General features: G+C 35.5%; 119 protein-coding genes, 5 pseudogenes and 1 riboswitch (1 of these 125 cut by a window edge). Of the genes and pseudogenes, 45 read left to right on the forward strand and 79 right to left on the reverse strand.

What is annotated here, in order from left to right; translation table 11 throughout:
- Nucleotides 1–228: the 5' portion of an ATP synthase subunit I gene (locus DN393_RS16370; RefSeq protein WP_000624934.1), read on the reverse strand. It extends 156 nt beyond the left edge of the window; the window shows 228 of its 384 coding nt (coding positions 1–228); the start codon lies at nt 226–228; its stop codon lies beyond the left edge, outside the window.
- Nucleotides 229–519: 291 nt separating this feature from the next.
- Here DN393_RS16370 and DN393_RS16375 point away from each other — a divergent pair, with 291 nt between their 5' ends.
- The gene (locus DN393_RS16375; protein ID WP_000639042.1) at nt 520–741 is read left to right on the forward strand and encodes a hypothetical protein; all 222 of its coding nucleotides are present in this window, start codon (nt 520–522) and stop codon (nt 739–741) included.
- A 28-nt stretch (nt 742–769) separates the two neighbouring features.
- On the opposite strand, the gene DN393_RS16380 is transcribed toward DN393_RS16375, so the two are convergent.
- Nucleotides 770–1,675 (reverse strand): DMT family transporter, encoded by a 906-nt coding sequence (locus tag DN393_RS16380; protein ID WP_098101752.1) that lies wholly within the window; start codon nt 1,673–1,675, stop codon nt 770–772.
- A 197-nt stretch (nt 1,676–1,872) separates the two neighbouring features.
- Nucleotides 1,873–2,196, reverse strand: coding sequence for an iron-sulfur cluster biosynthesis family protein (locus DN393_RS16385; RefSeq protein ID WP_064474500.1), 324 nt, complete (start codon nt 2,194–2,196; stop codon nt 1,873–1,875).
- Nucleotides 2,197–2,313: 117 nt separating this feature from the next.
- On the opposite strand from DN393_RS16385, the gene DN393_RS31595 reads away from it, so the two are divergent.
- Nucleotides 2,314–2,478 (forward strand): hypothetical protein, encoded by a 165-nt coding sequence (locus DN393_RS31595; protein ID WP_081257154.1) that lies wholly within the window; start codon nt 2,314–2,316, stop codon nt 2,476–2,478.
- Between the two features lie 210 nt (nt 2,479–2,688).
- Nucleotides 2,689–3,570 carry a collagen-like domain-containing protein gene (locus DN393_RS16390; protein ID WP_149173685.1) on the forward strand — a complete coding sequence of 294 codons (882 nt, stop codon included), beginning with the start codon at nt 2,689–2,691 and terminating at the stop codon, nt 3,568–3,570.
- 217 nt (nt 3,571–3,787) lie between these two features.
- Here the strand turns inward: DN393_RS16390 and DN393_RS16395 are convergent, their stop codons facing one another.
- Together DN393_RS16395 and DN393_RS16400 are read right to left on the reverse strand one after the other, a co-directional pair.
- Complete coding sequence (locus tag DN393_RS16395) at nt 3,788–5,008, reverse strand: ATP-binding protein (RefSeq protein WP_064474498.1); 1,221 nt, start codon at nt 5,006–5,008, stop codon at nt 3,788–3,790.
- Complete coding sequence (locus DN393_RS16400; RefSeq protein ID WP_064474497.1) at nt 5,005–6,258, reverse strand: ATP-binding protein; 1,254 nt, start codon at nt 6,256–6,258, stop codon at nt 5,005–5,007. Before DN393_RS16400 ends, DN393_RS16395 begins: the two co-directional genes overlap by 4 nt.
- 184 nt (nt 6,259–6,442) lie before the next feature.
- Between DN393_RS16400 and DN393_RS16405 the strand changes: the two genes are divergently transcribed.
- On the forward strand, nt 6,443–8,473 hold the full coding sequence (locus tag DN393_RS16405) for a catalase (protein WP_064474496.1): 2,031 nt from the start codon (nt 6,443–6,445) through the stop codon (nt 8,471–8,473).
- Between the two features lie 16 nt (nt 8,474–8,489).
- On the forward strand, nt 8,490–9,299 hold the full coding sequence (locus DN393_RS16410) for an alpha/beta fold hydrolase (protein ID WP_149173686.1): 810 nt from the start codon (nt 8,490–8,492) through the stop codon (nt 9,297–9,299).
- Nucleotides 9,300–9,506: 207 nt separating this feature from the next.
- Here the strand turns inward: DN393_RS16410 and DN393_RS16415 are convergent, their stop codons facing one another.
- From DN393_RS16415 to DN393_RS16425, 3 genes are all read right to left on the reverse strand, one after another.
- The gene (locus DN393_RS16415) at nt 9,507–11,651 is read right to left on the reverse strand and encodes an LTA synthase family protein (protein ID WP_149173702.1); all 2,145 of its coding nucleotides are present in this window, start codon (nt 11,649–11,651) and stop codon (nt 9,507–9,509) included.
- Between the two features lie 272 nt (nt 11,652–11,923).
- Nucleotides 11,924–12,154: a hypothetical protein gene (locus DN393_RS16420; RefSeq protein WP_064474494.1), complete on the reverse strand. Its 231-nt coding sequence runs from the start codon at nt 12,152–12,154 to the stop codon at nt 11,924–11,926.
- An 11-nt stretch (nt 12,155–12,165) separates the two neighbouring features.
- Nucleotides 12,166–12,462, reverse strand: a complete 297-nt coding sequence (locus DN393_RS16425) for a DUF3986 family protein (RefSeq protein ID WP_064474493.1) — start codon at nt 12,460–12,462, stop codon at nt 12,166–12,168.
- Between the two features lie 120 nt (nt 12,463–12,582).
- On the opposite strand from DN393_RS16425, the gene DN393_RS16430 reads away from it, so the two are divergent.
- The 3 genes from DN393_RS16430 to DN393_RS16440 are packed head-to-tail and all read left to right on the forward strand — an operon-like array spanning nt 12,583 to nt 15,165.
- Nucleotides 12,583–13,590: an ABC transporter substrate-binding protein gene (locus tag DN393_RS16430; protein ID WP_064474492.1), complete on the forward strand. Its 1,008-nt coding sequence runs from the start codon at nt 12,583–12,585 to the stop codon at nt 13,588–13,590.
- Between the two features lie 11 nt (nt 13,591–13,601).
- The gene (locus DN393_RS16435; protein ID WP_088047671.1) at nt 13,602–14,366 is read left to right on the forward strand and encodes an ABC transporter ATP-binding protein; all 765 of its coding nucleotides are present in this window, start codon (nt 13,602–13,604) and stop codon (nt 14,364–14,366) included.
- Nucleotides 14,359–15,165 carry an ABC transporter permease gene (locus DN393_RS16440; RefSeq protein WP_064474490.1) on the forward strand — a complete coding sequence of 269 codons (807 nt, stop codon included), beginning with the start codon at nt 14,359–14,361 and terminating at the stop codon, nt 15,163–15,165. The genes DN393_RS16435 and DN393_RS16440 overlap by 8 nt, the downstream gene beginning before the upstream one ends.
- Before the next feature lie 33 nt (nt 15,166–15,198).
- Here the strand turns inward: DN393_RS16440 and DN393_RS16445 are convergent, their stop codons facing one another.
- Nucleotides 15,199–15,426, reverse strand: coding sequence for a hypothetical protein (locus tag DN393_RS16445; RefSeq protein ID WP_000849118.1), 228 nt, complete (start codon nt 15,424–15,426; stop codon nt 15,199–15,201).
- A gap of 236 nt (nt 15,427–15,662) precedes the next feature.
- The gene (locus tag DN393_RS16450) at nt 15,663–16,760 is read right to left on the reverse strand and encodes a recombinase family protein (protein WP_149173687.1); all 1,098 of its coding nucleotides are present in this window, start codon (nt 16,758–16,760) and stop codon (nt 15,663–15,665) included.
- A 90-nt stretch (nt 16,761–16,850) separates the two neighbouring features.
- Here DN393_RS16450 and DN393_RS16455 point away from each other — a divergent pair.
- A pseudogene (locus DN393_RS16455) lies at nt 16,851–16,937 on the forward strand (HAD family hydrolase); the annotation flags it as partial.
- 71 nt (nt 16,938–17,008) lie between these two features.
- On the opposite strand, the gene DN393_RS16460 reads toward DN393_RS16455, so the two are convergent.
- From DN393_RS16460 to DN393_RS16470, 3 genes are all read right to left on the reverse strand, one after another.
- Nucleotides 17,009–17,545: a DUF3267 domain-containing protein gene (locus DN393_RS16460; protein WP_149173688.1), complete on the reverse strand. Its 537-nt coding sequence runs from the start codon at nt 17,543–17,545 to the stop codon at nt 17,009–17,011.
- Nucleotides 17,546–17,657: 112 nt separating this feature from the next.
- On the reverse strand, nt 17,658–18,137 hold the full coding sequence (mutTA, locus tag DN393_RS16465; RefSeq protein ID WP_000276386.1) for an antimutator 8-oxo-(dGTP/GTP)ase: 480 nt from the start codon (nt 18,135–18,137) through the stop codon (nt 17,658–17,660).
- Between the two features lie 84 nt (nt 18,138–18,221).
- The gene (locus DN393_RS16470) at nt 18,222–18,539 is read right to left on the reverse strand and encodes a hydrolase (protein ID WP_149173689.1); all 318 of its coding nucleotides are present in this window, start codon (nt 18,537–18,539) and stop codon (nt 18,222–18,224) included.
- A gap of 83 nt (nt 18,540–18,622) precedes the next feature.
- On the opposite strand from DN393_RS16470, the gene ytzI reads away from it, so the two are divergent.
- From ytzI to DN393_RS16500, 5 genes and pseudogenes are all read left to right on the forward strand, one after another.
- A complete protein-coding gene (gene ytzI, locus DN393_RS16475) occupies nt 18,623–18,772 on the forward strand; it encodes a YtzI protein (RefSeq protein WP_000472802.1) in 150 nt (49 codons plus the stop codon).
- A gap of 195 nt (nt 18,773–18,967) precedes the next feature.
- Nucleotides 18,968–19,198, forward strand: a complete 231-nt coding sequence (locus DN393_RS16485) for a YczI family protein (RefSeq protein ID WP_064474486.1) — start codon at nt 18,968–18,970, stop codon at nt 19,196–19,198.
- A gap of 29 nt (nt 19,199–19,227) precedes the next feature.
- Nucleotides 19,228–19,460 (forward strand): annotated as a pseudogene (locus DN393_RS16490) (DUF3953 domain-containing protein).
- 24 nt (nt 19,461–19,484) lie between these two features.
- The gene (locus DN393_RS16495) at nt 19,485–19,724 is read left to right on the forward strand and encodes a hypothetical protein (protein WP_064474485.1); all 240 of its coding nucleotides are present in this window, start codon (nt 19,485–19,487) and stop codon (nt 19,722–19,724) included.
- An 11-nt stretch (nt 19,725–19,735) separates the two neighbouring features.
- Nucleotides 19,736–19,966 carry a YczI family protein gene (locus DN393_RS16500; protein ID WP_064474484.1) on the forward strand — a complete coding sequence of 77 codons (231 nt, stop codon included), beginning with the start codon at nt 19,736–19,738 and terminating at the stop codon, nt 19,964–19,966.
- Nucleotides 19,967–19,992: 26 nt separating this feature from the next.
- Here the strand turns inward: DN393_RS16500 and DN393_RS16505 are convergent, their stop codons facing one another.
- From DN393_RS16505 to luxS, 4 genes are all read right to left on the reverse strand, one after another.
- Complete coding sequence (locus DN393_RS16505; protein ID WP_000312450.1) at nt 19,993–20,307, reverse strand: DMT family transporter; 315 nt, start codon at nt 20,305–20,307, stop codon at nt 19,993–19,995.
- 1 nt (nt 20,308) lies between these two features.
- Complete coding sequence (locus tag DN393_RS32295) at nt 20,309–21,004, reverse strand: DMT family transporter (RefSeq protein WP_081257152.1); 696 nt, start codon at nt 21,002–21,004, stop codon at nt 20,309–20,311.
- Nucleotides 21,001–21,765, reverse strand: coding sequence for a MerR family transcriptional regulator (locus tag DN393_RS16515; RefSeq protein ID WP_064474482.1), 765 nt, complete (start codon nt 21,763–21,765; stop codon nt 21,001–21,003). The genes DN393_RS32295 and DN393_RS16515 overlap by 4 nt, the downstream gene beginning before the upstream one ends.
- 128 nt (nt 21,766–21,893) lie before the next feature.
- On the reverse strand, nt 21,894–22,367 hold the full coding sequence (gene luxS / locus DN393_RS16520; protein ID WP_001141371.1) for an S-ribosylhomocysteine lyase LuxS: 474 nt from the start codon (nt 22,365–22,367) through the stop codon (nt 21,894–21,896).
- A 128-nt stretch (nt 22,368–22,495) separates the two neighbouring features.
- On the opposite strand from luxS, the gene yidD reads away from it, so the two are divergent.
- Complete coding sequence (gene yidD, locus DN393_RS16525; RefSeq protein WP_016085830.1) at nt 22,496–22,732, forward strand: membrane protein insertion efficiency factor YidD; 237 nt, start codon at nt 22,496–22,498, stop codon at nt 22,730–22,732.
- On the opposite strand, the gene DN393_RS16530 is transcribed toward yidD, so the two are convergent.
- Nucleotides 22,729–23,292, reverse strand: a complete 564-nt coding sequence (locus DN393_RS16530; RefSeq protein ID WP_000838167.1) for a beta-class carbonic anhydrase — start codon at nt 23,290–23,292, stop codon at nt 22,729–22,731. The two genes, yidD and DN393_RS16530, sit on opposite strands and share 4 nt — an antisense overlap.
- A 224-nt stretch (nt 23,293–23,516) precedes the next feature.
- Between DN393_RS16530 and cydA the strand changes: the two genes are divergently transcribed.
- Together cydA and cydB are read left to right on the forward strand one after the other, a co-directional pair.
- Nucleotides 23,517–24,866: a cytochrome ubiquinol oxidase subunit I gene (cydA, locus tag DN393_RS16535; protein WP_046956116.1), complete on the forward strand. Its 1,350-nt coding sequence runs from the start codon at nt 23,517–23,519 to the stop codon at nt 24,864–24,866.
- Complete coding sequence (gene cydB, locus DN393_RS16540) at nt 24,856–25,884, forward strand: cytochrome d ubiquinol oxidase subunit II (protein ID WP_098110794.1); 1,029 nt, start codon at nt 24,856–24,858, stop codon at nt 25,882–25,884. Before cydA ends, cydB begins: the two co-directional genes overlap by 11 nt.
- A gap of 165 nt (nt 25,885–26,049) precedes the next feature.
- On the opposite strand, the gene DN393_RS16545 is transcribed toward cydB, so the two are convergent.
- Entirely contained in the window at nt 26,050–26,283 is a 234-nt protein-coding gene (locus tag DN393_RS16545) for a spore germination protein (protein WP_033657613.1), read from the reverse strand.
- 82 nt (nt 26,284–26,365) lie between these two features.
- Nucleotides 26,366–27,172, reverse strand: a complete 807-nt coding sequence (locus DN393_RS16550; protein WP_064474479.1) for an S-layer homology domain-containing protein — start codon at nt 27,170–27,172, stop codon at nt 26,366–26,368.
- Between the two features lie 710 nt (nt 27,173–27,882).
- On the opposite strand from DN393_RS16550, the gene DN393_RS16555 reads away from it, so the two are divergent.
- Both DN393_RS16555 and DN393_RS16560 read left to right on the forward strand, forming a co-directional pair.
- On the forward strand, nt 27,883–28,917 hold the full coding sequence (locus DN393_RS16555; protein ID WP_000273522.1) for a YdcF family protein: 1,035 nt from the start codon (nt 27,883–27,885) through the stop codon (nt 28,915–28,917).
- Between the two features lie 188 nt (nt 28,918–29,105).
- Nucleotides 29,106–29,978: a YitT family protein gene (locus DN393_RS16560; RefSeq protein WP_000411242.1), complete on the forward strand. Its 873-nt coding sequence runs from the start codon at nt 29,106–29,108 to the stop codon at nt 29,976–29,978.
- A 95-nt stretch (nt 29,979–30,073) separates the two neighbouring features.
- Here the strand turns inward: DN393_RS16560 and DN393_RS16565 are convergent, their stop codons facing one another.
- The 5 genes from DN393_RS16565 to DN393_RS16585 form a co-directional block, all read right to left on the reverse strand.
- Nucleotides 30,074–30,262, reverse strand: coding sequence for a hypothetical protein (locus tag DN393_RS16565; RefSeq protein ID WP_064475077.1), 189 nt, complete (start codon nt 30,260–30,262; stop codon nt 30,074–30,076).
- Between the two features lie 126 nt (nt 30,263–30,388).
- On the reverse strand, nt 30,389–31,204 hold the full coding sequence (locus DN393_RS16570) for a DUF4247 domain-containing protein (protein WP_000071177.1): 816 nt from the start codon (nt 31,202–31,204) through the stop codon (nt 30,389–30,391).
- Nucleotides 31,205–31,216: 12 nt separating this feature from the next.
- Entirely contained in the window at nt 31,217–31,723 is a 507-nt protein-coding gene (locus tag DN393_RS16575) for a DUF4178 domain-containing protein (protein WP_000051753.1), read from the reverse strand.
- Between the two features lie 21 nt (nt 31,724–31,744).
- Nucleotides 31,745–32,149, reverse strand: a complete 405-nt coding sequence (locus DN393_RS16580; RefSeq protein WP_000220323.1) for a DUF350 domain-containing protein — start codon at nt 32,147–32,149, stop codon at nt 31,745–31,747.
- 79 nt (nt 32,150–32,228) lie between these two features.
- Nucleotides 32,229–32,894 (reverse strand): PspA/IM30 family protein, encoded by a 666-nt coding sequence (locus DN393_RS16585; protein ID WP_000110287.1) that lies wholly within the window; start codon nt 32,892–32,894, stop codon nt 32,229–32,231.
- 402 nt (nt 32,895–33,296) lie between these two features.
- Here DN393_RS16585 and DN393_RS16590 point away from each other — a divergent pair, with 402 nt between their 5' ends.
- Nucleotides 33,297–33,875 carry a lipoprotein BA_5634 family protein gene (locus DN393_RS16590; protein WP_064474478.1) on the forward strand — a complete coding sequence of 193 codons (579 nt, stop codon included), beginning with the start codon at nt 33,297–33,299 and terminating at the stop codon, nt 33,873–33,875.
- Between the two features lie 38 nt (nt 33,876–33,913).
- On the opposite strand, the gene DN393_RS16595 is transcribed toward DN393_RS16590, so the two are convergent.
- Genes DN393_RS16595 through DN393_RS16605 form a run of 3 tightly spaced genes read right to left on the reverse strand, consistent with a single transcriptional unit; the run spans nt 33,914 to nt 36,310 of the window.
- Nucleotides 33,914–34,081 (reverse strand): FeoB-associated Cys-rich membrane protein, encoded by a 168-nt coding sequence (locus DN393_RS16595; protein WP_000989597.1) that lies wholly within the window; start codon nt 34,079–34,081, stop codon nt 33,914–33,916.
- 16 nt (nt 34,082–34,097) lie between these two features.
- Nucleotides 34,098–36,086: a ferrous iron transport protein B gene (feoB, locus tag DN393_RS16600; protein ID WP_149173690.1), complete on the reverse strand. Its 1,989-nt coding sequence runs from the start codon at nt 36,084–36,086 to the stop codon at nt 34,098–34,100.
- A complete protein-coding gene (locus tag DN393_RS16605; protein ID WP_064474476.1) occupies nt 36,083–36,310 on the reverse strand; it encodes a FeoA family protein in 228 nt (75 codons plus the stop codon). The genes feoB and DN393_RS16605 overlap by 4 nt, the downstream gene beginning before the upstream one ends.
- 194 nt (nt 36,311–36,504) lie before the next feature.
- A riboswitch (TPP riboswitch) is annotated at nt 36,505–36,606 on the forward strand.
- Between the two features lie 86 nt (nt 36,607–36,692).
- On the opposite strand from DN393_RS16605, the gene DN393_RS16610 reads away from it, so the two are divergent.
- Nucleotides 36,693–37,364, forward strand: a complete 672-nt coding sequence (locus DN393_RS16610) for an energy-coupled thiamine transporter ThiT (RefSeq protein WP_088047679.1) — start codon at nt 36,693–36,695, stop codon at nt 37,362–37,364.
- A 208-nt stretch (nt 37,365–37,572) separates the two neighbouring features.
- Here the strand turns inward: DN393_RS16610 and DN393_RS16615 are convergent, their stop codons facing one another.
- From DN393_RS16615 to DN393_RS16640, 6 genes are all read right to left on the reverse strand, one after another.
- Complete coding sequence (locus DN393_RS16615; protein ID WP_001225372.1) at nt 37,573–39,426, reverse strand: sensor histidine kinase; 1,854 nt, start codon at nt 39,424–39,426, stop codon at nt 37,573–37,575.
- Nucleotides 39,423–40,112: a response regulator transcription factor gene (locus tag DN393_RS16620; protein ID WP_064474474.1), complete on the reverse strand. Its 690-nt coding sequence runs from the start codon at nt 40,110–40,112 to the stop codon at nt 39,423–39,425. The genes DN393_RS16615 and DN393_RS16620 overlap by 4 nt, the downstream gene beginning before the upstream one ends.
- A 39-nt stretch (nt 40,113–40,151) precedes the next feature.
- Nucleotides 40,152–40,772 (reverse strand): class D sortase, encoded by a 621-nt coding sequence (locus tag DN393_RS16625; protein ID WP_064474473.1) that lies wholly within the window; start codon nt 40,770–40,772, stop codon nt 40,152–40,154.
- 88 nt (nt 40,773–40,860) lie between these two features.
- Complete coding sequence (locus DN393_RS16630; RefSeq protein WP_064474472.1) at nt 40,861–41,262, reverse strand: LPXTG cell wall anchor domain-containing protein; 402 nt, start codon at nt 41,260–41,262, stop codon at nt 40,861–40,863.
- Nucleotides 41,263–41,439: 177 nt separating this feature from the next.
- Nucleotides 41,440–41,772, reverse strand: a complete 333-nt coding sequence (locus tag DN393_RS16635) for a hypothetical protein (protein WP_000415592.1) — start codon at nt 41,770–41,772, stop codon at nt 41,440–41,442.
- Between the two features lie 183 nt (nt 41,773–41,955).
- A complete protein-coding gene (locus DN393_RS16640) occupies nt 41,956–42,171 on the reverse strand; it encodes a hypothetical protein (protein WP_061673076.1) in 216 nt (71 codons plus the stop codon).
- Nucleotides 42,172–42,331: 160 nt separating this feature from the next.
- Between DN393_RS16640 and hpt the strand changes: the two genes are divergently transcribed.
- Together hpt and DN393_RS16650 are read left to right on the forward strand one after the other, a co-directional pair.
- Nucleotides 42,332–42,859, forward strand: coding sequence for a hypoxanthine phosphoribosyltransferase (hpt, locus tag DN393_RS16645; protein ID WP_064469199.1), 528 nt, complete (start codon nt 42,332–42,334; stop codon nt 42,857–42,859).
- Between the two features lie 83 nt (nt 42,860–42,942).
- Entirely contained in the window at nt 42,943–43,845 is a 903-nt protein-coding gene (locus DN393_RS16650; RefSeq protein ID WP_064474471.1) for a diacylglycerol/lipid kinase family protein, read from the forward strand.
- 78 nt (nt 43,846–43,923) lie between these two features.
- Here DN393_RS16650 and DN393_RS31600 read toward each other — a convergent pair whose 3' ends face one another.
- Nucleotides 43,924–44,070, reverse strand: a complete 147-nt coding sequence (locus DN393_RS31600) for a DUF7003 family protein (protein ID WP_218923805.1) — start codon at nt 44,068–44,070, stop codon at nt 43,924–43,926.
- A 123-nt stretch (nt 44,071–44,193) separates the two neighbouring features.
- Here DN393_RS31600 and DN393_RS16655 point away from each other — a divergent pair.
- Both DN393_RS16655 and DN393_RS16660 read left to right on the forward strand, forming a co-directional pair.
- Nucleotides 44,194–44,478 (forward strand): annotated as a pseudogene (locus tag DN393_RS16655) (Rpn family recombination-promoting nuclease/putative transposase); the annotation flags it as partial.
- Between the two features lie 107 nt (nt 44,479–44,585).
- Nucleotides 44,586–45,104: pseudogene (locus tag DN393_RS16660) on the forward strand (Rpn family recombination-promoting nuclease/putative transposase); the annotation flags it as partial.
- A gap of 16 nt (nt 45,105–45,120) precedes the next feature.
- Here DN393_RS16660 and DN393_RS16665 read toward each other — a convergent pair.
- The 3 genes from DN393_RS16665 to DN393_RS16675 all read right to left on the reverse strand — a co-directional run bounded on the left by DN393_RS16665 (nt 45,121) and on the right by DN393_RS16675 (nt 45,987).
- Nucleotides 45,121–45,342 (reverse strand): hypothetical protein, encoded by a 222-nt coding sequence (locus tag DN393_RS16665; protein WP_098101804.1) that lies wholly within the window; start codon nt 45,340–45,342, stop codon nt 45,121–45,123.
- A 43-nt stretch (nt 45,343–45,385) separates the two neighbouring features.
- Nucleotides 45,386–45,565: a hypothetical protein gene (locus tag DN393_RS16670; protein ID WP_000924667.1), complete on the reverse strand. Its 180-nt coding sequence runs from the start codon at nt 45,563–45,565 to the stop codon at nt 45,386–45,388.
- Between the two features lie 74 nt (nt 45,566–45,639).
- Nucleotides 45,640–45,987 (reverse strand): YxeA family protein, encoded by a 348-nt coding sequence (locus DN393_RS16675; RefSeq protein WP_149173691.1) that lies wholly within the window; start codon nt 45,985–45,987, stop codon nt 45,640–45,642.
- A gap of 217 nt (nt 45,988–46,204) precedes the next feature.
- Here DN393_RS16675 and DN393_RS16680 point away from each other — a divergent pair, with 217 nt between their 5' ends.
- The 3 genes and pseudogenes from DN393_RS16680 (at nt 46,205) to DN393_RS16690 (ending at nt 47,331) form a co-directional block, all read left to right on the forward strand.
- Nucleotides 46,205–46,663 carry a helix-turn-helix transcriptional regulator gene (locus DN393_RS16680; RefSeq protein WP_000360678.1) on the forward strand — a complete coding sequence of 153 codons (459 nt, stop codon included), beginning with the start codon at nt 46,205–46,207 and terminating at the stop codon, nt 46,661–46,663.
- Nucleotides 46,664–46,736: 73 nt separating this feature from the next.
- Nucleotides 46,737–46,922 (forward strand): annotated as a pseudogene (locus tag DN393_RS16685) (Rpn family recombination-promoting nuclease/putative transposase); the annotation flags it as partial.
- A 229-nt stretch (nt 46,923–47,151) separates the two neighbouring features.
- Nucleotides 47,152–47,331 carry a cold-inducible protein YdjO-related protein gene (locus tag DN393_RS16690; RefSeq protein ID WP_064474467.1) on the forward strand — a complete coding sequence of 60 codons (180 nt, stop codon included), beginning with the start codon at nt 47,152–47,154 and terminating at the stop codon, nt 47,329–47,331.
- Nucleotides 47,332–47,798: 467 nt separating this feature from the next.
- On the opposite strand, the gene DN393_RS16695 is transcribed toward DN393_RS16690, so the two are convergent.
- The 13 genes from DN393_RS16695 to DN393_RS16755 all read right to left on the reverse strand — a co-directional run bounded on the left by DN393_RS16695 (nt 47,799) and on the right by DN393_RS16755 (nt 60,580).
- Nucleotides 47,799–49,640 carry an FtsX-like permease family protein gene (locus DN393_RS16695; RefSeq protein ID WP_149173692.1) on the reverse strand — a complete coding sequence of 614 codons (1,842 nt, stop codon included), beginning with the start codon at nt 49,638–49,640 and terminating at the stop codon, nt 47,799–47,801.
- A gap of 15 nt (nt 49,641–49,655) precedes the next feature.
- Complete coding sequence (locus DN393_RS16700; protein ID WP_149173693.1) at nt 49,656–50,417, reverse strand: ABC transporter ATP-binding protein; 762 nt, start codon at nt 50,415–50,417, stop codon at nt 49,656–49,658.
- A 92-nt stretch (nt 50,418–50,509) separates the two neighbouring features.
- Nucleotides 50,510–50,845, reverse strand: a complete 336-nt coding sequence (locus tag DN393_RS32430) for an ATP-binding protein (RefSeq protein WP_002099385.1) — start codon at nt 50,843–50,845, stop codon at nt 50,510–50,512.
- A 32-nt stretch (nt 50,846–50,877) separates the two neighbouring features.
- Nucleotides 50,878–51,327 (reverse strand): LPXTG cell wall anchor domain-containing protein, encoded by a 450-nt coding sequence (locus DN393_RS16710; RefSeq protein WP_064474464.1) that lies wholly within the window; start codon nt 51,325–51,327, stop codon nt 50,878–50,880.
- Nucleotides 51,328–51,653: 326 nt separating this feature from the next.
- Nucleotides 51,654–52,310 (reverse strand): YkyA family protein, encoded by a 657-nt coding sequence (locus DN393_RS16715; RefSeq protein WP_064474463.1) that lies wholly within the window; start codon nt 52,308–52,310, stop codon nt 51,654–51,656.
- A gap of 17 nt (nt 52,311–52,327) precedes the next feature.
- Nucleotides 52,328–53,149, reverse strand: a complete 822-nt coding sequence (locus tag DN393_RS16720) for a peptidoglycan-N-acetylglucosamine deacetylase (RefSeq protein ID WP_088047684.1) — start codon at nt 53,147–53,149, stop codon at nt 52,328–52,330.
- Between the two features lie 83 nt (nt 53,150–53,232).
- Nucleotides 53,233–55,095, reverse strand: coding sequence for an FtsX-like permease family protein (locus DN393_RS16725; protein WP_064474461.1), 1,863 nt, complete (start codon nt 55,093–55,095; stop codon nt 53,233–53,235).
- Between the two features lie 630 nt (nt 55,096–55,725).
- Entirely contained in the window at nt 55,726–56,487 is a 762-nt protein-coding gene (gene mreC, locus DN393_RS16730; RefSeq protein ID WP_154131507.1) for a rod shape-determining protein MreC, read from the reverse strand.
- Between the two features lie 200 nt (nt 56,488–56,687).
- Nucleotides 56,688–57,053, reverse strand: a complete 366-nt coding sequence (locus DN393_RS16735; RefSeq protein WP_064474459.1) for a YxeA family protein — start codon at nt 57,051–57,053, stop codon at nt 56,688–56,690.
- Between the two features lie 112 nt (nt 57,054–57,165).
- Entirely contained in the window at nt 57,166–58,674 is a 1,509-nt protein-coding gene (locus DN393_RS16740) for a sensor histidine kinase (protein WP_064474458.1), read from the reverse strand.
- A complete protein-coding gene (locus DN393_RS16745) occupies nt 58,658–59,359 on the reverse strand; it encodes a response regulator transcription factor (RefSeq protein WP_000033681.1) in 702 nt (233 codons plus the stop codon). Before DN393_RS16745 ends, DN393_RS16740 begins: the two co-directional genes overlap by 17 nt.
- Before the next feature lie 28 nt (nt 59,360–59,387).
- Entirely contained in the window at nt 59,388–60,002 is a 615-nt protein-coding gene (locus DN393_RS16750) for a DedA family protein (RefSeq protein ID WP_000418951.1), read from the reverse strand.
- Nucleotides 60,002–60,580 (reverse strand): class I SAM-dependent methyltransferase, encoded by a 579-nt coding sequence (locus DN393_RS16755; protein ID WP_001176096.1) that lies wholly within the window; start codon nt 60,578–60,580, stop codon nt 60,002–60,004. The genes DN393_RS16750 and DN393_RS16755 overlap by 1 nt, the downstream gene beginning before the upstream one ends.
- Nucleotides 60,581–60,888: 308 nt before the next feature.
- Between DN393_RS16755 and DN393_RS16760 the strand changes: the two genes are divergently transcribed.
- Nucleotides 60,889–61,347 (forward strand): hypothetical protein, encoded by a 459-nt coding sequence (locus tag DN393_RS16760; protein ID WP_001064712.1) that lies wholly within the window; start codon nt 60,889–60,891, stop codon nt 61,345–61,347.
- A 67-nt stretch (nt 61,348–61,414) separates the two neighbouring features.
- On the opposite strand, the gene DN393_RS16765 is transcribed toward DN393_RS16760, so the two are convergent.
- Together DN393_RS16765 and DN393_RS16770 are read right to left on the reverse strand one after the other, a co-directional pair.
- The gene (locus DN393_RS16765; RefSeq protein WP_149173694.1) at nt 61,415–63,364 is read right to left on the reverse strand and encodes an ABC transporter permease; all 1,950 of its coding nucleotides are present in this window, start codon (nt 63,362–63,364) and stop codon (nt 61,415–61,417) included.
- Entirely contained in the window at nt 63,351–64,121 is a 771-nt protein-coding gene (locus DN393_RS16770) for an ABC transporter ATP-binding protein (protein WP_000859659.1), read from the reverse strand. The genes DN393_RS16765 and DN393_RS16770 overlap by 14 nt, the downstream gene beginning before the upstream one ends.
- A 306-nt stretch (nt 64,122–64,427) precedes the next feature.
- On the opposite strand from DN393_RS16770, the gene DN393_RS16775 reads away from it, so the two are divergent.
- On the forward strand, nt 64,428–65,300 hold the full coding sequence (locus DN393_RS16775) for an AraC family transcriptional regulator (protein ID WP_064474457.1): 873 nt from the start codon (nt 64,428–64,430) through the stop codon (nt 65,298–65,300).
- Between the two features lie 42 nt (nt 65,301–65,342).
- Here the strand turns inward: DN393_RS16775 and DN393_RS16780 are convergent, their stop codons facing one another.
- Nucleotides 65,343–65,981, reverse strand: coding sequence for an SdpI family protein (locus DN393_RS16780; protein WP_064474456.1), 639 nt, complete (start codon nt 65,979–65,981; stop codon nt 65,343–65,345).
- Nucleotides 65,978–66,250, reverse strand: a complete 273-nt coding sequence (locus tag DN393_RS16785) for an autorepressor SdpR family transcription factor (protein WP_001070536.1) — start codon at nt 66,248–66,250, stop codon at nt 65,978–65,980. Before DN393_RS16785 ends, DN393_RS16780 begins: the two co-directional genes overlap by 4 nt.
- A gap of 209 nt (nt 66,251–66,459) precedes the next feature.
- On the opposite strand from DN393_RS16785, the gene DN393_RS16790 reads away from it, so the two are divergent.
- The 6 genes from DN393_RS16790 (at nt 66,460) to DN393_RS16815 (ending at nt 75,021) form a co-directional block, all read left to right on the forward strand.
- The gene (locus DN393_RS16790; protein WP_000276736.1) at nt 66,460–67,155 is read left to right on the forward strand and encodes a response regulator transcription factor; all 696 of its coding nucleotides are present in this window, start codon (nt 66,460–66,462) and stop codon (nt 67,153–67,155) included.
- 2 nt (nt 67,156–67,157) lie between these two features.
- Nucleotides 67,158–68,180 (forward strand): sensor histidine kinase, encoded by a 1,023-nt coding sequence (locus DN393_RS16795; RefSeq protein ID WP_000765337.1) that lies wholly within the window; start codon nt 67,158–67,160, stop codon nt 68,178–68,180.
- 94 nt (nt 68,181–68,274) lie between these two features.
- Entirely contained in the window at nt 68,275–70,254 is a 1,980-nt protein-coding gene (locus tag DN393_RS16800) for an FtsX-like permease family protein (protein WP_149173695.1), read from the forward strand.
- 68 nt (nt 70,255–70,322) lie between these two features.
- Nucleotides 70,323–72,278, forward strand: coding sequence for an ABC transporter permease (locus DN393_RS16805; protein ID WP_064474454.1), 1,956 nt, complete (start codon nt 70,323–70,325; stop codon nt 72,276–72,278).
- 20 nt (nt 72,279–72,298) lie between these two features.
- On the forward strand, nt 72,299–73,051 hold the full coding sequence (locus DN393_RS16810; RefSeq protein WP_000393250.1) for an ABC transporter ATP-binding protein: 753 nt from the start codon (nt 72,299–72,301) through the stop codon (nt 73,049–73,051).
- Nucleotides 73,048–75,021 (forward strand): FtsX-like permease family protein, encoded by a 1,974-nt coding sequence (locus tag DN393_RS16815; protein WP_000144957.1) that lies wholly within the window; start codon nt 73,048–73,050, stop codon nt 75,019–75,021. The genes DN393_RS16810 and DN393_RS16815 overlap by 4 nt, the downstream gene beginning before the upstream one ends.
- A 54-nt stretch (nt 75,022–75,075) precedes the next feature.
- Here DN393_RS16815 and DN393_RS16820 read toward each other — a convergent pair whose 3' ends face one another.
- The 7 genes from DN393_RS16820 to DN393_RS16850 all read right to left on the reverse strand — a co-directional run bounded on the left by DN393_RS16820 (nt 75,076) and on the right by DN393_RS16850 (nt 81,553).
- Complete coding sequence (locus DN393_RS16820) at nt 75,076–75,273, reverse strand: YjcZ family sporulation protein (protein WP_064474452.1); 198 nt, start codon at nt 75,271–75,273, stop codon at nt 75,076–75,078.
- A 168-nt stretch (nt 75,274–75,441) separates the two neighbouring features.
- Nucleotides 75,442–76,767, reverse strand: coding sequence for a gluconate permease GntP (gntP, locus tag DN393_RS16825; protein WP_088047692.1), 1,326 nt, complete (start codon nt 76,765–76,767; stop codon nt 75,442–75,444).
- Between the two features lie 113 nt (nt 76,768–76,880).
- A complete protein-coding gene (locus DN393_RS16830) occupies nt 76,881–77,606 on the reverse strand; it encodes a GntR family transcriptional regulator (RefSeq protein ID WP_149173696.1) in 726 nt (241 codons plus the stop codon).
- Nucleotides 77,606–78,622: a sugar kinase gene (locus DN393_RS16835; protein ID WP_098275300.1), complete on the reverse strand. Its 1,017-nt coding sequence runs from the start codon at nt 78,620–78,622 to the stop codon at nt 77,606–77,608. The genes DN393_RS16830 and DN393_RS16835 overlap by 1 nt, the downstream gene beginning before the upstream one ends.
- Nucleotides 78,615–79,370: a 2-dehydro-3-deoxy-phosphogluconate aldolase gene (dagF, locus tag DN393_RS16840; protein WP_098850457.1), complete on the reverse strand. Its 756-nt coding sequence runs from the start codon at nt 79,368–79,370 to the stop codon at nt 78,615–78,617. The genes DN393_RS16835 and dagF overlap by 8 nt, the downstream gene beginning before the upstream one ends.
- Nucleotide 79,371: 1 nt before the next feature.
- Nucleotides 79,372–80,475 (reverse strand): DgaE family pyridoxal phosphate-dependent ammonia lyase, encoded by a 1,104-nt coding sequence (locus DN393_RS16845; RefSeq protein ID WP_098110804.1) that lies wholly within the window; start codon nt 80,473–80,475, stop codon nt 79,372–79,374.
- Nucleotides 80,453–81,553, reverse strand: a complete 1,101-nt coding sequence (locus DN393_RS16850; protein ID WP_149173697.1) for an amidohydrolase/deacetylase family metallohydrolase — start codon at nt 81,551–81,553, stop codon at nt 80,453–80,455. The genes DN393_RS16845 and DN393_RS16850 overlap by 23 nt, the downstream gene beginning before the upstream one ends.
- A 192-nt stretch (nt 81,554–81,745) precedes the next feature.
- Here DN393_RS16850 and DN393_RS16855 point away from each other — a divergent pair, with 192 nt between their 5' ends.
- Nucleotides 81,746–82,975, forward strand: a complete 1,230-nt coding sequence (locus tag DN393_RS16855) for a translocation protein TolB (RefSeq protein WP_149173698.1) — start codon at nt 81,746–81,748, stop codon at nt 82,973–82,975.
- Nucleotides 82,976–83,061: 86 nt separating this feature from the next.
- Here the strand turns inward: DN393_RS16855 and DN393_RS16860 are convergent, their stop codons facing one another.
- The 9 genes from DN393_RS16860 to DN393_RS16900 all read right to left on the reverse strand — a co-directional run bounded on the left by DN393_RS16860 (nt 83,062) and on the right by DN393_RS16900 (nt 93,559).
- Nucleotides 83,062–83,922: a M15 family metallopeptidase gene (locus DN393_RS16860; protein ID WP_064474444.1), complete on the reverse strand. Its 861-nt coding sequence runs from the start codon at nt 83,920–83,922 to the stop codon at nt 83,062–83,064.
- A 91-nt stretch (nt 83,923–84,013) separates the two neighbouring features.
- Nucleotides 84,014–85,111: a HAMP domain-containing sensor histidine kinase gene (locus DN393_RS16865; RefSeq protein WP_064474443.1), complete on the reverse strand. Its 1,098-nt coding sequence runs from the start codon at nt 85,109–85,111 to the stop codon at nt 84,014–84,016.
- Nucleotides 85,104–85,802, reverse strand: coding sequence for a response regulator transcription factor (locus DN393_RS16870; RefSeq protein ID WP_000790344.1), 699 nt, complete (start codon nt 85,800–85,802; stop codon nt 85,104–85,106). The genes DN393_RS16865 and DN393_RS16870 overlap by 8 nt, the downstream gene beginning before the upstream one ends.
- A gap of 160 nt (nt 85,803–85,962) precedes the next feature.
- On the reverse strand, nt 85,963–87,069 hold the full coding sequence (menC, locus tag DN393_RS16875; protein WP_098110807.1) for an o-succinylbenzoate synthase: 1,107 nt from the start codon (nt 87,067–87,069) through the stop codon (nt 85,963–85,965).
- The gene (locus DN393_RS16880; protein WP_179958519.1) at nt 87,070–88,515 is read right to left on the reverse strand and encodes an o-succinylbenzoate--CoA ligase; all 1,446 of its coding nucleotides are present in this window, start codon (nt 88,513–88,515) and stop codon (nt 87,070–87,072) included.
- A gap of 202 nt (nt 88,516–88,717) precedes the next feature.
- The gene (gene menB, locus DN393_RS16885; RefSeq protein WP_000963888.1) at nt 88,718–89,536 is read right to left on the reverse strand and encodes a 1,4-dihydroxy-2-naphthoyl-CoA synthase; all 819 of its coding nucleotides are present in this window, start codon (nt 89,534–89,536) and stop codon (nt 88,718–88,720) included.
- 68 nt (nt 89,537–89,604) lie between these two features.
- Nucleotides 89,605–90,417 (reverse strand): 2-succinyl-6-hydroxy-2,4-cyclohexadiene-1-carboxylate synthase, encoded by an 813-nt coding sequence (gene menH, locus DN393_RS16890; RefSeq protein WP_064474440.1) that lies wholly within the window; start codon nt 90,415–90,417, stop codon nt 89,605–89,607.
- On the reverse strand, nt 90,414–92,168 hold the full coding sequence (gene menD / locus DN393_RS16895) for a 2-succinyl-5-enolpyruvyl-6-hydroxy-3-cyclohexene-1-carboxylic-acid synthase (protein WP_098101788.1): 1,755 nt from the start codon (nt 92,166–92,168) through the stop codon (nt 90,414–90,416). Before menD ends, menH begins: the two co-directional genes overlap by 4 nt.
- The gene (locus DN393_RS16900; protein WP_098101790.1) at nt 92,165–93,559 is read right to left on the reverse strand and encodes an isochorismate synthase; all 1,395 of its coding nucleotides are present in this window, start codon (nt 93,557–93,559) and stop codon (nt 92,165–92,167) included. The genes menD and DN393_RS16900 overlap by 4 nt, the downstream gene beginning before the upstream one ends.
- A 194-nt stretch (nt 93,560–93,753) precedes the next feature.
- Between DN393_RS16900 and DN393_RS16905 the strand changes: the two genes are divergently transcribed.
- Nucleotides 93,754–94,707: a 1,4-dihydroxy-2-naphthoate polyprenyltransferase gene (locus tag DN393_RS16905; RefSeq protein WP_000425755.1), complete on the forward strand. Its 954-nt coding sequence runs from the start codon at nt 93,754–93,756 to the stop codon at nt 94,705–94,707.
- A gap of 121 nt (nt 94,708–94,828) precedes the next feature.
- Nucleotides 94,829–95,560, forward strand: a complete 732-nt coding sequence (locus DN393_RS16910; RefSeq protein WP_064474437.1) for a yteA family sporulation protein — start codon at nt 94,829–94,831, stop codon at nt 95,558–95,560.
- 43 nt (nt 95,561–95,603) lie between these two features.
- On the opposite strand, the gene cspD is transcribed toward DN393_RS16910, so the two are convergent.
- Nucleotides 95,604–95,804, reverse strand: coding sequence for a cold-shock protein CspD (cspD, locus tag DN393_RS16915; protein ID WP_001193052.1), 201 nt, complete (start codon nt 95,802–95,804; stop codon nt 95,604–95,606).
- Nucleotides 95,805–96,125: 321 nt separating this feature from the next.
- On the opposite strand from cspD, the gene DN393_RS16920 reads away from it, so the two are divergent.
- From DN393_RS16920 to DN393_RS32030, 3 genes are all read left to right on the forward strand, one after another.
- On the forward strand, nt 96,126–96,908 hold the full coding sequence (locus DN393_RS16920; protein WP_001147830.1) for a TIGR00266 family protein: 783 nt from the start codon (nt 96,126–96,128) through the stop codon (nt 96,906–96,908).
- Between the two features lie 219 nt (nt 96,909–97,127).
- Nucleotides 97,128–97,850, forward strand: coding sequence for a lipase family protein (locus DN393_RS16925; RefSeq protein ID WP_001260119.1), 723 nt, complete (start codon nt 97,128–97,130; stop codon nt 97,848–97,850).
- 76 nt (nt 97,851–97,926) lie between these two features.
- A complete protein-coding gene (locus tag DN393_RS32030; protein ID WP_081257150.1) occupies nt 97,927–98,061 on the forward strand; it encodes a hypothetical protein in 135 nt (44 codons plus the stop codon).
- 157 nt (nt 98,062–98,218) lie between these two features.
- On the opposite strand, the gene glgP is transcribed toward DN393_RS32030, so the two are convergent.
- The 5 genes from glgP to glgB form a co-directional block, all read right to left on the reverse strand.
- Nucleotides 98,219–100,627 (reverse strand): glycogen phosphorylase, encoded by a 2,409-nt coding sequence (gene glgP / locus DN393_RS16935; protein ID WP_087984936.1) that lies wholly within the window; start codon nt 100,625–100,627, stop codon nt 98,219–98,221.
- Nucleotides 100,628–100,645: 18 nt separating this feature from the next.
- Nucleotides 100,646–102,076 carry a glycogen synthase GlgA gene (glgA, locus tag DN393_RS16940; RefSeq protein ID WP_149173700.1) on the reverse strand — a complete coding sequence of 477 codons (1,431 nt, stop codon included), beginning with the start codon at nt 102,074–102,076 and terminating at the stop codon, nt 100,646–100,648.
- 113 nt (nt 102,077–102,189) lie between these two features.
- Nucleotides 102,190–103,224 (reverse strand): glucose-1-phosphate adenylyltransferase subunit GlgD, encoded by a 1,035-nt coding sequence (gene glgD / locus DN393_RS16945; protein WP_098101795.1) that lies wholly within the window; start codon nt 103,222–103,224, stop codon nt 102,190–102,192.
- A gap of 18 nt (nt 103,225–103,242) precedes the next feature.
- Complete coding sequence (gene glgC / locus DN393_RS16950) at nt 103,243–104,373, reverse strand: glucose-1-phosphate adenylyltransferase (protein ID WP_000057613.1); 1,131 nt, start codon at nt 104,371–104,373, stop codon at nt 103,243–103,245.
- Nucleotides 104,321–106,258 carry a 1,4-alpha-glucan branching protein GlgB gene (gene glgB / locus DN393_RS16955; protein ID WP_098110811.1) on the reverse strand — a complete coding sequence of 646 codons (1,938 nt, stop codon included), beginning with the start codon at nt 106,256–106,258 and terminating at the stop codon, nt 104,321–104,323. Before glgB ends, glgC begins: the two co-directional genes overlap by 53 nt.
- A 472-nt stretch (nt 106,259–106,730) precedes the next feature.
- Here glgB and DN393_RS16960 point away from each other — a divergent pair, with 472 nt between their 5' ends.
- Nucleotides 106,731–107,336, forward strand: a complete 606-nt coding sequence (locus DN393_RS16960; RefSeq protein WP_064474432.1) for a CalY family protein — start codon at nt 106,731–106,733, stop codon at nt 107,334–107,336.
- A 32-nt stretch (nt 107,337–107,368) separates the two neighbouring features.
- Nucleotides 107,369–111,592 carry a S8 family serine peptidase gene (locus tag DN393_RS16965; protein WP_149173701.1) on the forward strand — a complete coding sequence of 1,408 codons (4,224 nt, stop codon included), beginning with the start codon at nt 107,369–107,371 and terminating at the stop codon, nt 111,590–111,592.
- A 171-nt stretch (nt 111,593–111,763) separates the two neighbouring features.
- Here DN393_RS16965 and DN393_RS16975 read toward each other — a convergent pair whose 3' ends face one another.
- Both DN393_RS16975 and DN393_RS16980 read right to left on the reverse strand, forming a co-directional pair.
- A complete protein-coding gene (locus DN393_RS16975) occupies nt 111,764–112,708 on the reverse strand; it encodes an L-lactate dehydrogenase (RefSeq protein ID WP_000715344.1) in 945 nt (314 codons plus the stop codon).
- 400 nt (nt 112,709–113,108) lie between these two features.
- Nucleotides 113,109–113,708, reverse strand: coding sequence for a TetR/AcrR family transcriptional regulator (locus tag DN393_RS16980; RefSeq protein WP_064474430.1), 600 nt, complete (start codon nt 113,706–113,708; stop codon nt 113,109–113,111).
- A gap of 324 nt (nt 113,709–114,032) precedes the next feature.
- Here DN393_RS16980 and DN393_RS16985 point away from each other — a divergent pair, with 324 nt between their 5' ends.
- Nucleotides 114,033–115,256 (forward strand): MFS transporter, encoded by a 1,224-nt coding sequence (locus DN393_RS16985; protein ID WP_098101801.1) that lies wholly within the window; start codon nt 114,033–114,035, stop codon nt 115,254–115,256.
- Nucleotides 115,257–115,343 lie beyond the last annotated feature (87 nt).

The raw sequence follows: 115,343 nt of genomic DNA on the forward strand, positions 1-115,343 counted from the left end.
AAAACGATTAAACATACCGAGCGTCGGTGCTTTCGTTTTCTTTACGATACTATCTCCAAGCTTCTCAATTCTTCTCCCTAAAAGCCAAACACAATACATACTTACAATCAGTCCAATTCCAGCACCTAGAAAATGAGCTGAAAATGGCGTTAACATCCATCCTAGTAAAAGAAAACCTAGTAAATAATACGATTGAATTTTAAACGATCTTAATGACATACTAATCATGCTGTTCTCCTCTTCAGTAATTTTTATCTATCCAACAAAAGCTGTATAACTCATTTCTTTCGAGTTCATACTACTTAAAATTCATTTCACTCAAATTAAAAACAACATAAACAGTGTGTTTATGTTGTTCAAATGTTTTCAGGAAATAATATTATACAAGATTTCAAACATCATATTCTCATAATTTGTGACGTTTTTCCAAACAATTTTCGTCCATTTATGAAAAAAGTGATATCAATCTATGAACATACGGATATGATGTAATAAGTACACAAATAAAGGGGGCGTCTAATGATTTATTTTCTAATGGCTCTCATTCACCTCATTATCCCTGCACTTATTGGACTTTCATTGTATTGGTACACGAAAAATCATAGTATTTTCTACGCTGTCCTCGGTGTTCTTCTTCCAGGTATTATTCTTATCACACTCTTCCGTATTCCATTTTTAAACTTAATTCCACTTATTACTGCTATCTTATTTCTCATCTTCTTACCAAAAATAAAAAAATAGGAAAGCAGATCATAGGTGATCTGTTTTCCTATTTTGATATAGATTCCCTCGCAGTAGAATGAATTTTTACTTTCTCTGATTTCACAAACCATAGACCGAAGAAAATAATAATTCCACCGATTATTTGTTGAAATGATACATATTCATTTGCCCATACAGCTGCAAATAAAACAGCTACAAGTGGCGTTATATACATATATACCATCGTATGTGATGCGCCAATTTTTTGAATACCAACATACCACATCACTAAACCAAATACTGTCACAAAGAAAATGGAATATAGTAAAGCGAATAGTGTCATTCCGTGTGTAATGTGAAATGGCATTATAAATACATGTGGTCCACTTAACAATAAAAGCGGAATCGCGCCAACTAATGCTGACCATGCGGTAACACGTAGTGCTGAATATTTTTTAATTAATGGACCTGCTAAAACAGGATAAAGCCCCCAGCATATTGATGTAATAAGTCCAATTCCGTTACCATAAAAAGAACTAGCAAGCGAATGCCCTGCTACTAAAACTAATACAGCACCACCAAAGGCAATTATAGAACCGATGAGCTTTCGCGAAGAATACTTTTCTTGTTTCAAAAAAATAGCAAATACAGTTGTAAAAATAGGTGAAATAGAAATGAGTAAAGAGGCATTTGTAGCGGATGTATATTGGACAGTTTCCATAAATAATGTTTGATACAGTACAATACCTACAACGCTAACGATGATTAATCTAGGTATATCCTTTCGTTCCATATAAACCGACTTTTCAATAAAAAATGTAAGGAGTAACATAAGCGGTGCCGCTGATATCATCCGAAGTGCAGTAAACTCAATTGCTGTAAATTCTAAAAGTCCATATTTCGCAATCGTAAAATTAATCCCCCAAATAATAACCACACTTAAAATTAATAACTCCATCCCCCATTTTCTCATGCGTATCCCCTCCGCAAATAAGATTATACAGAAAATTCAATCACATGTACATTTCATTATGTGAAAAAATCTTTGTATTGTATGGAGAGGTTTGCTTTGTTTGATACATGAAATTATATCGGCGATTTTTTAAATATAGCGACTTATACAATAAAAAAAGGTGGCTCCAAAAATATTTTGGAATCACCTTTTCTTTCTTACACTCGAACGTGTAACTTCATATTCGGATTATAAAATTGACTCGGGCTCTTCAGCTGAAAAGTTCCTCCACTTTCATGCCAATCAACTGTTAACTTATCATCCATAAATACAAGCTTTGTGCGATCTGCGATAAAGTTCATTACGCTAGATTCGATATCTACATCGCGCTCATCTTTTTCTGCTACAGCGACTAAATCGATAATTCCGCTCATTACACAACCGCAACCTTCATTATCGTAAAATAACTTTATATATTTCGCTTCATTTGGAATCGTATCCATAATCTTTTTATATGCTGCTTCTGTTACAGTAACGTACATACGTTAATCTTCATCCTCTCTTCTCGTATCCTTCCTATATTGTACCACTATTTTTCTAAAAGGTAGTATACTGAAAATTAAGACTAATCTATGTGATAAAGGAGGTTTTGTATCACTATGTTCAACTTACTGCGATACCCCATCTTCTTAGGTCTACTCGGTAGCTTTTTTATTTCTAGCGGAATGGTATTACAATATATACTTCCTTATTCTCCTTCTATTGGCTGGATTTCAGGTTTTATTTGTTTCCTATCCGCTTCCTATCTTGATGTGAAAAAATAAAAATCACTTTAAGATTTATTTGCAGTGTAATTTTGACTTAGGTGTTACTTTCGGCCCAAAAGAGAAACGTTGTAACGATTCCACTCTCCTCTCTATTTTTGAAATCTATACACAATACGATCGAACACACAAAAATATAGAATTCATAATATGTATATAGTAGTTCTATTTTTAAAACGAATTTTCCAAAATATAGAAAGGAGAACATACATGTACCCACGTAATTGTTTTAGTTGCGACGGCAGACGCAACAGTGGCTCTAACGGAAACACTGGTCCCACTGGTAGCACTGGACCTGCCGGGAACACCGGACCCACTGGTAGTACTGGACCTACTGGCTCTGCCGGGCCTTCCGGAGCTGGTTTCCAAAGTACTACGGCCTTTAGTCTAGCAGCCGCTCCCACCTATAAAAAAGGACAAGTTGTCACTTATACGAGCAGCGGCTATGTTGTACAAAAAGATGCACCTCAAGGATTTCCAAATGTATCTTCAGATTATATCGTATTAGTAGAAAGTGGACCTACTGGGAACACCGGACCTGCTGGTAGTACTGGACCCGCTGGCATTACCGGGCCTTCTGGCATTACCGGGCCTTCTGGAACTGCAGGTAGTCCTTCAGCAAAAAGTATTGTTTTTCAAGGAACAAATGCTGGTTTCCAACGTATAGCGGGTTCTCCTGGAATTGACTCCAATGTTATTCCATATGTCACTGCTGGAGCCGGTAGTATAGTTGGCTTTGCTGCATCTATAAATGTAAATAACTTACCTGCTGCTGTTTATACGATTAATATTTGCAGGAATGTCCCAACAAACCTCACTGCCCCTACCTCTAGTTACATCCTATCTACTCTTACTTTAACTACAACTGACAAAATTACAGGAACTATCGTATTTTCAATTAAACCAACGGATACTGGATCAAGACAAATTCAAGTGTTTAATCCTAATCCAGCAGTAGGTCCCGCTACTGCAACTTGGACTAGCATTACAACTGGAAACTCAGTTTCGAGAGGAGATGCTGTCTCCCTTCATATTACCCCTGGCATTACTGCAAGTGCTGTATACTCTATTTTTTTAATCACTGATATATAGCCCTTACTAAAAAATAATTTATTTAACAAAAAAAGACCCGAGATTCGGGTCAACAAATAGAAATACAAATAAATTAAAACAAATAACAGACAAGTTCAGTATATACTATTTTAATAGAATTAACTTACCTACCTTTATCAGATTGCCTTACTCTCATTCACAATAAAAAAGGGAGACCCCCTCTCAAATAAGTGATCTCCCTTTTAAAAATAGTTTTTCATGATATCGGCAATATAACCTTCACAGTCGTTCCAACTCCAACTTCACTTTCAAAACTCATTTTACCGTTGTGGTCTTTAATAATTTTTTCTGTAACTACTAAACCTAAACCTGTTCCCGTTTCTTTCGTTGTGTAAAAAGCTTCATTTAGCTTCGGAATTTTGTCTTTTGGGATGCCGCATCCCTCATCCTTAACTTGAACAATGATTGCATCTTCTACAGTCACTTTAATCGTAATCGTTCCGCCAACTGACATTGCTTCAATTGCATTTTTAATTAAATTAAAGAATACTTGCTTTAATCGTTTTTCCTCACATGTAATCGATGGTATGTCTTTACTATAAATACCTTGTATGTGCACTCCTTGCTTTAGAGCAGGCTTACCCATAACTCGAATAACATAAGCGATAATTTCTTCTATATTATGAATTTCTGATTCTGGTGATTTAGATTTCTCAAATCCACTAAGTTCTGTAGCGATTGTATGAATTCGTTCTACTTCTTGTTTCATGATATCACTATATATTTTATCCTCAGGATATTTATTCGCTTGCTTATTCACAAACTTATCTAAATTCGCTAGAGGTCCTCTAATTTTGTAGCCAATAACTGTTGCCATTTTCCCAACAGTTGCTAGTTTTTCTGTTTGTTCTATTTCTTTATCCATCATCTCAAGCGTACGAACGTAAGAATGAAATCTCAAAAACATAATCCAACATATGATAGTAAATACGCTATATAATGCCATTGGGATTAAAACGAGTGACGATTGAATAATGATTCCTGTAAGAGCGTACTTTCCAACAAGTATCCCTGTAACTAACCAAAAATACCTTTTGTTCACAAAGATTGGTGCAAATAAAATAAAAAATCCTTCTACTATATTCCCACCATCAAACTCAGCATCACTACCGTAGTAAATCATAAAATTATGGATAAAATCTAATAAATTATATCCAATTAAAATAATATACTTTACTGCAAATGGATTTTTCCATTTCATAAAATATATTCCAGTACAAAATAAGACCACCATCAGGAAATAAAGCCATAAACCTAAACCATCTTCAAATTCTCCTACTCCTTCTTGCTCTCCTCCTATTAAAGGTACAATAAATTCATAGGCAAGATCGTATACAAAAAATATAACAAAAAATAAACTTAAAAATACTTTCAGCGCCTTTATTTCTTCATTTTTAAATATATCGTCTTTATTCATATGGTAACTCCTAGCTTTTCTCCCACTTGTATTTCATTATTTCCATATTTTTTTGGGAGAATAATATCTATTCTCGTTCCCTTATCTCTTTCACTTGAAATACGTAACTTACCAAGATGTTCGTTGACAATGCGATCCGCTACCGTAAGTCCCAGGCCAATTTTATCTTGCTTCGTTGTATAAAAGGCCTCTTTAACACGTGCTAAGTTTTCCTTCTTAATACCGTAACCATTATCGATTACACTTAGCATTACATAATCTTGTCCTTTATTTTCTAATCGTAAATCTAATGTGCCACCTTGCTCCATTGCCTCCAGAGCATTTTTTATAACATATAGCACGACTCCTCTTATTTTCCGCTCATCGCATTCAACTTCTATCGTCTTTTCTTCTACACTAGAAATAAGCTGAATGTTGGATTCATTCATTTTTTCGCGGACAATTGTTACTACTTGTAATGCAATTTCTCCTATATTATGTTTCTTATAAATAGAAGGTTTACATGTAGCAACTTCCATTAACTCACTTATCATACTATTCATATTTTCTATTTCAAAAATCATCTGTTTATAAACAGGATCCTCTCCATGCTTCTCTCGTTGTAATTGCGTAAATCCTTTTAATGAAGCAAGTGGATTTTTAATTTCATGTCCTACTGTCGCTGCCATTTTTCCGACTACCGCTAATTTTTGTGATTCACTAGCAATCTTAATACTTTTCTTTACCGCTGAAAGGTATTGTATAAATCGATTTAAAATGATGTATGCTGCTATTAATACGAGTGTATACATAATGAGGAACATAAACGCTTTTACTTCCTCTAATACAAATAAATAAATTAAATATTTCCCTATAATAGTGACAAGTACGCACACAAAAAATCTTTTATTTATAAATATAGGTACAAAGAAAATAAGAATAATTTCTATTATATTTACCGCATCAAATACCGCCTTATTATAAAGCATATACGAAAGTATATTAGCCATTTCTATCCCTATGTATGCAAAAATACATGCATATTTAACAAGGGTTGCTTTCTCTTTTTTTATTAAATATATATTCACGCCCAATATTGCTGTTCCGCAAATAACTTGCCATATTATGCTATGTCCTTTATCCATTAGTGATTTATTTTCTAATAAGATTCCGTAGGAAATTTGGTATAAAACAACAATGACATATAGCACCCACAAAAAGATTTTGGCATTCCTTTCTTCTTCTTTATATGATAGAAATTTTCCTTTCACTTCAACACCCCTTCAAAATAATATCTCGAAGAATACCATTTATTATAATAAATGATTTTCATAGACAAACAAAGATAAATCGAACAATTGAGGAAAATCATCCCAATAGAGCGAAGTATCTTCAGACTATATATAAGCATAAAAGCTATAAACAATAATACGTATATTATGGGAGGTGTTTTATATGAACGGCAAAAAAAATAAAAAGACAGAACAACTGGAATCCTTCACGCGTGAGAATGAAGGAAAGGAAATGACAACAAATACAGGTGTTACAATTTCAAATGATGAAAACTCTTTAACCGTCGGCGATCGTGGTCCTACCCTTCTAGAAGATTTTCTTATGCGGGAAAAACTTGCTCATTTTGATCGTGAACGAATTCCTGAAAGAGTCGTTCATGCAAGAGGATACGGCGCACATGGTATTTTCGAGCTATATGAATCTTTAGAGGAACTAACAATGGCCCACTTTTTACAGGACCCTTCAAAAAAAACACCACTTTTTGTTCGCTTCTCTGAAGTGGCTGGATCAAAAGGTGCGAATGAAACAAATCGAGATGTACGAGGGTTCGCTGTTAAATTTTATACAGAAGAAGGAAATTTTGATTTAGTCGGAAACAATATTCCTATTTTTTTCATTCAAGATGGCATTAAATTCCCTGATCTTATTCACGCCCTTAAACCTGAGCCGCATAATGAGATTCCACAGGGACAAACAGCACATGATACATTTTGGGACTTCATCGCCAATAACCAAGAATCGGCTGCGATGATGATGTGGATTATGTCTGATCGTGCCATTCCAAGAAGTTTTCGAATGATGCAAGGGTTTGGCGTTCATACATTTCGCTTAGTGAATAAAAATGGAAAGTCACGATTCGTAAAATTTCACTGGAAGCCGAAGCTCGGCATTCACTCATTAATTTGGGATGAAGCGCAAAAATTAGGTGGTGCTGATCCAGATTACCATCGCCGTGATTTATGGGAAAATATTAATGCTGGAAACTATCCTGAATACGAACTTGGTATTCAAATTCTAGAAGAAGAGGATGAATTTAAATACGATTTCGATATATTAGATGCAACGAAAATTTGGCCTGAAGAAGATTTCCCCGTTAAAATCATCGGAAAAATGACATTAAATCGCAACGTCGAGAATGTATTCGCTGAAACAGAGCAAGTCGCACTTCATCCTGGAAGTATCATCCGTGGTATTGATTTCACCAATGATCCGCTCTTACAAGGTAGACTCTTTTCTTATACAGACACTCAATTGGCACGCGTCGGTACAAATTATCAAGAATTACCGATTAACCGTCCTGTATGCCCATTTCATAACAATCAAAGAGATGGTGCATCTAAATATATAATTGATAAAGGAAAAATCGCTTACCATAATAATTCCTTAGCAAATAACACTCCTTACACTGTCCCCGGTACAAAGGGTGGGTTCGTTACATACCCTTCTACTGTATCAGGGCATAAAACGAGAGAAACAGCCGCCAGTTTCAAAGATCATTTCTCTCAAGCACGTTTATTTTGGAATAGTATGAGTAACGTCGAAAAAGTTCATATTATGCAAGCCTTCTCCTTTGAATTAGGAAAAGTAAAAAGTAAATCCGTCCGTCAACAAGTCGTAAATATGATTGGACATATTAGTAGTGAACTAGCTACATTAGTCGCTGAAGCGGTCGGAGCAAAAGTCCCAAATATTCAAGAATCGAGCGTTACGAAATCATCGCCAGCACTCAGTATGGCAAATACGACATTTAGTCCTAATACATTACGAGTAGGTGTCATTGTTGCAAATGGATATGACGGACAAAACGCGCAATATATACTAAATCAATTCAAACAAGTTGGGTTGCAACCAGTAATTGTTTCCGAACGATTAGGTATTGTACAAGGAACGCAAAATGTACGTTGGGACGTGAATGATACTTTTTTAACAGGATCTTCACTTCTTTATGATGGGCTACTTCTTATTGGAGGAAACCTTGATGAACAGTTTCTTAATAAAGCGAGTTCATTTGTCGTAGAATCATATAATCACTTTAAGCCAATTGGTGCCTTCCAAAATGGATCTACTGTTATTCAATCTTTAAATATTAAAGGAAAGCCTGGTGTCTTACTAGAACAGAACCCTACGCTCCTGGCGAATGAATTTATTAAAGCTATGACGAAACAACGCTTTTGGGATAGAGCATATGAATAGGTTAGGGGGATAATTTATGTTTGTTACCGTCGAGAAAGATGTGCATATTTTTGTGCAAGACGTTAATCCTGGACCCGGTAGTAAAACCGTGTTCTTCGTCCACGGCTGGCCTTTAAATCATCAAATGTACCAATATCAACTCAATGTGTTACCACAGCACGGTTTCCGCTGTATCGCTATGGATATACGCGGAAACGGACAATCTGATAAACCGTGGACTGGTTACACATACGATCGTTTAGCAGACGATATCGCCATTGTTCTAGAAGCACTTCAAGTAGAAAATGCTACATTAGTCGGTTTTTCAGTAGGTGGCGCTCTTTCTATTCGGTACATGTCTCGCTACAATGGTCATCGCATTTCTAAACTTGTATTAGTCGATGCTGTTTCCCCTTCTTTCGTTAAAAATCAAGAATCTCCCTATGGTGTCCCAAAAGAAAAAGCAGATACCCTCATTAATCAAATGTATGCCAATATGCCAAAATTTTTAAATGATGTATCTTTATCATTTTTTAATAGAAACTTAGGATCTGCTACGTTAGAATGGTTTTCTTATCTCGGTATGCAGTCTGCTTCCTACGCTCTCATCAAAATATTGCAAGCAGCTGCAAATGAAGATGTAACGAAAGATTTAAGTAAAATTAACGTCCCAACAAAAATATTCCATGGTGTTCACGATCAACTTATCCCTTACAAAAGCGCTGAACTCACGCAAAAACGGATTAAAAATTCTCAGTTACATCCTCTTACAAATAGCGGTCACGGCTCTCCAATCGATCAAGCGGATGAATTAAATGAAGAACTTATAAAGTTTTTGCATTCATAAAAATCTATACCAAATCGTTTCGATAGGAACGCAGTTTTTGAAAAGATTAAAATTCACATATTTCTCACAAATCAATCAATAAAACGATTACATTTTCATTTATACTAAATGTACAGGTAATACTCCCTAAACCCAGCTTGTCTGGTTACCCCGTTAAATACTATAAAAAAAGAACTTGTATCGTTATACAAGTTCTTTTTGTTTGTTCTATTTAAAAAGTATATCTTTACTAAACTGCTTTCCAGCAAGTAAATCATATTGGATCATTTTATATTGCTCTAACATTTCTTTTTGTTCCTTTGTTAAATCTGTTATCTCTTCTCCATCTTTATTAACCTTTAACTCATCTCTAAGAACTGGTATTTCTTTATGCATTTTCGATAAAAATTGATAAAATGGTGATTGATTTAATCCTGCATAATCAAAAACAAGACTAGAAAAATAAATCGGACTTACTAAACCTAAATTGTCATTTGGCAAATCGAAATTTGCGTACATTAACAATGGCGTTTCTGACATAATTAATCTTTCTCTTACTGTCTCTTCGTTTTCTATATATCCTGATTCTTTATAAATAGACTTATTAGTTCCTAACATAGGTAAATGGTCTCCAAAGAAGACTATTAAAGTAGGTCTATCTAGATCGTCAAGCTGCTCGATTAAATATTGCAGAGCCTCATCCGATAATCTTATCCCTTCTGTATATGCTTCTAATTCTGCCTTCGATTCCTCTTCTGTTAATCCACTAATTTCTATTTTATTTTCTCCAAACATATTTGGCGTATACGGAAAATGATTTTGCATCGTCACCGCATGAATAAATGTAGGTTGTTTTCTCTTATTTAATTCATCTATGATTTCTTTACTCATAGATAAATCACCAATATTGTCTCCCACTACTTCTTTATTTTTCATCGTATCTTCTGCATTAAAATTATCGAATCCCAATGTTTTATATACATCTTCACGTTTATAAAACGATCGATTAAACGCATGAATTGCACTTGCATAATACCCTTGTTTTTTCAACTCACTTGCAATCGATGGAATCTCTTTTTGGCTTGGAACAGCTTGTTGATATGGTATAGAACCTGGCATTAAAAGACTCATCGAGTAACTCGTTAACGCTTCAAATTCTGTATTCGCTGTATTTCCTCCAAATGTAGGAGCTATCGTTTGTCCCCCTGGGAAATTCTCTATATAATGATGTAAATTCGGCACTGGATCTTCGCTAAATGAAAGATTCGTTAATTTTGTCGGATCCCAAAAAGCTTCACTCATAATAAATATAATATTCGGCTTCTCTGCTTTTTTTTGTCCTTTTATTTTATCGCCATATTGTTTTTCTATATCCTTTGCAATTTGCTGCATATTTTCTTTTGAATATTCTTTCGGCTCTTTAATGACTGTCGTATCTAAGTTGCTTAAAAATCCTATAACAAAACCATTCACCTTATAATTTGCGGCTTGATTCCACGCGCGGATGTCTACTCCACTTTTTATAAATATATTATTCATAAAGGTAGTAGGGTAGTTACTATATCCATACAACATAAACGCAGAGCCGCATATTAAAATAATCCTCATAATAATATGTGATTTTATAACCGGAATGTACTTTCGTATATACATAACTACAAATATAATCAAAACAATGCCCACTATTGCCAGAAACATATTCCAAAAACTAAAATACTCCATGACCATCGGTATAACGGAATTCATATGACCAATCTGTGTAAAATCCGACGGGTAAAATGGCTCTCCTCTAAAAATGAGTTTAAAATGGTTCACCATCACAAAAATAAGTAAGACTAAGCTAGTTATCGTTGTACTTAAGAAAACTCTTCCAAGCAAATTATATGCAAAAACGTATACCATATAAATAAATAATAGGCTTAATATATACTGTCCATATTGTAAATACACCCATGTATTTACTACTATAAGGTTCATATCCTCCTGCACTATGATATACATCCAATTCATTGTATGAGCAATTAAAAATAATACAACATAAACTCGAATAGCCGGCCTCAGCTTATGACTGATGCCTTTATTTAAATGAATGATGTATAGTAGTACACTCCATAAAACAATAATGAGTATACTTAGCTGTATTTTCCCATTAAAAAATTCTTTAGTTCTCTCGAATTCGAAAGATCTTAACATAACAAAAAACAGCGTTTCTAAACAGATTGCCCACATTCCACTAAGAATGATAGAAATTAATAGGTTCTTCCTCGACTGCTGAGGAGAAAAACTAAGATAAAATTCATCTCTTCTTCGTTGTCGTGTTAAAAAATCAAAACGCAATTTATTCCCTCTTTCCTTTGCCCCTTCGTCTCGCATCCACAAACATATTGTCCTATACAAAATACCATATTTGTATGCAGCTAGTCTCCCTATGTGCTTGTAATATACACATGTATCCTTAATTTCCCCTTAAAAATACAGTGAAATTTTAATAAGCCCGAACCATTCAGGATTGAACGGGATAAAACTTCTTCGCTCTATATTCTAACAGCATAAATGAACTATGCTTCACAAAATTATTACCATAAAAAAAGAACCTACCAACACTGACAGGTTCTCCTTCATTCTAACAGACATGAGCATATGTATTATATAAGAGAAGACATCCATACTTTCCATATAATACATACAAGTACGATAACTACAAAATCAAAAAGATCTAATCTCGGGCCCTTCTTCATATTCATCTCTAGCCACATATGAATCCATTTTATTTTTGTATATTTTTGAATGTTTTTCTTTGCAAATCGATAAACGAGTACTTGCATAATAAAAAATCCGATTACGAAAATGAACAAGAAAATGAGAAAATCGACCACAAAATTCCTCCCTATTTTTGCAGCGATTTTTCTACTATTTGATTTCTCAAAACCCACTCTTCAAATTGAGCACTTCCGAATTCCCAGCTAAGATCACGAGCATGTACAGAAAAAACGTAATGACCAGCATATTCGTCCATAAATCTACCTGTCTCGATCTCATCTTTCTGAAGACCATATGTCCCAAAATTAAAATACACATCCCACACGTCTTCATTCTTCCGCTTATAAGCAATCGATTCCATATCACATTCTGTTCCGAAATAATCAAGATGTAAATGTACGCTATCATCATATTCGTAATCCATTTTATCACCCCTTATATTTGTACTTCTTTATCACCCAAAAAATTCCTGCTATCCACACTCACATATGGGCACTTACCTACATATCATGCTTGTAGAGTGACTTCTAGGAGGTGTCATATAGTGAAAAAATTAATAGCTGTTTTTTGCATCATGTTACTAGCTGTTTTCACATTTGCTGCTTGCAGTAGTAAAAAGGAAGGTACGAAAGAACAAACGCAAAACATTCGCATCGGCGAAGTTACCCATTCTCTCTTCTACGCCCCGTTATATGTCGGGATTGAAAAAGGATTTTTTAAAGATGAAGGATTAAATATTGACCTCCAAACAACAGCTGGCGGAGATAAAACGATGACCGCCCTATTATCTGGCGGAATTGATATTGCTCTCGTCGGTTCTGAAACGTCTATTTACGTTCATCAACAAGGTGCAAAAGACCCTATCATTAACTTCGCACAACTTACACAAACAGACGGAACATTTTTAGTTTCGCGTAAAAAATTAGACTCTTTTAATTGGAATGACGTAAAAGGTGTTACGTTTTTAGGACAGCGTAAAGGCGGCATGCCGCAAATGGTTGGAGAATACGTTTTAAAGAAAAATGGCATTGATCCTCACAAAGATACAAACTTAATTCAAAACATCGAATTTGCTAACATTGCAAGTGCCTTTGCATCTGGTACTGGGGAATTTGTACAGCTCTTTGAACCGACTGCAAGTATATTCGAAAAAGAAGGAAAAGGGTTTATCGTCGCTTCGTTCGGAAATGAATCTGGAACTGTTCCGTATACAACGTTCATGGCAAAAGAAAGCTTCTTAAAGAAAGATAAAGATGCTGCTGAAAAATTCACACGTGCGCTCTATAAAGCACAACAATGGGTTGATACACATAGTCCAGAGGAGATTGCTGATGTCGTTTCTCCGTTATTTAAAGACACTTCAAAGGACATTACAGTAAAAGTAATTGAACGTTATAAAAAGCAACATTCTTATGCGACAAATCCGCTATTAGATGCTGAAGAATGGAAACAGCTCCAAACGATTATGAAAGAAGCTGGCGAATTACAAAAAGAAGTTCCACATGAAGCGCTCGTCAATACAAAAATTGCCGAAAGCGTTATTAAGAAATAGAGGCGAAGTGTATGAGTTTTTTACAAATACGTAACGTTTCTCACTGCTTTTTCGCAAAAGAGAATGCTAAATTGATTCTCGAAGACATGAGTTTACAAGTGGAAGAAGGCGAATTTATTTCTATACTCGGTCCAAGTGGTTGCGGCAAAACAACACTCCTCTCCATTATTGCCGGGTTACTTGATCCAATTGAAGGCATCGTCTTTTTAGATGGTGAGCCTATTACAACAAAAACTTCATCTATGGGGTATATGCTGCAGCAAGATTACTTGTTCCCTTGGAAAACAATTGAAGAAAATATTATGCTTGGACTTCACACTCGAAAAATTTACAATGAACAGACGAAAAAACATACTTTACAACTTTTAAAGCAAGTCGGTCTACATGATGTAGAAGAGCAATACCCTCGTGAACTGTCCGGCGGTATGCGTCAACGTGCCGCTCTCGTTCGAACGTTAGCGACCGATCCGAAAATTTTATTGCTAGATGAACCTTTTTCAGCTCTCGATTATCAAACGAAGTTGAAACTAGAAAATCTCGTCTTCACATTATTACGTAACTATAAAAAAACATCACTACTTGTCACACACGATATTGAAGAAGCCATTGCGATGAGTGATCGTATTTATTTACTACAAGCGAATCCTGGAAAAATTGCAAAAACATTTATCGTCCCAGAAAGCATCCGTTCCTTATCACCGTTAGAATCACGCCACCACCATGACTTCCCATCCCTCTTCCAAGATATATGGAAGGAGCTGGAGCGACTTGGATAATATAAAGCAACTACATGAACAGTTTCGGAAGAAAGAACGTAGGCGCGCATGGTTAGCACGCTCACTGCAGCTTTTACTGCTCATTCTTTTCTTTTCACTATGGGAAATAGCTAGCAAAAAAGAGTGGATTGATCCTTTACTCTTTAGCTCTCCTTCAAGCATTTGGGATCTCTTCCTTAGTAAATGGATTGACGGTTCGCTTTGGGTTCACATATGGACGACATTACTTGAAACAGGAGTAGGCTTCATTCTTGGAACAGTGCTCGGTGCTATTATCGCTACTTTTCTTTGGTGGATGCCACTTCTCGCTCGCGTGCTCGACCCCTATCTCGTCGTCCTAAACGCCATGCCAAAAGTGGCACTTGGACCTATTATCATTGTAATCTTCGGTCCAAATATTTCTTCGTCGATTGCAATGGGGGTAATCATTTCCATTATCATTACCATTCTCGTTATTTACAGCGCATTTCAAGAAGTCGATTCTAACTATATAAAAGTGATGGACACATTTGGCGCGAATAAATGGCAATGTTATAAGCAAGTCGTTCTCCCTGCATCCTTCCCAGCAATTATTTCAACGTTAAAAGTGAACGTTGGTTTATCATGGGTCGGTGTTATATTCGGCGAACTTCTCGTCTCTAAACAAGGTCTTGGCTACTTAATTAGCTACGGATTCCAAGTATTTAATTTCACGCTCGTCTTACTGAGCGTACTACTCACCTGTGTCCTCGCAACACTTATGTATGTGTTTGTTGAGGCATTTGAAAAACTTCTAATTGGAAAACGAAAAAGAAGCTGACTTAGGACGATAGACTATAGTCAGCTTCTTTCTTTACCTTTTATCACACATCTTTGTTTCATTTGTAACGTTTCCATCCGCAACCGTAACTGTATGGAAACAATCTTTCACACGTACTGTAACGACATTTTCTTTTCGATCTATTACATGATAATCATCATACTTTTTATTTAATGCACTACGAATTTGCTCTCCTTCAAAAATCGGAAAACCGTGAGACATTACCCAAATGAGACCAGCAACCGCAAGAATCGTTTTCATACGTTTCATTACCTCCTTGAGAGTAAACTTATAGTCCCTACAATATGCGCATTATAATTGTGTCTAATTTGTGACATTTTTATACTAATTCTCTTTTAAAGCTTCAGTTCCTTCTTCTTTTTTACAAAAAGACAGAATTTTCAATTTTATCAACATAAAAAAACGCAAAGAACTAAAATTCTTTACGTTTTATTGGCAAAAATATATACCTCTCATTATTGTCATTGTCCGCTTTGTTACTCTATCGTTTTCGAAACATCATATAACCCCGACAACACTTCCGCTCTCATTTTTACAAGCTCAGGGAACTGATAGAAGAACGCAATTTTTTTATACTTTAACTCCGATCCTTCTTTCACCTTTTTTGAATCTTGCAAAATAAATGCTGTAAACGTATCTGCAATATCTTCCGCTACATTTGTCGTTCCATACTGTGATACAAACTCATCATGCTTTTCTTTAAAAAATTCAATTTGAGTTTCTTCACTTTCTTCCACTTTCTTTTCTGTCCACTCCTGCTCAATGTCCTTCCAGAAAGAGTTATAAAATTGATTAATATAAGATTTTTCCTTCGCACATCCCTCTTGTAAGAAAAGAGTTTCACAGTTATTTCGGTATGTTGAAATATCTTTATCTTCTTCAAAATCCTTTACATACTTTTCATCTACTGGTATTTGCTTATACCCGAGCGTCAACACGTGAGCCGTCTCATGAATTAATGTTTTCATCACTTCATCGATATTTACCGCCGAATCAAGCGTATCTAAGCTAAGAATCCAATCTTTCGGATTCTCCATACTAGGCATAACGTGAGCAACAACACCGTCATAACCGTCCGTTATTAAATCAAATTCTGTTATATTCCCGCGATATTGAGCTGGAATGAGAGTACGATACATATCCCATAAGTCTTCATGATACCCTCTATCTTGACGCTGTTGTAGCACCTCTTCTTTCGCTTTTTTATCTTCAGCGAATACTTTATTTAAACGTTTTCGTTCTATTTTTTCAAAATAAGGATCTACAATTTCATCACCATCAATATAATAAGAAGCTAAAAAGAAATAATTTTCGTCATCCTCTTTTTTCTGCTCTGCCCCTTTCATATCCGCATTTTCATGCTCTTCTATATCATAATCTTCTACTGCTTCAAGCTCAGATAATCCATCTATTTTTTCATATACTTTTTGAAGTTTATTATCTCCTATTTCCACGCATTCTTCTTCTGTTTTACAAACTTCTTTTTCCTTCACACTCTTCATAGAACTATCGCATCCTGCTATTAAACCAATTGCGACGATAACCCCTACTAACTTGCCATACAGTCTCTTCATATAAACCTCCGTCGTTCCATTCTACAAAAATATCATAATCAATTTCTAACGAATATGCGATACTTAATTAAATAAACTGTAAGGGGGGCCATGATTCGAGCAGTCTTCTTCGACTTAGATGGAACATTAGTAGATCGGCGCCAATCTCTAGAAAATTATATTAGCGATTTTTACAATATATCGACTTACCGACAAAAGCTGACAAACAAAAAAGAGGCCGTTTTTCAAAAACGCCTCCTCTTCCTTTATTATTCATATACTGTAAACTGCGGTTTACTCGGATGATCTTTAACTTGCGCATCCTCTGGAAACTTTGATACTTTTTGATATAGAGCAATGTCACCGATACAACCTGCTGTTAGTAAAATCCCTAAAAATGAGATGGATTGCACGTTCGTAGCTAACCCAATTACAATTGGCAAAATTCCAGTTGGTAAAAACGGCAGCATTAACACTTTCTTCATTTGCTTTACTGTAATCGCCTGTTTAGAATGAGCATATGCAACACCTAATTTCCAATTAACGCCCCATTTCAGTTCACTCCATGGAACGCCTCCGATATAGCGAAACCCTATTAAATGTATCGCTTCATGAATACAAACGAGAACAATCATTGTGATAATAAAAAGAAACAGGGTTGGTAACGTAATTTCAATTTGAAACCCACCTGAAAGAAGTGAATGTAAAAAACTAACTCCAATCGCCAGAGCGAATGCTATACAACATGAATAGAAATTTAATTTAACCATCGAAACAGTAATAGTCGTTTCTTTACTTTTATGCATCTTTCCCCTCCTAAAACGCAAATATATCTTTACAAAATTGTATAATATACCCAAAATGATGTAAATATATATTTACATTTATTCTTGCACACAAAAAAAGAAACCGGCCACTTTACTTCGTAAAACAGCCGATTTCTTCTATATGTTTCATCGTGCGCGCCAGTACATCGTCACGCATTATAAAGCTAAATTTTCTATCCGTTTTAATATTGTCAGGAATGTCTGTTAATAAAACAGATCCTTTCGTTTCTTCGTAATGCGTATGTTCTTCTACCGCACTAATTGTTGCAAAATAAATGTTTTTAATGATTATTTTGTCTTTTCCAGATACTTTATATTGTCCTAAGTAAGTTAAATCAGAAACTATGCCGCCAGTTTCTTCATGAACCTCTCGAACTGCCGCTTCTTCCGGTGTTTCCCCTAGTTCTACTTTACCACCTGGAAATTCAAGACCGCGACGTAAATGATGCGTTAATAACCATTGATCCCCGTACCGGCATACAACCCAAACATGCTTTGGCTCAGGAGAAAATGGATAACGTTCAAACGATAATTGTACAGTGTTGTGGTAATAATCTTTAAATTTGTACATGCCATTACTCCCCTATTGATGGTTACAAGTTTTTCCTACCACAAATTGTAGCATATTCTCGCTTTTCTGCATAATATTATCCAATTACAATCCATTGATTATTCCCATTTGCGCGACTAATTCTTTCGTCTCATGATTTCCTAAATCGTAAATCATTTTATATGCTTTTTGTAGTTGTTCATCATATCGGTCATTATTCGAATCGTGATGATACTCAACAAATGGAACGTGAGAACGTAAAAATGAACCTAAATCCTCTACATATGCTTGATCAAAGTACTCTCTTAACTCCGTAATTTCCTCATCACTTGCGGAAACCTCAAAATTATACGTATCCGCCGTCTTCACTTGCGAAATTTGACCGTTTCCTATTGATATATAATATGTTTTTTTCGTCTCCATGTAACACCCTTCTTTCATCCTTTTAATTTCTATTGTTTTCATCAATTACAAAATTATGTAAAATAAAGAAAAGGAGGGATTCCATGTTCAAAATATTAATTATCGGTATTATAATCGTCCTAGTCATACTAGTACTCTCCGTCATGACAATTAATAAAGGCTACGCTTATAAACATTCTGTTGATAAGCCAGAAGATAACCCTTATACAAAAAACAGCAAGAAGAATTCATAATACGCTTCATATACTACTTATTTTAGCCCACATCATATTCAGTATTCGTTTACTGGCAGGTCAACATAACTTTCTACTACTTTCACAATTTCTATTAGGGACTTTACTGTTTCTTATTACCATTGAACAAATAAGGAAAAAGGCTTCATTTTGATTGTTCTCATTATCAACTATATAAAATAACTGGAGGTATATATGCTAAAAGGGATACAGATTACTTTTTCACTTATCGCTTTATGTATAGCAATCTATGGATTTTTTACTGGCAATAGAGAAATGATGCCTTATATGTTCTTTTTCTTAGGATTAATGGCTTTCACTGTAGCGCTAGGAGAAATAAAAAAACATAGACAATCTAGCAGCATACTTGCTTTCATAGCTGGAGCCGGTGCTTTATTTCTTAGCTTCTCAGAACTATTTCGGTAAATAATTTATTTAAAAAGGTGGAGATTTGTATGCTAAAAACCTTTCGCATTATATCCGTCTTGTCGTCATCGTTCTCGCCCTATCCGTAATATTTACAAACGCACTTGTTACAATGCCTTATATGCTCATCGCCTTATCTATTATGACCTTCATCCTGAGCGCAGAAGAAAAACAGAAACAAAAGAAAGTACATAGTACACTCTCCTTCTTTTCTGGCGTATTCACTTTAAGCGTTGCTATTATAATTTTTGTCTCTCAATAACTATCTTTCTACTAGGAGGTTAAAGTGCATATAAGAAAATTACAGCTAACCATCGTTTTTATTACTTTGATCTTATGTTTATACAGCACATTTACAATGAACTTTCAAACCTTTTCACCTATCATTTTGTTCCTCTTTAGTTTATATGGCATTTTAGTAGGAATTGAGACGATTCAAAAACAACAAAAACAAATTGGAGCTATTAGCATCGGTTTAAGTCTTTTTACGATTGTTTTTGTTATTCCATTTATAATGTTCTTTTAAAGGAGGATTATATGTTTAAAAACATTCGAATTATAATAGCTACTATCGCTCTTATTCTCGCCCTATTTAGCTTCTTCGCAAATATCCCTATGCTTTTACCCTACGTTTTTATCCTTTTGAGTATTATGTTTATCCTTTTTGGAATCGATGAAATAAAAGAGCGGCAAAAAGCAAAAGCATTTGTTTATTTTCTCGGTTCTGCCTTTATTTTATATGTTGGGGTGTCTAGTATACTTTCATAAAAAAGAAGAGCATGTTTTGCTCTTCTTTAACTCACCATTTTCAACCCAATAATCGTCCCCATAATTCCAACGATACAAATAATCCGAAAAGCATTTTTCGGCTCTTGAAAGAATAAAATACCGACAACTGCTGCCCCGAGCGTCCCAATCCCAGTCCAAACTGCATATGCAATTGATAACTGAATTTCTTGGAGTGCCATCGTTAAAAATTGAAAACTAATAATAAATCCACCTATTAAAATAATATTATTCGTCCAATTATTATCTTTTGCTACTTTCTTTATCCCAATTACACCGACAATTTCAAAAAGCCCAGCTATAATTAAATACATCCACGCCATTTTATTTCACCTCTTCCTTGTCACCACTAAATTTCAATCCGATAATAAATAGTGCTAATAAACAAACAAGGAAAATTTTAATAAATGAGAACGGCTCTTTAAAATATAAAATATCTACTACTATCGTTCCCACTGTCCCAATTCCAGTAAATACTGCATATGCCGTTCCAATTGGGATTCTTTTAGTTGCTTCAATTAATAGATGAAAACTAACTAAAATTGCAATAAGTGTCAAAATACTCATCGAATTTGTTTTTAATCCCGTTGCCCAATATATTTCGATTAAGCCTCCAAATACTAAATACAGCCACGCCCTATTTGTACTAATCTCCTTTTTCTTTTTCACTTCTTCTTTTACCTCTTGTCGTATTTCTTGTTTTGAAGAGCTACGTTTCTTTTTTGGAAAAAGAATGTAGGACATCGCCCATATAAAATGAATCATAAGTACCGATGTCCAAACACTGATAATGGTATTAATAGTTTCATTTTTATAAAAGCCTATTTGTTTATTCAAAATCCATTCTTTCATATGAAGAATATAAGATCCACTTGGTAACTCTTGAGCTGGTACAAGCCCTATTAGAAAAATAAATAAAAGCTGCGCAAGAATGAAAATGCCCACATGTTTACAAAAGTATTGCCGCTCTAATCGTGCGTGCTCCTTTCCATATAGCTTCTCTTTTTGCATAGCTGTCATTTATCTTCCTCCTTTTTCAAATAATAATCTACCATTTCATCTATATACTTCATTGTTTCCGAATCAAGTCCATATACTTTTGCAATCTCCCCCTCTTCAGGTCTAATTAATTCCCAATACTTATTTATTAATTGTTCATCTTCTTGAAATATATGCATGGAAAAAGCCACTACTTTCTCCGCCAATTGTTGAACTTCTGGTGAATCTACTGGTTCATTTATACGCTCGCGAATTTCTCTTAATACTTGCAGCCACTCTTTCGTTCTTTTATCGTTTTCTTCAAATGTTGGTAAGCCCTGAATAATCTGCTGCTCTTCCTCATTAAAATATCTTTTCCAAAATTTCTCCCTCTGATCAATTCCCTGTACTGATTTTATAAATAACATTAAATCTTCTGTTCTAAGCTCTCCTGTTAATTCAATGGAATGAAATGTTGTATATAGTAGCTTTTCTAAATCCTGTAATCTTTTTACTTCCCCTTGTATTGTTTGAATTTCATTTTGAATCGCATTCTTCCATCTTTCTTCTTCTGAAATCCCCTTTGCTTCTTTTAATACTCCTTTTATTTCTGAAAGCTTAAAACCAAGCTTTTTAAAAGTTGTGATTTGCTGCAATGTAATTACATCATCTTTTGAATAGTAACGATATCCTGAGTCAGCAACATAAGACGGTCTTAACAATCCAATTTCCTCATAATATCTAAGTGTTCTCGTCGTTACATTCGTTTCTTTTGAAATTTCGCCAATGCTATACTTATCCATCATTTCCTCCCTTTACTTACTTTATTTATCCCTACTATAAACTTTGACGTATACGTTAAAGTCAATACTCTTCATAACATACATTTCTACAAATAAAAAAACTGCCCTTTCACAGGCAGTTTTTCTTTCTATCCAAACACTTTCTCAAGTTCATCTTTATCTTGGCTTAACCAGAAGTTCATTAAGCGTTGAGCTCCTTCTAAGTCGTGAAGCTTCGCTTGACCACATTGTGTTTCATTTGCAGCTGGAATTTCTGTAATTTGAACCGCATCTTTTAATGTTAGTTCTAATAAATCAATAATTTCTCGAACCGTTGGTGTTCCGCTTACTACAAGATAATATCCTGTTTGGCAGCCCATTGGTGAAATATCGATAATATCAAAATGCGGATAACGATCAATATATTTACGTAAATTAAATGCTAATAAATGTTCTAACGTATGAATAACATCTGGTTTCATTGCTTGTTTATTCGGTTGGCAAAAACGAATATCAAATTTATTTACAATACCGTCACTTCCTACGTTGTGAACTCCGCAATGTCTTACATAAGGCGCCTTTACAATCGTATGATCTAATTCAAAGCTTTCTACTGATGGCATACAACATCTCTCCCGCTTTTAATTTAATTCCGTTATATCCAATATGATATAACGGAAATCAACATTAGTAAAGTATTATGTACAGTCGTGCTATAATACTTTAAGACTATGCGGAAAAGGAGACCATTATGAAACAGATTTTTATTGGGATTATACGCTTCTATCAAAAATTCATTTCTCCAATGACACCACCAACGTGCCGCTTTTATCCAACTTGCTCGCATTATGGATTAGAAGCATTTCAAAAACATGGTGCCCTAAAAGGTTTTTTGCTAACTTGTAAGCGGATATTAAAATGTCACCCTTTCCACCCGGGAGGATTTGATCCTGTCCCAGATAAAAAGGATGACAAAGTAAATTCTTAATTATCGTAACCATTCACAACTAAATCTAATTTTCCTGTGTCAGGATCTATAACAAGACCGTGAACAGGTACTTCTTCAGGAAGTAATGGATGGTTGCGAAGTATTGATACGCTATGTTCTACACTTTCTTCTACACTAGAGAATCCTTGTAGGAATCTTTCTAAATCGATTCCAGAATAACGAAGTGTATCTAATTTCTCTTCTGTGATACCGCGCTCTTTCATCTTCTCGATTGTACTGCTCGCTTGAATTTTAGCCATACCGCAATCATGGTGGCCAACTACACAAACTTCATCAGCACCAAGTTCGTATACAGCAACTAAAATACTACGCATAATACTTCCGAACGGATGGGAAATAACAGCGCCTGCTACTTTAATAATTTTCACATCACCGTTACGCATATTCATCGCTTTCGGTAATAATTCAACAAGACGAGTATCCATACAAGAGATAATTACCATCTTTTTGTTTGGAAATTTACCTGTTTCGTATTCTTCATATTTTTTTTCTTCAACAAATTTTTCATTGTATTGTAAAATCTCTTCTAATGACTTCATAGTAAAGAACCCTCTTTTCTCTCATTTACATTACTTATATAGTGTACCAAAATTTAAAAAACTCAAAAAGGATATTGCTTTATAGTAAAAATAAGATATTTTCAGATAACCGACATAATTCTTTCAAAATATACACACACCTTTGTAACAAGTCCCCCCTATTTAAAACGTTTTTTCACTATAAACTGATTGTAGATAATGTAAAAAAGGAGTGAATATTTATTATGTCCGACGTTCTGTTACTGAGTCGTTTTCAATTTGCAATTACTATTTTTTATCACTTTTTATTTGTACCTTTGACAATCGGACTTGTTATTTTAGTAGCATGTATGGAAACTCAATACGCCCGCACATTGAATCCAACATACCGCAAAATGGCAAATTTCTGGGGTAAATTATTTACAATTAACTTCGTAATGGGGATTATAACTGGGATTACGATGGAATTCCAATTTGGAACAAACTGGTCTGAGTACTCCAAATATATGGGAGATATTTTCGGATCACCTCTCGCAATCGAAGCACTCGTTGCCTTCTTCTTAGAATCTACTTTCATGGGAATATGGTTATTCGGTAAAGACAAAATTTCACCAAAGTTCCGTGCCTTCTGTATGTGGATGGTTGCACTTGGAACAAATATTTCCGCCCTTTGGATTATTACAGCAAACGGCTTTATGCAAAACCCTGTTGGCTACGTCGTACGTAACGGCCGCGCTGAATTAAATGATTTCTGGGCACTTGTGACAAATCCATATGCTTGGAACATGTTCTTCCATACTGTAATTGGTTGTTATATCGTTGGTGCTTTCTTCGTTATGGCAATTAGTGCCTATCATTTATTACGCAAAAATGAAGTTGAATTCTTCAAAAAATCATTTAAGTTTGGTTTAATGTTAGGTTTATTCGCTGCAACTGTTACACCGTTTATGGGTCATCAGTCTGGTGTATCAGCAGCTAAATATCAACCAGCAAAAGGAGCTGCGATGGAAGCGGTTTGGGAAACTGGAAAAGGACAAGGCTTCTCGATTGTTCAAATTCCTGATGTGAAAAACGAAAAGAACTTTGAATTCCTTACGATTCCGAAACTAGGGAGTTTCTTCTATACAAACTCATTTGATGGCGAAATTGTTGGTTTAAAGGATATCCCGAAAGATGAACGTCCAAATGTTAACCTCGTGTACTATAGCTTCCGCTTAATGGTTGCACTTGGTATGTTCTTTATGGCATTAACTTGGTACGGTTTCTACTTAAACCGAAAAGGAAAACTAGAAAACTCAAAACGTTATTTAAAAATCACAATATGGTCGGTCTTACTACCATATATCGCAATTAACGCTGGTTGGATTGTTGCCGAAGTAGGTCGTCAACCATGGACAGTTTATAAACTAATGCGTACAGCAGAATCTGTATCACCTATATCTGTTCCACAAATTTGGTTCTCATTAATTAGTTTAATCTTGTTCTATACTTTACTTTTAATCGCAGACGTATACTTAATGCTAAAGTTCGCGAAAAAAGGACCAGCAGCATTAGAAGAACCTGCTACTGAAGGAGGTGCAGCTCATGTCTCATGATATGCTTGCAATCATCTGGTTTGGTTTATGGGGCGTGATTTGGACAGTTTACTTCATTCTTGATGGGTATGCACTTGGTAACGGAATGATTTTTCCTTTCGTTGCGAAAGACCGACAAGAACGAAATCAATTACAAGAAGCAATTGGCCCATTCTGGGGTGGTAATGAAGTATGGTTAATTACAGCTGGTGGCGCAACATTTGCTGCCTTCCCAGTCACGTATGCAAATATGTTTAGTTATTTATATACACCACTATTTTTAGTATTACTCGCACTGTTTGCTCGTGCTGCTGGACTTGAATTTATGCATAAAGACGATTCACCAATTTGGCAAAAAACTTGTAAATGGGCATTTACAATTGGTAGTTTCCTAATCGCCTTCTTATTCGGAGTTACGTTCGCTAACCTTTATTACGGACTACAAATCGGAAAAAATGGCTATGAAGGAAATTTACTTAGCTTATTAAATCATTACGGTATTTTAGGAGGTCTGTTCTTCACAGCTATATTCGTCGTATCTGGTGCCCTTTGGGTTATAATTAAAACGACTGGTGAAGTATCTGATCGTGCTTATAAAATCGCAAGACCATTTTCAATGGCAGCTGCTATTATTTTAGCTATTTTCTATGTAGCAACTGCAAATCGTACAAATTTATTCCAAAACTTCACAGAATATCCTGTACTATTCATTCTGCCAGTACTTGCAATGTTAATGAGTGTACTCGCACTTATTATGGTGTACAAACATAAAATCGGTCTTGCATTCACATTCGTTTGCTTAACAATCGCAATGTTTATGACAACTGGATTTGCAGGTATGTTCCCAAGAATGTTGCCATCTCGTATTAACGACGCTTATAGTACAACGTTATATAACGCAGCTGGTAGTCAATTAAACTTAAAAATTATGTTCTTCGTTGCAATGGTTATGGTACCAATTGTTATTGGATATCAACTTTGGAGCTACAGTATCTTTAAAAATAAAATTCATAAGGACTCTGCTAAAGGGTATCACTAAAATAAAAAAGACACTTCGTTTGAAGTGCCTTTTTTGTACGTATGATTTTTGATAAGATGTTATATTTCCAATCTAACAACTATAATACAGAAGAATCATGAACAGCTCACAGCTAGATTGTAGCACAGGGCAAGTTCATCATTTTATGCAATTTTACATATTTATCTATAAAGTAAACTGTATTCCTTGATCGTTCGCATCGCTATCCCTTACATCTGCTGTACTAATACCACTAAATGTTTGTACTTTTTTTCCTGTATTCGATGATCCTGATCCATTATAAGCTTTCGTTTTTTCAATCGGCTGCACGTTATATTTATCTCCTAAATTAATCGTTCCGTTACAGTTTTCAATAATAACGCCTTCCACAACTGATGGCATTTTGTCACCTACTTTCATTTCGTTACTTTTATTTTATGAGAATCGCCTAAAAAAATAGCATGTACAAATAAGAAAAAGCACTCAGACTGAGTGCTTTTTCTTATTTCCCTTTTTTATTTCTTTCACAAGCAATTCCATCGCCATCACGATCTAAATGCTTACCATAATACGGACTCTCTCTTGTAATATCATAATATCCAGCATCGTTTGCTTCTTTACAATTAGCAAAGCGTTTCGGATCCGGTTTTACTTCAGGCTTCACTTCTGGTTGTGGTTGTTTTGCTCCTGGTCTTTCTTCAAATGGTAACGTTGCATTATATAAGAACTGAACGTATTGCTCACGACTTACATGCATTTTAGGTGCGAATTTACCATCACCAGTTCCAGCCGTAATATAATTTGATTTTATTGCAGTAATCGCAGGATTCGCCCATCCATTTCTATCTACATCCGGGAAATTATGATCCCCTCTTATTTGCAATTGGAATCCCCTTGTCAAAATTTGTGCCATTTCTTCACGAGTTAACGAATCTTTCGGTCTAAATTTTCCTGTGTTATCTCCAACGAATACACCCATCTCTGTTAAAGCAAGAATCTCTTTTTTAAACATAGTTGAACGATCCGTAACATCTTTATACGGATTGTTATACTGTTCTTTTACTGTCGGTTTTAAATGACGGAACATAAGAGCTGCAACTTGCTCACGTGTTACATCATCACCAAATCCAAAAATCCCATTTCCGTATCCAGCAACAACGTTTTTATTTGCTAAATCCATAATTGCTTTATAAGACCAATGATTGTTTGGAACATCTTTAAAATCTGCACTTGCCTGTGCTGTTCCAATTGAAGTAAATGCTGTAGTTGCAACAATTGCACCTGTTAAAATTAATTTTTTAAATCCCATATTTGAGTCTCCTTCTCTTTCCTATAATAATCATTTAACAATATAACAAATTATTCTAATATATTTTGTCACATTATGTCGAACACAAAAAAGAATCCAGCAGGATTCTTTTTTGCTAAGCATGAATGGCAATTTTGGAGACAGTTGACTTCTTCAAAAATTTATTAGGGGTAATATTTTGAAAAAGAAAGCCTTTCATATGTAGGTTAACACCACTGGAATATATAGTAAATTGATAATGTTTATACGGAAGATTGCTAATGTTTAGTATAGATAGTTTCCACTATGTAAACAGTAGAAACTATCTATACTAAACAACAAAAAGGCGTCTTCAAAGAAGACACCTTTCATAAACAGACACTATAAAACAGAATTATTTATTGTTATACGATTGTTAGATACAAAAAGTAGAGGGAAATGTTTGTAAGAAATTCTGCTTTATATAGTCTGCCTACCACTTATATTTTAATCCTCTTCATTTGAAAATAAATATAATATGCATAATTACATGAAAAAAAGAAAAGACACTCCATAGAGTGCCTTTTCAACCATTTTACTTTTAATATATCGCCTTACATACATTTTAACATATGTATCCATACATTTTATTGAGAAAATTCAAAATCATTTTTCCTTTCATTTTTAATTATAAAATCATGTAATATAAAAGGTATGTCAAATTCTTTTACAAATTGAGGTGTACTATATTTATGTATTTTGGAATCATTCCTCTTATATTGTTTATTATTTTTCTTATCTCATATTTAAAAGATCCACGAAAAATAATAAATGGCTTTTTATTTAATGCCTTTTTCTGTTCATTTCTATTATTTTGCGCTATAGCCTCATATGAGTCTGGTAGTAACTCTTTACATTTTATCGTTATTATTCCCATGTTAGCGCTAATTGTAATGATACCTTTTGCTATAGTCGCTTTAATGTTTGGACTATTTCTTAATGCAAAAATTTTAATGCAACGTGAAGGAAGACGCTTCACAAACTCTTTAACTTTAATTGCTGCTTTAGGGATTTTATTCTTTATTATGCTCGCTATCATAAATCCAGCAAATTTATTCTCAGAGCATTTTCAATTTATTTTTACTGCGATTTCGCTTATAACTATGTATTTCTTTGTACATTTGTCTAACTTCTTAAGCGCATATTTTTTATATCAATTCAATAGACCAAGACGTAATCAAGATTTCATCATCGTTCTTGGTAGTGGCTTAATTAATGATAAAGTACCACCTTTACTTGCAAGTCGTATTAATAAAGCAATCGACTTTTATTGGAAACAAGCCTCTGTAAATACACCACCAACAATCATTTTCTCTGGTGGACAGGGTCCAGATGAAGGTCTTCCTGAAGCAGAAGCAATGCAAAAATATGCTGTTGAAAAAGGAATTCCGTTTGAACATACAGTACAGGAAAATCGCTCTGTCAACACATATCAAAACATGTCGTTCTCTAAAGAAATTATGGATTCTTTAAAACCAGAAGGTAAGTATAGAAGTATCTTTACAACGAACAACTTCCATCTTTTCCGCGCTGGTATATATGCAAGACAAGCTGGTCTTAATAGCCAGGGAATTGGATCAAAAACAGCATTTTATTACTGGCCTAACGCAATGATTCGTGAATATGTCGCAATTGTTGTAATAGGACGTAAGCGCCATATGAAAGTGTGCGGGACTATTTTAGGTTTCGCTTTATTCCTAACAGTCCTTAGTTTTATTGTTTCTTAACATTCTCCCATCCTTTCATAAGGATGGGATTTCTTATACTTATTTCAAAAATATTTTAAAGATAATATGGTGATAATATTCCCTGCATACATCCATTAAAGGAGAAATTTTTCACATTAAATGTTAAAATGAAATTTAGGTGTGAATTACGTAACAAATAAGAAACTAGTTTGAAACGAGGAAATTACATGGAGAAAATTATCAAAAACAAGCCCAATAAGCTAAAAATCGCTTCAAAAGCTTTGATGATTATTATTGGGGCATTTATCACAGCATACGGATTAGAAGCGGTATTAATTCCAAATAACGTATCAGACGGTGGTGTGACTGGTTTAAGTATCGTTAGTTCAAGATTATTTGGATTGCCATTAGGAGCTCTAATCGCAGTTATTAACATTCCTTTCGTTTGGTTAGGATATAAACAAATAGGTAAAAGCTTTGCAATTTATTCTATTATCGGGATTGCTTCATTAGCAATAGGTACCGTTGTTATGCATGGAATACCTACTATTATTGAAGGCGATACACTACTCGTTACAGTTGTTGGTGGTATTATTATCGGTTTCGGTATGGGACTAGCATTACGTAACGGCGGCGCATTAGATGGAATCGATATGCTAGCTGTATTACTTTCTCGTAAGTTACCTTTTGGAACAAGTGACCTTATTTTATTCTTAAACATGTTCGTATTTATTTTCGTATCAACAGTATTCGGTCTTCAAGGAGCTATCCTTTCGGCAATTGCTTACTTTATCGCTTCGAAAGTCATTCATATCGTTGAAGTTGGTTTAAGTGGTTCGAAAACATTTAAAATCATCACGAAAGAACCTGAATTAATGGTAGAAACAATTCGTGATCGTTTAGGCCGAAGCGCAACGTATAACGAAGTATACGGTGGTTATTCAAGAGAGAAATTTAAAGAAATTTCTTGTGTAATTAACCGTTTAGAAGAAAGTAAAATGAAGGATTTGATTAATGAAATCGATCCAAATGCCTTTATTACAGTTTATGACGTAGCAGAAGTAAAAGGCGGTAACTTTAAGAAACGTGATATTCATTAATCATTATGAATAAAGAGGGTGTGCCAACAATTTGGCACACCCTCTTCTTATTATTAAGTTGCGGTCGATATATTCTAATAATCGCTCATATATTTTTACTCTCCCCATCTTCTTCCTCTCTTAATCCATGCTACGTATTTTTGAAAGGCGGGCACTTCTTGTTGAAAACGAAGCGGAACATATAGAAAGAGAGTACATGTACATAGTATCCATAGAATACCTACTACAAAGTGAAATTTCATCGTTGTGCTAATAAATAAACTGAGGAATAAGACGAGGAACATAATCAAACTAAACCTTATATATAGTCATAATAATCTCCTCCTTATAACTTAATTGTATCAGCTACAAGGAATTAATTTCCATAATAAAAAGACCGAAAAGCAAATTCTACTTTTCGATCTTTTTAACTATCTTCGCTTCGTAATCTTTCCTGAACCACCGACCCTCGTTTTCGGGGGAGATGTATTCCTTGGCGGCGTTTTAATAGATGATTTCGGCTTCACATCTGATCCGCTCGAGCCACCTGGTGTTTTTGTAATTTTCCCTTTGCTTCCAGTAGAAGGCGGAGGTGTACTACTTCCTTTTTTCGTAATACTTCCTGTATCTCCTACGGAAGGTTTCGAATCTACATTATCGCCTCGCTTAATGATAGATCCTTTCCCTTCCTTCGTAATTGGAGGCGGGGTTTTCTTTTCTTCTTTCGTAGGCGGTCTCTCTGGAATAACCGGTTTATGATTTTGTCTGTCATTATATCCGCGATAATCACCGTATGATGATTTTCGTGAACCGAATATATCGTTTAAAATACTCCCCATAATATATCCTTGCAGGAAGGATGGTTGGTAATTTTGACGGACAAATTCTTTATTACTTATTTCAATTAACGTATCAGAAGGTTTCTCTTTATCCTTTTGCAGGTTATAAATCTTATCAGAATAAACGAGGAACATTTGATTTTCGTCTTCTTTAGATGCTTGCTTCGGTTCTCTTTCATTAATGAGTTCCTTTGCGACTTCAGGAACTGACCGATTGGCGGCCCTATACACGTAAGATTCTTGTTTACCTTCTTTTGCGACAGATTCTAGCGGATAACGATCTTGAATCGACTTTGTCTGTCCGCCTTGACAACCTGATAAGGCATATCCAGCAACAACAAGTAATAGAACGATAGCAAGTATAGGGATCGCGAACGATTTAATCATGGTAAACAATCGGTTTGACATGATTACGCCCCCTTACGTTGCTCTTATAATTTGTACATCAGCAGGAATAATTGCTTCTCCCTCATACATCATTGTGCGACCATTTTGCCATTCAATACGTAATAATTTTCGGTTATCTGATTGGAATTCCCATACGTACTGTTCCTCTGAAGCAGAGAATGGTGTTTTCCCCATCACAACAACACGTCCGTTATATTGCTCTTCCATATGGTACTCTGTATCATCCATTTCAATTGTCGTCGGAACTTCATCAATTGAATCTAAACGACCATCGATTGGTGTATATAATTTGTAATACGTATTTTCACGATCTTCAATTTTTAAATAACGAATATCTTTCCCATCTTGCAGTGTTAAAACAATTTCTTTACGAGAATGCATACTCGTTTTCCCAGTTAATTCGTACATGACTAATGAAACTTCAATCATATCGCCAGGAGCTAACGTTAACAAACTTTTCTCTGGTTTCGGCGGCTCTGGGCTCTTCATTATATTTTTAATTCGTTTAAATAAACTCATGATTTACCCCTCCTTCTCTCTTTATAAACAAGCACCTAAAATAAGTGCACCAACGATATGTAATGATCCGGCCAACATCGCATGTGCAACACTGCCTTCTTTCGTACCTTCTTCTAAATCTAAACCAGACATTTTCTTTAACACAAATTCAATAAACATTTCTACTACTAATAAAATAACGAAAGAAACTGCTGATGCAAGTAGTGCTTGCCATAAGTCGTTTGCTTTCGTTATGGATTGAGATAAAATGTACCCTTGCGCGAATAATTTCATAACGAAACGAGTTGTTACAGCTGTATTCCCATTCTTTATTTCTTTTAAATCATTGTATTTAGTAAAAATTGAATCAACCCACATAATTGCAAATAAAAGTACTGCACTTGCTCCAGTCCATACAAGCATGGCTAACACATTTGTCCATGTCATTGCAAAACCTCCTCTAAAAAGTAATAGAAAACCGACATGAATTCTCTTCAGACATGTCGGTTTCTTTGTCTATTCTATATTATTTCTCATACTGCTTCATAATACGAGCTAATTCATCGTCAACAGCAGAATTTTTATTTAAGCTTGCGAATTCATCATCTAGTGACTTTTCTTTTTTATAAACTTCGCCACTTGCTTCTGCTTCAGCCTCTAATTGAAGAGCTTTCTCTTCCATACGGCTTAAACCAGCTTTTGCTGAGTTTGAATCAAATCCAGACATCGCCTGATTAATATTCTTTTGTGCTTTCGCCGCATTTACACGTGCTACAAGTGTTTCACGTTTATTTTTCAGCTCTGTTAATTGCTTACGCATTTCTTCTAGCTTCAGGCGAAGATTATCAGCAGCAGCTTTATTTTGCTCATAGCTTGCTTTATATTCATTCATCTTTTGCTCTGCATTTTGTTTTTCTTCAAGAGCACGACGCGCAAGGTCAAGATTGCTTGCTTGAACAGCCATATGAGCTTGCTCTTCACGTTTTTTCACAAGTGCTTCTTGCTCTTCAAATAATATTTTGAATTTCTTCTCAAGTGCAATTTGAGCTGCTACACTTTTCTCAGCTTCTTGTACATCCGCTTGCATATCGCGTAAATATTGATCCGTCATCTTAACTGGATCTTCCGCTTTTTCAATTAATGAATATACATTCGACATTGTTAAATCTCGTAATCGTTTAAATACAGACATTCTAATTCCTCCTATGACTTACCTCATATTTCAAATTCACTACTTGGAAAACTGAAAAATCTCCCTTAACAGTAAAGAATATTCATTTTTACAGCCTATGTGTTTATTATAACAAAACTAATATGTCCTTACATGTTATTTCCAAAATACAGCCAATATAATATGACATTCTAGATAAAACATTGTATTCCTAATATATTCTCATTAACCCTCTTCAGAATTGACTTATTTTTATACACTTTCACTAAATTACATTATTGTAATTTTACTGTAAGCTAACTCGATAGTTACGTTGCAATATTTCTTATACACTAATACCAGCAGCAACGAACAAGCTTCTCATCATTTCAGAACTAATACAAAAATGTATTTACTATAAAACATATAAAAGGAGAAATCATCATGAAAAAATTAGTAGGAATCGGATTAGCAGCAGCAATTTCACTTGGAGCATTATCAGGTTGTTCTTTATTAGGAGAAAAAGCGAACGGATTAGTATTATACGGATCAGAAGAGCAAGTTCAAAAAATTACAGATCAAAATAAGAAAGAAGTAAAAGAAAAAGACTTTTATAAAATGAAAATGGCAACATTAGAGGGTAAAAAAGTACTTGTAATGGATAAGAAAACTGGTGATGAACTTGTTAAGAAAGAACTACTTAAAAAAGTTGATAAAAATGATGATACAAAGGCAATCGATAAATTACCAGCTGTAACAGAAGAAGAAGGCGTGCTGTTTGCAAAAGAGAAAGTAGAAAATGCTACGCTTGATGGAGCAAAATTAAAATATGAAGGCAACACAATTATCGGTGATGGCCGTTCTTATGCAGATATGTTTGCTATCGTTGATGATGCAACATATGTAAATGTAAAAGGTGAAGAAAAATCTGTAGGTATTTTGAAATTTGATAAAGACCCAAGCAAAGAGCTACCTGGAGCAAATGGAGTAGAAGCTTCTCAACTTGTAAAAATTAAAAAATAACAAAAAAAAGCTTTGCGAAATTCGCAAAGCTTTTTTTGTTATTTGTGAGCAATTTGCTCCATATCCGGACTACAAGTTTGCGACTGACATGACTTATTTAAAGAACATGCTGCGCATTTTCCCTTTTTACTTCTCTTTACAAAATTAACTAACGTGTATGCTGCATAACCAAAAATGATAGCTCCAATTATAATATTGACCATCACTCTAATACATCTCCTTCTAGAATCCGAGTAAGGATCCAACTTGGTATATAATGAGCGTTAATACATAAGCAACGACGAGCGGATACACGACAGAGAAAATCGTCCACTTCGTTGACCCTGTTTCACGTTTAATAACGGCTACTGTCGCTAAACATGGAACATATAATAAAATAAAGAACATAAATGCATATGCTGATAACGCAGTATAATGTGCTCCCATAACATTTCCTAGCACATCTTCTTTCACCGCATAAATAATTGCCATTGTAGAAACGACAACTTCTTTCGCTAAAAATCCTGTTAAAAGAGATGCTGCCGCTTGCCATGTTCCAAAGCCGAGCGGTGCAAATAGTGGTGCGATAAACCCACCAATCATCGCTAAGTAACTGTCTCCCATATCAACACCAAATCCTGATGGACCTGCATAGTTTAATAACCAAATGACAACAGAACCACCGAAGATGAATGTACCTGCTTTACGAACAAATCCTTTCCCTTTCTCCCACGTGCTTAACCATAACGTTTTCGCTTGTGGCACGCGGTAAGGAGGGAGTTCGATGACGAAAATAGATTTTTCTGCTTTTAAAATAGTAAGTGACATGATTTTTGTAACGAGTAATGCAAGAACAATACCTGCAACATATAAAGAAAACACAACAGTTGCCTGACTATGAGGGAAGAATACTCCCGCAAATAATGCATATACAGGTAAACGCGCTGAACAAGACATAAATGGTGTTACAAGAACTGTAAGTAAACGTTCTTTTTCTTGTTCAATCGTTCTCGCTGCCATAATACCTGGAACATTACATCCAAAACCGATAATCATCGGAATGAATGCTTTTCCGTTTAAACCGAAGAACTCCATAATTCGATCCATAACAACTGCAATTCGCGCCATATATCCTGAGTCTTCTAATAATGAAATGAAAAAGAATAGTGCAAAGATTTGTGGAACGAATACTAATACCGCACCAACACCAGCAATAATACCTTCTGTAACGAGTGCTTGAATAAAATCAGAAGCCCCAACACTTGTGAGCCCAGCCGTCACCCAATCCGTAAGCTGTCCACCAAAAAAGCCATCTAACATATCGGATAAAGGTGTACCAATCCACGTAAACGTAACCTGAAAAATAAAAAACATAACTGCTAAAAAGATTGGAAGTCCTAAAATTTTATGCGTAATTAGTCTATCAATTTTTTCCGAAAAAGGAATTTTTCCTTCTTTCTCATGCTTCATAACATTTGTTTTTAACTTTTCAATATACGCTTCACGAGTTTTGTAAATGTGCTCTTCCAACGTACAATCAAGTTTTCCTTCTAAGCGAGATCGAATGGCTACAAGTTCCTTATAAATTGGTAATGCTTTCATTTCTTTTTCTACTACTTCGTTATTGCTTAAAAATTGAAGAGCTAACCACCTTGGGTGCTTATAATTCGCTGTCTCTAAAAGAGCTATTACCTCTCCAATACCTTCATCCATTTGTACACCATATGAAATAATGAATGGTTTTTTCTCGTTTTTTTCATTTTCTTTAAGAGTCGCAAGTAGTTCTTCACAGCCTTTTCCACTTCTTGCAACGACAGGAACGACTGTTACACCTAATAGTTCTGATAATCGTTTTACATCAATTACAATGCCTCGTTGCTTTGCCACATCGACCATATTTAATCCAATCGAAACCGGCTTTCCAAATTCAAGTAATTGCAACGTTAAATGCATATTTCTCTCGAATTGCGAAGAATCCACTATATTTAACATATGATGAAATTCGTCTGTTAGTAGAAAATTCGTAACGACACCTTCATCACGCGAAACTGGATTCAAATCATAAACACCCGGTAAATCAATTAATGTTCCTTGCTTATCTTTTAATTTACCAACCTTCTTTTCTACTGTTACACCGCTCCAGTTTCCTACATACTCATAAGAACCAGTAAGTGCATTAAATAATGATGTCTTCCCTGTATTTGGATTCCCTAGCAAAGCTACCTTATTCACGCTAATTCCACCTTTATCATTTTCGCGTCACAATGACGAATACTAATTAACTGTCCACGACACTCCAATGTACAAGGACCTTTGAACATCGTCTTTTGCTTCATGCGAAGTTCACTTCCTTCAGAAAGACCGAAAGCAGCCAATCTTCTCTTTAGTAAATGATTTAAAGACTGAACACTTTTTACTAGCACTTTCTCACCGATTTTAATATCTACTAAGCTCATAACCTTCCCCCTCAAAAGAGAATGATAATTATTTTCAGAAAAATTATAGCACACTCTATTTCTCTTGTACTATACCCTTTTGCTTCATATTTATTAACATTTCACTACAATTCTATTTCAATAATTGTCATACTACATTCATTTGCCATTCTCATCCATTTCGCTTACAATAAACAATAGCAAATAAAGAATCTCGTTATCACTGGGGGAGCCATGCCGCTGAGAGGGAACACTTCGTTCCGACCCTTCGAACCTGTTAGTTAATGCTAACGCAGGGATTGTGCAAACGTCCGAAATACATACCTCTTTTTTATTTACGTATTTCGTATCCTCCTATGATATCTATTCTTTTTTGTACAACTTGGATTTAGGGGGAGACAACATGCGTAACACCAATTTACAAGCGATGATCGAATCTGCTATTCTTGCAGCCTTCGCCTTGGTCATCGACATTTTTCCATTATTATCAATCAAACTTTCAACAGGTGGTTCCATTTCATTCGCTATGATTCCTATTTTTATTATCGCATACCGCTGGGGCTTCAAAATGGCTTTCTTAGGAGGCTTAATTTGGGGATTATTACAAATTGTCGTAGGCGATGCCATTATTGTCACACCAATTCAAGTACTAATTGAATACTTCGTTGCTTTCGCATTCATTGGATTTGCTGGTTTATTCTATCGTCCAATTCAAAAGGCACTTTTAACATCTAATGAAAATAACGCAGAACAATCCAGTTTAGGTAGCCGTAAAGAAAAACCTTCTTCAAAACAAAACGCAGGAAAGAAAGTTATTGGTTACATTATTCTTGCTACATTTGTTGGTAGCTTTGCTCGCTACTTCTGTCACTTTATCGCCGGTATTATTTTTTGGGGACAATATGCACCGAAAGGTCAATCAGCTGTTCTATATTCATTAATCGTAAATGGTAGCACAATGATTGGTTCCTATATTTTATGTACCGTTTTACTTATCTTTTTATTTCTTACTTCACCACGCTTATTCAAGAGCATCAATGCTTATCAAATAAATTCAAACAAAAAGAGCGCTTAATGAGCGCTCTTTTTTCATATCGTAATATCAATTAAAAATACAATAAATGCACAAAAGAAAATAAATACCATTATACTTAGCCACTTGCTATGCACGGTTCATCGACTCCTTACATAACCTCATTTTCTATCCAAAGTATACTGTTTAAAAATAAAGATTAGGTAAAGATAATATGAAAATAAATTAAAAAAAGCGTAGCATGTACCATCTACGCTTTTTTTGGTAAGTAGAAGTAAAATAATACACCGTCTTCTGTATTCTTTACCCCATATTCAGCATCGTGTAGTTCTAAAATATTTTTAGAAATAGCTAGCCCAAGACCCGTTCCACCTTGTGAACGCTGACGAGCTGCATCCACGCGATAAAAACGGTCCCAAATTTTATCTAATTGTTCTTCTTCAATGTGAGTACCTTTATTTTCAATACACACTTTTATACGATCCTGCTCATCTATTGTGGAAATCATAATATCCTCTTTATTTGGTGTATAACGTATGGCATTCGTAATGAAGTTTACGATGACTTGTTCAATCCGACTTTGATTTGCCATCACTTCAACTGAACATATATTTTTATGCACACGAAGTTCTTTTTTCTCTATGTCCACAGAAAGGTATTCACATATATCTTCAATTACTGAATCAATATAAAATAAACCCTTTTTCATTTTATATGTACCTGACTCAAATTTAGCTAACTCAAGCATATCCAAAATTAAAGTATCCATTTTATCTACTTCTCGTTCCATCGCCTGAAAATAGTACTCTTTTTTATGTTCAGCTACTCCATCTTTTAAAATAGAAATACAGCTTTTCATAATACTCAGCGGTGTTTTCAATTCATGCGACACACCAGAAATAAATTCTTTCCGCGTATTTTCTAACTTTCTTTCCTTTTCAATATCTTGTTCTAGCTGTCCAATATGCGAATGGAGCTTATTAGATAATACATTAATATTTTTCGATAAATCACCAATTTCATCTTTTGAAGTAATCGGTATTTGTTCTGTGAAATCTAAGTGTGCTATTTTCTTCGTCGTATCATTTATTTTTAATAACGGCTTTGCAATTTGTTTTGAATAATAAAACGAAGCTAGAAAAATGAGAACGACTACAAATGCAATGATGTAAATGTAGTAATCTTGCACCATTTGTACTGCTTCATCTACAGGCTGTAAAGAAGCCATTGCATAAATATATGTTACTGATCCGTCTTTTTCTTTTATTGGCTTAATTAATAATTTATATTTTATATCATTCTTTTCATCGTCCATTGTTTGTGTTGTATATTGTATGTGTTTGTTCTCTTTTAATAATAAATCAGTTTGAAAAACCTTAATATTATCTAAAAATATGCTATTTTTATAAATTGGATTCACAGGACCGTTTACATCTGGTAACTGTACTTTTGTAACACGTCCTCCTATGTAAAAATCTGGTTCTTGGGCAGCTTGCTCCTGAACGGCCGGCCTCTTCTCCTTAACAACTTGTTCCCCGACTGCTTTCTTTTTCTCCTCATATAATTTACTCATTTTCTCATTAAATGCTTTTTCTAACGGTTTATTAGATCCGCTTAAATTCTGCTTAGATAAAGAAAAAGAGAATGGAATAAAACTATCTTCTTTTCTCACTCCAGAAAAATAAATTTCTTGTCCTAAAAACTGCTCTGATGATTTATTATCAATCTCCTCTATATTGACGAGATTACCTAAGGGAATCTTGAATATTTGTTGTCCAAAGCTCTTTTGTTGCATACGATTTATTGTTACTTCAAAATAAAAATCATCCGCATGTTTTAAATTCCCATTCTGATCTAACGTTGTAATCCACGTATTATTTTCTCTTAAAAAATCTTGCTCCAGCTTCTGAATTCCTTCTGCACTTCCTGCATAATTCAAATAATTCTTCTCAAAAGTATTTAAATTCACTTTAATATCTTCTACTTTTCGATTCGCATAATATTGTTTAAAAAATATCGTTTGTCCAATAAATATCGTCACTAAAATTAACATGCATAATGCTGTTGTGAGGGTAAATAATTTTAGTACAATCCCTTTTCTCATACATTTCCCTCAAATTTATAACCTGTTCGTACTACAGTTGTAATGCACTTTGCTTTCTCTCCTAATTTATTTCTTAAATTACGAATATGACTATTAACCGTTCGATCATCACCAGCAAATTCATATCCCCAAATTCTTGAAATTAATTGTTCCCTTGTTAGTACAATTCCTTGGTTTTTCATGAAATACACTAATATTTCAAACTCCGTATGCGTTAAACTAACATCTGCCTCATCAACAGTAACAGTACGTGACGGAAAATGGACGTGGATGCCATGAATCGATAACGTATCATCTTCGTTCTCTAAAGGTTTCTTCGATGCTTTTCTACTTTCTAATAATCGTTTCGCTCTTGCTAATAGAATGGGTGGACTATACGGCTTCGTCACATAGTCATCTGCCCCAAGTTCAAAACCAAGTAACGTATCGTCTTCATCTACGCGCGCCGTCAGCATAATAATAGGCACCTCAGACGTCTTCCTAATTCTTCGGCAAACAGACCATCCATCGAGTTCTGGCAACATAATATCTAAAATAACTAAATCAACCTCTTCTTCCTCAAATACAACTAAAGCTTCTTTCCCATCTCTTGCTTCAAACACTACATATTGCTCGCTCAAAAAATAATCTTTTAATATTTCACGCAAAATATCTTCATCTTCCACAATTAAAATGTTTTTTGACATAACTTATGTATCCCCCTTCCGTTTTCAGAAACTATCACTTCATTCTGAATAACTAGCCGTTAACTTCGCCTCGATAATATATCTATCTGGTGCATCACCTATATAATCAAATGGATAGCAAGTCGTTAGTGTTAATATCGGTTCTTCTTTTTTTATAATAACAGTACGATCATCCGCATGGGTAATCCATATCTTTTGAATTTCGTATGTGTAAGTTTTATTATCATACTCTAAAACAAGAGTGTCTTTTTCTTTTAACTCTCCTAAATCTGTAAATACAGTATCCCGGTGTCCACTCAGTACAGTATGTCCCCCTCCAGATGGCGTTGTCGTTAAATCACTAACGAACATTCCAACTCCTTTCTTCAACGTTGCATCATCCGCTCCCCAGTATATAGAAAACTTCTTCTTTATTTTCGGTATATGTAACAGTGCTACCTTTTCTCCTTCTTTATGTTCTGTTTGAGAAGAAGGCACTTGGGAAGTCACAGCTGTTTCATGAGAAAGTTTATTATGTTGTATATTGTTAAGACTCTTTATTTCTTCTTTCGTCAATTGTTGAGCAGAGCTTTTTCCTTTATACCATTCCATAGCGTAATATGCTCCCGTGAATAGCCCTATGGCCATCAATATGATACCGATATAATTGAGTAACTTCATGTTCATCCCTCCATGTCAAAAATGGTAGGAATAACCTACCATTTTTAATATATGAAATTATTCCATTCTTTATAGGACAATATTTTATTTACGCCTTAACTTTATTGCGACGATTCAAACCAAATAATGTCCCTATCCCTACAAGACATGCGCTTAATGCCATCATTGCTACATTATTGGATGCTGTGTTTGGTAATTTTTCACCTTGTACAGCTGGCTTCGCTACTTCTTTTTTTACCGCACCATTTTTTTGTTGTACTTGTGCCGCTTCTTTTTTTGCCATATCATTTTTTAACTGTTCTTGCGCTATTCTCTTTTTCTCTTCTTCACTCTTTTGCTGTTCCTTAATCGCTGCTTCTTTTTTCGCTTTATCTTGCTGCAGTTGCGCCGCTTCTTCCTTTGTTACTGTTCCAGTATCTGCGCTTGCTACTGAAGAATATCCCACTGTTAAAAGTGCCATTGCACAAATTGGTAATAGTTTCTTTTTCATTTTATTTCTCTCCTTTTATACGTTTTACATCACTTCGCATCGGATGTATCACTAGCATAAGCAAGAGATATAAATATAAAATGCAGATGAAATATATTTCATTTAAAGATTTCATTGTAGAAAAATAAAAAAACATCGCAATATATACGATGTTTTTTCGGGTGTGTGTCTCAATATTTACATGTTACTTTCGCGTGATTTAGAAGTAGAATGGGCCGGAGCGATAACTAATTGTCTCGGCTCAGTTTTCTTTAAGTGATTTTTGACGTTACACTTACGACGTTGAACAACCCACGCTTTAATAGGGTTTGTCAAAATAATCTTTTGCTCTTCATTAGGGGCCTCTTCTTCAAACCTACAACTCTCGCTCCATTTATTCCATTTCATTGTAAATTTAGAAGAAGAATGATCGTCTTCTCGATCAAACAAGTGCAAAAAATCCATTTCGCCAGCTAGCATTACGGTGTTGCTAGTTGCTAAAAAAGAAAAGGTCGTCCAACGTTTCTCCATGCCCTCCTACTCCTTTTTCACATATAGAGTGCCTAAAACTTAATTTACCTAAAATATGCTTGCCTTTTACCTTACACCTATAGTTTATCCAAAACACTACTATGCAACTATCGATTTGCCTTACAACTACCTTACATTTTTGTAAGAAACAAAAAACCTTCACTCTCTATACGTGAAGGTTTCTCATTTCTCATCTATATGATCTTTCATATGATCGACTCCAGCTTCTTGCAGCTGTGACATCATACCGTGGGAAATTGCGCCTAATACTAAAGTCATTCCAATTAGTGAAATCCGAATCGCTGGTACATCAATTATGTAAGCCAAACTGCCAAGAACAATTGTTAAAAACAATGCTTTTATAAATGTTGCACTTGTATACTCTTTCTTTCTCATCATAATCACCCTTTTGGAAGCGTTTTCTTTATATGATTAGTATATCATATCATCTGATTATTTTGTGGGGATTTCTGTAAAAAACTTATATCTTCTTTGACTTTTCCCTTTCTTTCCTTTACAGTCGAAATGTTCACAAGTTTTACACTGTAGGAGGACTCCAATGAATATTGAAATAAAAGACACTTTAATTTCTGAAGAAAAATTACAAGAAAAAGTAAAAGAACTAGCACTTCAAATCGAACGTGACTTTGAAGGAGAAGAAATCATAGTAATCGCTGTATTAAAAGGATCTTTCGTATTCGCTGCCGATTTAATTCGTCACATTAAAAATGATGTAACAATTGACTTTATTTCTGCATCTAGCTACGGAAATCAAACAGAAACAACTGGAAAAGTAAAACTATTAAAAGATATCGATGTAAACATTACTGGAAAAAACGTAATTGTCGTAGAAGACATTATCGATTCTGGTTTAACACTTCACTTCTTAAAAGATCACTTCTTTATGCATAAACCGAAAGCATTAAAATTCTGTACGTTACTTGATAAACCTGAGCGTCGTAAAGTGGACTTAAAAGCTGAATATGTTGGCTTCCAAATTCCAGACGAATTTATCGTTGGATACGGTATCGACTGCGCAGAAAAATATCGTAACTTACCATTTATCGCTTCAGTTGTAACGGAATAATATAATAGAATAAACTTCCATCAATTACTGGTGGAAGTTTATTTTCTATCACGATTCGTAAAAGACAAAGGGAGAGAATAAAAATGACAAAGACAAAATTTGAAAAAGTACTCCTCATCGTAAATCCAAAAGCAGGGCAAGGCGATTTACATACGAACTTAACGAAAATTGTACCACCTCTTGCGGCAGCTTTTCCTGACTTACATATCCTTCATACGAAAAAGCAAGGTGATGCAACAAAATATTGCCAAGAGTTTGCTAGTAAAGTAGATTTAATTATCGTCTTTGGTGGTGACGGCACTGTATTTGAATGCACAAATGGCTTAGCACCTCTTGAAACTAGACCTACACTTGCCATCATTCCAGGCGGAACTTGCAACGACTTCTCTCGCACACTTGGCGTTCCGCAAAACATCGCAGAAGCAGCAAAACTTATTACACAAGGACATGTAAAACCAGTTGACGTCGCAAAAGCAAATGACCTACACTTCTTAAACTTCTGGGGCATTGGACTTGTCTCTGAAGTATCAAACAATATCGATGCGGAAGAGAAAGCAAAGCTTGGGAAAATTGGTTACTATTTAAGCACCATTCGAACTGTCAAAAATGCTGAAACATTCCCCGTAAAAATTACGTACGACGGACAAGTATATGAAGACGAAGCCGTCCTTGTTATGGTTGGAAACGGTGAATATCTTGGCGGTATCCCGTCCTTTATTCCGAACGTAAAGTGCGACGACGGAACACTTGATATTTTCGTTGTAAAATCAACAGGCATTCAAGCGTTTAAAGATTATATCGGAAAGAAACTATTTGAAGACTCAAATGAAAATGACATCTTCCACGTAAAAGCGAAATCCATTCATATTGAAACCGAAGAAGAAAAAGAAGTAGATACAGATGGAGAAAGCTCGCTTCATACACCTTGTCATATTGAACTATTACAAGGACACTTTACGATGATTTATAATCCTGCGATTGTATAATATAAAAAGACGAGCTAAAGTTCCAACACTTCGGCTCGTCTTTTTATTAGCAATTCATTTTGATTTACTCTTTAATTTTTAATATAAATTTTCGTAATCAAACTCCACCCAATTTTTCCAGTGCGTATTAGAATCCTTATTCACAATAACACTTGGATCTTTCTTCTCTATTGCAGCGGCTACTGATTGGAAGAATTCAATTTCACTAGAGTATAACATAGACATATTTGTTTGCGACATTCTAATAATATTGCTAAAAAAATAGCAAAGTTTCCTGTTTGCATGCCCTAGTTCTTTTTAGATACAATGAAGGAAAGAAGGAACCTGACACAAGGGAGAGGAAAAGCTGTGTTCAGCCAACAATTAGTTAATTTACGCATTGATTTTGCATTTAAACAATTGTTTGGTACGAATGGTAGTGAAGATATTCTAATTGCATTTTTAAACGCTATGTTACAAAAGTCTTTAGATTCACCCATTACTTCTCTACAACTAGAAGATCCGCATTTACATCGGGAATATGAAGAGGATAAGTTATCTATTTTAGATATTTCAGCGACATTAAACACAGGAACAAAAGTAAATGTAGAAATACAGCTCAATAATAATCACGATATGATGAAACGTAGTTTATCCCGCATTAACGGGCAGTAAGACCCCCACCTCAAAATTCAGCGGAAGCAAAGAAGTTAGGTAGGGAATCAACTGCCCGTAAAAGTCCGATCGGTTCAACTAATAATCAGTGGGGGAAATTATATACATCTCAATTACAAAAAGGTATGCCTTACAGTTCGCTTCATAAAACCATCACCATTAATTTATTGAACTTTATAATGTTCTCAGACCACAAAGAATTTCATACAACGGGCACATTATGGAATACACAACAACAGAAACTCTTGAGTGATGACATAGAAATTCACATTATAGAAATTCCAAAGTTAACAAAACAATGGCATGAAGAAAAAGTAAATCCGTGGAAAGATCCATTTGTTCGTTGGCTTTTATTGCTTTCAGCAAATGAGGATGAACACTTAACTAAAACATTGGAGGATATTGCTATGAACCAAGACCCTATTTTACAAAAAGCAATAAACAAGTGGGAACGTATGAGTCAAGATTCCTCTTTCCGCCAATCCTATGACGCAAGAGAGAAAGTTTTAATGGATGAAGCAGCAAAATTCGCCCACGCAGAGACAGAAGGAATAAAAAGAGGAATGGAACAAGGAATGAAACGAGGGCTTAAAAAAGGGCTTGAGTTGTTTCAAGCTCTTTTTATCCACTTTCCTCGATATCATCCAATTTAGTCTTATAACATTCATTACACTCTAGCATAGTAGGAAGAATCCCTCTTTCATCAGCTAATAACACCCTCAAAACTTCTCGATCTATCTCTACGAAATACTTCATAATAATGGGATATCCTTCAATAATATTCGTATACTCAATTCCTTGTTCAAACTTTTTTCCGCTCTTTATTTCTTCTATTTTCAACATAAAAAATCCGAAACCATACAAAATGATTTCGGATTTCCTATAGTTAAAATATTAAATTACATTTCGAACAAAAAGGAGCGGAATTGCCTCTCCTAATTTTCCCATCACATTTTGGACAATATACATATCGCTCTTCTATCTTTTCTCGCTCTATCATATGTAAAGATACTATTCTCATACTACACATAAATCCAATTAAAATAAGACTAACAATGAGTAACATCACTCTCGCCCCCCTCACTAAACTTTACCATAAAACAACAAAACCGATTCCCACATTGAGAATCGGTTTTATACTTATAATCCTAACTTCATCTTCGCTCCATTAGGAATTTTATCTATCGTTACTTGCACTTTATCATATAAGAACTTACCTCTCGTAAGCACATGCCAGTATGAATCTTTCGGTAATTCATCTACTCCGTCAATTGTAACTTCTTTTTCCTTACCATTTTCATCATAAGCTTCCACTTTATATTCACGACCTTTATTTCCATCTAATTCTTTACCATCGTTATCAATTATTGCATAATGGTGCTCTATATCAAGAAATGGATTCATTCTATCAATCGCAGCACTCCCATTTAATAAATATGCCGCTCCTGCGACGATAACAAGTAATGATCCAAAAATAAATCTTTTCATCTATATTCGGCCTTTCATTATGTTTTCTTTAAGATGTTTCTAAGTATAGAGCGTATTTCTTAATAAAAAATAGTACGGTTTCTTAACATTTTCTTAAACTAAAATTGAAATAGTAATTAGAAAAATCAAAACAGCAATAAATAACTTTTTTGCACTACCTTTGACAAAATCACACTCACAGTGTAATTTTACACTATAAGAGAAAAGGAGATGCATTATGGATAAACAAGAATTTATTGAACTCGTTAATTCGAAATTAAAACTCATACGTGTTGAAAATGATTTATCACAAGATAAAATGTCAGAAATTATTGGTTTATCCAAGAAAACATTAGTAGAAATTGAAAAAGGGAGACGTACGCTAACATGGTCAGGTGCAGTTTGTGTCGTAACACTCTTCGAACAGAGCAATACAGTCCAGATGACATTCGGGGATGATGTGAATGAAATTATAAAAACAATCGCTTTTACACATTACAATATGAACTTTCCGAAGACTTTAGGTGGAAAAGTGTGGTGGCGACAAATAAAAGAATTAAACGGTTATCACATTCAACAAAATATTTTATCCCAACATTATCGAATTTTAGATAAAGAAGATCGTAGAATATGCCATTCATTCGAATTGGATGAAATTGAACAAAGATTTATGGAAATGGCAAAAACCTCTCAATAAAGTCCAACTAATTGGGCTTTTACAGATAGTCCGACTCCTACCTAACTACTTTGCTTCAACCAAATTTTGAAGTGGGGTCCCTATTACCCGTTTATGCCAGATAAATTTATTAAACTTCCTAATGTTTTCAAAACAAAAAGGCTTCCATGCAACGAGCATACTATGGAAGACACAACAGCAGAAACGCCTAAGTGATGACATAGAAATTCCAAAGTTAACAAAACAATGGCATGAAGAAGATGTAGAAAAACACCGAGAAGGTTGCCGGTATACACTGTATCAAATTGAATTATTACTAAAGCTTTCAACGATGATTTATAATCCTTAGCTTATATAATCCTTATTTTGCTATACTTTAACAATTACTAACCTTCGCATTTTTTCAAAAAATAAAGTATAATGAACTAATATAAAAAAGGTTGTTAACAAAATCGTTAACAACCTTTTTTGTTTTTCTGAAAAACTTTTCAATTTAAGGGAGCGATCACATGTATTGGAGAAAAAATGATAAACCTGTAGTAGAACCAGAAGCAATTGCTGTATGGGAATGCCTAGAAGAAAACTGCCGTGGATGGATGCGTAAAAACTTTGCATTAGACGCAGAACCGAAATGTCCGTTATGCAAAAGCGATATGGAAAGCGGCGAACGCTTATTACAAAAGATATAATAAATTCTCTTCTTCACCTTTTATAAACTGAAACATAGAGGATTCTCTTTCTCCTTATTTACAATGTGCATCGAAAGCAAATAAACTATACAAAAGTTTTGCGTATCCTCGCAAAACTTTTTCAATATCTCAAACTCATTCCAACTATCATTCTTTACTAAAAAAATAAATTACATTTTGAATAAAAAGGAGCAGAATTCCCCTTTCCAATTCTCCCATTACATATACAAACCTTTGTCTCTCTACTATCCCAAAAACTATTACTTTCATCCCGATCATAATTCCTATCAAAATGATGCTAAGAATCAATAACATAGTGTATCCTCACTTACAAAAAAAGTGAAATATTAGGAAATCTTATGTCATATTTTATACCCCTATATTCATTAAATCAATTTGCTACAATCATTTTGTTTTCAAAACAATCTAATATAACCTTTTACTAGATTTATATCTAGGCTTACATACTACACTTCTTTCGGAAGAACAATTTTTTTATAAAATTGAACTGTAATAAAATAATAAGCTACGTAAATGACTAAGAAAATAATAATAGGAAGCCAAATACGGAAATATGGATTATTGATTATGAACGAAAACATGTTCATGCCAACTAATACGTGCATTATACCTACTATCGCTGGGAACAAGAAGACGAAAAGTAATTCTTTATAAATTGATTTAGTTAATAACTCATAACGTACACCAATTTTACGAAGCATTTGATAGCGAATAATATCTTTTGAAGTGCTAGAAAGAATCTTAAACATTAAACTGCTTGCCAACATCGCTAAGAATGCTATCCCTAAGAAAAATCCCATAAATACGGTTCCACTGTAAGTACTGTACAATGATTTATATGTCATATATTTACTACGTAATTCTGTTTTTTCTACCTCTTTATATTTAATAACTTCTAATTCGTCAATTTGCTTCCATCTTTGTTCATATTTCATAAAATCTTCTGTTTTTCCAAAGAATACAATTCTTTCTTCACCTTGGATTTCATCGTACATCTTTTTATCTACAATCTTTATACTTTGATTAGGGTATACATAAGTTTTTTGGAAAGTTCTTAGCGCATATCTCCATTCTTCTGGAATGAGGATATCATTCTCGATTTTCTCTGGACCACGACTTAAAACAGCTCCAACTGGTAGCTCTTTAGAAACAGATATAAATTGCTTTCCATCATCTCCACCAGTCGGTATTAACAGACGATTTGCTTCCAAATCTTCTTTCAAATAATAAATGAACTGATCATCTACTTTATAGCGATATTCGTTTTTCTCTTTAAATGTAATTCTACTTAATATTTTCTTTTCTTCTACTGTCGGATTGTTAATTTCCACATCATAATAATCAAATGTTTCAATCATGTTTGTAACATTATTTTTTAAAGCCATACCACTAGAGATAGCACCAGCACCGAGAGCCACTAACATAGCAACTGTCGCTAATACTTTCGTTAAACTATTAATAGAAAAACTTAACTGTGCAAGCGTGAACGCATTAATTCCTGTTTCACTACAATTTTTATTCGCTTTTAGTTTGTTAATAATAATAGGAAGGAATGATGTAAATAGCATGTAAGTTCCTAATGTTACTGTAATTGTAGCAATGATAAATCCTGATTCCTTTAACTCTTTCATATAAATCATAGAAATATAACCAACTGCTAATAAAACAATTGATAAAAGTGCTACTATATTCGTTAAATTCCCTTTAGTAGGAGTACCAGCTGTTTTATCATTAGAGTGAACCAGCTGTAATAGCGAATTACGCACTAGTTTTATACCATTCATAATTGCGGACAACATAAATAATGCAATGAAAAAGATGAAAGTAACAATGATTGATGGTACATAGAATGCATGATAACCAACTCCAGTAAACTCCAGCTCCTTCATCAGTAAATACCCAACACCTTGCGCCAAAATTATACCGAATACCACACCTACTATAAGAGACACCATTCCTAATACAATCGTTTCAATACACATGAGCAATGTAATTTTATGCTTTTTTGCCCCTAATACCATATACATACCAAATTCTTTTTGCCGGAGTGATAATAAAAATGAATTGGCGTGTAAAATATAAAATAATGTAATAAATCCTAATAAAAATGAGCCTGTTTGGAAAACCGAAAAAATTCCATCCATGGAATTCCCTTCGATAAATGTTTTATTTAAAGCTAACGTTTGAAACATATAAAAAATTGAAATAGACATAATAAGACCCACTAATAAGACAATATAGTCTTTTCGTTTACTTTTTAATCCTGACATGGAAAGTTTGAATAACATGTTGAACCTTCTTTCCTATGCTTTTTGTGTGCCTAAATCGGCAAGCACATCTAAAATTTCTTTATAGAATTCATCACACGTACCTCTGCGATAAATTTCTTTATACAGTTCTCCGTCTTGAATGAATAAAATACGTCGGCAGTAACTCGCACTAAATGGATCATGTGTAACCATCATAATCGAAACATCCTGTTCTTCATTTAATTTGGTCATCGCCTCTAATAAACTTTTTGCATTTTTAGAATCAAGCGCTCCTGTTGGCTCATCTCCTAAAATTATTGCTGGCTTATGTACAAGTGCACGAGCCGCTGCCGAACGTTGTTTTTGTCCACCTGATACTTCCGACGGATATTTTTGAAGAATCTCTGATATCCCTAACATTTCCGATACCTTTTTCACCTTTGATCCAATTCTTTTGGAGTGAGCACCTTGCAGAGAAAGTGGTAATGCAATGTTTTCATATATTGATAAATTTTCAAGTAAATTAAAATCTTGAAAGATAAATCCTAGTTTCTCTGAGCGAAAATCAGATAATTCCTCTTGCTTCATTTTCGTAATATCTATTCCAGCAATTTCAACAACTCCACCTGTTGCCTTATCTAATGTAGAAACTACATTCAATAATGTTGTTTTTCCTGAACCTGATGGTCCCATAATTCCAACGAATTCACCCTCTTGAATTGAGAACGATACATTCTTTAATACACGTGATTGGCTCTCTTCTTTCTTACCATATACCTTTTGTACATTCTTTACCTCTACAACTGATGTTTTCATATATATCCTCCTATACTTCTTAACCCATTTCTAAGTATAGATAGAATTTCTTAATAAATAGCGGCGGATATTCTTAACATTTCTTTAAGAATCTAAAAGCCCCAAATCATAGTAGATTGGGGCTTTTGAATTCTATATTCTATTTTTGAGTAACAAATAAAGTATTTATTTCTCCACTTTAATTTTTGTTTGTTTATTGTAGAAATAATAACATCTTTTTTCGCTGGCGTATAACGGATTGCATTCGTTATATAGTTGACAATTACTTTTTCAATAAGATCTTGATTGGCAACAACTTGCATTGCAGATACATGTTTGTAAACATGTATTTTTTTCTCTATATCTAATGATAGCTGTTCACATATATACTCTATAACCAAATCAATATAAAAGGAAATCCAATACGATTTACAAGTCTCACTTTTCATTCATCCATTTTTTTATAGGCTAATGCAAAATTTTATGCTTTAATCTTACGACGAGTAAATCCAAATACGGATCCTAATGCTACAAGGCACGCGCTTAGTATCATCATTATTACACTATTTGATGCTGTATTTGGTAGTTTTTCTCCTTTTACAGCTTGTTTCGCTACTTCTTTTTTCTCTACATCATTCTTTTGTTGGGCTTGAATCGCTGCTTTCTTTTTTTCTAATGCTTCTTTTTGTTGATCCTGAATCGCTACTTCTGCTTTTTCTAATGCTTTTTTTTCTTGATCCTGCATTGCTGCTTTCTTCTTCTCTAACGCCTCTTTTTGCCAAGCCTGAAATTCTGCTTCCTTTTTTTCTAACGCCTGTTCTTGCGCTTGTACTTCTTCCTTTGACATTGTTCCAGTAGATGCACTAGCTACCGATGAGTATCCTATTGATAAAAGTGCTATTGCACAAATTAGTAAAAATTTCTTTTTCATTTTTTCTCTCCCTATATACTTTTTTAAACACCACCTTGGGTGTATTTATAGAATAAACAAGCTATATAAATATAAGATGCAGATACGATATATTTCACTTAAAGATTCAATTAGTGTAATTAATCTCTATGTATAGATGTATTCCCTTGAAAAATAGTAGAGGAATTTCTTGATTTTTCCCTTAAGAATATTAAAAAGCCCCAAACTATAATAGTTTGAGACCCTTGAATTCTATATTCTATTTTTGAGTAAGAAACAAACTTTTATTTTTGATTTTTTCCTTTTGTACTTAATAAATAAGATTAAATGATATAGGAATAAAGTATTTACTTCTCATCTTTAATTTTAATTTTCGCTTGTTTATAAAAATCTAATTTCTCTTTGTTATATTCTTTTGTATATCCATTAAATTTCTCTTTTTCTCGTTGAATGTCCTCATTCATTTGATTTACACCTTTAATCTTTTCACTAATCTTTTTTAAGTTCGTTTCTTTTTCGCCTAAGCTTTTATATACTTCTCTTTCAAATCCCATTAATTTTTGATACGAATCATTTATCTTATTAAAAGATGAATAACGCTTTTTATAAATATCCTGTATGTTTTTTGCTTGTTTTTGAAGAGCAGCATCTTCCATTTTATCTATAGTTTTATGAACTGATTTTATTTCTTCCTGTGCTTTTTCAAAAGCTTCTTTTTCTTTGTTCCATACTTTTTCACGTTCGTCCATGCTTTTTGTAGCTTGCTCTATCTTCGGCATAATTGCTTGGTTACTATCTTTACCATCATTTATAATTTGATTGTATAACTCTTGACCTTGTTTTTCTAAACCCTCTAGTTTTTTCACATCTTCAGAAACCGCCTTTTCTTGCTTCGTTGCATTTTCAAATGCGACGTACAATTCTGCTTCTGGCTTTGCGCCAAAACACCCTGTCAATAAGCTTATAGATATAATTCCGGTAATCGTTAACGCTTTATAAGTCAATGTCAATTCCTCCTATGTTACATTCGTTTATCATGCATAAAGTTCAAGGGGAAATGATCATCTTCATGATATGCTTCAAATTCATACCCTTTTTCTTTTAAACCTTTAATAATAGCCGGTACTGCAGCGATAGATTGCGGATGAATATCGTGCATTAAAATAACTTCTTTGGGATTTGTCGCACTAGCAAGTACATTTTGAACAATTTTCGCTTTCGCAATATCAATTGGTATACTATTATATTCCCAATCTAATGAATCAATTGTCCAATCCCATACTCTAAGACCATTTTCTACAACTTTATTACGAAGTTCTTCGTGTAATCCTGGCTTTGAACCATATGGTGGGCGTGTTAGTTTTGGGGCATGTCCGAGAATACTAGCAATTAAGCCTTGATCCTCTTTCATTTCATCTACGTAGCCACCTTGGGCATATAATTTTCTATTATTGTGCGTCATACTATGCATACCAACATAGTGTCCTTCCGCTTCTTCTCGTTTTACTAAATCAGGGTATGATTTTACATTTTGACCGATTAGAAAAAATGTTGCTTTTGCATCATTTTCCTTTAATATGTCTAGTAACTGTGCCGTATATTTTCCTGGTCCGTCATCAAAAGTAAGATAGGCAATTTTCCTAGTTTGACCATTAAATTGCGTTGGTGCAACCTTATTCATCTCCACTTTTATTTGTTCATTTGCATTTTGAACTGGATTCTCTTGATTTGCTATCGCTTTTGCAGGTGAAGTTATCGCTTGAAATACAAAAAAAGCCCCTCCCACTACAACTATAGCTACCATCATTACAACTATATTCTTTACCTTTAACAGTTTCCCCATTTTATTAATTCCTTTCTACGTCCATTACTTACTTATACTAAAAATATTACTCTAGTTTTTTACCCCTTCCCCCGGCATCCATTCTATTTTTCCTTTGGAAGCACAATCCTCTTATATAATTGAACAGTGATCAAATAGTAGACACCGTAAATGATTAAAAATATACAAATCGGAAGTCCAATATTCACATATGGATTTACAAAAAACTTAACAAATGTAAATATATTCATTCCTACTAAAACGTGTATAAGACCCAATATGGCTGGAAATAAAAATACAATGCCTAATTCTTTATACATAGATTGTATAAGTAATTCTTTACGTACCCCAATTTTCCGAAGCATCTCATACCGCCCTATATCTTTCGTAGCTCCAGAAAGGATCTTAAACATTAAACAACTTGCCATCATAGCTAAAAAAGCAAGACCTAAAAAGAATCCCATAAAGGAAGTTCCTTTTGAAAAGGCAAGCATAGATTCATAATCATTATAGTTTGTTGGTAAATATACGTCTTCCTTAGGCTTATTAATAGCGGCGGCTATTTTTTCGATTTGACGATTATCCATCTCTTTTAGCTCTGTCTTATACCGTAAAATATTATCGATTTTAGCAATAAAAAACGTATGCTCATTACCTTGAATTGCTTTATACCGGTTTTCGTCGACGATATAGACAGGTTTACGATTATATACAGTAATATTCGATCTAAAATCACTATCCATACTCTTATCCCAATTCAGTGGTAACGTAGAACTAGATGGATCAACTTCCTCTCCCTTAAACATCCTATAGCTCGAAGATGGAAGTTGTTCAGTAATATGTATTGTCTCTTTCTTTCCAAACAACAGTGGCGGATTCTCTAATAATTCTTCTTTTAAATAGTAAACAGCCTCATTATTAACTTTATATTTATATTGTTTTTTATCTACAATTTTCATTTTTTCCATAGCTTTATAATCCGCTGCTTCTGGATCATGAATTGTAATATCATACCCTGACATTCTTTCTGCTGTAAGGATTACGTTTTTCTGTAAAGACATGCCACCAGCCATTGCCCCCACACCAAGACCAATTAACATCGTTACCGTTCCTAATATTTTCGCCAAACTACTTACACGGAACTGCAATTGTGCAAATGTAAATGCATTTAATTTCTTCTCATTTAAATAGCGCGTTTTCTTTAGCCTATTAACAATCATAGGTAAGAACGAAATAAATATAAGATATGTCCCAATTGTAATCGTGAATAATGGAAGCATAATGGCGCCAGCACCTTTTATTCCTACGAAGATTACGAAATAATATCCTACACCTAGTCCTAGCAAACTACATAAAAGTAACAATATCGTGGCTGGTCCTTTCATTCGTATGCGCTCCGTTTGCTGCTCTGTACGAATTAAATCTAGTTCTGTTTTAAGTGCTATACGAATGGCATTTACAACGGATGTAAGCAGAAATAACGCACTAAAGAATATAAATGTTATTTTGAATGCAGGAACATAAAATGCTTGATAACCTTCCGTTGAAATTTCCAATTGTTTCGTTAAAAATTTGCTAACAAAATTAGAAAGAATAGCTCCGAATACACTACCTAATGCTAGTGAAATCATTCCCATAGACAATGTCTCAAAGAATAAAAGTTGGCTGATTTTACTCTTTTTGGCCCCTAAAACAAGATACATGCCAAGTTCTTTCCGCCGGAGTGAAAGTAGAAAAGAGTTTGCATAAAAAATATAAAAGAATGTAATAAATGCTACCAAAACAGAGCCTATTTGAAATACAAATACAATTGAACCAATAATACTGTTATTCATTGTAAACTCTTTATTTAGCGCAAGCGTTTGAAACATATAAAAAATAGAAATTGAGATGACAAGGCCTATTAGTAAAACGATGTAATCCTTTATCATTTTTTTCATACTAGAAATAGAAAGTTTTAATAACACACTCTACACCCACGCTTCTCTACAGTGTGGTGTACTACATTCATCTTTTTACTATACCCTCTTTGTACAACGTTCTCTTCAAATATTAAATTTTTCATATTGCCTCCTGTCATTTGGCTAGTGCTGCGATCATGCTATTTTCATAGCCACTAACTATCATTTTATCTTTTCCCTACAAACAGCAATATTGATTCCTCTTACATTTTTGTAATGTACACTCCCGAAAAAAAACATTACAATATGCAAATCAAACATTTTATAATCCGATTCATATACCTTTTGACATCAATATTCTCACGCTCAAATAATATATTTACACATATAAAGTCGAAGGATATTATATAGGTTTTCTAGCCTATTTAAGAGGTTATATAAATAATTAATATTAAAAATGTACAAAAAAAAGCCCCACTGTAATACTTAATAACTTTGCACTTATCATCAGTTTACCTCTTCATTATAATTGTCCGAGATAAAGATAAGATAAAGATAAAATAAAAACATTATAAATATATAACCATATATTATTAAATTTAGTACTGTTTTACTTTTCCTTATCCCTCTTACTCTTTATTTTACGTTCATTCTCTTCGTTTCTAATTCACCTCTCAAAGGCACTACATAAAACTATTATTTAGGTTCTATTAAAATTACATCTTCTAAATCATATAAATTCGCCTTTGGTTTTGCATAAATAATATAAGCAAGACCATATTGATCCGGTTCTTGCTCTATCACCTCTGCTACTTCAAGGCCAGGTGGTATTTTCTGACTCAGTTCAGAGGTAATAATACTATCACCTATTTTTATTTCTTTCGCTTTATCTGATGGAATATTATCAATTCGAAGAGCCTGTTTTTTCTTATCATACCCTGTAACAAATCCTAAAATGGATGAATTATTTTGAAGGGTGATTGCTAAACGATTCGTTCGTTCATCATTCGTAATTAATTTCACAACAGATGTATATTGATCTACACTCTCTACCTTTCCGATAAAACCTTCCACTGTAATAACAGCCATATCAACCTTTACACCATGTTGTGCACCTCTATCAATAGTGACTTCTCCATACCACTCTTCTGCTACACGAGTTACTACTGTAGCTTGAATTAAATTGTATTTTCCTTGTTCCTTTAATTCTTTCGTTTTGTTGATAAGTTTAGTAAGGTTTTCTTTCTCCTCACTTAATATTTGTACTTTACTCTTTAACGATTCTTGATGTTCAATTTTCCCTTTCAATACCTGATTCTCTCTATATACTTTATAGATGTCTTCTATATTATGAACAATATTTTGGACATGCTTATTATTTGCACATACATACACCATCAATAAAGCCAAAAGAATAATTGAAAGAAATAATAATATTTTCTTCTTAGAAACCTGCATAATTATCCTGCTACTCCCTACTATTTTTTATCTACATACTATAGAATACTAGTCATTGTACACAGAAGAAATGCAGTTTAAATAAAGTTAAGATAAACTTTATCTTCTTTATAAAAAATTTAGAACTTATCATATACTGCTACAATCTTCGAAGCTTGCTCGTTATCTTATCCATGGAATGCCACTTATAATTTCTATAACTAATTATGTTGTATTTGTACTTTCTCTTTTACTTTCTTAGGTATTTCATCTATTTGTACTTCTTCCCATTCCATACCATAACTTCCTTTAGATCTAATCTTTAAATATGCTCCTATTCTTAAATGTTTTGAAGCAGTCATCGCAATCTTTTGCTCTTGACCAGATTCATTATATCCTTTGAATTTATATTCCCATCTAGCAAAACCTTTGTTTTCAGCTCCATATTTACCATCATTATCAACAACAGCATAATAAATATCTTCTTTAATAAATGGATTGAGTTGATCTACAATCGGTCCCCCCTTTCCTATAAGTAATGTAACTCCAACTATAATTAATACGATAAACGCACTTATTTTTTTCATGAAACTTTCTATTCTCCTCTTCTCAGATATTTCCACTTAAAGGACTTCCTCTAAATCCATCGCGACGCTATTACGTATTAAAATGTAACCAAATTTCCTAGTGCTCTTCTAATTAAATTGGCAATAAGATAATAAATTGAATAACCCCATTTTCATATTCTGCTCGAATTTCTCCTTTGTGCAATTCAACAATGCTTTTTGCAATTGCAAGCCCCAAACCTGAACCTTCTACAGCTCTACTTCTCGATTGATCTTTTTTATAAAAACGCTCAAACAAATTCTCTAATTCTATTTTTGTAAATTCTTCACTATGATTCGCTATAGAAATTTTGATATGCTGTTCTTCTCTTTGAAGTAAAACCCGAATTTCTGCTTTATCTATACTGTATTTAATTGCATTTATTAAAAGATTTTCAAACACACGTACCATTTTTTCTGAGTCCACAACAGCATATATACGACCTTCTTGAAATTCTTTTACAAAAGAAATATTATGCTCCTCCGCTTGTGGTACTAACTCTTCTATTAATTGATCAAGTAGTTCATTTATACACACTTCTTGCGAATCTAACGCCATATTTTCATCTGTTAGTTTTGTATACTCAAACAAATCTTCTATTAACATCTTCAACTGCTCTGATTTTGAAAAGGCAATTTTTATATACTCATCATGCTGTTCTTTATTTTCATATTTCGCATCACCTAGTAAACGTAAATACCCCATAATAGAAGTAAGTGGTGTTCTTAAATCATGTGATACATTTGTAATCAATTCACTTTTTTGCTTCTCTATTTGTTTTTCCTTTTCTATATTAGCCAAAAGCTTTTCTGCCATTTGATTAATATTAGAAGTTAATAAACCTATTTCATCTTGACCTGCCTGTTTGATTTTATATTGTAAATTACCTTTCGAAAACTCCCTTACTCCTTCTGCCATCGCTTCAATCTGATTCATCTTCCTTTTCGTTATATAAAAGAAAGATAGTATAAAAGTGATAAAACCTAGTAAAGATGGAAATGGGCTGCTATCATTCACTATATACTTCACATTTCCTTGTGGTATACCACTTGCAATGATATACATATTTTCCGTATTAACAGTAACCGGATAAAAAGTTGTAAACTCCTTACGCTTTTGTTCAGTTCCATCTTGAATTAAATTTTGCGCCTCTACATATCGTACTTGATCCATTTTAAAATCCATCACATTACGCATCGTCTCATGAAGATTGATTTGTTCTTCCGGCGCTCCCTTTGTTTTATAAACGACTTTCCCATTCTCATCTATTATTAAAATCTTCAGTTGATTTTGGTGATTCAATTGATCAAGCAATTCTTGTATATTAATTTCCTTACCTTCCTCGGTTATACTTTCAACAAGCCTTTGTGTCTGTCCATCAATGGCTTCCATACCTGATGCATAATCAATGATAGAAATTTTATTCGCATCCTCGAAAAAAGAAGATGAAGACCATCCTACTAATACCCCGAGTAACGTACAAAAAGTAAATGTAGCCATTAGCTGTATCCGTATGCTCTTTTCCAAATAACTCACTATTTTACCTATCATTTTTTTAAAAACTTGATTCATCCATATTATCGGTTCAAATATCTTTCTCAATCTTATAGCCAACTCCCCATACCGTTTTAATGTACCGAGGCTTCCTTGGAATCGCCTCTATCTTTTCACGTATTTTCCGAATATGTACCATCACAGTATTATCGGATTGGAAAGCTTGCTCTTTCCATACTCTTTCATAAATTTGTGCTGCATTTAATACCATTCCTTGATTTCGTGCAAGCAATTCTAATACCTCAAACTCTCTCGGTGTCAATTTCGCCTCTTTATTTGCAATAATGACCTGCCGTGTTACTATATTAATTTTCATATCTCCAATTTCTATTTCATTTTCATCCTGTACACTTGTCCCGCTCATTTTCATATATCTCCGAAGTTGTGATTTAATACGAGCAATGAGTTCCAGTGGATTAAATGGTTTGGCTACGTAATCATCTGCCCCAGTTGTTAATCCTAAAATCTTGTCCATATCTTGCGTTTTTGCCGAAAGCATAATAATAGGCATTTCCGCTATTTCTCTCACTTTCATACACATATGAATACCATCTATTTTCGGCATCATAATATCAAGGACGATTAGATGCACGTCTCTTTTCTTTACTATTTCTAAACCCTCTTCACCATCTCCAGCTTGTAATACTTCGTAACCTTCATTCTTCAAATAGATAGTGATAAGTTTTCTAATTTCCTTCTCATCGTCCACGATAAGTATCGTTCCTTTACTCACAAAATCTCCTCCAGCATCATTTACCAAACTATGAATGTTGCTTTATTTCACTCACTACTGCATTCCTCTTTTGAATGTACACATAAGAAATGATAGTAATGATCATAATGCCCCCGCCTAAATACATCCCATATTTCGTCGCAAGTGCTACAATCGTTTCTATCTGTTTTCCGAATAGAGAGCCCAGCATAAAATAAGCTAGCGTCCAAACAAGTCCTGCCATATAGGAATACAATGCATACGTTTTAAATGACATATTATTCATTCCAACCAAATACGGTACGATATGTCTCACAACGGGGATAAAATAACTTATTACTAATGCATAATGACCATATTTCCCTACTATTTCTTGTGATTTTAAAAGGTACTTTGCCTTTTTCTTTTTCATCAATTTATTAAGCACTTTTATGCCAAATATTTTCCCTAGTATATACCCTAAAGAAAGACCTGATACAACACCTAAATACGTTAATAAAAAGGCTGGAATCATACTTAATATCCCCATTGATGATACAAATCCACCGCTCATGACAATCATTTCATCTGGAATCGGCATACCGATAATACCAAGCCATAAACAAAAAAATAGTGCCCAATAACCATACTGCTCAATGTATGACATTAATTCATGTAACTCCATTATGCATATGCTCTCCTTAGCTCTTTTCTACAACTAAAGACGTAAGCTGGTGGGAAATTAAGCCACACCTTTTCTAGTGTAATTTCAGGAAAGAAATTCTGTATAAATCCTTTTTTCACAAGTGAATATTGAAATGTAATAAATTCCCCGTTCTCATGTATCGTTTCCATTACACTGTTTAAAATGCGCTTTGAAACCTCTTCTCGTAAAGAAGTGAAAGGCAATCCTGATAAGACGTAATCAATACATTCTATATTTAATTGTTCCATATACTTCTTTATATTTTCAGCTGAACCGTGTATAACAATCACGTTCTGCTCATCTTTAAATTTTCTCTTTAACTCTTTAAAAAATACTTCATTAATTTCAACAAGAAGAAATATTGTCTCCTTCTTCTTTCTCTTCATAATCTCTTTCGTAAAAGCTCCTGTACCAGGCCCTAGCTCTACAATACATTTCGCTCTATTAAAATCAATTACATCTACCATTTTCCTTGCTAATATTTTTGAGCTCGGTACAACCGCACCAATATGTTTCGGATGTTTTATAAATTCAGTTAAGAATGTTATGAGCTGCATATACTCTCTCTCCATTCGTTCAATAGTTTTTAACTTGTGTTTAAGTATAACTATCGTTTCTTAACAAATATTGAGAAGATTTCTTAAGATTTTATGAAGATGAAGGAAATTTTCATCTTTACTATAAACAAACATAAAAAATTGAATTCCAAAGATAAGCGAATCAAACATATACAAATAAGTCAGCTTGTTTATTTACCATGAATGATCATGATCCTACTCCGATTTTGTATAGCGAAGTTACTATTTTTATGTTAAAATCCTCTAAGATATTTGGAATTAGTATAGAAATCATTTTTGGAGGCTTTATGAATAATCAAAACGATAATAAATCAAATGCATTATTTGCAGCTATACAAATAGTGCTACCACTTTTATTACCTATTCTTGTCCCTACCTTTTTAATAGTGGGAATGAAAAAGTGGATGCCCGATGAAGTTAAGTATCCAAGCATAATATCATTGTTCGCATTATGTATGGGATTTTTCATAGTAGGAATTCTCTTCTCTATTGTTTTACGTTTATGTAAATTATCTGAGGAAAAATTAAAGGAATTAGGATTTTTAGGATTTACACTTTCGGCTGTTAGCACATTTTTAAGTTTTTATGTAGGTTACTTTTGGTTGGCAGACCTTAACTTCACATCAGTTGAATTATCACCTCATGCCGTATTAATTTTCGCTATTTTATGTACCTTGCTATTGGAAGGTATTTTTAAAGTAATGGACATGTTTGATAGTTCGGACGAAAATAAAGCTCACGTATAGACAAAAAAAGCATCCGACTAACATGTTAGTCGGATGCTTTTTTACTAAGATAAAAACAACTCTTGCATTACTTCGTACTCACAATCTTATAATAAGAACGAACTGTTAAGAAGTAATATCCGATATAAATAACGCTATATACTCCGATACTAATTAGAAGCGGAACCATAATTTCAAATGGTAGTATGTTTCCTAAACCTTTTAATGCAAACAAACTGTGTAGAATTCCGATTACTAGTGGAATTGCAAAGATAAAGCTCACTTGTTTTGCAATAGCTTTCTTCATCTCTTGTTTCGTTACACCAACTTTATGAAGGACAATGTAACGATCACGGTCAGCACTTGCTTCTGTAAGCTGCTTGAAGTAAATAATGGAGCCTGTCGCTAATAGGAAGACTAAGCCTAAGAATAGTCCGATGAACATCATTAGTCCAGTTGCTTCAAGTCCCATATGGAAACCAGTGTAGAAGTCTCTAAATGGTGGTGCCATTTCTGATTCACCAGCTGGCATCACTTTTGTTAATTTTTCTGTTAATACTTTACTGTTTCTTTCATCTTTTACATCAATATTTTTTACAACACGTGTTCCAAATGCTTGCTTCGCTTGTTCATACATTTCATCTGGAACGACAACAACTAATTCACCTAAGTTCGTAATTGCAGTATTATTTACACCTTGGATCGTCAATGTCTTCGTTTCATTTCCAATTTGGAATACCGCTTTATTTCCTTTATATTCAGGGCTAAACTCATACCCTTCCATATAAGAACTATCATATATAAATGCTTCGCCAGTAGCTACATTCACTGTTTCCGCATCAATTTTTTTCGCAATTTTGTTGAATTCAGATTGAGATATAAACTGATATTTCTCTGAAATCGTGTAATTCATATTAAGAATGAAATCAACTTTATCTCCTTCGAATTTCCCTTTGACAGGAACCGTTTCAATTTCAAATTGATCTTTAACAGGGTGATCCTGCTTCTCCTCCACAAGAATTGCATTTACTTTCTTATCCAATTCTGCATCTTTTTTCTCATAAGAGTAACTGTATGGCATGGATGTTTTTGATTGCGTAAATGTGTTGTAATACATCGTAACTGACGTACCAACAGCTGTTAATGTTACTGCACTTAAAATAGAAATTGTCGCAAGTGACTTTGCATTTCCTTTAATACGGTATAGTAACTGTGAAGTCGTTATCATATTCATACCATTATAAAACGCTGACTTATTATTTCTTGCACGTTTCAATACGAATACTGTAAAGAACATAAATAGTAAATACGTACCTAATACTGTTGCAAGTAATATATAAAGTGCAACTACCATAAAGTTTGCATACATAACTGCCTTCATAAACATTAACGCTAAGAAATAACCTGAGCCGATTAAGAAAACTGAAATTAACGCCATAATGACAGATCCTTTTGGCATTGCCTCTCCTTCACGTTCTGCGCGGAAAAGTTCAATTAACTTAAATCGATAAATTAAACGATATCCTTGAAGTGATGTATACAAAATAATTACAAAGAAAATAATTGCTGTATCAATAACTGCAGCCATCGGTACTTCAAAATGAACGTTTAAGTTTATTCCCATCATATTTATTAGTAGTTCAAGGAATAGTTTTGAAAGAACGCTACCGATCGCAATACCGATTACTAATGACATTAATCCCATTAACATATTTTCATAAAAGAGCATTTTACCTATTTGTCTTTTTCGAATACCTAATAAGGAATATAGCCCAACTTCTTTTTTACGCTTCCGTGTAAAGAAACCGTTTGAATATATAATGAACACTGCCACGAAAATAATAAGCATCACACTTGAAACTTGAAATGCTCCGCTAATTTTTTTAGAAGCTTCCGCAGCTTTTTCCATTTGTGAATTATACTGCAACGCCTTAAATGTAAAATAAATGACGATACTAAAAATCATAGATGCAAAATATACAAAGTAGTCTTTAAAGTTCCGCTGTATGTTGCGGAGGGCAATGCTAGATAAGGTCATCAGCCATACCTCCAGAAATGGAAGACATTACGTCAACGACTTTTTGGAAGAACTGTTTACGTGTTGATTCACCCCGGTGCAATTCTTTATATAACTCACCATCTTTAATGAAAATAACTCGTTTACAATAACTTGCGGCAAACGCATCGTGTGTTACCATTAAAATTGTAGAGTTATCATATTCATTTAACGACTTCATGCTTTCTAATAAATCTGTCGCTGATTTAGAATCAAGTGCTCCCGTCGGCTCGTCACCAAATATCATACTAGGACTTGTAACAATCGCACGCGATGCTGCGCAGCGCTGCTTCTGTCCACCCGACACTTGATATGGGAACTGACTTAAAATATGATCAATACCAAATTTCTTTGAGATTTCAAGAACGCGGCGATCAATTTCACTCGCTTTCACCTTTGATAACGCAAGAGGTAACGCAATGTTCTCTTTTACCGTTAACGTATCTAATAAATTATAATCTTGGAAAATGAACCCTAAATGATCACGGCGGAATAACGCTAACTTATCATCGTTCATCTTCACGATATCTTTTCCATCAATTAAAATTTCACCGTTCGTCGCATTATCAATTGTAGAAAGAACGTTTAGTAGCGTCGTCTTACCCGAACCAGAAGGTCCCATAATTCCAACGAACTCACCTTCTTTTACTTGTAAGTTAATACCTTTTAACGCTGCAAATTTATTACCACCCGTGTCATACACTTTTTCAATATTTTTTGCTTCTAACACTGTTTTCATCTCGACATCCCTCATTTCTTCTATTCTCTATTTTCAACTATATACACTCTCTACTCTTGCCACTATCGATGTTTCTTACACAAACATGACAGTTATGTAAGACGCATAAGTAAAGATATAAAAATTTAACCTACTGAACAAAAGTACTTTGTTACTATAACATTGGGATATCATACCATCCATTCATTCTCCTTACAGGAACATTACAATTTTGTAAGGTTAAAAATGTACCCTACAAAATTGTGCATGAAATGTCGGATGGAGCTATTTTGTTCCTGCTATTCTATTTAACAAGGAGGTCATCGTATGGATTCACTTAAAAACATGAATGCAGCAATGCAGTATATTGAAAACACCCTAACAGATGAAATTGATTTTAAAGAAGTCGCAAAAATAGCTTACTGCTCTGAATATCATTTCAAAAGAATGTTTTCTTTCCTAGCTGGCATATCACTGTCAGAATATATTCGCTGTAGACGTCTTACTCTTGCTGCTTTTGAACTAAAAAACAGCGATGCAAAAGTCATTGATGTCGCTATAAAATATGGGTACAACTCACCAGACTCTTTTGCACGTGCCTTTCAAAACTTGCACGGCATAACGCCTTCAGAGGCCCGAAATAGTAGTCATTCTTTGAAAGCTTATTCACCAATGACCTTCCAGTTATCGATTCAAGGAGGAAACGAAATGAACTATCGAATTGAAAAAAAAGAACCATTTCGAATTATTGGTATTACAAAACGCGTACCGATTGTATTTAACGGTGTAAATGAAGAAATTGCTTCTATGTGGAAAAGTTTAAATCCAGAGTCCATTCAAACGTTAAAGTCCCTTTCAAACATGGAACCGAATGGAATCATTAGTGCTTCTACTAACTTTTCTGAAGGAAGAATGGAGGAAAAGGGAGAACTCGATCACTACATTGGAGTAGCCTCAACGAAAGATTGTCCAGAGCAATTCGCACAACTTGAAGTCGCAGCTTCAACGTGGGCCGTATTTGAAGCTGTCGGTCCATTTCCTGAAACATTACAAAATGTATGGGGACGCATTTATTCCGAATGGTTTCCTTCCTCAAACTATGAACTAGCGGAAGGACCAGAAATATTGTGGAATGAACAGAAAGATACATCCTCTCCAAACTTTAAAAGTGCAATTTGGATACCGGTTTTGAAGAAATAAAAAATAAAGCTGCTCCTCCTTAAAAGGAAAAGCAGCTTTTATTTATATTTTTAGTTCTTTTTTATAAGCGACGTAGGAATATCCCATTGTTAATCCTACTGCACCGATAATAATGCCAATGATTAGGAAAGCTTTCCACTCTACCGGTGCAACAATACTTAAAATCATAATAACTCCTAATACAACAAACACCTTTCCGCTAAAACGGTGCGTTTTTCTCCATACTTCTTCGTTACTTAACGTCCACGGTGTTTTTATACCTACAAAGTAGTTTGGTTTACATTGTGGTAAATAATTGCCGATGACTATAAATAAAAGACCAACAAGAATATGCGGTGTACTATTCATTGGAATGTCATAACCTAATCCAGCCCCAATTCCAATGATATTTACTAAAAATAATAAGATTAATACGCTATAATTTATTACATTATATCCTTTAGAAAACTTATCATAGTTTTTATGCTTCGGATCTATCTTAGGCAATACGGTTAATAAAGCATATATAAAAACCATAATTGCTACATCAAAAATCATCCCTCCCATTTTAGACATATGTCCATCTACCTCCCCAGCAACATTCCAATGGCTCGGAACTTCACCTGGTAAATGCGGCCACGCGACACACCATGCAATAATCGTTAAAGCAATTAATAGTAACGGAAATATATGCTTCCTCATTTCCCCTCTTCCCCCTTATTCGTAAATGTAAACACCCACGTTAATAAATCTTGAAAGACAGTTGTGTTTAAAGAGTACACAACAAATTGACCTTTCTTTTCATCTTGAATAAGTTCAGCATTTTTCAGTGCGTTTAAGTGGTGTGAAATACTTGGTTTTGTCATATTAAATTGTTCAGCAATCTCACCAGCGGTTAGATCGCCTTCTTTTAATAAGTCTAAAATTTTTCGCCTTGTTGGATCTGCTAATGCTTTGAATGCTTGATTCAATGTCTTTCTTCCTTTCACTAATTAGACATTTAGATATTTATCTAAATGTTAAAATGATTTCAGTTAATTGTCAATTATATACGAGGCCTTTTTTACTTTTTCCGCTTTTGACCTATACTGTTTACTAGCTTATCTTTCAACATAATGAAAAGACTTGAAACACATGATACACTATAGCTACAATTGTTTTTTTGAGGAGGAATATACATATGTATAAAATTTTAATCGTTGAAGACGATCCAAATATTTCATCATTACTGCAATCTCACATTCAGAAGTACGGTTATGAGGCTGTGGTAGCGGAGAATTTCGATGATATTATGGAATCGTTTAACGCAGTGAAACCACACCTTGTTTTACTTGATGTAAACTTACCGAAATTCGATGGTTTCTACTGGTGCCGTCAAATTCGTCATGAATCTACTTGTCCAATTATTTTCATTTCAGCTCGTGCTGGTGAGATGGAACAAATTATGGCGATTGAAAGCGGTGCGGATGATTATATTACAAAACCATTCCACTATGACGTTGTAATGGCGAAAATTAAAGGTCAATTACGCCGTATTTACGGTGATTATGCCCCAAATATTTCTGAACGTATCGTTGAAGTAGAAGGACTAAAATTATTCCCGGAACGTCCAGAAATTCATTTCGGTGCTGAGCAAGTTCTTTTAACGAAAAAAGAAGCTATTTTAGCAGAAATGTTATTATCTAAATTCCCTCGTACAGCGAGCCGTGAAGATTTATTAGCTGCCCTATGGGATGACGAAAGCTTCGTTGAAGAAAATACATTAAACGTAAACATTACGCGTCTTCGTAAAAAGTTCAATGAGCTTGGTATTGAAAATGCTATTGAAACAGTACGTGGACTTGGGTATCGTTTTAACGCAACTTGGAGTGAATAAGCATGAAGCTATTTTTACGTGATCATTTTGCATTTTTTCTACTATACGTATTAAACTTCGGTATCATTTTCGTTCTTTATGATGCAGTAGATGGATTTCAAAATAATAAATTTTACTTCGTCGTTTTAAGTTTATATTTATTCATTTGTTTCCTCGCTTATCGTTACGTTCGCAATCGTAGAATGTACCATAGATTAAGTGAGCAACCAGAGAAAATGGAAGATGCGTTTATTGAAAGAGCAACTGCTCCGATGCCTCACGGTGTAAATGAACTCGTGCGCACGCAGTATCGTCTATTCCAAAAAGAACTACAATCGTATGAAGTAAAACAGCAAGAACATCAATTATTTATTAATCACTGGGTGCATCAAATGAAGACACCTGTTTCTGTTATGCAACTTATGGTGCTAGAAATGGAAGATGAACACTTGATTCCGAAATTCAAAAAAGAATTAGAACGATTAAATCAAGGACTCGATATGGCTTTATATATGGCAAGATTAAATAACTTCCATGAAGATTTCCATGTTGAGACGATTTCATTAAAAGATGCGGTAACAAAAAATATTAACGGATTAAAAGAACTATTCATTCGAAACGGAGTCTTCCCTGTTTTAGAAGTTCATTCCGATTTAAAAGTTGCTTCTGATGCGAAATGGCTAAAATTCATTATTTATCAGTTAATGACAAATGCCGTTCGTTACTCTGGTGAGCGCGGAAAGAAAGTTTTCTTATCTGCTTACCGAAACGGAAAAGATATTATTTTAGAAGTTCGTGATGAAGGTGTTGGTATCCCACAAGAAGATATTCGAAGAGTATTTGAACCTTTTTACACTGGAAAAAATGGTCGCGCATTCGGAGAATCTACTGGTATGGGACTTTATATTGTAAGTAAAATTTGTGATTATTTAGGTCACTCTGTGAAACTAGACTCTGAAGTTGGTAAAGGAACGACGATTAAAATCATCTTCCACAACGCTGCAAATAATCAAGCAGAGCATACAGAGAAGGTGACCGAAGCATGATCGGAACATATGCTAGCAAAATGTATGAGAACGCACTCTCATACATTTTTTGCAATAAAACTACATATTTGCCTTCTAGCGGGAGGTACATATTATGACATTTTGGCAGTTTGCCTTTAAAAATGTAACGCGTAATTCAAGAGCTTATTTTGCTTATTTCGTCAGCAGTTCCTTTTCAATTGCTGTTTTCTTTTCGTTTGCTGTTTACTTATTCCATCCAAAATTACAAAACTTTAGCATGAACGCTGAAATTTCAGGATTAATGATATTTTCAGAAGTTGTAATTGTATTTTTCTCTTTCTTCTTTTTACTATATTCCATTGGTACTTTTTTAAAAGTTAGAAAAAAACAATTCGGAGTTTTGACCGTTTTAGGTATATCGAGAAAGCAATTACATCGTCTCGTTTTTATGGAAAATATGTTAATCGGTATTTTATCTATCTTTTTCGGTATGCAGTTTGGACTTGTATTTTCACAATTTTTCTTATTAGTCACAGCAAAAATTACGCACGTCCCAGGCATATATTTATACTTGCCTATTAACGCCTTTATTTTAACGACTATCGTCTTCCTTAGTCTTTTTATCATTGTATCTACATTCACACCAATGCTTATTCGTACAAAAAAAGCGGTACGCCTTTTAAAAACAAATGACGGAAAACAAAAAGAAAAAAAACCGTCCATACTTGTTTCCTTATTTGGTGCGATTTGTTTATTAGGTGGTTATGCTTTAGCTGGAAATCCTAAATATTTCGTATCAGTAAGCCCGCAAATAGGTGTTATATATATGGTTTCAAGTATTTTTGTTATCCCAACGCTTGTTACAATTGGGACATATTTTTTCTTTTCACAAATTAGTTTTTTACTTATTTACATTTTAAAAACGAGAAGAAAGTTTTATATGAAACGGGTTAATATGCTTTGGATTTCTGATTTAGCAAGCCGTATTCGAACGAATATTAATATGCTTTTTATTGTAGCAATGCTCTCTACTATTGCTTTCACAATGATAACGTTCCTATATGGATTCGGGAAATTTGTTAAGCTAGAAGTTAATAGAATTTCTCCTTTCCCAATTTCTTATTTTTCTTATGATGCAAATCCTTTTGTTACTGAGCATTTAAACTGGCTTGAACACCAATTACAAAAAGAGCATTTTCCTTATGAGAAAATCAAAACTGATATATATGAAACACCACTAGAAGAAGATACAGGTGTAGCTATTTATAATGACGTATACGCAATTAAGCAAAGTGACTATAACAAACTTGCGGGTTCTTTACGAATGAAACAACTATTTATGGACAATAACGAAGCATACGTGTTAACAGGGACATCTTATATCACTATATTCAACGAATTTGAGCAAAGCTACAAAAGAGATTACATTACACTCTCTAGTACAAATACGAAATTAAAAGTAAAAGGCTATGAACATGTTAATGCGATTCCATCTGACTTTTCATATCAAACGATAGTTTTGCCTGATATTCACGTAAATAACTTACCTAACACGGTAAAGCATATATCAGCATACAATTACAAAATTCAAAACTGGGAACAGACATATAAAATAGCTGATGATTTTATAGAAAAAGTGCAAAAAGATCGAAATAACTCCCATTATGAAGGACCTCTTATTCGATCCTTTGAATCAGCAGGAACGTTATATAAAATAACGTCTGGTAGTGCCGCATTCTTCCTAATCGGGACATTTTTAGGAGTTATTTTCTTCATTGGAGCTGGTAGTGTTCTTTACTTTAGAATGTATACAGATTTGACGAATGAACAAGAGAAGTATATAACAATTTCTAAGATCGGTGTGACAGATGAAGAGATGAAACGATCTGCGACCATTCAGCTTAGTATTTTATTTTTCGTTCCTTACATTATGGCATCCATTCATACAATGTTTGCAACGAAAATGCTACAAGATGTAATTGGTTTATCTTTGTTCAAAGAAGTTTCAGCCGTTCTTATTATTTTTGGATTCGTTGAAGTTGTATTTTTCTTATTCATTCGTTCACTTTACATGCAAAAATTATCACAGTATACGAATGGACAAATTATTTAAAACAAACGTGATGAAAAGAGTATCTTTCATACTTTTTTCATCTTCACTTTATTAGGAGGCTTAGGTGAATGACATTTTGGCAGTTTGCATTTAAAAACGTGACTCGGAACGCCAGAGCTTATTTCGCCTATTTTGTAAGCAGTGCGTTTTCCATTGCTATTTTTTTCTCATTTGCAGTTTATTTATTTCATCCTAAATTGCATATGACAGACGTAAATGTTGCTCTGAACATATTAATGACAATTTCAGAAGTTGTCATTGTATTCTTTTCGTTTTTCTTTTTACTATATTCAATCGGTACTTTCTTAAAAGTACGAAAAAAGCAATTTGGGATTTTAACAGTACTTGGCATATCTCAAAAGCAATTAAAAAGACTCGTATTTCTAGAAAACATGCTAATTGGTGTTCTTTCCATATTTTTCGGCATTCAACTTGGACTTGTCTTTTCACAGTTCTTTCTATTAGTTACCGCCAAAATTACACATGTACCTGGTTTATATTTATATTGGCCGACGAGTGCTATTATTTTAACTACGATCATCTTTCTTGGACTCTTCATTCTCGTTTCATCTTTTACGCCGATGCTCATTCGGACGAGAAAGGCTGTACGTCTTTTAAAAGAAGGAACAAAGCAAAAAGAAAGAAAAGCATCCGTGCTCATCTCTCTATTTGGTGCGACATGTTTAATAACTGGATATGTATTAGCAGCAAATCCGTTATATTTTATGTCCCTAGGTGATATGATTGGAATCCTATATGCCGTCTCTAGCATATTCGTCATTCCTTCACTTGTTGCAGCTGGAACATATTTTTTCTTTTCACAAATTAGTTTTTTACTCATTCGTATATTAAAAACGCGAAGAACATTTTATATGAAGCGTACGAATATGCTTTGGATTTCTGATTTAGCAGCGCGCATTCGGACAAACATTAACATGCTCTTTATTGTAGCGATGCTATCAACACTCGCTTTTACTATGATTACATTCTTATACGGTTTTGGGAAATTTACAAAGTTTGATGCAATAAGACAAAACCCTTTCCCTTTTACGTATTTATCACATACTGAAAATACGTTAGCGGATGAACATTTAAATTGGTTAGAACAAAAATTTAATGAAGAGCACTTTACTTATAAAAAACTTAAAACGGATATATATGAAGTATCTTCGGCTGAAGAAAACCCAAAGCTCTATTATGCAATTAAACAAAGTGATTACAATATACTTGCTAAGGCGTTAAATTGGGAACATCTCAACGTGAAAAATAATGAATCTTATATCCTTATAAAAGACATAGATGATCAATTCATTGGCACAATTTATGATACAGAACGGAAAGATATTCTTACACTTACTCAAAACAGCCTACAGCTCCAAGTGAAAGAATATAAAAATTATAATCCTTTCCCAAACAGCTTAATCTCAACATTACTCGTATTATCTGATGCAAATGTAGAGGCATTATCATCAGCTTCAAAACAGATGAGTGTATATAGCTTTAAAGTTAACGAATGGGAAAAAGCACATAACATCGGTTCGGAATTTATAACAAAAATTATTAATGATAATGAAACGATCAAAGCTGAGCACCCACCATTCCATGCAAGTGAAGCAAGCGATTCTCTATACACAACTAAACTAAATGTCGCTTCGTTCTTCTTAATTGGTACTTTCTTAGGTGTTATTTTCTTTATTGGTGCTGGTAGTGTTCTTTACTTCAGGATGTATACAGATTTAACAAATGAGCAAGAAAAGTATGTAACGATTACAAAAATCGGTTTAACAGAAGCCGAAATGAAACGATCTGCTACCATTCAACTTGCGATTCTGTTCTTTGTTCCATACATTATGGCATCGATTCATACGATGTTTGCGACAAAGATGCTACAAGAAATATTACATCTCTCGTTCTTCGCTGAGATTACAGTCGTACTGATGATTTTTGGAACAGTTGAAGTTATATTTTTCCTTTTAATTCGTTCCTTCTATATGCAAAAATTATCACAACACATTAAGTTCTAAAGGATAGAAAGGTGATTACTATGGAAGAAGTATTACACATAAAAAATGTCTCAAAAGTGTATGAAGGAAAAGTCCCTCATACTGCTTTAAAAAATATAAATTTACATGTAGATAAAGGAGAATTTGTCGCTATCATGGGACCATCTGGTAGTGGTAAATCTACATTTTTAAACGTTATCTCTACAATTGATTCACCTACTTCTGGTGATGTCGTGATTAACGGAAAAAAACCGCACACATTTCGTAGAGAGAAGTTAGCTATTTTCCGCCGACAAGAGTTAGGATTTGTTTTCCAAAACTTTAACCTACTAGATACACTAACAATCGGTGAAAATATCGTACTACCTTTAACATTAGATAATGTTCCATTAAAAGAAATGGACGAAAAGCTTGATAACATTTCAAAAAAGCTTGGCATTGATCATATTTTAGACAAACGTATTTTTGAAGTTTCTGGGGGCCAAGCACAGCGTACCGCAGTAGCACGTGCTGTTATTCATCATCCGTCACTTCTACTTGCCGATGAACCAACAGGAAACTTAGATTCGAAAGCAGCGATCGATGTAATGGAGTTATTTACGAAGTTAAATAAAGAAGAAGATGCAACAATTTTAATGGTTACGCACGATCCATTTGCAGCAAGTTATTGTAACCGCGTCATTTTCATTAAAGATGGTGAGCTTTACAACGAACTACACCGCGGACTATATCGCGAGAAATTTTATCAAGAAATATTAGATGTTTTAGCATTATTAGGAGGGAGACGTGGATGACATTTTGGCAATTCGCATTTAAAAATGTCTCGCGTAATTCGAAAGCATATTTCGCCTACTTTGTAAGTAGTGCGTTTTCTATCATGGTTTTCTTTTCATTTACTGTATACGCGTATCACCCGCGGTTACAGAGTGTACAAAGCTTTCAAGAACGTGATCCTCTAATGAACTTAGCTAGTACGGCACAGCTTGTGATTGTTATGTTCTCGTTCTTCTTTCTCTTATATTCAATTGGAACATTTTTAAATGTACGGAAGCAGCAATTCGGGATACTCACAATTCTCGGTATCTCACAGAGACAATTAAAAAGACTGTTATTTACTGAAAACATGATGATCGGGATATTGTCCATCTTTATCGGTATACAAGGTGGCCTCGTGTTTTCTAACTTTTTCTTATTAGTCACTTCGAAATTAACAAGTGCGAAAGGCCTTTATTTATATTGGCCAACAGAGGCGATTATCGTTACAACCGTAACGTTTATCATTTTATTTTTAATCGTTTCTACGTTTACACCAATGTTTATTCGTACTCGAAAAACAGCCCACCTCATTAAAGGGAACAAGAAAATGCCAGCTGAAAAAAGACCATCTATACTCATCTCTTTATTCGCTTTAATTTGTTTAGGGCTATGCTATTATATCGCTGGTTATCCGCGAGGCTACGTAACGGAAAAAAATGTGCAAAATGGATCTGTCTTTTTTATTATGTTATCTATTTTACCACTCGTAGTAGTCGGGACATATTTATTCTTTTCACAAACATTTCTTCTTTTTATCTATATTTTAAAGAAGCGTAGAAAGTTTTATTTGAAACAAATAAATATGTTATGGATTTCGGACTTAGTTGCTCGTACCCGTAGTAATATTAACGTACTCTTTATCGTTTCTATGCTATCTGCACTTGCATTTACAATTATTATTGGGTTATTCGCCGCTAATAACAATACGAAGGCATCAGTACTAGAGCGATATCCCGTCCCCTTCACTTATACATCAGAAGGTGACAATTCCCTTGAGCAAAAGCATATTTCTACAATTGAAACGGAGCTTACAACTAGTAATTTTCAGTACAACAAATATAAGTTTACAGTCTTAAAAGATACAGCTTCAAAAGAAGATATTATGCTTATGAAGATGAGCGATTATAACGCAATCGCTCAACAATTGAAAAGACCGGAAATAACAATCGATTCTACAGAAGTGTATATTATTTCTCGCCACTCACCAGAACTTCTCGATCTCGTATCTAATCCATTTGCAAAGCAAAATACGATTACACTCGGATCTAATAAAAAAGAATTTCATATTAAAGGGTTTATTAATAAGGGAATAGAACCATCCTTTGCATTCCCACATTTAGCTGTCGTACAAGATTATGTATTTGATAATATGATTCCTCATATTGAAACAACCGTAATCTATAACTACTTCGTAGAAAACTGGGAAAATGCAATAGTTCCAACCAGAAATATGTTACGCGTTATTAGTGGTGATGCACGTGCGTTCTACGAAAAGCATACAGAAGAGAACGCTCAAGTTCCTTTCTTCATACATACGGCTACGGATGAACTCATTTACGGTAAAGGAAATGCAGTTGCTCAATTCTTTATTTGGGCATTTCTTGGTTTTATCTTCTTTATCGGTGCGGCTAGTGTCTTATATTTCCGTATGTATAATGACTTAACAACTGAAAAACAAAAGTATATTACGATTACAAAGCTTGGCTTAACTGAATTAGAAATGTTTCGCTCTGCAACCATTCAATTAGGAATTTTATTTTTTGTTCCGTATATCGTTGCTGGTGTTCACACGTTATTTGCGGTTAAGTTTTTACAAAGCATGTTTTCTTTCTCCTTACTAAAAGAGACATGTATCGTACTCACCTTTTTCGGGATTATCGAGATTATTTTCTTCTTCTTAATCCGTTCTCTGTACATTAATAAATTATCACAGCATATAAAAATATGAATAAAATGGCCTTGTGCGTATTGCACAAGGCCATTTTCAATAGTTTTTAAAAAATTAGCAGCAATATCCACCATAGCCGCCTGCGTAACCGCCGTAACCACCATAACCACAACCGCCTCCGCCTCCGCCGAAGCAGCTAGCACCGATGATAATTAATAAAATAAACAATACGATTAGAAGCGCAAAACCGCCTCCGCAACCATGGTTTCTGCGGTTACAATCATCATGTCTGTGTTCACACTTTTCGCTCATTACTCTATTCCTCCTTTAGTATCATTCATAACAAGTTCACCTTGCTCTAAATGAGGGGATTCCATTTATAGTATGTTTTCAGGGCGAATAGGAAGCTTGGCTTACCTAAAAACGGGCTTGTTTTTGGAAATGGGCTTCATCAAAAAAAGATACCAATTAAGGTATCTTCTAAATAAAAGTATTTAATAAAAGCGCAAAGCCAAATGCAATAAATGATAACAATGTCTCAAGTACCGTCCACGTTTTAAACGTTTCCTTCACCGTTAATCCTAAATACTCTTTTACAAGCCAAAACCCTGCATCATTTACGTGAGAAAACATTAATGATCCTGCACCTGTTGCTATAACGAGCAATTCTAAATTTACACCTGACATGTGCTGAATAACTGGTGAAACAATCCCTGCTGCTGTCGTTAATGCTACTGTCGCTGAACCTGTTGCAATTCGAATTAATCCAGCTACCATAAAAGCTAACACAATTGGTGATAACGCTATATGTTCTGCCATTTGGGCAATCGCTGTTCCAACGCCGCTTTCAATTAATATTTGTTTAAATCCACCGCCTGCACCAATAATTAAAATAATGGAACCGACCGGTAATAAACTGTCATCCGTTAATTTTTTAATCATCTTTTTATTAATTCCTTGTCTTATTCCAAGTAAATAGAACGCTGCGAAACATGAAATAAGTAAAGCAATTACTGGGCTCCCTATAAATACGAAAAATTCAGTTATCTTTTTCGGTAATGAAATATATGGTGCAACTACTGATAAAATCATTAATACAACCGGTAATAAAATAATAAAGAATGAAACTTTACGACTTGGTAAATCAGTTGATACTGTCGTAACTCGAACAAGCTCTGGTTCATTTTCAGGTATAACCCTTTTATGTACCCACTTTGCAAATATAGGTCCTGCGATAATGGCTGTTGGTAACGCGATAATTAATGAATATAAAAGTACCTTTCCTAAGTTCGCGTTATAAATACCGATTGCTGTCATCGCCCCTGGATGTGGCGGTACGAGCCCATGCACAATAGATAATCCAGCAATAACAGGTAACGCAATTAATAATATATTTTGCTTCGTCGTTTTTCGAATGGAAATAACAAGTGGTAATAAAATGACAATCCCCACTTCAAAAAATACCGGAATCCCTATAACAAATCCTGCAAATAACATAGCCCAAGGTAGTTTCTTCACACCGAAAAATCGAATAAAGAAATCTGCCACTTGCATGCCGGCCCCTGAATCGGACATCATTTTTCCTAAAATTGTTCCGAGAGCTAAAATACCAACTAAATGCCCTAGTACACTACCAACACCAGTTTCATAGGCGGTCACTATTTTCGTTAAATTCAGTCCAGACATGATGGCTAAAAATAAACTCGCAACTGTTAAACTAATAAATGCATGCCATTTCCACCATGATACCCCTAAAATAACAATCGCGATTGCAAGTAACGTGACGATTAATAAGTATATATCCATCTCTCATTCCCCTTACTTTTCCCCCGTATTTGTGGACAGTAAACACCTAATTGGTGCGGGATGAACCCAATTAAAGTTTCACTTTATAAAAAAAGAGGGCGAATACCCTCTTTTTATACGTCATAATTCACTACATAATACTGCATTTCTGTGTTGTAGTAGCCTTCGCTATATTCAATTACTTCGCCAACTTCATCGTAAGAATAACGCATACGTTTTAATAGCGCTGTCCCCTCTATTTCACCTAACGCTTCTGCAACGAAACTAGGCGCGAGTCCAACTGCGAATTCATCTCTGAAGTTTTCTAAATGTATACCTCGGTCTTCAACTAAATCATAAAGCGATTGTAAATCAAAGTCCGATAAATCTGTACTTGCCATGTGTGCTGAGAAATAGTGCGTATAATGAATGTACGGTGCATCATTTAACGTATATAAACGTTCGATACGAAAACTCTCCTTACCGAATAATCGAAATGGCACTGTTCCTTCTTCATTATGAACGACTTCTGCTTTTAGTAATTTCTTTTGTACTTTATATCCTTCTTCCACTAACACTTCTGTAAATTTCTTTCCCTTTGACAACTTTGTCGCAGAAGTATTACGGATGACTTTCGTTCCTTTACCGCTTTTCTTTTCCAAATATCCTTCTTGAGCAAGTTCTTTAATCGCATTACGCACTGTAATTTTACTCACTTTGAACTCTTCTTCTAACTGCGGTTCGGAAGGAATATTCGTATGAATCGCATATACACCATGCAATATTCGATCACGAATAATATTTTTTATTTGTAAATATAATGGTCCTTTTTTCCTCGTTACGTTCACCGTTACACCCACTACCTTTCTACATCACCTACTGATGCCGTCATTGCCCGAAGTATATCCTTCTCTGATGACATTGGCGTATCACCGACGATTGTATGTGCAAGCATTCCAGCTGCTGACGCAAATGAAACAGCTTTCTCTGGTGCAAACTCTTCTATCTCGCCATGAATAATCCCGCTCGTATAAGCATCTCCAGCACCTATTCTATCATATACAGAAAACGTAAGTGTTTTTGCAAAAGTGAACGCACCATCTTTACATATAAACCCGCGAAGCGAGTGTGTATTATCGCTATTAATAGAGCGATGTGTACCAGCAATTGTAGCAATATGATATGTTTCAGCCACTTTCGGAATAAGATCAACAAGTTGCGCCTCTCGCTCTGTCTCTTCTGTTTTCATTCCAAGAACGAACATTGCATCTTTTTCATTCATCATAACGATATCAGCAAGAGCTAGCATTTCTTCATAATGCGGTTTCGCCTGCTCATATCCATCCTCTCCCCAAAGAGATGGACGATAATTGCAATCAAAAACGACAGTGCCTCCGCTTTCTTTAACTGCTTTCGCTAAAGATTTCATATGATGGCGCACCGTATCATTCATCGCAAGTGTAATGCCGCAAAAATGAACGATATCAATTTCCTTGGCGATTTCTTCAAATTGATACATCTCTTCACATGCCGTATTAAAGCTACTTTCTAATCGATTTGAATATGTAACGCGGCTTGCACGTGCTCCAAATCCATTTTCTAAAAAGTACATGCCAACATATTTACCGCCTCTTGAAATAAACGGTGCCTGAATGCCTAATTTTTGAATGTGCGATACCGCAGCATCTCCAATCGAGTTTTCCGGTAAAGTTGAAATAAGAAACCCTTCATGCCCTAGATGAGAAAGCGCTGCTGCAACATTCACACCTGTACCAGAAAATGAGTAATTTAATGTGTTAGCTTGTGACAACAATTCATATCCTGGTACTTGCAGGCGCATCATTACTTCGCCAAATGCTGCAATTTTCTTACGCATATTGATCAACTAGCTTCTTCACTACCGCTAATAACTCACGAACATCTTCTGTTTTCGTATTACCAGTTTCTTTATCAATAATAGAAGAGTACACGTGCGGGATAACTTGCTCTACATTTGCATCTAATGCGATACGTACAATTGTTTCAAAGTTTTCTTTATCAATTCCGCCTGTTGGCTCTAATGCAAAGCCTTCTTCCGCACATGCTTTCGCAACTGCGCGATATTCTTCTTCATGCGCTAATCCTTTCATTGGGAAGTATTTCAATGAATTTCCGCCCATATCACGTACAAGTGCGATTGCTGTTTTAATTGGAACGATTGCTTTTTCTTCTCCAGCTGCACTAATTGGACCAGTAGAAATATTTACGTACCCTACTTTTCCTGTTGGTGATACTAAACTATTAATCCAGCTATCTTTTCCGCCAAGGTTTGCACGTGTCGCTCCAACTGAAGGGAACACTTGGTTAATATGACTACCAGGATAATGCTTCGCAATTTCAGCTACAACTGCCGCTTGGCGATTATCTCCTGCTCCTAGTCCGATTGATACAGCGTCATCAATTTCTTTTCCGTATGCTTTCATTGCAGTTACTGCTTCTTCTACTGTTGGATAGTCTTTTGATAACACTCCCACTACTACATAACCTTCTGCCGCTTCAAAAATGTCTTTTGCATTTTCGATATTGTTTGCTAATACATTTAATGCTACACGGCCTTTATAAAAACGTTTTTGAATGTTTGTCATTTTAGTTTCCCCCTACAATTTCTCTCATTTTTTCTTCAATTACATGTATGTCATCACCTTGAAGTGGACGTGGGTCAATGTCAAAGAATCCTTGTCTTACTCCATAATCACGTGTGTAAATTGCGATTTCCCCTTCGCGTAATGCTGTTACAACGTCTTTTGCTGATTTATTTAACTCTTTCTCGTTAATATGAATACGCGCTCTAAAGATTGCTCTTCCTGCTTCATCTTGAACGATCGTTACATTTACACCATTTAATTCTTTTAGCGGCATAAGTACTTGTAATAACTCTTTTTCTTGCTGGCTCTTATCTTCTTTTACTCCGTACTCATCCAGCGCTTGAAGTAAACCGAAAGTCGTTTCTTTCCCAACTTTCATACTTCTTCCGATGCAATGTAATTGTACTTTCAGCCACTCGATATATTTTCGTTTACCGCCGACAATACCAGAAGTAGGTCCTTCAATTGCCTTTGAACCGCTATAAATGGCAAGGTCTGCATACTTCACATACTTTTGAATATCCTCTTCAGCTGCCGCATCGACGATAAGTGGTACGTTATTTCGCTGCGCAACTTCCCATGCTTCTTCAACAGAAATCATATTTTTTTGCACGGCATGATGGGATTTCACATATAGAATCGCTGCTGTATTTTCACCAATCGCATCTTCAATATGCTCTGCTTTCCCTTCATTTGCGTAACCCACTTCAACAAGCTTACCGCCGCCTAAATAAATCATCGTTTCAACAGGAGCACCATATTGAACGTTATGACCTTTTAACATAATCACTTCGTTTTTCGCGATGACCTCTTGATGAAGTCTTTCACTTTTACGACGGTTTCCTTCTGTAACGATACCAGCGATAGAAAGCGCAATTCCGCTTGATGCTGAATTTACAACAACTGCTGCCTCTGAATCTAGAATTCTCGCAATATGGTCTCCCGCTTTATCTACTAAATCAGCAATTTCCACATAATTTTGTCCACCATGTTTCATCGCATCCATAACTGTATCTGTAGGAGCGGATACACCTAAAATACTCATTCTACCGCTCGCATTAATCACTCTTTTTAATCCGTACTTAGCATTCAATGAATGACCCATTGATTACAACCCCTTTCGTATCAATTCTTCTTTCAGCAATGCCCTGATCCCCTTCTGAATCAATTAACGTAATCGGTTCATCTTTCACCGTAAATAAAGTTAAGTTTGCAATATCGCCTTCTTGAATACGGCCAAGCTCTGGTTTCTTCAGCCACTCTGCCGCATTTTTCGTCACCGCATTTATTACTTCTTCTAGCGGATACCCTAAGTAAAGGAATTTCGAAAGAACGTGAGCCATACTATACACTGGACCGTCTATACGATTCTTCCGGTAAATGTCTGTACTAATTGTATTAAAGGCAATACCGTGACGCTTCGACGCTTCTGCTACTTTAAAAGAAAAACTAGCATTACCGTGACCAACATCTAAATGAACACCGCGCTTCACTGCATCTATTAATACAGGTAGCGGTTTGCCTTCTTCATCAAATAAATTATTTTCTTTCCCGTTTAAGTAATGTGTAATCACATCATCTTTTTCTAAAAGAGGTACAACTTCCTCAATGCGAGGGGGGGCTGAACCGATATGTACCATAATCGGCAATGATGTTTCACGAGATAACGAGCGTGCAACATGAAGCGGTTCAATTCCGCTGTCACAAACGACACTTTTACTCATTCTCGCCTTTAACCCAACGATTACATCTTTATACTTTTCTACTGATTCTATTACTTTCTCTTTATCTATCCATTCCATATTGGATAATTCATCAATTCGTTTCAAACCGATGCGAGAAATATTTAAAAAGGCAAATAAATTCGTTTTTGCCTGCTCTCTACTTTGTACTAAATCTGCAATGCGATCAGCTCCGCAGCTACCCGCATCAACAATTGTCGTTACCCCTTGCTTAACGCCAATTTCATCCACCTCATCGCCATACGGATCAAACTCTGGAAAAGCATGAACGTGTAAATCAATCCAGCCACTCGATACGTAAGTACCTGAGTAATCAAGAACCTTTCCACCCTCGCCAGCACCAGCTTTCGTCACCTCTGCGATTTTATTATTTTCAATTACAATGTCAATCTCTTCCCCGTTCACACGTTTCACATTACGTAGTACGAATCGTTCTGTCATTGTATTTCCACCCTTTTCTATAAGAAGCCATAAGAATACGCTTACATTAAAGTTTCATTTTATATCTCTTTCACACGTTTAGCGTAACACAAAAAAAGGGAGAAGTAAATATAACGTTATAATGTTTGATTTTATATTAAAATGAGAGTTTCCATTACATATTCGGACAACCTATAAGCAGGAGGGATATTCATGGGATTTCGAATTTTATTATTTATAATTTTAATCACTTTGTCTATATCAACAACGGTTAGCGCAGCCCCTCCATCACTCACGGCTGCATTTATCCGGGACCATCAGCTATGGATAAAGACAGGAAATCAAGAAATACAAATCACAAAAAATCGATATGTGTATTCTCCAAAATGGTCTTATGACGGTAGGTTTATTGGCTATATTGATAGTGATGAAGCGGGTAAAGAATCTAACTTATTCATCTATGATACGGAAGATAAAATAAACTATCAGCCTTATGTAAGAGTCGTAACATCTGACTTTAAGTGGTCACCAAACAAAAATCAATTGGCTTACACTGATCAAGGTTTATTAAACGTTACAAAAATTAAAAACGGTCACCCACAAGATTTTGAAAATGTATCACTTGGGGTTAGTGATTTCGAATGGTTCCCGAACGGAAAGGAATTTATCGTCTCCTCACAATCCTGCTTGCGTCCGACCGGATGGGGCAAGATTCCACTTTATAAAATACCAGTCGATGCAAATCTTGCTAAAGATAAAATAAAGCCTTTTTATACGATTCAAACAAATGAAACTGATTTATTTGCGATTAACACTAACTATTTCAAGTGGAGTTCTGATGGAAAGTGGCTTAGTTTTTTGGCTAGTCCTACTGCCTCCTTAGCAATGGATAGCAATACATTATGTGTTATCTCATCAAAAGGGAAACACTTTCGAACGATTGGTAACATGCTATGGTTCAAAGACTGGATGAAGTGGGCTCCATCAGCCAATCAACTGGCCTATATTTCAGGAGAAGGAAGATTTTTTGTAGAAAATAAAAAATTTACAGTTGCAGACATGGTAATAGCAAAACAACAAAAGGTCTACACACCTGTCGGTTATGTAGACCTTGATTTAGAATGGTTTTCACCAAACAAAGTGGTTGTGGCTCGTGCAAAAGAAAATAAGGCGTGGAAAGAAGGCCTTGTTTCGACGATGTTTACAACACTTTATATGATCAATATAAAAACAGAAGAACAGAAACAAATCTCGTTCCCAAAACAGAATGAACGTGATGAAGACCCTCAAGTTATTCGCCCTTATCTTACTTGGCTTCGCAAGAAAACAAATGAATATAAAGGCGATGTCTGGGTGAAGGATAGCTTACATAGTCAGGAGTATATATGGCTGAAGAATGTTGATGAGGCTCCGACTTTTTTTACTCTGACTAAACTTCATTGAAAATATGTTAATTACAATCCTAGTCATATAAAAATTTGTACCTGTTCCTCTATTTTGATTCTCCCGCATGGGAGAATCAAAATGATCTATTCCTGAACCGTCACAATAACCCCATCCATATTGTTGCCCGAAATTTCATACTGCTTATCCGCTGGAACATTCACTTTCCTATTCCCGGACACTTTATAATAAGAAACCGTATATTTCTTACCTTCCACATCGGTTGTGATTTCTTTTTTCTCTTTTAAGAAGTCCAAATATTCCTCTAATGTAATTTTCTCTTTTTGCATAATCGCACTATGAGGTAATCCGACATAACGTATATGCCACGGCTCATATTGAATGCCTGTAATATGACTTTTATTTTTCGGATAACGTAAAACAAAGCCATGCTTCCATACGTTCTCTTCAATCCACTTTCCTTCAGGGGCTCTCTCCATTTTCTTTTGCGTAGATCCAACATCCAGTGATAATCCTAAATTATGTTCACTATATCCTGCTGGAAGTGCATAATCAGAGCCCATTTTTTCATATAACTTTTCTTGCTCATTAAAATCTCGATATCCGCTATTCATTAAAAAATGCTGTACACCATCTTTCCCAGCTGCATCGACAACGTTCAAAAACTTGCTCACAACATCCTTTGATAAACGAAGATTTCTATCAAATATCACATAGCCTCTTACTAATTCACTATTGTGATTTACATTTATAATATCGGATCTAATACTATCTTTTTTAACGGGGTAATCTTTATTAACTAATAATAGATTACCTTTATAAACTTGTTCTTTTGTAACCTCTACCTTTTCAATATTCGCCGATTTTACCTTATTATCTTTTCCCGCAATTTTAACATCGATCTCCTTTTGAAATAACGGTGATATATAAAAGCCTACACAGACTGTACATAATATAAAAAGAGAAATAAATACCCACTTTTTCATTTCTAGTTCCTCCTTAACGTGACTTACGTATAGAATAGAAAAAACTATTAAAATAAAAAGTGGGGTAAAGTTTAAATTTTTATTAAATTGCTTAGCTTTCTTCTTTTGGTAATCTTACTTCAAATATCGTTCTAATTACATTACTTTCAGCAGAAATCTTCCCATCATGCTGTTCAACAATATTTTTCGCGATAAATAAACCAAGGCCTGTACTACCTTGTTGCTCTGACCTTGCTTTATCACCTGTATAAAACATATCAAAAAGATACGGTAAATCTTCTTCCGGAATGCTATCTCCGTAATTAATAATTTGTACGACTACCTCTTCACTCTCAATATATGCGTTCACATCGACAAACTTTCCATCATACCCGTAACGAATCGCGTTCGTTAAAAGATTTTCAAATACCCTCGCTAATAATTTTCCATCACCGCTAATAGGTAAATAAGAATCCATGTTCAATCTCGCTTCTAAACCCTTTTTCTCTAATAACGGATACAATTCTTCCTCTAACTGTATAAGCAATTCACTTATATCAATTGGTCTTTTGTCCAGCTGCAACATCCCATAATTCATTCTCGTAATTTCAAATAATTCATCAATTAAACTTTCCAGCCTTTCGGATTTCGTAAAAGCGATTGTGGAAAAATGTTTAATTTGTTCTTTCGTCAAATTTTCATCTTTAAGAATTAAATCTAAATAACCTAAAACAGATGTTAACGGCGTTCTTAAATCGTGAGCTAAGTTAACAATAAGCTGGTCTTTACTACTTTCCGCAAAGTCTCCTCGTTCCACTGCTTCCTTTAATTTTTCACTCGCTACATTTATTTCACGTGCGATATATCCAAACTCATCATTTGATGAAACGTGCACTTCATTTGTAAAATCTCCGTTCGCCAAATGGTGAATCCCGTTTGAAATCTCATCAAAATATTTTACATAAGGCCTAGTAAGGAAGAAGAAAAACATAATAGACAGAGGGATAAAAATAATTAAAAAGAAATTAACATCCCCAATTTGTCTTATCATTGAACGGAATTGGGCTAATGGATCTTCAAAACGAACGACTAATTTATAGTAGATCCGTAAGCCTTCATAAATGATATACGTTACCCCACCAGCTAATATCATACTTAACGCAAATAGCATAACCATCTTCGAGCGAAAGCTTCTCATCTTTTTAGCCATTGAAAGTATACCCTACTCCCCACACTGTTTTTATTAACTTATTCTTTCTTTTATCTTCTCCAAGTTTTTTCCGCAGTGTACGAATATGTACCATAACTGTATTTCCACTTTCATAATAACCTTCAGCCCATACTTGCTGAAAAATATTTTCCACATTGTACACTTTCTTCGGATGGCTCGCTAATAAATATAAAATATCAAACTCTTTCGGTGTTAATTCAACTTGTTCTCCGTACACATTTACTGTTCTTCGCTCAGGATCAATAACAACTCCGCCTACCTCTAAAGCAGATTTATTCTCCGCTACTTTCGGCTGATTTAACGTAAGAAATCGGCGTAATTGTGCATTTACACGTGCAACTAATTCAATCGGTGTAAAAGGTTTCGTCATATAATCATCTGCACCTAATACTAAACCTGTCACCTTATCAAAATCAGACGTTTTCGCACTTAAGAAAATGATTGGCATATGATGCTTCGCGCGAATTTGGCGCGTCACTTCATAACCATCCATTTTTGGCATCATAATATCTAAAACCACTAAGTCGATTGGCTGCGTTTTAATAACATGAATTGCCTCTTCTCCATCAGCTGCCTTCACGACGTGGTAACCTTCTTTTTCTAAATGTATCTCAATTAAATCAGCAATTTCTGCCTCATCATCCGCTATTAAAATTGAAATGTTCTTCATTTTACTCCCCCTTGTATACGCTCGATTGTAAACTAGTCTATCCAATTTGTACAATACGAAAAGGTTACTCACGGGAGTAACCTTAGTAAATGAAATTATATCGACTTACCGATAATTAACAACAAAATCCTACCGCTATTTGCGGGCATCCTGATTAAATTCACCGCTCCAAAACTATCCGCTGCTTCGTGATTTCCGCCAGCCTTCCTCGATTTACTTCATACTCAGTGTCAACACTTTGCGGTACAATCACCTTTCCGCCCTCAAGCATCACTTCCGGCGAAATAATATCCTTCTCCCAATGTCGGCTAGAGGCAGATATATCACCTGGAATCGTAAAGTTTGGCAGTGAAGCAAGCGCAACATTTTGTGCTCGTGAAATCCCCATCTCTACCATACCACCGCACCAAACTGGTATGTTATGCTCCATGCAGTAATCATGAATTTGAATGGATTCTGTTAATCCACCCACTCGCCCTGGTTTAATATTAACGATGCGGCAACTACCAAGCGTAATCGCAACGCGCGCGTCTTCTAAACTATGTATGCTTTCGTCTAAACAAATTGGCGTTTCAATTTTCTTTTGCAGTTGTGCATGATCCAGAAAATCGTAATCCGCTAACGGCTGTTCAATCATCATCAATTGAAATTCATCTAATCGCTTCAACTTCTCCGTATCCGCTAATGTATAGGCTGAATTTGCATCAGCCATTAACGGGAGATGCGGGAATTCTTTACGAATTTCTTTCAATAATTCGTAATCATGCTCTGGCTTTATTTTCACTTTAAAACGCTCGTACCCTTCTTCTGCATACTTCTCAATTTGTTTTAACATGACGGGAATTGTATTGATACCAATCACAACGCCAACTTCAATTTCAGTCCTAGTTCCGCCAAGTAATGCCGCTAATGACTTCTTTTGACGCTTTGCATATAAGCCCCAAACAGCCCCTTCAATTCCGGCCTTTGCCATTCTGTTTCTCTTTATATGCTTGAACAAATCTGGTATTTCATTCGGATGAGAAATTTCAGCTTTCAATAAATCCGGTATTAAAAAATCTTGAAGTACATGTAGCGCTGTCTTCACCGTTTCTTCCGTATACCACGGTTCAGAGAACGCAACGACTTCGCCAAATCCAATGTATCCGTCCGTATCTTCTAATTCAATGACGATACTTTCACGCTTTTCATACGTTCCGTAGCTTGCAGCGAACGGAATGACGAGTGGCATTTCCGTTATATGAAGTGTCGCTTTTTTTATTTCCACTTACATCTCCTCCACTAATTGTCTTAACTCTCGTCTTAACAATTTTTTCGAAGCGTTTCGTGGTAATTCCTCTAAGAAACATGCTTTCTTCGGCACTTTATATTTCGCTAATTTCTCCTCGCAAAAATGCAGAATTTCTTCTTCTGTTACCTCTCCACTTTTTACAACAAAAGCAGCGGGTACTTGTCCCCATTTATCGTCAGTCATACCGACGACACCGGCTTCGGCTACCATCGGATGAGAGAGCAACACTTCTTCAATTTGAGCCGGATATATATTTTCACCGCCAGAAATAATTAAATCACTGCGGCGGTCTAATACGTATAAAAATCCTTCTTCGTCTAAATAACCGAGGTCACCAGTATGAAGCCATCCGTTTTGGATGGTTTCGCGCGTCGCATCTTCACGATTAAAATAACCGCCTGTTACGTTCGGTCCTTTTACTGCGATCTCGCCTTCCGTAAACGGCGGCACTACTACGCCATCTTTTTCAATACGAAGTTGGCACTGAAATAGTGGTTTCCCGGCTGATCCTACTTTCGTTAACATGTAATCTGCGGATAACGTACAAATTTGCGACGACGTTTCTGTCATACCGTACGTTTGATACACAGGAATTCCTTTATCTACACACGTTTCTAGTAGTGGTTTCGGGGCTGGTCCTCCGCCAAGTAACATGCATCGTAAAGAAGATGGATATGTCTCTCCTCCAAGTCTCTCTAATAAATCAGTTAACATTTTAGAAACGACAGAAATGATCGTAACACCTCTCGTTTGAAGTGCTTTATGAATAAAATCAGCATCATATTTCGGAACGAGTAAAATACGCATTCCGTACATAACATTTTTCATTAAAAGAGATAACCCGCCAACGTGGAACATCGGCATACAAGCTAACCAGCAATCATCATCACGAAGCCCTAAATTAAGCGAAGAACCAACCGCGCTTGCCCAGTGATTGCCGTACGTTAAAATAACGCCTTTCGGCTTCCCTGTCGTCCCTGACGTATAAATAATTGTCATTGCTTTTTCTAAAGAGAATTCTTCTTGTATAGAGGCTTCCGCCTTCGATCCATTCATCACTTCGGCAAATGAATATACAGGAACATCTTTAGGCTCGAAATTTTGATCCGTCACTAAGCATACAACTTCAGCATCATCCATTTGCCAAAGTAGCTCTTCTCTTGAAAGACGCGTATTTAAAAGCACAGCTACTGCACCTACGTAAGATAGGGCGTGAATAACTGTAATCATCTCCATACCATTTTTCATCAGAACAGCCACCTTTTGCCCACGCTTCACTCCTACATGTGTGAGGTGTTCACAAACAGATACTACTTTTTCATGCAGCTGCATAAAAGTAACTTTCTCTTCCTCTATTTCAATTGCAATGCGATCTGGTGTTAAAAATGCACGTTGCATTAACCAATTTGGCATCGTCTCCATTATCCATTCTCCTTTCATGAAAGAAAGAGACTTGATATGACATCAAGTCTCTTAGTTGTTTTGTTTCCGGTTTGATCTCATCTAGCTACGCCTCCTAGCCCCTTCCGTCTAAGAACCTTCCGCCCGAGAAAGTAAAAAACACTTTCTGTGCGAAAGAACCTTAGCCTACGAGGCTAAACAGTCGGCTCCGCTTTTGATTTGATCACGGGAAACGAGGGAATTGACCGAAGTCCGGACTGCGTTTTTCTTTGAACGCGTCGCGACCTTCTTTTGCTTCGTCAGTTGTGTAGTACAATAACGTTGCATCTCCAGCTAGTTGTTGAATACCAGCTAGACCGTCTGTGTCTGCGTTGAATGCAGCTTTTAGGAAACGAAGTGCCATTGGGCTGTTTGCTAAGATTTCTTGTGCCCATTGTACTGTTTCTGCTTCAAGCTCTTCTAATGGTACTACTGTGTTTACTAAGCCCATATCAAGCGCTTCTTGTGCGCTGTATTGACGGCATAGGTACCAAATTTCGCGAGCTTTCTTATGGCCTACCATACGAGCTAAGTAACCAGCTCCGTATCCACCGTCAAAGCTTCCTACTTTAGGACCTGTTTGTCCAAATACAGCATTGTCTGCAGCGATTGTTAAGTCACATACGATATGAAGTACGTGTCCACCACCGATTGCATAACCTGCTACCATTGCAATAACTGGTTTAGGAATTGCGCGAATTAGACGTTGTAAGTCTAATACGTTTAAACGAGGGATTTGGTCGTCACCTACATATCCACCATGACCGCGAACTTTTTGGTCGCCGCCAGAACAGAATGCACGTCCACCTTCACCTGTTAAAATGATAACGCCAACATTTGCATCATCACGAGCGTGTGCAAAAGCGTTGATTAACTCCATTACCGTTTTAGGACGGAATGCGTTATGTACTTCAGGACGGTTAATCGAAATCTTTGCGATACCATTGTATGTTGAATAAATAATATCTTCGTAATTGCCTTCTTTTACCCATTCAATAGCCATTACAACTACCTCCTTGTATATTTCTGATCTCCTCTATAAGTGTAGCTTCCTTCTTAGATGAAAAAGCATCACTGCATAGTTTTTAGAAATCCCTTTACTATTGTATCAAACTTTTCCGGTTGTTCCACATGAATTGCATGGCCAGCACCATCAATTTTGACAAATTTCGCGTCAGAGACGCATTTTTCGATGTTTTTTAATATGCGAAAGAACTTTTCATCATACTCCCCGTTCATTAAAAGAACAGGCATTTTTAAGTTTTGCAGCTCGTTCCACCATGAAAGCTGAGCCCCTGTTCCCATGCCGCGCAAGCTATTTGCAAGTCCTTTTGGATTGTTAGCAAGTCTTTCTTTTCGCACTGCTTCTTGTACGTTTTGTGCTAAACATTTTTGCGTTTCAAACAGCGGAATATTTTCCCACATCGTTACAAAACTATTGATGCCTTCTCGCTCAATTTTATTGGCAAGTCGCTCATCTTTTACACGACGTTCTTCTCTCTCATCTTCACTTTTGAGTCCAGCTGTACAATTTTCTAATAAAAGGGAATGCACATACTCTGGATATAGACATGCCATCGTAATCGCCAGTCTACCGCCCATTGAATAGCCAAGTATGTGTGCTTTTTCAATATGAAGATAATCTAGTAGTTCTTTCATTTGCAATGCTGCATTTCGAATATCATAGTGAGTTACATCTTCAGGACTTTCCGTTTTTCCGTGCCCCACAATATCTACTAAAATGACTTGAAACTGTTCACTCCAAGAAGGAACGAAGGAACGCCACGTTTCCATGCTTCCCGTAAAACCATGAAGAAGTAGAAGTGGTTCCCCGCTTCCAACTACTTCATATTCATACGATACACCTTGCAGCGTTACGTTCATTTTGATTCACCTTGCAACGATGCAGTAATTATGTCCTGCGTTTTCGCCCACAATTTACGGTGCAATATTAAGTTTTCATCACGGTTCGTACAAATTTCTACAACGTGTAAACCTTCCTTCGTCGTTCCCTTTTGCACCTCTTCTCGGAATTGCTCCCAACCATTTACACGGCTAAATGAACCGCCATACATTTTGACAACATGCTCGTAATCAAGTCCAATTGGCGTTCCAAATAATGATTCGAAATGTTCCTTTTTCTCATATTGTGGTAAGAATGAGAAAATACCGCCACCATCATTGTTTACAACGACAATCGTTATATTTAATTCATGTAATTTTGCGGCTAATAATCCGTTTAAATCGTGATAAAATGATAAATCACCAATAACTAATACGAGCGGATCGCAAATAATACTCGCTCCTAAAGCTGTCGAAATGATTCCATCAATCCCATTTACACCACGGTTTGCCATCACTTGAATATTTTTATCTGATGTGAAGAAGAATGAATCTGTATCACGAATTGGCATACTATTACTCGCGAATAATGTTGCCCCTTCTGGTAGTACGCGGACGATATCCGTAATAACTTTCCCTTCAAATGCAGTTTCATATGTTTCCATTTCACGAAGCGTTTCCTTCGTTTTTTCGTTTATATGTTGCCACATTCCGAACCAATCATTCTGTTTCATAGCTGGTATTTTTTCTATTAGTGCCTTGCAAAATGCAGTATCACTTGCCTGTACAACTTCTGTCGCAACGAGAGCTGGGTCTCTCCATTGGCCAGATTCTTCAACAACGATATGAACGGCTTTCTTCTGTTTTTTAATGAACTGCGTTAATGCTTTAGAAACAGGCATACCACCAAAGCGAATTATAACTTCTGGCTTCCACGTTTCTTTTAACAATTCATTTCGTAAAAATGTATCGTAACAGTCGATTACCATCGTTTTATCGTGATGTCCGCTACGAATGTTCGAAAGTGGATCCGCTAATATTGGATATCCCGTTTTTTCAGCTAGTTCTGCCGCAAACGCTGCGATTTCTGAATGACTATCATCTCCACAAATAATAAGCCCCTTTTCCATATGTGAAAGGCGCCCTACAAGAGAATCTACATATTCACTCGGCATCATCACGTTCCCTTGCTGAACTACTCCTGTATATTCCCCGCGTCCTTTATCCCATAAACTTTCTAATGAGAAATCTGGGATAAGCGGCTCGCGAACTGGAAAATTAAGATGAACAGGTCCTTGCGGCGCTAGAAGTGCGCTTGCTATCGTGCGCTGCGTTGTCATGCGAGCATAATAATACATCGCTTCACTCGCTTCTGGAAGTGCCATCTCTGTAAATTGCTTCACAAATGTACCGTATAAATTGAATTGATTCATCGCTTGTGGTGCACCAACATCTCTTAATTCATGCGGTCTATCTGCCGTTAAGACGATAAGCGGCACTCGTGAATGAAAAGCTTCACATACAGCTGGATAGTAGTTCGCTGCTGCCGTTCCTGACGTACATAATAATGCAACAGGGCGTTTTTTTGCTTTTGCGATACCGAGCGCAAAAAATCCTGCTGATCTTTCATCTACATGTAAATATGTGTTCATTCCTTCATGTTGTTCCATTAGTAGAGCAATCGGTGTTGACCGTGAGCCTGGACTAATGACAACATCACATACATTTAGACGCGTCAGTTCATCCACGAACGCGCCTAAATAATATGATAATGCTTCTATATGATTGTTCATTTCATTAATTCCTCCAAAGCACCAAGCATCGGTCTAAACTTCAAGCTTGTTTCTTCATATTCAAGTTGCGGTACTGAATCAATTACAATCCCGCATCCGGCAAATAAGGATGCTTTCGCGCCATTTAATAATCCGCAGCGAAGTGCAACCGCAAATTCACCATTTCCTTCATCATCTATCCAGCCAATCGGTGCACCATATAACCCTCTGTCTAACAATTCAACATCACGAATCAGTTTCATCGCTTCCAAACGAGGTGTCCCGCCAAGAGCTGGTGTTGGGTGTAATTCTTCTACCATTGTTAAAAGACTCGCATCGCCGTTTGCCTCTACAGGCGTATATAAATGAATTAAGTTTTTCGTTGTTAATAAGCCCGGACTTTCCGGAATATTAACGGATTCGCAGTGCTCATTTAGCACTCCTCGAATCATGTTCACAACATAACCGTGTTCAGCTAAATTCTTTTCATCATGAAGAAGCGCATTACTATTTCGTTTACTTTCTTCTATAGATTGACCATGACCAGTTGAACCAGCAAGACACATCGAAGTAAATTTCTCATCTTCTTTGCGTATTAACCTCTCTGGCGTCGCTCCTAAGAAGCATGCTCCTTTATAATCAAAAGAAAATACGTAACAATCCGGTTGCCCAATGCGAAGCGCTTCTAAAACAAGAGCAGAATCAATATGATGATCCATTTCTACTTTTAGCTCCCTCGCTAATACAACCTTCTGCACGTTCCCCTGCTTCATCTCATCTTGCACTGTCTCAATGGCCTTCATCCAGCCTTTCGGATCTACTTCTACTTTAGAAGTAACTGTTAATTTCGATCCCTCTAGTGCACATTTACTCTCCCAAAAAATTTTCTCTTCTAAAGAAACAATTTCGTTATAAAGAGTTTCTGCACAATCAGTTGCTGAAACGAATGTATTCATTGTTAACCATGCTTTTTCATTTTTTACAGTTAATAAAAATGCTGGTAGTGAAAATGTCGTATCATCAAATTCTTTCCATAAGTCGGTTTTCTCTTTTTCTTGGTCAAATGAAAATCCACCAAATAAAAGAGGACCTGTCCCAAATTCGTATCTTCCTCTTTGTACAAATGCTTTCTCTTTTACTTTATCCCACTCGTCACGAGCCGTTTGAAAGCGTTTGTGAGAAGAAGTTGCTATAGTGAAAACAGAGCCAATTCCAGCAAATATTACATGCTGAGCTGGGTCTGCAAAATAACATCTATTTTCGAATGAGATCCTTTTTCCTGCTGCATAAAACAGAAGCGGATCTATCCAGTCTATTTGTTTTACGAAGCTAACCAATATTTTTTCATCAGTTGCACGCTTAATGGCTGCACTAAGAACTTCTTGCAAGCCTATTTGTTTCGTTTGAATCACAATTGTCTCCCCCCTATGGGCGAAAAATAGTCATAATTACGCTTGATTTTAAGATACACCTCAAACGAAAGGCCTGTCAACGTTTAGCATTTCTGAGAAATTCACCTTCTCTTCCTAGAAAATAAACGTTGACACTAAATGATGCTTTTTCTACACTTAGTTGTGTACAATATGTGACCAAAGGAGGATTCAACATGGAAATGAACGTCGAAACGAATTCCTCTCCTACGGCGCCAAAGCCAAGTAAGCAAACCGGCTGGCGCATTTGGTGGAGTTTACTACGTCCCCATACATTAACAGCAGCTTTCGTTCCTGTTTTCATCGGAACAGCCTATGCGATGCAGGTCGGAGGTATAAATCAAATACATCTCCCTCTTTTCCTTATGATGCTTCTCGCTTGTCTTCTCATTCAAGCAGCAACAAACATGTTTAATGAATACTTTGATTATAAAAGAGGACTCGATCACGAAGGGTCAGTCGGTATCGGCGGCGCTATCGTTCGCGATGGCATTCAGCCGAAAACAGTGCTTAACTTAGCATTTGGATTTTTCGGCATCGCAATACTATTAGGTGTTTATATTTGTATGAATTCTAGCTGGTGGCTTGCTGCAATCGGTCTTGTTTGTATGGCCGTTGCCTACCTTTATACAGGTGGCCCACTTCCAATTGCCTATACACCATTTGGAGAGTTAACAGCCGGATTATTTATGGGTGTCATTATTATTGGGATTTCATTCTTTATTCAAACTGGAACTGTAACATCAGAAGTCATTTTATTATCTATTCCAAGCTCCATTTTAATTGGTGCCATTTTACTAGCTAATAACATTCGTGACTTAGATGGCGATAAAGAAAACGGTCGTAAAACGTTAGCAATTCTCGTCGGACGTGAAAGAGCCGTTGGTGTACTCGCTTCTATGTTCATCGTTTCTTATATTTGGACAATCGCTCTAATTATCGTGAACATCGTATCGCCGTGGATGCTTATCGTATTTTTAAGTGCACCGAAAGCATTGAAAGCGACGAAAGGCTTTATCGGCAAAAGCATTCCAATGGAAATGGTACCTGCGATGATTGCAACAGCGAAAACAAATACAATCTTCGGTCTCCTCATGGGAATCGGATTATTGCTTGGATATTTTCTATAAAAAGGAGCTGCTTATGCGGCTCTTTTTTTATACCGATTTCCGAGCTGAAATTCAGCTCATAATTCCTACTCTCAACGCTCATACTATGTAAAGAAACTGACTTGTAGGAAGGTGGAAGACTATGTTAACTCCACAACAAATAAATCAATTTAAATCTATTTTAGAAAAACAACAGCAAGAAGTTGAAGTAACAATACAAACTCATGAGAATACAGATCGTGCTTCTGAACGCGATTCTGTTGGAGAATTATCTAGCTATGACAATCATCCAGGTGATATGGCTACAGAATTATACGAACGCGAGAAAGATTTCGGGCTCATCGAATTTTGGCATAAGCAGCTAGAAGATACGAAACATGCCCTGCAAAAAATTGAAGCAGGTACGTATGGAATTTGCGAAGTATCTGGCGAAGAAATTCCGTTTGAAAGATTAGAGGCAATGCCAACCGCTACAACGTGTATTCAGCACACTACAAATAAATTAAATATGAACACGCGACCAGTTGAAGAAGAGGTGTTGGCTCCTTCTTTTCACAAGCACGACGAAGATCATTCTGTAGAATACGATGCTGAAGATGCATGGCAAGATGTCGCAAATTACGGGACATCAGAAACACCGTCCGATTTAGAAAGACAGGATTCCAAAAACTATAATGGCATGTACGTAAATAGTGAGGAAAATGTTGGGTATGTAGAGGATTTCGAAAATTTTATAGGAACAGACATGTATGGCAAAAATCCGCAAGTTTTCGCCACAGAAGAACATGAAGAGTATGAACAAATGCTTGATGACTTTGAAGAGCGCACTTTCAAAGGCGAGTTATCTTCAAATGAATCTAGCTCCAAAGAATAAAAAAAGCATTCCGAAATTCGGAATGCTTTTTATCGCTAGCTAATTAGTTTTTTGTAACGTTAGCTGCTTGTGGTCCGCGGTTTCCTTCAACGATTTCGAAAGAAACTTCTTGACCTTCTTCTAAAGTTTTGAAGCCGTCGCCTTGGATAGCTGAGAAATGTACGAATACGTCTTCTCCGCCTTCAACTTCGATGAAGCCAAAACCTTTTTCGCCGTTAAACCATTTAACTTTACCTGTTTGCATGTCATGTACCTCCTAAATAAAAATGAAACTATGAATCCACATGAAAAGGTGGATATAAAGGACATGAATGTATAACAAGCTTACAGCCTTTAATACAACGTGCTTTATTTCCGTACCACATTATGTAGCTCAATAGTGTTTTCACTATATCATGCTATGTCAAAAACGTCAAATGAGAACACTTTCAAACCATCGTTTTTTATAATCCTAGTATAACCTTAAATTTTCATTCTATTTTTATTCAAAAATTAACAAATCTACAGTATTCTAATTCCTTTGATTTTTGTACAATATAATTACTACATATGATGAGGTGAAAAAATGCAAGCACATGAAATCGAGTATAAATTATATGGCGATGATATGCAGTTTGTTGAAATTGAATTAGATCCAGAAGAAAGCGTTATCGCAGAAGCTGGCGCAATGATGATGATGGAAGATCATATCGAAATGGAAACCATTTTCGGTGATGGTTCTGGCCCATCTAGTGGTCTATTCGGTAAATTAATGGGCGCTGGTAAGCGTCTCGTTACAGGTGAAAGTATGTTTATGACTGTCTTTACAAATACAGGTCATGGCAAGCGCCACGTATCATTCGCCGCTCCTTATCCAGGAAAAATCATCCCTGTTGATTTAACACAATATCAAGGGAAAGTCGTTTGTCAAAAAGACGCGTTTCTTTGTGCAGCAAAGGGCGTTTCTATCGGAATTGAGTTTACGAAAAAAATTGGAACTGGTTTCTTCGGTGGTGAAGGTTTCATCATGCAGAAACTTGAAGGTGATGGACTCGCTTTCATGCATGCAGGAGGAACTGTATATAAGCGTGAATTAAAACCTGGCGAAAGACTTCGCATCGATACAGGTTGTCTCGTTGCCATGACAAAAGACGTTAACTACGATATCGAGTTCGTTGGAAAAGTAAAAACAGCTCTATTTGGCGGCGAAGGTTTATTCTTCGCAACGTTAGAAGGTCCTGGAACGGTTTGGATTCAGTCCTTAACACTTAGCCGTTTAGCAGCACGCCTTACAAGCCCAGCAGCTCAAAACAGCGGTGAAGGCAGCGTTTTAGGCGGACTTGGACGTCTTTTAGATGGGAAAGAATAAAACAAAAAAGAGATAGTCCCCTTCATAGGGAACTATCTTTTTTTGGACTGTATAAACCATTTTGAATCGTATTGGATTCCATAACCTCATTAGCCGCGCTTCTTCTTCATATTTATAAAGGAAAGGTTCAAGCCTAATTTTCAAACTTCCTCAAAAGAATGAATCAAGTCCCTCACTGCATATATTGAACTATACCTTATCTTAAGGAGGGCTTCCTTAATGCGTACTCCTTTATCCTTCGATAAAGATACTGCCATATTGTTAGCTTCTTGTTGTGAGTTAACGTATGAACAATATAAACAAAATGGGATTTTCGAAATACCGGATGGTTTTCAATATGTACAAGGCTTTCAAGGAAAAACCATTCAAACGACAGAATGGTTTGGATTCATACTAGAATCTGAGGATACGATTATTGTAGCTTTTCGCGGGACACAAACAGATACAGACTGGATTATCGATTCACTCGTTAACCAAAAACCATACCCATATGCTTTAAACAGCGGAAATGTCCATAACGGCTTTCTTTCCATTTATGAATCTTGTCGAGATTCTATTATGGATATGCTCGTATCACTACCAGCCCATAAAAAACTTCTTGCAACAGGTCATAGCTTAGGCGGCGCGCTCGCCACACTACATATACTCGATGCGCGTATCAACACCGCCTTCGCACAGTACGGTCTTTATACATTTGCCTCTCCCAAAGTGGGCGATATTGCATTTCGTAATTATTATAAACTACAAGTAGCTAGTAGCTTTCGCTTTGTTAATCTATTTGATGTCGTTCCTCTTCTTCCTCCGCGCAATGTCCATTTTAATGACCAAGACTGGGAATATGCACACGTTCATCACAATATGACTTTTACAAAAAACACAAAATCTATTACAAATAATCATGCCATGACAACATACAAAACATGTCTGACTTCTCATTTTTAACCAGGTAATGATTGGAAATTCTATATCCTTATACTATAATAGTATATGAAGTTATTTTTGGATGAGGGGACCTTACATGCTAAAATTTATCTTTGCACTTTTTCTCATTATAATTTTTTCGTTTACAGGTTTCTTTACATTTTCATACTTTGCGACGGGAGAATATGGTGGAACAGGTATCATATATACCGCTATCCCATTTCTTTCTTAAGCAAAAAAAGAAAACCGAGCTTAATGAGATTAAGCTCGGTTTTTCAAGTGATTATATTCCTCTTTTAAAAGTGAATACACTTTAGCATCCCTATACGTATAATTCATTTTTACACTTTGTCTCCATGAATAAAAGTCCCTTCAAAAGGGACTTTCACTTAATACTGTGTAACCGCATTACCAATACTCCAAATCTCATTACTATACTGTAAAATCGTTCGATCACTCGCAAAATGACCAGACTGTGCAATATTTAAAATCGACATTTCTAGCCACTTCGTTCGATTTTCATACGCTCTACCAACAGCTTCTTGCCTTTCCGCATATGGACCAAAATCTCGCAGAACGAAGTATTCATCATTTTGAATTACGAGAGAATCATAAATCGCTTCAAATTCAGCTCCCGAATGTGCAAAGAAACCATTCGTTAACTGATCTACTACTTTTTTAATATGCATATTGTGGTGATAATAATCACTTGCACGATATCCACCATTTTGATAGTAATGAAGAACCTCTTCCGCTGTTAAGCCAAAAATGAAACAGTTATCATCACCGACCCGGTCTTTTATTTCAACATTAGCTCCATCTAACGTTCCGAGTGTAATCGCACCATTCATCATAAATTTCATATTCCCCGTTCCTGATGCTTCTTTACTCGCAGTTGAAATTTGCTCACTCACATCCGCAGCTGGGAATATATCTTCCGCTAAAGACACTCGATAGTTTTCTAGAAAGATAACTTTCATATATTGGCTTACGTACGGATCATTATTCACTTTCCTTGCGAGTTCATTGATTAATTTAATAATTTTTTTCGCATAGTAATAGCCAGGTGATGCTTTCGCTCCAAAGATAAAAGTACGCGGGTAAAATGTAAAACTAGCATCCTCTTTCAAACGGTTATACAAATATAAAATATGAAGAACATTTAATAATTGTCGTTTGTAAGCATGTAGTCTTTTTACTTGCACATCAAAAATAGAATTAGGATCAATTGTAATCCCCATTTTATTATGAATGCGCTCCGCTAAAATCTCTTTACGCTCTTGTTTTACCTCTGCAAATTTCTCTTGGAAACTCGCATCATATTGAACTAATTGTAGCTCTTGAAGCTTAATCGGTTCTTTCTTCCACTCTGTTCCAATTGCCTCTGAAATAAGGTTCGTCAGCTGCGGATTCGCCTTCATTAACCAACGTCTATGAGCGATTCCATTCGTTTTATTATTAAACTTATCTGGATAAAACTCATAAAACAGTCGCATTTCACGTTGCTTTAAAATTTCCGTATGAATTTTTGCTACACCATTTACGCTATGGCTACCGACAATTGCTAAATGAGCCATTTTCACAAGATCATGCGCAATAATCGCCATCTCTTCAATACGATGCCATTCATATGGATAACGTTCCCAAAGTTCATGACAGAAACGTTCATTAATCTCTTCAATAATCATATAAATTCTCGGTAATAACGGTTTGAAAATGTGAATTGGCCACTTCTCAAGCGCTTCTGATAACGTCGTATGATTCGTATAAGAAATCGTTTGCGTTGTTATGTGCCAAGCTTCTTCCCATGCTAGTTTTTCTTCATCTAATAAAATACGCATCAGTTCTGGAATCGCCAAAACGGGATGTGTATCATTAATATGAATCGCAATTTTCTCATGTAATTGACGAAGGTCACCATATCTTTCTCTATGCATACGAACGATATTTTGCAAACTTGCTGATACGAGGAAATACTGTTGTTTCAAACGAAGTATTTTCCCCTCATCATGCGTATCATCTGGATATAAAAACTCCGATACCGCCTCTGTTTCACGCTTATATTTCAAAATATCTTTACAATTTTGCGGGAAAGGAACTGGTTCAGCATTCCAAAGTCTGAGTGTATTTACAGTACTCGTCTCATAACCTACTACTGGAACGTCATATGGTACTGCCATAATCACTTCTGCATTCGTATGCCTGAACTCTAAACGCCCGTCAATGTATAGCGGTTCCACATTGCCGAAATAACTTACTTCTACAGCTTGATCATGCCTTCTTACTTCCCATACGTTTTCATGAAGAAGCCACTGTTCTGGAAATTCAACTTGATAACCATCAACAATTTTTTGATCAAATAAGCCATGTTTGTAACGAATTCCACAGCCATGACCTGGTAAGTTTAAAGATGCAAGTGAATCAAGGAAACAGGCTGCTAATCGTCCAAGTCCACCATTTCCAAGACCTGCATCTGCTTCCACCTCTTCTAACTGTTGCAAAGAAATCCCAAGCTCAGAAAGTCCTTGCTCACATACATCCCTGATGCCTAAATTTAATATGTTACTTCCAAGCAAACGCCCAAGTAAAAACTCAATGGATAAGTAATACATTTGCTTTTGCTCTCCAGACCGATAACTTTCGTTCGTTGCAATCCATTGACTATTCATATACTCACGTACCATGTACCCAAGCGTATTGTATTGATCACGAGTTGTAGAGTCTTTAAAACTTTTACCATACATCGTCTCTAACTTTTCTAGAAAAGCTGATTTGAAACTTTCAACATGAGTAAACATTTCTTCACCACCTACATGTTATTCCATGAGACTTTTATACAATTTCTTATAGGCAAGAGCTGATTTCTCCCAGCTATAATCTTCAGTCATCGCTTGTTTTACAAGCTGCTCCCACACCGGTTTATCATGATAAAATTCAATTGCACGAAGAACCGTGTGCAACATGTCATGTGCATTAAAGTTCGTGAAACTGAAACCATTTCCTTCTCCAGTTTCTTCGTCATAAGATTGTACAGTATCATTTAATCCGCCTGTCTCTCTTACAATCGGAATTGTACCGTACGCTAATGCGATAAGTTGTCCAAGTCCACACGGTTCAAATAGTGATGGCATTAAGAATAAATCACTTCCTGCATACACTTGGTGGGCTAGTTCTTCATTAAATCCGATATACACTTTTACCTTCTCAGGATACTCGTATGCCATCCACTCAAAGAATTGTTCATATTCAGAATCACCTGATCCTAAAATAATACATTGCACATCTTCCTCCATTATTTCGCGGAATACAGTACGTACTAAATCAAGACCTTTTTGCTTCGTTAATCTCGTTACCATTGAAATAATTGGTGTATCTTCTTTTTCTGGCAAACCAAAATAACGCTGCAAGGCGCGTTTATTTTCATTCTTTTCCTCTAATGACTCTGCATCATACTGAGCAGTAATATACGAATCCGTTTCTGGATTATATACGCTCGTATCAATTCCATTTACGATGCCGCTAAGCTTACCATTATTTTTTCGTAACAATCCATCTAACTTCTCACCGAAAAACTCATATTGAATTTCCTCTTTGTATGTCGGGCTAACCGCTGTAATTTGATCAGAAGCGATAATTCCGCCCTTCATAAAGTTCACATTTCCATAGAACTCTAGCTGCTCACTATGAAAATATTCGTCACCAAGTTCTAACAAGTCGTACATCACTTCAGGAGGAAATACACCTTGGAACTGCAAGTTATGAATCGTATACACCGTTTTAATATGCTCATATAATGGATTATCTTGATACTTTTCACGCAGTAAGAAATTCACCATAGCTGTATGCCAATCGTGGCTATGGAGAACATCCACTTCGAAATCAAGATGCGGAATACACTCTAAAACTGCTTTCGAAAAATAAGAAAAACGCTCTCCATCATCATAATGACCATATAGAGAATCTCTCTTAAAATAATATTCATTATCTATTAAGTAATACTTAATCCCGTCTTGCTCACCTTTTAAAATTCCGCAATATTGATTTCTCCACCCAAGCGGGACGTTAATTACTTTATGTAACGTACATCCATCCCTTAATTTTTGCGGAATAAGACTATAATTTGGAAGTATAATGCGAACGTCCACACCTAATTTTTTCAGCTCTTTTGGGAGCGCACCTGCTACATCAGCTAATCCTCCCGATTTAACAAATGGTACACATTCTGATACTGCAAATAAAATATTCACTTGTTGTCCCACTGCACGAAAAGCTTATACGACTTCCCTTGCAGCTTCCTCCCTTCGAGTTTTCATTTGAATGAATGCTTTAATCAGTGGAGGAAAAACCCCCACTGATTCTTTTAAGAATAACTATTAATCGTACTGCTTTGAACGCTTCCTTTTTCTACAACATATGGATCATCGGCGTTTCCTTTTAGTACAACACCGTCACCAATTTTCACGTCTTTATCAATAATAACACCTTCTATTATACAGTTATCTCCAATTTTGCTCTTTTGCATAATAATGCTATTACGAACAATTGAACCTTTTCCAATTGTAACAGAACGGGAGATAACACTATTTTCTACTTCTCCTTCAATAATACTGCCGTTTGCAATCATTGTATTTTTCACGGCTGCACCCTTCAGGTAACGAGTTGGTGGTTCATCTTTTACTTTCGTAAAGATCGGTGCTTCTTTCTTAAATAATTGCTTCCAAATAGCAGGCTGCAAAATTTCTAAGCTATGTTTATAGTAACTTTCAATCGAATCAATAATAGCTACATATCCTGTATGCTCATACGTAGCAATATGCAGTGATTTTCCGCGCTTTTCTCTCACTACATCAAATAAACTGTATTGCTCCACATCTTTATATGTCTCAAATAAATCTAACAATAATTGTTTCTTTAACACGTATGTTTGAAGCGAAACCCCTTCATGGCAAACTTCAGTAATATCAGCTGCCGTATGTATATGTCGCTCTAACACCGCTTGAAAATTTAATGCTGTTACGAGATGGCTATTCGTAATAACAACGTATTCTTCTCTAGCTCTTAAAAAATAATCAATATGTCTTCTAAAATGTGCAAAAGATCCAAATTCATCTTGGTCACATTGGCAATTTGGCGGGAATAAAAACAATCCGTCTCTTTTTCTATCTAAATCCCACTGTTTTCCTGAACCAACATGGTCCATTAGTGAACGGTTTTTATGACTTGTAAAAACCGCTACACTATGAATATTAGAATTCACCATATTTGAAAGCATGAAATCAATGAGTCGGTAACGGCCCCCAAACGGTAACGCCGCTAATGAACGATGCCCTGTTACTTTCTTTAAGGAAGGAAAACTTCCCGTTGCATTAATAATTCCTAACATTTTTTCTCCCATTCATTTCATCCCCCTTTTCTATTTCCCTTCAGCAATGAGTACTACATCGTCGACATTTTTTTCTGGACGAATAATTGTTCCATCTTCAATAACCATTTCCGAACCAACGATCGCTCTTTCAATCACAACATTTTTACCAATCTTCGCTCCTGGCATAACGACCGAATCAATAACCATACTACCTTCTTCCACCGTCACCCCTTGGAATAACACAGAATGCTTCACGTCCCCTTCAATGACGCATCCTTCGTTAATAAGTGATTCTTCTACTTTTGCCTTTTCTGCAATATATTGAGGTGGCTCATTTGGATTCACAGAATAAATACGCCAATTACGATCATTTAAATTCAGTGATGTTTCATCGCGAAGTAAATCCATATTCGCTTCCCATAAGCTCTTCACCGTTCCAACATCTTTCCAATATCCTTCAAACGGATACGCCATCAGCTTTTTCCCTTCATCTAATAAAAGCGGAAGTACATCTTTTCCGAAATCATTACTAGATTCAGGATTTCTTGCATCCATCTCTAAATACTCTTTCAAAATTGCCCAGTTAAAAATATAAATTCCCATTGATGCAAGATTACTTCTTGGAAATTGCGGTTTCTCTTCAAATTCAACAATCTCCATCTCTTCGTTCGTATTCATAATACCGAAACGACTCGCTTCATCCCACGGCACTTCAATAACAGAAATCGAAACGTCCGCTTCTTTCTCAATATGGTAATCTAGCATTTTACTGTAATCCATTTTATAAATATGGTCGCCTGATAAAATCAGAACATATTCTGGTTCGTACTGACTTAAATAGTTTAAGTTTTGATAAATGGCACTTGCCGTACCTGTGTACCACTTCACCCCTGAAGATTCTGCATAAGGAGGTAACACTGTGACTCCACCGCTTACTCGGTCTAAATCCCAAGCATTGCCGATTCCGATATAGTTATGAAGTTCAAGTGGTTGATATTGCGTCAAAATCCCCACTGTTTCAATACCAGAATTCGCACAGTTGCTTAGCGTAAAATCAATAATGCGATATTTACCACCAAATGGAACAGCTGGCTTGGCTAAATTTTTTGTTAATGCACTTAATCGACTACCTTTTCCCCCTGCTAGTAACATTGCTACGCATTTTTGTTTTTGAGCCATCTTGTTTTTTGCTCCCCTTTCTCGTCTTCACTGGTCGTAATATGGATACGCCAAATGGTGGAATTGTAATTTCTACATGCGCCGCTTGATTATGATACGGCTCTTGAATCGTCTTGAGACGTTTCTTATTCACTTGCCCCGAGCCGCCATATTGCTCAGCGTCACTGTTTAAAATCTCGTTATAATACTCAAAATCTGGCAAGCCTACTTTATAGTTTTCATATGTAGCTTTAGTAAAATTACATACGACAACTAACGCATCTTCTTGTTTATCCCCTTGGCGGATAAACGAGAAAATACTTTGCTCATGATTATTAGCATCTATCCACTGAAATCCTTCAGGTGAATGATCAAGCTGCCAAAGTGGTTTGGAGCGCTTATACAATGCTATGAGCTCTTTAAAGTAATCATGCATATAACGATGCATTTCAAAATCATGTAAATTCCAATCTAAATCTTCAAGGTCTTTCCACTCATCAAACTGCCCGAATTCTCCACCCATAAAGAGTAATTTCTTACCTGGATGAGTAAAGAAATATCCATATAATAAACGAAGTTGAGCAAACTTATCCCAGTAATCTCCTGGCATTTTATTTAATAACGACTTTTTCCCATGAACGACTTCATCATGAGAAAGCGGTAATATGAAATTTTCAGAGTAAGCATATATTAAAGAGAACGTCATTTTCTCATGAATATACTTCCTATACTCAGGCGCACACTCCATATATTTCAGCACATCATTCATCCAGCCCATATTCCATTTGTAATTGAATCCAAGCCCACCTTCATACGTTGGAGCTGTTACAAGTGGCCAAGCTGTTGAATCTTCTGCTGTCATAAGAAAATCTTCATCTTCTGCAAACACCGCTTCATTTAACTCTCGTAAAAATGAAACAGCGTGCTCATTACTTTGCTCTTGTCCTTCTTTATTCCAGTACAGCATGTTCGCAACTGCATCCACCCTGAAACCGTCAATGTGGAAATACTTCATCCAAAATAACGCATTTGAAATTAAGAAATTACGTACTTCCCTCTTCCCTAAATCAAAATTAACAGTTCCCCATACTAGGTTTTCTTGTACATCTATATCTTTATATTCATAAGTCGGTGTCCCATCAAACAAATATAAACCGTGAGCATCTTTACAAAAATGCCCCGGCACCCAATCTAAAATGACACCGATTCCATATTTATGACATTCATCGACAAAATACATCAAATCATGTGGCGTGCCGAATCTACTTGTCGCTGCATAATATCCCGTCCCCTGATATCCCCAAGAACGATCATATGGATGCTCAACAAGCGGCATAATTTCAATATGTGTAAATTGATGTTCCACCACATACGGAATGAGCTCCTCGGCCATTTCTCTATAAGAATACAGAGCGCCATCTTCTTTCTTTTTCCAAGAACCGAAATGTAATTCATAAACTGTCATCGCTTCTTTATAAATCGATTTTTTCTTTCTCTTACGAATCCAGTTTTTATCATTCCATTCATATCCCTCTATATCAAAAACTACAGATGCCGTATTTGGTCTTACTTCTGCATATACTGCGTAAGGATCTGCTTTTAAAATCACATCACCGTCCATCGTTTCAATCGCATACTTATATATCTCATTCTCTTCAATATGCGGTACAAACAAGGACCAAATCCCATCTTCTGTCACTTGTAGCATCTTATGTTGCTCATAATCCCATTCATTAAAATCTCCAACAACACTCATTGCTTTCGCATGAGGAGCCCATACTGTGAATCGTACACCTCGCATCCCATCTTCCGTCACAATATGTGCCCCAAAGATGTTATAACTGTCATAGTACTTTTCTGTATGAAACTCATCTCGTTTCACTTCTTCACAATTTATTACATCCAATATGTTCACCTCACTAAGATGACAGAAATTTTTTACTCTTTATCATTTCTGCGAAAAACTGAAATATCCTTGTTATTTTTTAAAAAATATTCGTTTTTTTCTTTAATTTCGCTTAAAATATTCAAATTTACTGTGTAAAATATCGAATTTTGACGAATATTCATTGCAAACGCTTCATTTCCTACTAGTCTTTCATCCTATTATTTATTTCTCAACCTTTATTTTATTAGATTTATCCTATTTTACTCGCTATTTATCACTTAAAATCGCCACAAAATAATCTGTCATAAAAAATGTTTCTCAACATTTTTTTGTCATAATTTTATTGAAATGGAAAATTCATAAGCATATACTTGTTCTCAATAAAGAACATCGACCTTTCGTAATTATAATTCATAGTGGACTACTGTGTTTACTTATTTATCCTTGTTACGAACGGTCGCTATAAAAAATTTAACTAGGGGGCTTTCTTATGTCATTAAAACAAAAGGTTGGAATGGGAGTTGTCACAGCTTCACTTGGCTTATCCCTTACATTCGGTGGTGTATTCGCCTATTTCAGTGATGCTGAAACATCTAGTAACTCATTCCAAGCTGGTACACTAGATCTTTCTATTAACCCAAGTGTAATCGTTAACGTGAAAGATTTAAAACCAGGCGATTTGATTGAAAGAAATTTCAAGCTTGAAAACAAAGGATCATTGGATATTGCGAAAGTAGCACTTGAAACATCCTATGACGTTACAGATGCAAAGCAAAATAATGATGGTGAAGATTTAGGTGATCATATCATCGTCAAATTTTTAGTGAATGATGGAAAGCCATCTAATCCAAACGATGATCATGAAATTTTGTGGGAAACAAAACTATCAAAATTAAAAACTATGAAACCTGAAGATGTAGCTACTTCTCTAGAACGTCATAACTTAATAGATGGTATTAAATCTGGTGAAACAGATTCCTTACATGTGCTCTTCTCCTTTGAAGATAACGACCAGGATCAAAATAAATTCCAAGGTGATTCCTTACAGCTAAACTGGACATTCCATGCAGAGCAAACACCTGGCGTGGAGAAATAAATTTTAAAATATAAATTATCGGAGGCCTATATATGAAAAAGAAAAATCGTTTTGTTACCGGAATTGTAACGGCTGGCGTTCTATTTTCAACTGCCCTTCCGTTCAATGTTCTCGCTGAAAACCCAATTAACCAAATTGACTCTTCCAGCGTCCAGTCTTTACTATCAAAACTTTCTAAAGAACAACGTCAGGCATTACAAACGTTAGATACCAATCCTGGTTTTACTATTTCGCCAGATATTAATACGAGTAGTTCTGAACCAGTAAATATCATTGTAGAGTTTCAAACTGCTCCAGTAAAGATTAATGAATTAAAGCAAAAAGAAAAAGGGTTACAAGCTGCTCCTAAAAATATAAAAGCACGTATTGATCAAGAACATGAAGAATTCCAAAAAGGACTCAAACGTCTTTATCAATTTAGCCCATCAGTAAAATCAGGGAATTTCCAGTCTGTACAAATTAAACGTTCTTATAAGCATGCTATAAATGGCGTTGCGCTGACATTACCTGCCAATACAGTTGAAGAATTGTTACGAATTGGCGTTGTAAAACGTATTTGGAAAGATTACGAAGTGAAACTAAATTTACCAAAACAAGCAGAGCAGAAAGCACCTCAAAAACTAACAGATAGCATTCCACAAATTGGGGTAGATAAGTTACATAGCGAGGGCATTACCGGAAAAGGAATTAAAGTTGGTGTATTAGATACAGGTATTGATTACAATCATCCCGACTTAAAAGACGTGTATAAAGGCTATCGCGCAAAACCGGGTGAAGATTCTAGTAAGGTAGACCCAAACTCCGTAAAAGGTTGGGACTTTATTAATAACGATGCAGATCCGATGGAAACAACTTATACAGAGTGGCAACAATCTGGTGCTCCTGAATTTGATGATCGCGGTTCTTCCTTCTACACTGCGCATGGTACTCACGTAGCAGGTATCGTTTCTGCTCAAAAGAAAAACAAATCAGATTCCGCAGTAAAAGGTGTTGCACCTGACATTGAACTGTATAACTACCGAGTACTCGGTCCTTATGGAAGCGGAGATAGTTCCGGTATTATTGCTGCAATCGATAAATCTATTTCTGACGGTATGAACGTCATTAACTTATCGTTAGGTGACGATAGCAACAATCCGCTTGATCCAACGTCTATCGCTGTCAATAATGCAATGCTTTCGGGCGTTGTTACAGTCGTTGCTGCTGGTAACTCTGGTCCAAATCCAGCAACACTCGGATCACCAGGCGCTTCTCCATTTGCTATTACAGTCGGAGCAAGTGATAGCTCTATTTCCTTACCGAAACTATCAGGTCATGCTGGACAATTACAATTCCCTAATCTAATTTTATTCGGCAAAAACTTCACTGATAAAATAGAAGATTTCAAAGGAAAATCTCTCCCTATTGAATCTGTAGGAATTGGTACTCCTGACGAGTTTAGTAAAAAAGATGTAAAAGGAAAAATCGCTCTCGTTGCACGTGGTACAATTTCATTTGATGAAAAGATCGCAAATGCGAAACAAGCTGGTGCAACAGCAGTTATTATTTATAACAATGTGGATGGAGAAATTCCTAACTACATTGGCGAAAGCACAAAATACATTCCTGCATTCCGCCTAACGAAAGAAGATGGCGAAAAACTAAAAGCTCAAATCGAACAAGGCAAAACATCCTTAACTTTCGATGAAATCAATTACATTCAAACAGAAGGCGATCATCTTGCAGACTTTAGCTCACGCGGTCCTGTTACATCAAATGATGATATTAAACCTGATATTACAGCGCCTGGTGTTGCGGTACTTTCAACGGTACCGGAATATATTAACGACCCACAAGAAGGTGAAAACTACGATGTTTCCTATGAACGTATGCAAGGAACATCTATGGCATCTCCACATATCGCTGGCGTTGCTGCTCTTATTTTACAAGAACACCCAGAATACTCTCCATTCGATGTAAAAGCGTCTCTTATGAACACTGCTGATGATTTAAAAGAAAAGTATTCCGTATATGAAGTGGGAGCTGGAAGAGTAGATGCTTATAACTCTGTTCACACTGAAACAAGTTTTAAAGTGTTAGATACGACAAAAACGATTGTAAACGATGAAGTGATTGAAGTACCCGAAGAAACTGGATCCATTGCATTCGGTAAATACTATCAAAAAGATGGGGAATCTCTTGAACAAAAACGAAAAATTAAAGTTGAAAATCGCAATAAACAAGAGAAGAAAGAATTTAAAACAGAAATTTCTTATACACCAGCATCTTCTGCTATTAACGATGCTACCGCAAACGGTGTAAAAGTTTCTACTTCTGAAACAATTACAATTGATGCTGGAAAATCAGATGAAATTGAAGCAAAAATCAATATTCCAGCTGGTGCAAAGCAAGGCCGATATGAAGGATATATTCATATTACAAATACGAAAAATAAAGAAGAAACATATCAAATTCCGTTCTCTATTCGTGTATCAGAGCCTGGTATTGAAAATGCACTGTTATCAAGAAAAACAATCTCAACTGATACATCTAAATTCAATCCATACCGTGAATCGTATTTGCACGGGGCATTCCAATTAAACAGCGAACTGGAGACGTTAGACCTTATCGTGAAAGATTCAAAAACAAATAAAGCGCTTGGCTTCATCGGAATGTTAAACACGAGTGGACTAAAAACGGACGTGTATTACTACTTAGATTCATTCTTTAACGGCAGAGTGTATCCTTTTACAAATGATCCTGCAAAACCAATTGGTGATGAGAAAATCGACTTACCAGAAGGTGATTACACAATTGAGTTTGTTGGCTATGATAAAGCCGGAAAAGCACGTGTGAAAGGTGATTATGTCGTAATTGATAATACACCGCCAGAAGTGAAATTAACTGGATTACAGCCTGGTATTTATGAATTAAATGAAGAAAACTATACAGTAGAAGACGGTAAAAAAGCACTATGGATTAAAGGAAATGTATATGATTCTAACGTTGACTACTTAAAAGGAAAAGGATTTAACATTACGCAAGAAGCGAATGGTGTTATGTACTATGATTATTCTCCATACTTGCATAAGTTTTTGCCTATTAATGCAAATGGTGACTTTAAAGTTGGCATTACTCCTGAATCCTTTAAGGTGGAAGGCCCAATGAATACAGGCGTATATATTTTCGATTATGCAACTGCAGGTCCTGACTACCCAAGCGGTGTAAATAACTATTGGTTTATCCCGCAAGGCGCTCAATATGCAAAAGCTAGTTACGATAAAAAGGAATTATATAAAGATGATGAATTCACTGTGACGCTAAACGCCAAACATGTGAAACAATTTATATCTGGAGAATTTAACGTAAAATTCCTAGAGAAGAACTTCAAATTTGCAAATGCGAAATTGAATCCTGCTTTTGAAAAGCTCCTTTCTGAAAAAGGGGTAACGGCAAAAGTGAATGAACCTAAATTAGAAGAAGGTTCTGTCACAGTAGGCGGAGCTATCGATGACAAAAACTTTGCTGGGTTAGATGGTGATTTCCCGTTCATTGATGTAACTTTCAAAGTAGAAAATGATGAATTTTATGAAGCAAATGCTCAATTAGATTTAGCAGTGTTTGCTTACTGGAAACAAGGTGAATCAGAGCCAAACAGAATGCGTGTACTTCAAGATCAAACATTCTCAGTAATGTCTTTAAACTCACTAGCAGAAGGCAATATTAAACCTGGTGCATTCTTAAATGAACGTGGCTATTTAGATGAGAAATTCGATTATACAAAGCTTGGCGTAAAAGTATATGCAACAGATTCTTACCGTCATAAGTTTGAAGGCTCACTTGATAAATACGGTTACTTCAAACTGAATGGACTTCCTGTTAATAAACGCGACTACAACTTATACGTGGAGATTCCAGGGCATTTAACAAGCCGACTAACAACGAAATTAGGTACTGAAAAAGATGGTAAGCTACTTGGCCAATATTATTATGCACGCCTTGATGAAAGCCTTGCAGGTGATGTAAACGGAGATAAAGTAATTGATATTAAAGATGCAGAAATTATCGCTAGCAACTATGATAAAAAAGGACTGTCTGTAAAAGACGGTGACCTTAACAAAGATGGTATTGTCGACGAAAAAGATATTCGCTTCGTTGAAAAGAACTTCTTGAAGAAAGGTCCAGATGCATCTAACTCAAAAACACCTGTTGAAAAATCAAAAAGCGGTACACTTGCAGATATTTTAAAGAAATTAGGATTAACGCCTAAAAAATAATAATAAAGAGCACTCTATATAAAGTAGAGTGCTCTTTTCTATAAACGACCCTTATCCAGCAAAAGGGGTATATTGGGGATATACAAGGGAAACCGGAAAAGGAATTTATATTAAATTATATGAATTCAGAGGTAGGAAGCAGTGTCCCGCCTCTGAATGGTTTAACAATTATTATAGTACTGGTGCCATTGTTTCTTTTAATACTTTTACAGAATGAGCGAATTTCGCTTTTTCATCTTCATTTAGCTCAAGTTCTACGATCTCACGTACACCTTCGCGGTTAATAACAGCTGGAACACCTACGAAAGCATCTTTCTCACCATATTGTCCTTCAAGATATGCAGATACAGTTAATACGCTGTTCTCGTTGCTTAAGATTGCTTTAGTTACACGAAGTAGTGACATACCGATTCCGTAGTAAGTTGCACCTTTACGCTCGATGATATGGTAAGCTGCATCACGTACGTTTTCGAAGATTTTATCTAAGTCTTCTTGTTTGTACTGTTCGTTGTTAGCTAAGATTGTTTCTAGTTTTTGTACACCGATAGTAGCGTGGCTCCATACTGGAAGTTCAGTGTCACCGTGTTCACCAACGATGTAAGCATGAACGTTACGTGGATCTACATCTAAGTAGTCACCTAACATGTAACGGAAACGAGCAGAGTCTAAAGTAGTACCAGAACCGATTACGCGCTCTTTTGGTAAACCAGATTCTTTCCAAGTTACGTAAGTTAAAATATCAACTGGGTTTGTAGCGATTAAGAAAATTCCATCGAATCCGCTATCCATAATGCCGCGAACGATTTGTTTAAAGATCTTTGTATTTTTCTCAACTAAGTCTAAACGAGTTTCACCTGGCTTTTGTGGTAATCCAGCAGTGATAACAACTAGATCTGCATCTTTACAATCTGCATAGCTACCGCTCCAAACTTTTGTTGGTGATGGAGAGAATGGTACCGCATGGCTTAAGTCCATTGCTTCCCCTTCTGCTTTTGCTTCATTAACATCTACTAATACGAATTCTTCAGCTACACCTTGGTTGATCATTGAGTAAGCGTAACTACAACCTACAGCTCCTGTTCCTACTAATACTACACGATTGATACCTTTTTTCATGTTAATTTCCCCTCTCTATTGTTCACATATATTTTTTTATGATTGTTTAAGTAATTAATTAAAATACTAATTTAATGTTGTTTAACTTCTTTACATTCATATTGTAGCACGTATCATTGTGAATTACTTCACAAATTATGACCTATTTGTGAACTTTTTCACATAGAGTGTAAAGTTGATGGAATAGGTGTGGAATCCATACCAAATTAGGTGTTTTCTTTAGATTGTGAATAAAAATGTAATCACATTATAAGATTAAACTGACTGATCACATCATCCCCTTACAAGATGGACGTCAATTAGCTTATATAGAATACGATGAACTAAATGGATTAGCATATACTTTAACACCTCCCTTTTAACCATTACTGTATATTAATAAAAAGAATATCCGTTAAAATCATGCATTCTTTTCTAGTAATAAACCATCCAATATAAGTGATAGGCTATGCAAAGCTTTAGACAACTGCATCTCTGCATCTTCAGAATTCGCAATCCAACAAGCAAGGTCCACTAGTCCGCCATTTATGAATCTTGCTAAAGCCTCACAGTCCGTCTTTTCAATAATAGAGTCCTTCATTAATTGTTGAAGTATCTCCGCCATCGTCGTTAAACATTTCGACTGTGATGATTGATAATAACTAGTTCCTAATACTGCCGGTGCATCTCGAAGTACGATTCGCTGAATTTCTGGATTAAGTGCCATTGTTAAATACGCACGACAACGCCCAACAAATCCTTCCCATTTTCCTTCGGCCTCATCTGATACTTCCCCTAATTTATTATCCATTTCCATGTCAATTTCTTTTACAACCGCTTCTAACAATCCTTTTTTATCACCAAAATGATGATAAATTGCACCACGTGTTAAACCGACAGATGCTGTAAAATCATCCATAGACGTATTTACATATCCAACTGTACCAAAAGCCTCTCTTGCTGCACTCAGCAATTTAGCACGTGTTTCAGTGATCATTTCTGCTCTTGTTTTTTTAATCATCTTTTCCTCCTACTTCTATTCATCCTCTTTATTAAAAATGAATTGCATTATAGTACCGTTCTCTATGTAAAAGAATAACTCCTTTAAACGTCAGCTCTCTATCTAGAGATAAAACATTTAAATTGACATACGCTCCGTATGTTAATACGGATATTGGCATATGGTGCGTATGTCAATTATTTCTAGCTTACAAGATAGTATAACTTCTTACCTATATCCTACATTGACTCACTGTCCCTTTTTATAGAAGGTATTAATGAAACAGAGGAGGAGTTAAAAGAATGAAGAATGTATATGTAAACGTCAAATACTTTGGTGATTATCATGTTTAATTCCTACCGTGAGATTTTCAGTACTCCTGGTACAAAAGGATTCTCATTAGCAGGATTTATAGCTCGGATGCCCATATCAATGATGGGTATTGGTATTGTTACAATGTTATCTCAGTTACGTGGTGACTATTGGCTTGCTGGAGCTGTTGCAGCCACCTTTACATTATCATCTGCTTTACTAGCTCCTCATATTTCTCGTATGGCCGATCAATTAGGGCAATCTCGCATACTTCTTCCGACTGCAGGTATCAGTGTTTTCTTTACGATCCTCTTACTTCTATGTACGAAATATGAAGCTCCTTATTGGACACTATTTCTATCCGCCTTATGTGCAGGTTGTATGCCAAACATGTCAGCTATGGTACGTGCGCGTTGGACTAAACTATACCGTGGATCCCACAAATTGCATACAGTATTTTCCTTTGAATCGGTCGTCGACGAAATTTGCTTCATAATTGGTCCTGTATTATCTGTCAGTTTAAGTGTTATGTTCTTCCCAGAAGCCGGACCACTTTTATCATCTGTTTTTCTCACAATTGGGGTATGCCTATTCACCATGCAAAAAAGCACAGAACCGCCTGTGCACCCTCATGACATTACAAACAAAGGAACAGTATTTAAAATTGGTTCTTTGCGAGTACTAGTATTCACACTCATTGCTATAGGCACTATCTTCGGCACAATAGATGTCGTTAGTGTAGCTTTTGCTGAACAGCAAGGAAACACAGTAGCTGCTAGCTTTGTGCTTTCTGTCTATGCAATCGGTTCATGCCTTGCAGGTCTAATTTTCGGTACTCTTAAACTCAATACTCCACCCTATAATCAGTTTTTAATAGCAGTCACACTTTCCATGATAACAATGCTGCCACTAGTTCTCGTAAGCACTATTACTTGGCTAGTAGTTATTGTTTTCTTTGCAGGGTTATCTGTCGCTCCTACTATGATTATTACTATGGGGCTTGTGGAAAAAATCGTACCTGAATCAAAAATAACTGAAGGAATGACTTGGGCAATTACAGGACTTGGTATTGGAGTCTCTCTAGGATCAGCAGTAGCTGGTTTAGTTATTGATAACTTTGGAGCTCGTGCAGGGTTTAGTGTTGCTATTATAGCAGGAGGCCTTGCCTTAACTATTGCACTTTTAGGATACAAAACTCTCCACTCCGCATATAGTCATGCTGTTATGAAACCGGATGGGCATTCAGCAGAGAGTTAAAACATATTCAAAAAATAGGATTACCTCTTCTTATGTGTAAGGAGAGGTAATCCTATTTAAATTAATATAACTTTTTAAACTTATTAT

This window comes from Bacillus sp. BPN334 (assembly GCF_008368885.1).
Lineage (GTDB): Bacteria > Bacillota > Bacilli > Bacillales > Bacillaceae_G > Bacillus_A > Bacillus_A wiedmannii.

Coding starts and splice junctions, on each gene's coding strand:
- DN393_RS16375 (WP_000639042.1), top strand. CDS start 520: ATGATTTATTTTCTAATGGCTCTCATTCACCTCATTATCCCTGCACTT.
- DN393_RS16380 (WP_098101752.1), bottom strand. CDS start 1,675: ATGAGAAAATGGGGGATGGAGTTATTAATTTTAAGTGTGGTTATTATT.
- DN393_RS16385 (WP_064474500.1), bottom strand. CDS start 2,196: ATGTACGTTACTGTAACAGAAGCAGCATATAAAAAGATTATGGATACG.
- DN393_RS31595 (WP_081257154.1), top strand. CDS start 2,314: ATGTTCAACTTACTGCGATACCCCATCTTCTTAGGTCTACTCGGTAGC.
- DN393_RS16390 (WP_149173685.1), top strand. CDS start 2,689: ATGTACCCACGTAATTGTTTTAGTTGCGACGGCAGACGCAACAGTGGC.
- DN393_RS16395 (WP_064474498.1), bottom strand. CDS start 5,008: ATGAATAAAGACGATATATTTAAAAATGAAGAAATAAAGGCGCTGAAA.
- DN393_RS16405 (WP_064474496.1), top strand. CDS start 6,443: ATGAACGGCAAAAAAAATAAAAAGACAGAACAACTGGAATCCTTCACG.
- DN393_RS16410 (WP_149173686.1), top strand. CDS start 8,490: ATGTTTGTTACCGTCGAGAAAGATGTGCATATTTTTGTGCAAGACGTT.
- DN393_RS16415 (WP_149173702.1), bottom strand. CDS start 11,651: ATGCGAGACGAAGGGGCAAAGGAAAGAGGGAATAAATTGCGTTTTGAT.
- DN393_RS16425 (WP_064474493.1), bottom strand. CDS start 12,462: ATGGATTACGAATATGATGATAGCGTACATTTACATCTTGATTATTTC.
- DN393_RS16435 (WP_088047671.1), top strand. CDS start 13,602: ATGAGTTTTTTACAAATACGTAACGTTTCTCACTGCTTTTTCGCAAAA.
- DN393_RS16445 (WP_000849118.1), bottom strand. CDS start 15,426: ATGAAAACGATTCTTGCGGTTGCTGGTCTCATTTGGGTAATGTCTCAC.
- DN393_RS16450 (WP_149173687.1), bottom strand. CDS start 16,760: ATGAAGAGACTGTATGGCAAGTTAGTAGGGGTTATCGTCGCAATTGGT.
- DN393_RS16460 (WP_149173688.1), bottom strand. CDS start 17,545: ATGCATAAAAGTAAAGAAACGACTATTACTGTTTCGATGGTTAAATTA.
- mutTA (WP_000276386.1), bottom strand. CDS start 18,137: ATGTACAAATTTAAAGATTATTACCACAACACTGTACAATTATCGTTT.
- DN393_RS16470 (WP_149173689.1), bottom strand. CDS start 18,539: ATGGAGACGAAAAAAACATATTATATATCAATAGGAAACGGTCAAATT.
- ytzI (WP_000472802.1), top strand. CDS start 18,623: ATGTTCAAAATATTAATTATCGGTATTATAATCGTCCTAGTCATACTA.
- DN393_RS16485 (WP_064474486.1), top strand. CDS start 18,968: ATGCTAAAAGGGATACAGATTACTTTTTCACTTATCGCTTTATGTATA.
- DN393_RS16500 (WP_064474484.1), top strand. CDS start 19,736: ATGTTTAAAAACATTCGAATTATAATAGCTACTATCGCTCTTATTCTC.
- DN393_RS16505 (WP_000312450.1), bottom strand. CDS start 20,307: ATGGCGTGGATGTATTTAATTATAGCTGGGCTTTTTGAAATTGTCGGT.
- DN393_RS32295 (WP_081257152.1), bottom strand. CDS start 21,004: ATGACAGCTATGCAAAAAGAGAAGCTATATGGAAAGGAGCACGCACGA.
- DN393_RS16515 (WP_064474482.1), bottom strand. CDS start 21,765: ATGGATAAGTATAGCATTGGCGAAATTTCAAAAGAAACGAATGTAACG.
- luxS (WP_001141371.1), bottom strand. CDS start 22,367: ATGCCATCAGTAGAAAGCTTTGAATTAGATCATACGATTGTAAAGGCG.
- yidD (WP_016085830.1), top strand. CDS start 22,496: ATGAAACAGATTTTTATTGGGATTATACGCTTCTATCAAAAATTCATT.
- DN393_RS16530 (WP_000838167.1), bottom strand. CDS start 23,292: ATGAAGTCATTAGAAGAGATTTTACAATACAATGAAAAATTTGTTGAA.
- cydA (WP_046956116.1), top strand. CDS start 23,517: ATGTCCGACGTTCTGTTACTGAGTCGTTTTCAATTTGCAATTACTATT.
- cydB (WP_098110794.1), top strand. CDS start 24,856: ATGTCTCATGATATGCTTGCAATCATCTGGTTTGGTTTATGGGGCGTG.
- DN393_RS16545 (WP_033657613.1), bottom strand. CDS start 26,283: ATGAAAGTAGGTGACAAAATGCCATCAGTTGTGGAAGGCGTTATTATT.
- DN393_RS16550 (WP_064474479.1), bottom strand. CDS start 27,172: ATGGGATTTAAAAAATTAATTTTAACAGGTGCAATTGTTGCAACTACA.
- DN393_RS16555 (WP_000273522.1), top strand. CDS start 27,883: ATGTATTTTGGAATCATTCCTCTTATATTGTTTATTATTTTTCTTATC.
- DN393_RS16560 (WP_000411242.1), top strand. CDS start 29,106: ATGGAGAAAATTATCAAAAACAAGCCCAATAAGCTAAAAATCGCTTCA.
- DN393_RS16565 (WP_064475077.1), bottom strand. CDS start 30,262: ATGTTCCTCGTCTTATTCCTCAGTTTATTTATTAGCACAACGATGAAA.
- DN393_RS16570 (WP_000071177.1), bottom strand. CDS start 31,204: ATGTCAAACCGATTGTTTACCATGATTAAATCGTTCGCGATCCCTATA.
- DN393_RS16575 (WP_000051753.1), bottom strand. CDS start 31,723: ATGAGTTTATTTAAACGAATTAAAAATATAATGAAGAGCCCAGAGCCG.
- DN393_RS16580 (WP_000220323.1), bottom strand. CDS start 32,149: ATGACATGGACAAATGTGTTAGCCATGCTTGTATGGACTGGAGCAAGT.
- DN393_RS16585 (WP_000110287.1), bottom strand. CDS start 32,894: ATGTCTGTATTTAAACGATTACGAGATTTAACAATGTCGAATGTATAT.
- DN393_RS16590 (WP_064474478.1), top strand. CDS start 33,297: ATGAAAAAATTAGTAGGAATCGGATTAGCAGCAGCAATTTCACTTGGA.
- DN393_RS16605 (WP_064474476.1), bottom strand. CDS start 36,310: ATGAGCTTAGTAGATATTAAAATCGGTGAGAAAGTGCTAGTAAAAAGT.
- DN393_RS16610 (WP_088047679.1), top strand. CDS start 36,693: ATGCGTAACACCAATTTACAAGCGATGATCGAATCTGCTATTCTTGCA.
- DN393_RS16615 (WP_001225372.1), bottom strand. CDS start 39,426: ATGAGAAAAGGGATTGTACTAAAATTATTTACCCTCACAACAGCATTA.
- DN393_RS16620 (WP_064474474.1), bottom strand. CDS start 40,112: ATGTCAAAAAACATTTTAATTGTGGAAGATGAAGATATTTTGCGTGAA.
- DN393_RS16625 (WP_064474473.1), bottom strand. CDS start 40,772: ATGAAGTTACTCAATTATATCGGTATCATATTGATGGCCATAGGGCTA.
- DN393_RS16630 (WP_064474472.1), bottom strand. CDS start 41,262: ATGAAAAAGAAACTATTACCAATTTGTGCAATGGCACTTTTAACAGTG.
- DN393_RS16635 (WP_000415592.1), bottom strand. CDS start 41,772: ATGGAGAAACGTTGGACGACCTTTTCTTTTTTAGCAACTAGCAACACC.
- DN393_RS16640 (WP_061673076.1), bottom strand. CDS start 42,171: ATGATGAGAAAGAAAGAGTATACAAGTGCAACATTTATAAAAGCATTG.
- hpt (WP_064469199.1), top strand. CDS start 42,332: ATGAATATTGAAATAAAAGACACTTTAATTTCTGAAGAAAAATTACAA.
- DN393_RS16650 (WP_064474471.1), top strand. CDS start 42,943: ATGACAAAGACAAAATTTGAAAAAGTACTCCTCATCGTAAATCCAAAA.
- DN393_RS31600 (WP_218923805.1), bottom strand. CDS start 44,070: ATGTCTATGTTATACTCTAGTGAAATTGAATTCTTCCAATCAGTAGCC.
- DN393_RS16665 (WP_098101804.1), bottom strand. CDS start 45,342: ATGTTGAAAATAGAAGAAATAAAGAGCGGAAAAAAGTTTGAACAAGGA.
- DN393_RS16670 (WP_000924667.1), bottom strand. CDS start 45,565: ATGTTACTCATTGTTAGTCTTATTTTAATTGGATTTATGTGTAGTATG.
- DN393_RS16675 (WP_149173691.1), bottom strand. CDS start 45,987: ATGAAAAGATTTATTTTTGGATCATTACTTGTTATCGTCGCAGGAGCG.
- DN393_RS16680 (WP_000360678.1), top strand. CDS start 46,205: ATGGATAAACAAGAATTTATTGAACTCGTTAATTCGAAATTAAAACTC.
- DN393_RS16690 (WP_064474467.1), top strand. CDS start 47,152: ATGTATTGGAGAAAAAATGATAAACCTGTAGTAGAACCAGAAGCAATT.
- DN393_RS16695 (WP_149173692.1), bottom strand. CDS start 49,640: ATGTTATTCAAACTTTCCATGTCAGGATTAAAAAGTAAACGAAAAGAC.
- DN393_RS16700 (WP_149173693.1), bottom strand. CDS start 50,417: ATGAAAACATCAGTTGTAGAGGTAAAGAATGTACAAAAGGTATATGGT.
- DN393_RS32430 (WP_002099385.1), bottom strand. CDS start 50,845: ATGAAAAGTGAGACTTGTAAATCGTATTGGATTTCCTTTTATATTGAT.
- DN393_RS16710 (WP_064474464.1), bottom strand. CDS start 51,327: ATGAAAAAGAAATTTTTACTAATTTGTGCAATAGCACTTTTATCAATA.
- DN393_RS16720 (WP_088047684.1), bottom strand. CDS start 53,149: ATGGGGAAACTGTTAAAGGTAAAGAATATAGTTGTAATGATGGTAGCT.
- mreC (WP_154131507.1), bottom strand. CDS start 56,487: ATGCAGGTTTCTAAGAAGAAAATATTATTATTTCTTTCAATTATTCTT.
- DN393_RS16735 (WP_064474459.1), bottom strand. CDS start 57,053: ATGAAAAAAATAAGTGCGTTTATCGTATTAATTATAGTTGGAGTTACA.
- DN393_RS16750 (WP_000418951.1), bottom strand. CDS start 60,002: ATGGAGTTACATGAATTAATGTCATACATTGAGCAGTATGGTTATTGG.
- DN393_RS16755 (WP_001176096.1), bottom strand. CDS start 60,580: ATGCAGCTCATAACATTCTTAACTGAATTTATAAAACATCCGAAACAT.
- DN393_RS16760 (WP_001064712.1), top strand. CDS start 60,889: ATGAATAATCAAAACGATAATAAATCAAATGCATTATTTGCAGCTATA.
- DN393_RS16765 (WP_149173694.1), bottom strand. CDS start 63,364: ATGACCTTATCTAGCATTGCCCTCCGCAACATACAGCGGAACTTTAAA.
- DN393_RS16770 (WP_000859659.1), bottom strand. CDS start 64,121: ATGAAAACAGTGTTAGAAGCAAAAAATATTGAAAAAGTGTATGACACG.
- DN393_RS16775 (WP_064474457.1), top strand. CDS start 64,428: ATGGATTCACTTAAAAACATGAATGCAGCAATGCAGTATATTGAAAAC.
- DN393_RS16780 (WP_064474456.1), bottom strand. CDS start 65,981: ATGAGGAAGCATATATTTCCGTTACTATTAATTGCTTTAACGATTATT.
- DN393_RS16790 (WP_000276736.1), top strand. CDS start 66,460: ATGTATAAAATTTTAATCGTTGAAGACGATCCAAATATTTCATCATTA.
- DN393_RS16795 (WP_000765337.1), top strand. CDS start 67,158: ATGAAGCTATTTTTACGTGATCATTTTGCATTTTTTCTACTATACGTA.
- DN393_RS16800 (WP_149173695.1), top strand. CDS start 68,275: ATGACATTTTGGCAGTTTGCCTTTAAAAATGTAACGCGTAATTCAAGA.
- DN393_RS16805 (WP_064474454.1), top strand. CDS start 70,323: ATGACATTTTGGCAGTTTGCATTTAAAAACGTGACTCGGAACGCCAGA.
- DN393_RS16810 (WP_000393250.1), top strand. CDS start 72,299: ATGGAAGAAGTATTACACATAAAAAATGTCTCAAAAGTGTATGAAGGA.
- DN393_RS16815 (WP_000144957.1), top strand. CDS start 73,048: ATGACATTTTGGCAATTCGCATTTAAAAATGTCTCGCGTAATTCGAAA.
- DN393_RS16820 (WP_064474452.1), bottom strand. CDS start 75,273: ATGAGCGAAAAGTGTGAACACAGACATGATGATTGTAACCGCAGAAAC.
- gntP (WP_088047692.1), bottom strand. CDS start 76,767: ATGGATATATACTTATTAATCGTCACGTTACTTGCAATCGCGATTGTT.
- DN393_RS16835 (WP_098275300.1), bottom strand. CDS start 78,622: ATGCGTAAGAAAATTGCAGCATTTGGCGAAGTAATGATGCGCCTGCAA.
- dagF (WP_098850457.1), bottom strand. CDS start 79,370: ATGACAAACATTCAAAAACGTTTTTATAAAGGCCGTGTAGCATTAAAT.
- DN393_RS16845 (WP_098110804.1), bottom strand. CDS start 80,475: ATGGGTCATTCATTGAATGCTAAGTACGGATTAAAAAGAGTGATTAAT.
- DN393_RS16850 (WP_149173697.1), bottom strand. CDS start 81,553: ATGACAGAACGATTCGTACTACGTAATGTGAAACGTGTGAACGGGGAA.
- DN393_RS16855 (WP_149173698.1), top strand. CDS start 81,746: ATGGGATTTCGAATTTTATTATTTATAATTTTAATCACTTTGTCTATA.
- DN393_RS16860 (WP_064474444.1), bottom strand. CDS start 83,922: ATGAAAAAGTGGGTATTTATTTCTCTTTTTATATTATGTACAGTCTGT.
- DN393_RS16865 (WP_064474443.1), bottom strand. CDS start 85,111: ATGGCTAAAAAGATGAGAAGCTTTCGCTCGAAGATGGTTATGCTATTT.
- DN393_RS16870 (WP_000790344.1), bottom strand. CDS start 85,802: ATGAAGAACATTTCAATTTTAATAGCGGATGATGAGGCAGAAATTGCT.
- DN393_RS16880 (WP_179958519.1), bottom strand. CDS start 88,515: ATGGAGACGATGCCAAATTGGTTAATGCAACGTGCATTTTTAACACCA.
- menB (WP_000963888.1), bottom strand. CDS start 89,536: ATGGCTATTGAATGGGTAAAAGAAGGCAATTACGAAGATATTATTTAT.
- menH (WP_064474440.1), bottom strand. CDS start 90,417: ATGAACGTAACGCTGCAAGGTGTATCGTATGAATATGAAGTAGTTGGA.
- menD (WP_098101788.1), bottom strand. CDS start 92,168: ATGAACAATCATATAGAAGCATTATCATATTATTTAGGCGCGTTCGTG.
- DN393_RS16905 (WP_000425755.1), top strand. CDS start 93,754: ATGGAAATGAACGTCGAAACGAATTCCTCTCCTACGGCGCCAAAGCCA.
- DN393_RS16910 (WP_064474437.1), top strand. CDS start 94,829: ATGTTAACTCCACAACAAATAAATCAATTTAAATCTATTTTAGAAAAA.
- cspD (WP_001193052.1), bottom strand. CDS start 95,804: ATGCAAACAGGTAAAGTTAAATGGTTTAACGGCGAAAAAGGTTTTGGC.
- DN393_RS16920 (WP_001147830.1), top strand. CDS start 96,126: ATGCAAGCACATGAAATCGAGTATAAATTATATGGCGATGATATGCAG.
- DN393_RS16925 (WP_001260119.1), top strand. CDS start 97,128: ATGCGTACTCCTTTATCCTTCGATAAAGATACTGCCATATTGTTAGCT.
- DN393_RS32030 (WP_081257150.1), top strand. CDS start 97,927: ATGCTAAAATTTATCTTTGCACTTTTTCTCATTATAATTTTTTCGTTT.
- glgP (WP_087984936.1), bottom strand. CDS start 100,627: ATGTTTACTCATGTTGAAAGTTTCAAATCAGCTTTTCTAGAAAAGTTA.
- glgD (WP_098101795.1), bottom strand. CDS start 103,224: ATGGGAGAAAAAATGTTAGGAATTATTAATGCAACGGGAAGTTTTCCT.
- glgC (WP_000057613.1), bottom strand. CDS start 104,373: ATGGCTCAAAAACAAAAATGCGTAGCAATGTTACTAGCAGGGGGAAAA.
- DN393_RS16960 (WP_064474432.1), top strand. CDS start 106,731: ATGTCATTAAAACAAAAGGTTGGAATGGGAGTTGTCACAGCTTCACTT.
- DN393_RS16965 (WP_149173701.1), top strand. CDS start 107,369: ATGAAAAAGAAAAATCGTTTTGTTACCGGAATTGTAACGGCTGGCGTT.
- DN393_RS16975 (WP_000715344.1), bottom strand. CDS start 112,708: ATGAAAAAAGGTATCAATCGTGTAGTATTAGTAGGAACAGGAGCTGTA.
- DN393_RS16980 (WP_064474430.1), bottom strand. CDS start 113,708: ATGATTAAAAAAACAAGAGCAGAAATGATCACTGAAACACGTGCTAAA.
- DN393_RS16985 (WP_098101801.1), top strand. CDS start 114,033: ATGTTTAATTCCTACCGTGAGATTTTCAGTACTCCTGGTACAAAAGGA.